The sequence below is a fragment of the Bradyrhizobium sp. WD16 genome (assembly GCF_024181725.1).
Classification (GTDB): domain Bacteria; phylum Pseudomonadota; class Alphaproteobacteria; order Rhizobiales; family Xanthobacteraceae; genus Bradyrhizobium_A.
The window spans coordinates 2,621,612-2,710,000 of the sequence record NZ_CP028908.1; the positions used below are offsets into that span (position 1 = coordinate 2,621,612).

Sequence of the window (88,389 nt, forward strand, 5' to 3'; positions counted from 1 at the left end):
TATCGCAGGCGTCATCGGGGTAACCGAGGCAGAAATAGCCGATCAGGGTCCAGTCGTCCGGCACCTCCAGGGTCGCCTTGGCTGCGAGCGGTTCGATGATCGACACCCAGCCCATGCCGATGCCCTCGGCGCGGGCGGCGAGCCACAGCAGACACACGGCGGCAACGGCGGAATAGCGCAGCATCTCCGGCATCGTGCGCCGGCCAAGGCCGTGGCCATCGGCGGTCGCCTCATCGGCGAACACGGCGACATGGCAGGGCGCCTCGCGCAGGCCCTCGAGCTTGAGCCTGGCATAGAGACTGCGGCGCTCGCCTTCGTAGCTGTCGAGGGCGTCGCGGTTGCAGTGACAGAAATTGGCGATAATGGCGTCGCGCCGCGCCGCATCCTCGACGAGGACGAAGCGCCACGGCTGGCACAGCCCGACCGAAGGCGCGAGGCAGGCCTCGCCGATCAGCCGGTCGATGAGGCCGGGCGGCAGCGGGTCGGAACGGAAGCGGCGGACGTCCCGTCGCCAGACGAACAGCTCGTGCAGGCGTTCGCGGAATTTGTCGTCGAACTGCGGTGCCTTCATCATCTAACCCTCCGTGGTCAGCGTGGGTCTGGCCGGGCGCCGTGCGCGCCACAATCCCATCGACGCCAGCCAGCAGGCGATGAAGACGGCGATGATCACGGCGCCGAGCGAATTGGACTGTTCGGCGAGTTCGGCGACCGCGGCGAGGGCGCCGCCGGCGCCGAGCTGGGAGACGAGGAGGCCGGCGGTCTCAACGCCGCCGATCAGAATGGCGATCAGCGCCGACACCAGCGTGATGATGCAGTTGTAGTAGAGCTTGCGGCGGGGATCGACGAAGGCCCATTGATAGACCCCGACCATCAGGACGCCGTCGCTGGCATCGACCAGGGTCATGCCGGCCGCGAACAGCACCGGAAACACCAGCGCGATCGCCAGCGAGGCGCCGCTCGAGGCATGGCTGGCCGAGAGGCCCATGACGCTGATTTCGGTCGCGGTCTCGAAGCCCAGGCCGAACAACAGGCCGAGCGGCATCATGTGCCAGCTGCTTCGGATCAGCCCGAACAGCGGCCGCAGGATCCGCGCCAGACCACCCGTGGGGATCGGCAGCGCCTCGATCGTCGGCTGCTCCTCGCCGGCACGCAGCCGGCGGAGCGCGCGCCACAGCCCGGGCAGGATGGCGAGATTGGTCGCGCCGATGGCGAAGAGGAAACCGGCGGAAACGAGGGTCGAGACCACCCCGCCGACGGTCTTGAGGCCTTCCACCTCCTGCAGCGCGCCGGCGGTGGCGGCCACCAGCAGCGAGGCGATGAAGACGATGCTCGAATGGCCGAGCGCGAAGAACAGGCCGACGCCGATCGGGCGCTGGCCTTCCTGCATCAGCTTGCGGGTGACGTTGTCGATGGCGGCGATGTGGTCGGGATCGATGGCGTGCTTCAAGCCGAAACCATAGGCGAGGGCGGCGGCGCCGAGCAGCAGCGGCTGGCCGTGGAACAAGGCGATCGCCCAGGCCCAGGCGACCAGATTGGCCGGGATCAGCACGGCATAGAGCGCATGCACCCGGCGCCGGAACGATAGCCGTGCAACGGCCTCAGGCATGCTGGCTCTCCCCGTCGGGTTGCGTGGCGATGGCGTGGAAGAAGGCGCCGGTGACGTGGCCGCGCCGTCCCCCGGCGGTGCCGAGATCGCGCCCCTGGGCGTCCCTCAAGGCGACCAGCGGCGCGTCGCGGCCTGCCTCGATGATCCGGGCATAATGGAATTCGTGGCCGCGCACCGTCGTGCCGCGCGCGCCGATCGGCGAATCCGCCAGCAGGACCGCGTGGCGGTAGCCGAGATTGAGCTTGCGCTTGGCAAAGGATGTCGAGTGACCGAGCAGTCCGGTCATGGCATGCGAAACGCCCTGCGCATCCTCCAGCCGCTCGCCGAGCACCATGTAGCCGCCGCATTCGCCGTGCACCGGCCGCGTCGTTGCGAAGCGCCGCAGCCCCTCGCCAAAGCGCGTCGCGGCGGCGATGGCGCCGGCATGAAGCTCGGGATAGCCGCCCGGCAGCCAGCAGACATCGCAGCTCTCCGGCGGCGGCTCGTCGGCCAGCGGCGCGAAGACGTCGATCTCGCAACCGGCGCGGCGCCAGTCCTGCAGATGATGCGGGTAGATGAAGCTGAAGGCCGCGTCGCGAGCGAGCGCGATGCGCTGGCCGGGCGGTGCCAGCACTGGTGCCGGGCCGGTGGGCTGCGGCGCGGCGAGCGGCCGCGCCAGGGCGGCCACGGCATCGAGATCGATATGCGCCTCGGCGACATCGGCGAGGCGCTCGAGCATGTCCTGCAGCGCGTGATGCTCGCTCGCCTGGACGAGACCGAGATGACGCTCGGGCAAGGCGAGGCGCTCGTCGCGCGGCACGCTGCCGAGCACCGGCAGGCCGATCTGCGTGATGGCGGAGGCGGCGCCGGTCTTGTGGCGCTCGCTTGCGAGGCGGTTGAGCAGCACGCCGGCGATCTCGACGCCGGGAGCGTGGCCGACAAAGCCGCGGGCGACGGCGGCCGCGGTCTGCGATTGGCCGGAGACGTCGAGGGTGAGCAGCACCGGCAGGCCGAGACCGGCGGCGAGATCGGCGCCGGCGCCCTGCCGTCCGGGCGCGGCCTCGGCGCCGTCGAACAGGCCCATGCTCGATTCGATGATCAGCAGTTCGGCGTCGCGCGCGGCCGCACCGGCCAGCTGCGCAAGCTGCGCCGGCGCCATCGCCCAGCTGTCGAGATTGAGGCTCGGCGCGCCGGTGGCGGCGGCGTGGAAGGCGGGATCGATGTAGTCGGGTCCGGACTTCGCCGCGCGGATGGCGACGCCGCGCCGCCGGAAGGCGGCGAGCATGGCGAGCGTCAGCGTCGTCTTGCCCGAGCCGGATCGCGGTGCGCCGATGATCAGGCCGCGTGCGGTCATGCGTCGTGCTCCGCGCAGGCGCCGGGCGCGAGCGCCTCGCGCGCCGCCACGACATCGCCGATGGCGACGATCGCGGGCGTGGTCAGCGCCGCCGCGGCGGCATCGTCGGCGATCGTCGCCAATGTCGAGATCAGGATCTGCTGGTCGGGGGTCGTTGCGGCGGCGATCACCGCCGCCGGCGTCTCCGGCGCGAGCCCGCCCGCCATCAGCGCGGCGGCAATGTGCGGCAGGCGTCGCACCGCCATGTACAGCACGATCGGCTGGCCGAGCCGCGCCATGGCCGCCCAGTCGGGCTCCGGCCGGTCGGGCGCCGGATGGCCGGTCGCCAGCACGACGGCATGGTTGATGCCGCGCAGGGTGGCCGGGATCTGCGCCGACAGCAGCGCGGTCAGGCCGGCCGTGACGCCGGCGAACACCCGGAACGGGACGCCGGCGGCCGCCAGCGCCAGGGCTTCCTCGCCGCCGCGGCCGAAGACGAAAGGATCGCCGCCTTTCAGCCGGATCACCCGCCGGCCGGCCTTCGCCAGCGCGATCAGCTTCTCGGTGATGTCGCGCTGCGCCGGCGAGGGCCGGCCGCCGCGTTTGCCGGCGAAAATGCGCTCGGCGCCGGCGGGGGCGAGATCGAGCACGCGCGGGTCGACGAGGGCGTCATGGACGACGACCTCCGCCTGCGCCAGGGCCCGCACCGCCTGCAGGGTCAGGAGCGATGGATCGCCCGGGCCGGCGCCGACCAGCCAGACTTCTCCCGGGGCGAGGCGTGGCCCGGCTTCGAGGATCGCCTTCAAGCTTTTATTCATCGCATCGGCTCGCCATGACAGCCCGCGCGGGCTGCGCTATCAACGCGGCCATGGCCAGCGAGCAGCCACTGCGCAGAGGTTGGACGACGGGCGCCTGCGCGACCGCCGCGGCCAAGGCCGCCTATGCCGGTCTTTTGACCGGCGTATTTCCCGATCCCGTCGAGATCGCGTTGCCCGCGGGGCAACGCGTCGCCTTCGCGCTGGCGGAAACCGCCGTCATGGGCAGTGCCGCGCGCGCCGGCGTGGTCAAGGATGCCGGCGACGATCCCGACGTCACCCACGGCGCGCTGGTCCGCGCTACCGTGCGCCGCGCCGCGGCGGGCTCCGGCATCACGTTCCGCGCCGGCGAAGGCGTCGGGACCGTGACCCGGCCCGGCCTGCCGGTGCCGCCGGGCGAACCCGCCATCAATCCGGTGCCGCGCCGGATGATCACCGCGGCGCTGCAGGAGGTCGCGACCACGGCCGGTGTCAGCGCCGACGTCGAGGTCGAGATCGCGATTCCCGGCGGTGAACGACTGGCGCAGCAGACGCTCAATCCGCGCCTCGGCATCGTCGGCGGACTGTCGATTCTCGGCACCACCGGCATCGTCGTGCCGTATTCCTGCGCGGCCTGGATCCACAGCATTCGCAGCGGCATCGAAGTGGCGCGCGCGGCGGGCCTCGGCCACGTTGCCGGGGCCACCGGGCGAACCTCGGAAGCCGCAGTGCGGGCGCTTTATGATCTGCCGGAGATTGCGCTGATCGACATGGGCGATTTCGTCGGCGGCATGCTGAAATATCTGCGCGTCCGCCCGGTGCGAAAGGTCAGCATCGCCGGCGGCGTCGCCAAGATCACCAAGCTGGCGCAGGGCCGGCTCGACCTCCACTCCAAGCGCGGCTCCGCCGATCTCGGCGCGCTGGCGCAGCTTGCCGGCGAGGCCGGCGGCAGCGCCGAGCTCGGCCAGCGCATCGCCAGGGCCAATACTGTTGCCGAGGCCTTCGCGGCCGCCAGGGCCGAAGGCGTCGCGCTGGGTGAACGCGCCGCGGCGCGCGCCCGTGCCGTCGCGCTGGACGCGCTGCACGGCGCGCCCGTCGATGTCGAGGTGCTGATCTTCGACCGCGAAGGCGCGCTGGTCGCGCGAGCGGGATTTTCCGGCGATGATCGCGGTCCCGATCACGTCGCCGCCTCCGGGCGAAATCGCCGCGCATAGCCCTTGGTGTAAAGCGCGCTGTCGCGGAAATCGGCGCTGCCCAGCGCCGGTCCGACCAGGATCAGCGCGGTGCGTTCCGCCGGTTCGGCTGCCATGGCGGCGGCGAGCTCGCCGAGGCTCGCCCTGACGATGCGCTCGTCGGGCCAGCTGGCGCGGACCACGACCGCAGCGGGGCAATCGCCGCCATAGAACGGCACGAGCCGCGCCACCACCTGCTCGAGGACGTGGATCGCGAGATGAATGGCGAGTGTCGCGCCGGTGGCGGCGAAGGCCTCGAGGGATTCGCTCTGCGGCATCTTCGAGGCGCGGCCGGAGACGCGGGTCAGCACCACGCTCTGGGCGACCTCCGGCACCGTCAGTTCGCGGCGGAGCGCCGCGGCGGCGGCGGCGAAGGCCGGCACGCCCGGGGTGAGCGTGTAGGGAATGCCGAGCTGGTCGAGCCGCCGCAGCTGCTCGGCCAGCGCGCTCCAGATCGACAGATCGCCGGAATGAAGCCGGACGACATCCTCGCCGGCGCGATGGGCGCGGAGAATTTCGGCCTCGATCTCGTCGAGCGTCAGCGGCGCGGTATCGACGATACGCGCGCCCTGCGGACAATAGCCGAGCAGTTCGGGCGGCACGATCGACCCGGCATAGAGGCAGACCGGACAGCGCCCGAGCAGGTCGCGCCCGCGCACCGTGATCAGGTCCGCGGCTCCCGGGCCGGCGCCGATGAAATGCACGGTCATGACGGGTCTCCTTGGGAAAGCGCGCAGGTGGCATGGGCCGAGGCGATGCGCGGCAGGGCGAGACGGGCCGCGCGGCCGGCGCCGGCAAGCGCCGCGGCCTCGGCGACCGAGCCGACGCCGGCGCGGGCCTGCGAGGCGCGCGAGGTGGTGACGCAGCCCGGGCCTGCGGTCTCGAGCTCGTCTTCCGAGACGGCGGTGATCGGCAGCGCGAGGATCTGCGATGCGTCCTGCAAGGCCGTGCTCCGCAGCTTCCAGATCGGCGCCGCGAGGCGCTCCGCGCGCAGCGCGGTCAGCGCCTCGGCGCGGCGCACGAGCGCGGCGAGCTCCCGCCCCTCGCACCGTGAATTGAAGCCCAGTCCGGCGACGATCATGGTTTCACCACGGCCCATTGGGTGACGGTGCGCGCCGGCTTGAAGCCCTGCAGCGATCCGATCGGCTCGAGGCGCTCGACGGACAGGCGTGTGAGCGTGCCGCCGAGTTCGGCCTGGGCGCGCGCCAGCACGATCTCGGTGTCGATGGTCACGGCATTGGCGACGAGGCGTCCACCCGGGCGCAGCGCGGCCCAGGCCGTCGGGATCATTTCGGGATCGCCGGCGCCGCCGCCGAGGAAGATGGCGTCGGGTGCCGGCAGTCCGCGCAGACCTTCCGGCGCCCTGCGGCCGAGGATCGCGAGTCCGGGAACCCCGAGCGCGCAGGCATTGCGCGCGGCGCTCGCGGCGCGGCCGGCATGGGGTTCGAGCATGATGGCGCGATTGTCCGGATGACGCAGCATCCATTCGATCGAGATCGAGCCCGAACCGCCGCCGACATCCCACAACCGCTCGCCGGCACGCGGCGCCAGCGCCGACAGCGTCATGGCGCGGATCTCGCGCTTGGTGAGCTGGCCGTCGTTCTCGAACAGCGTGTCGGGCAAGCCGCAGCTGAGCGGTATGATCTCGGCATCGGGACCGGCGAGCACTTCGATGCCGACGAGATTGAGCGGCTGGATCTCGGTCAGGACGAAGTCGGCGGCGATGGCCGCGCGGACGCGCTCATTCGGGCCGCCCAGGGCTTCGAGCACGGTCAGTCGTGACGGGCCGAAGCCGCGGCTGTCGAGATAGGCGGCGAGCGTCGCCGGCGTCGTGCCATCGGCGCTGAGCACCAGAATCCGCCGTCCCGGCTGCAGCAGCGGCGCGAGCGGCTCGATCGGACGCCCGCACAGGGACAGCAGCGCGGTGTCCTGCGCGCTCCAGCCGAGCCGCGCCCGCGCCAGCGCCGTGGCGGATGGCGCCGGCAGGCATATCCACTCGCCCGGCGCGATGTGGCGCGCCAGCAGCGAGCCCGCGCCATAGCAGAACGGATCGCCCGAGGTGAGCACCGCGACCGGCCGCCCGCGCCGTGCGAGGATCTCGGGGACGGCGTCGGACAAAGGTGTCGGCCAGGGCTTGCTTTCGCCAGCGATCAGGGCGGCGGCGAGCGAAAGATGGCGCGCGCCGCCGATGACGAGCTCGGCGTGGCGCAGCAGCGTGCGCGCGGTTTCGCCGAGGCCCTCGACACCGTCTTCGCCGATCCCCACAATGGCGAGCCATGGGGGGGCGAGCGCTGGGGGTTCGATCCCTGGGTTTTCGATCCCTGGGTTTTCGATCCCTGGGTTTTCAAGCCTTGGGGCCTTATGCGGCGCCTCGTGCGGCGTATGGCCCGCATCAGTCATGAGAGATCTCCGGAAAGCCGATGCTGTCTTTGCGTGTTCTCATTCTCGGCGGTGCCGGCGAGGCGGCCGAGCTCGGCCGCCGCCTTGCCGGCGATGCGCGTTTCGCGCCGGTGCTGTCGTTCGCCGGCCGTACCCGCGCGCCGAGCCTGCCGCCGATCCCGTATCGCATCGGCGGCTTCGGCGGCGTTGAGGGCCTCGTGCAGTGGATGTCCGAGCACCAATGTGATGCGCTGGTCTGCGCCACGCATCCGTTCGCCGGGCAGATGCGCCGCCATGCGGTCGAAGCCGCTCGCCGCGGCGGCCGGCCGCTGCTGATGCTGGAACGGCCGGCCTGGGTGCCGGCGGCGGGCGATCGCTGGATCGAGGTGGCCGACATGGCCGCGGCGGCGCGAGCGCTCGGCGACAAGCCGCGGCGCGTGCTGCTCACCATCGGTCAGAAGGATCTGGCGCCGTTCCGCGCGGCGCCGCAGCACAGCTATGTCATCCGCAGCATCGAGCGGCCCTCGGCCGAGAGCTTGCCGCCCCATGCCGAACTGATCAGCGCCCGCGGGCCGTTTACGGCAGCGGATGAACGCGCGCTGTTGCTCGCGGGCCGCATCGAGGCGCTGGTGACCAAGAATTCCGGCGGTGCCGCGACCGCGGCCAAGCTCGCCGCGGCGTGCGAACTCGGCGTCGACGTGGTGATGGTGCAGCGGCCGCCGGCGCCGGACCTCGACGGCGCTGACGTCGACGTCGCAACGGATGCGGCGGGCGCGCTGGCATGGCTGGTGGCGCGTCATGACGAGGCCTCCAGGCGCCGCGGCGTGTAGAGCCAGGCTTCGCCCGATGGCTTTTCCAGCCGCCGCGTCTGCACTGATCCGATCAGGACGAGCGTGCTCATGTCCGCAGTCTCCGCCTCCGCGGATTTCAGCTCCGTGACCAGGATCCGCTCGTCCGGCCGGCTCACCGCCCGCGCAAAGGCGACCGGGGTGGTCGGCGGCAGGATCTCGCGCAGGGCATCGAAGGCGGCGCCGAGCTGCCAGGGGCGCGCCCGCGAAATCGGATTGTAGAGCGCGATGACGAAGCCGGCTTTGGCGCTTGCCGTCAGGCGCTGCAGGACGACGTCCCAGGGTTTCAGATTGTCGGACAGCGACAGCGCGCAGAAGTCATGACCGAGCGGCGCGCCGAGCCGCGCGGCGGCGGCGAACATTGCCGAGATCCCGGGCACGACCTCGACCTCCAGCTCGCGCCAGGCCGGTTCGCCGTGTTCGATCGCCTCGAATACCGCGCTTGCCATGGCGAAGACGCCGGGATCGCCCGACGACACCACGGCGACGGTCCGGCCTGCGGCGGCCAGTGCCAGCGCCTGCCGGGCCCGCTCGATCTCCTGGCGATTGTCGGAGGCATGCCGGCGCAGGCCTTCGCGCTCGGGCACGCGCGCGACGTAAGGAAGATAGCCGAAGACGTCGCTCGCCGCCCCAAGCGCTTCCGCGGCACGCGGCGTCAGCAGCGCCTCGTCGCCCGGTCCGAGACCGATGATGAAGATCCTGCCTGTCATCGCGGCCTCTGCCGTCCGGGGACCAGCACCAGCGAGAAGTAGGAGGCCTTGTCCTCCTCCAGCCGCGCCAGCGGCACGATCCGTTCGTCGCCCATGGTGCCCCGCTCGACGAACATCGCGCGGTTCAGCAGGCCGGCCGCGCGTAGCGCGCGCCGGATCTTCTCGAGATTGCGCCCGACCTTCATGATCACCGCGGCGTCGACGGCTTTCAGGCGCTCGATCATGGTGTCTTCATCGAGCGTTCCCGGCAGCACGCAGAACACGTCGTCGCCGTGGCAGATCGGGATGCGCGCCTGCGCCCAGCAGCCGCTCATCCCGGTGACCCCGGGGATCACCTCGTGGGCGTAGTCGCGCGCCAGGCGATCGAACAGATACATCGACGAGCCGTAGAAGAACGGATCGCCTTCGCTCAGCAGGGCCACTTCGAGCCCGCGGTCGAGCCGGTCGGCCAGCGTGCTCGCCGCGCTCTCGTAGAATTGCGCCATCTCGGCGAGATATCTCGGATCGTCCAGCGCCACCTCGGTGGTGAAGGGATAGACGAGGCGAAGCTGTTCGGCGGCGGGATTGAGCGCGCCTTCGACGATGGTGCGGGCATGGCCCGGCCGCCCCGCCTTGGCGAAGAAGGCGACGACATCGGCCGAGCCGAGAATCCGCGCCGCCTTCAGCGTCAGGAGCTCGGGGTCGCCCGGGCCGACACCGACCACCCGCAACGCGCCGCGATGGCGGACTGCGCCGGTCATTCGTTGTCGCTCGCCAGGGCATTGACCGCCGCCGAAGCCATGGCGCTGCCGCCCTTGCGGCCGTCGACGATCAGGAAGGGAACGGCTTTCGACAGCGCCAGGGCGGTCTTGGATTCGGCGGCGCCGACGAAGCCGACCGGCATGCCGATCACCGCGGCGGGCGGCGTGGCGCCGGCCTCGATCAGCTCCAGCAGGCGGAACAGCGCCGTGGGCGCATTGCCGATCGCCACCAGCGATCCGGCGAGGTGCTCGCGCCACAGCTCCAGCGCCGCGGCGGAGCGGGTGAGGCCGAGACGTTGTGCGATCGACGGCGTTTGTGATGCACGCAGGGTGCAGATGACGGCGTTGTCCGCCGGCAGGCGCGCGCGGGTGATGCCATGGGCGACCATCTCGGAGTCGCACAGGATCGGCGCGCCGCCCTTGAGCGCGGCGTGGGCCTTCGGCGCGAAGTCGTCGGAGAATCTCAGGTCGGCCGCGACCTCCACCATGCCGCAGGCATGAATGACGCGCACGGCGACGCGCTCCTCGAGCGGCGCAAAACGCGTCAGATCGGCCTCGGCGCGGATGGTGGCGAACGACTGCCGGTAGATGGCGGCGCCGTCGCGGATATAGTCGAAGGAAGCGGTCATGAATGGGCCGGGAGGTTGTCGGTCAGGTAATGGATGGCCTCGGCGAGACTGAGCCCGCGCAGGATCGGGGTGTCGGCGGCGCGACCATGGCGGATCAGGTCGTAGCCCTGCGGTCCGGCGCTCAGGGTGGTCGCCGCCGCGGCCGGATGGGCGCATCCCTTGGAGCAGCCGGAGACGTGAACGCCGGCCGCGAGCCAGGCGGGCCGCAGGCGCGCGAGATCTTCGGCGTCGGTGCGGGTCGGCGCGTAGGCGCTCGCGCAGGCCGGCCGGCCGGGGCAGGCGACGATGGATAGGCGCGGATCGTCGGGCGCGACGATGAAACCTGCCTGCGCCGCGGCCGCCGCGAGGCGCGGCGCTTCGCCTGCCGCAACCTTGGGGATCTGCAGCGCGCGCCAGGGCGTGGTGCGCAGGACGCCGGCGCCATGACGCTCGGCGAGAGCCGCGGCGGCGAGCAGCGTGGAGGCGTCAATGCTGCCGAATGGTGCGCCGAGGCCGAAGCTTTCGGTCGCCTCGCCGGACCAGCCGACCAGCGGGCAGGCCGCGGGGCGCGGTTGAGCGGGTTCCGGCGTCGCGGCCAGTCCGGCTTGCGCCAGGATCGCCTGCGCGCCGACGCGCGCGACGAGGTTGCGCATCCGTTGCGGCGGCGCCGCGGCGCGCTGCGCCAGCGCCAGGACGGCCGCCGTCAGCCGGGCAAGGGCGGCGGCCGGCGTCGTCGTCAGGGTCGCGGCCGAGCCGCCGTCCAGTTCGATGCGCCAGCCGTCGTCCTGCGCCACGCAGCGGATATCGGCGCCGAGCGGCGGCGACGGCGAGCGTGCGCTGTCGACGGCGAAGCCGAATTTCGGCGGCAGCGCCGCAAGTTCGCCGGTCTCTTCGAGCCAGCGCTCGATCGCCGCGGCCACCGCGATCTCGCGCGCTTGCGCAAACGGCGTCAGCAGGACGTTGCGCCGCCGCTCGCCGCCGGCATCGGCGCTGGCGAGGCCGGCATCGACGATCGCCGCGGCGAACCCGGCGGTGCCCTCCGGCGCGATGCCGCGGATCTGGATGCCGCCGCGATTGGTCAATTCCAGCCGACCCGAACCGTAGCGCGTCGCCGCGGCGGCGATGCTGCGGGCGGCCGCGGCGCTGACTTCGCCGAGCGGCGGCTTGACCCGGCCGAGCAGGCCGTCGCCGGTCGGCATCGGCGTGTAGGCCGTCGGGCACCAGCCCTTGGTGGTCGGCGGCACCGGCATCGGCAATGCGCTCTGGTCGGTCATGGCTCCTCGCTCAGTCGGGCGACGGCGCTGTTGCGCCGGGGCCGCCACAGGTCGCGCGCAAGGGCTTCACGAAAGCGGCGAACCATGGCGCTGCGCGCCGCCGGGTTGGCGTCGCGGAGAAAGCCATCGATCGCGGGATCGCCCAGCGTGGCGTCGAACATCAGCTCGAACTGGCCATCGAGCCGTTCCGGCAGGGTGGCGGCGAAGGCATAGAGCGCCTCGACCGCCTTGGCGATTTCGGCGGCGCCGCGATAGTCGTGGCGCATCATGCCGGCGAGCCAGGCCGGGTTGGCGGCGCGGCCGCGAACGATGCGGGCGATCTCGTCCTTGAGCGGGCGGATCTTCGGCGCGTCGGGGCGCGAGGTATCGGCGTGGTAGAGCGCCGGGCTCGCCGACAGGCTCTTCGCCGCGGCGGCGAAGCCGCCTTCGTGGGCGGCGAAATCGCCGCCGTCGAGCAGGTCGATCTCGGCATAATCCTGGCTGTGCACGAAGGCTTCGGCACCCTTCACCCGCCGCGCGAAGCCGTCGCGATCGGCGGTGCCTTCGAGGCCGGCGCCATAGGCGAAGCCGGAGGCCGACAGATACGAGGCGCCGAGCTCGTCACCGATGGCGAAGCTCCCGCTCTCCACCAGCGCGCTGACGCCGGCGCCGTAGGCGCCCGGCGCCGCCCCGTAGACGCGGGTGGTGGCGGCGCGCAGGGGCTCGCCCGCAAGGCCGCGTGCCGCGGCGGCAACGCCGTTCCAGTCGGCGCCTTCGTCGCGTTCGGCGATGGCGCGGACGGCGCTGTCGAACAGCATGATCTGGGCCTCGAAGGCGTCGCGGAACAGGCCCGAGATACGCAACGTGACGTCGACCCGCGGCCGGTCGAGTTCGGCGAGGGTGAGGATCTCGATGCCGCTGACCCGCGCCGAGCCGGTGTCCCAGACCGGCCGCGCCCCCATCAGGATCAGGGCCAGCGCCAGATCCTCGCCGCCGGTGCGCAGCGTGGTGCTGCCCCACAGATCCAGCACCAGCGTGCGCGGCCAGTCGCCGTGGTCCTGCAGATGGCGGCGCAGCAGCTCCCTCGCCGCCTTTTCGGCGAGCGCCATCGCGGACCTCGTCGGCACCGCGCGGGGATCGATGGCGTAGAGGTTGCGGCCGGTCGGCAGGGCGTCGGCGCGACCGCGGGTCGGTGCGCCGGCGGGCCCGGGCGCGACGAAGCGGCCGTCGAGCGCGGCGAGCAGCGCCTCGCGCTCGGCGCCCGCGCTGGCGTCGAGCCTGGCCTCCAGCCGCTCGCGCGCGACCCCTGGATTGGACTGGTGCAGCGCCTGCAGCAGGGCGCTGCGCCGCTCTTCGCCGGGCTCACGGCCGAAGACATGGAGCCCGTCGCGGATCTGCAGATCCTTGACGTCGCAAAGATAGGCGTCGAGCCGCGCCAGCGCCTCATCCTCGACGGCATCGTTGGCGGAGCCGCTCTCCGCGAGCAGGCCGCTCGCCCCGGCGCGCTGCAGGATCTCCCGGCGCAGCAAGGCGGTGCGGCGCCGGTCGAGGCCGTCGGCGGCGGCGTATTCGTCGATCAGCCGTTCGATCTCGGCGGCCGGCCCCTGCAGCCCGGCGGATTTCAGCGCCGGCGTCAGATGGCTCAGCATCACCGCGCCGAGCCGTCGCTTGGCGGCGGCGGCTTCGCCCGGGTTGTTGACGACGAACGGGTAGATCACCGGCATGCCGCCGGTCAGTGCGGCCGGGAAGCACGCCGGCGACAGCGCCGCGGCCTTGCCCGGCAGCCATTCGAGCGTGCCATGGGCGCCGAGATGGACGAGGGCGTGAAGGCGCTCGCGCTCGCGCAGCCACAGGTAGAACGCGACGTAGAGATGGCGCGGCGGCAGGTCGGCGTCGTGATAGGAGGTCTTGTGCCCGTGCGGGTCGGCGCGCGGCGGCTGGATCGCGATCAGCAGATGGCCGCGGCGCAGGAAGGGCAGCGCGAAGGCGCCGTCGCAGACGGCGGAATCGTCCGCCGCGGCGCCCCAGCGCGCCGTGACCTGGTCGCGCAGCGCCGCCGGCAGGCCGGCGAACAGCGCCTCGTAGTCGCCGAGCGCGAGGAACGGCGCGGCTGTGGCGTCCTTCAGGACCGATGAAGCCGGCGCTTCGGCCGCGCCGCAATCGTAACCGGCATCGCGCAGCAGGGTCTCGATGGCGTCGATGCTGGCGAAGGTGTCGAGGCCGACGGCATGGCCGCGCTGGCCTCCCGCGCCCGGATAATCCGACAGCACGACGCCGAGCCGCCGCTCGGCCGGCGGTGTCTCGCCGAGCCGCACCCAGCCGGCGGCGCGGTCGGCGGCGAGCGCGATCATCTCCGGATGCGGACGGTGCGCCCTGCCGACGAATTCGAGTTCGGGTGCGGCCGCCGCCTCGGCCTTGAACGAAATCGCGGTGGTCGAGAGCCGACCGTCGAGTTCGGGCAGCACGACCTGCATCGACAGGTCCGCGGGGGCGAGGCCGCGCGACGAATTGGCCCAGGCCTGCGCGGTCGAGCCGGCGAGAATGAGCTGCAGCACCGGCACGCCCGCGGTGTCGAGCGGCGAGGCGCCATCATCATCGTCGCGGCGGGCGGAAAATCCGGTGGCGTTGAGCACGATGGCGGGATGCCAGGCGGCGAGGGTGCCGGCCACGAAGGCTGCGGCGTCGCCCGCCTTCAGACTGCCGACATAGAGGGCGCGGACCGCAAGCCCGCGCTGCTGCAAGGCTTCAGCCAGGGCTTCGATCGGCGCGACGTCGGCGGCCAGAAGATGCGAGCGATAGAACACCACGACGGCCAGCGGCGCGCCGCTCGTCCGCATGCCGGGGATGTCGTGGATCCCGAACGCAGGCATCGGCACCAGCGGGCCGATGTTCGCTTCGGCGAGGCCGGCGGCAGCGGCGGCGAGCCGCAATGCCGAGGTGGTGTTGTCGAGGCCGCCTTCGCGCAGATAGCCGTCGAGTTCGGTCAGCAGCCGCGGCTGTGCCGTCGAGAGTGCCGCGAGCCGCGGATCGGGACGGCCGTCGCCGGGCAGCAGCGCCAGGATGGTGCCGGCGCCGCGGCAGGCCGCGGCGAGCTCCTCGGCGCCGTAGCGCCAGTAATCGAGTCCGCCGATCAGGCGCACCACGACGACCTTGGCCGCGGCGATCACCTGCTCGACATAGAGGTCCACCGACATCGGATGGCGCAGGCGCGACAGGTTGGCGAGCCGCAGCGACGGGCGGTCGGCGCCGAGCCGCGACCAGGCGGCGGCCGCCGCCGCGAGATCGGTGTCCGAGAACGACAGCAGCACCATGTCGGCCGGGCTCTGGCCGAGATCTTCGGCGACCTCGGCTTCGTCCAGCGTATGCTGCTCCCGGACCAGCAGATGCATGAGGTCAGCCCAACGCTCCGGCCTCGATCACCCCGGCCGCGATGCCGGCGCGGTCGAGACCGTTGCGGCCGATGACCACGAGGTGCCCGTGGCGCGGCTCGCCGGCATTCCAGGGACGATCGAAATGATGGCGGAAGCGGGCGCCGACGCCTTGCAGCTCGAGGCGCAGCGGCCGGCCGGCGACGGCGACAAAGCCCTTGATGCGCAGGATGTCGTGCTGCTCGACGACGCTCTTGAGCCGCTCGACGAGGCTCTCCGGTCTTGCAATCTCCGGCATGGCCACCACGAAGCTCTCGAAATCGTCGTGCTCGTGGTCCGGCGCGTCGTCGTGATGCGACGGCCGGGCGGCGAGATCGGCTTCGGCCGCGGCGTTGAGACCGAACAGCGTGGCGAGGTCGATCTTGCTCTCGCGCGCCGCGACCACCTTGACGGCGCGCGGCAGCCTGGCGGCGATCTCGCGGGCGAGCGCCTCGACCTGTTCCGGCGCGAGCAGGTCGGTCTTGTTCAGGATGACGAGATCGGCGGCGAAGAGCTGGTCCTCGTAGACCTCGGCCAGCGGATTGTCGTGGTCGAGGGTCTCGATCTCCGCGCGCTGGGTGGCGACGGCGGCCGGATCGTCGGCGAAGCGCCCGGCGGCGACGGCGGGGCCGTCGATCACCGCGACGACGCCGTCGACCGTCAGCCGCGACCGCAGCGATGGCCAGCTGAACGCCTTGAGCAGCGGCTTGGGCAGCGCCAGGCCCGAGGTTTCGATCAGGATGTGCTCGGGCGGCTGCGGCCGCTCCATCAGCGCTTCGATGGCCGGGACGAACTCGTCGGCCACGGTGCAGCACAGGCAGCCATTGGCGAGTTCGACGATGTCGGTCTCGGCGCAGGCCTGGAGGCCGCAGCTCCTGATGGTCTCGCCGTCGACGCCCCGGCTGCCGAATTCGTTGACGATCACGGCGAGCCGCCGTCCGGCGGCGCCCTCCATGATATGGCGCAGCAGCGTGGTCTTGCCGGCGCCGAGGAAGCCGGTGATGATCGTCACCGGCGTTTTCGTGGCGTGGAGTTTGTCGGTCATGAGGCTCCGTCCGGTGGCGGCGTGAGCGGGGGAAAGCGGCCGAGCATGGCGTCCTGCAGCGAGGCCGGCCGCCGGGAGGGCAGCACCGCACCCGATTTCGAGTCGCGGTAGATGCGCAGGTAGGTCAGCACGTCATTGAGCTTGCTGTCGTCGAGGTGACCGAGCAGGTAGCTCCATTTGCCGGGCGTGGAGACGGCGGCCGCGCAGCCGCGCTGGCAGGAGACGAGGCAGGTCACTTCCTTCAGCTCGATCCAGTCGCCGTCGCCGCGCTCGCGCAAGGCGCGGGCGAATTGCTGATGGAGTCGCCGCCCGGCCGGCGCCATGCCGTCGCGCTCGGCTTCCCCGGCGCGGCAGGTGACGCAGACATGCAGGCTGACGGTCTGGCCTTCGGCCATCGGCGGACTTTCCCAAATGGCCTGGCGTCAAACGCCTGAGGCCGGATCAGTGGGACGCCGACTGCCCCTGGGGATCAGGGTGAGGTGTAAGATACACAGCCGCCACCGGGGCGCCCCGCCCGGTACCGCAGTCTTCCTTTGATGGCAGGTCTCCTGGCTCGCGGATCAGTCGCGTTCGTCCGTCTTCCCAGGAGCGAACTCCCAGTGACCATGAGACAAAACGCTTTCCGCTTACAGTTGCGGGGGCAGCCGCCGCCTTGGAGCCGATTGGCTCCTCACGGTGTTCCCTCTTTAACCATCCTCACGGACGGACCATCGGCCGGCACTATGATCTGCGGGGACGGTCGATGTCAATCAGGCGGCCCCACCGGGCGGATTGACCAGGTGGCGCATGCCATCGAAGCGCGCAGCTTCTCGGCAGGCCTGCAGCCCGTCTCGACGCCATCGGCGCAATCGGGAGCGTGCGATGCTTTGATGTCGCAGGACGGTCGGGCAGGTCATCGTATGATCTGGATGATGTGCGTGCCGCCGGCCGCGCGCTTGACGATCATCGATTCGCGATCGATCCCGCGCCCTTGTGGTGACAACGCTTAGCGCGTTCATCCTTTGTTATCGATGTCAGAACTTGGACGCCTCGAGGCGATACAACCAGTGCTGGCAATCTCCCGGAATTTATAGTTCATCAAAGCTTTGTCGCGATTTTGTTCCCGAAGCCGCCAGGTCGGCGCTGCGGGATCGGGGATGCCGGGGTATCTGAGCTCCTATTTATCGAGGCTGTTCGCCGGCGATCTGGCGGCCTTCGGCGGACCGCCGACGGACGAGACGGTCGCCGGCCATATTCGGGCCGAACAGGTCTCGCTGGTGCTTCGCTATTCGCCCGGCATCATGCTGGCCAACGCCTGCAACGCGGCGGTGCTGGCCATCGCCCTGTGGCCCTCGCCGGACCGATTCCCTGCCCTGGTCTGGGCTGCTGTCGTCGGTTGCGGCACGCTCATCGTCGGACTGAAGGCCTTTTCGTCGCGACGGATCGCCAAGCCGCAGTTCGTCTCCCGCGGCACCATGCACCGGCTGGTGCGCAATGCGTTCATTCTCGGCCTCGCCTGGGCGGTCGTGCCGGCGGCGTTCTTCGCCGACGCCTCGAACGGCGGCCAGATCGTGATCACCTGCCTTTGTGCCGGAATGCTGGCGGGCGGCGCGCTCGCTTTTGCCACGATCCCGGTGGCAGCGATTGCGTTCACGACGCCGATCTTTCTGGGGACGGCGATCTGCATCGGCGGCGCCGGCGATTTCGTCTACCTGCTGGTCGCCATCCTGGTCGTGGTTTATGGATCCGTGCTGCTGCGCGGCATCTTCGCCAACGCGTTCGAATTCACCCAACGCCTCATCTCCCAGCTCGAAGCCGAGAAGATCGTCCGGCGGGACGCCCTGACGCATCTGCCGAACCGCTTCGCCTTCAACGAAAGCCTTGAAGGCGCGTTGCGCCGGCAGGCGCGCTCGGGCGAGGAGTTCGCCATCCTCCTGCTCGATCTCGATCGCTTCAAGGAGGTGAACGACAGGTTCGGTCACCCGGCGGGAGACGAATATCTCGTCCAGGTCGCGGCGCGGCTGCAGCGATGCACCCGGGAGAACGAACACGTCGCCCGCATCGGCGGCGACGAATTCGCGCTGATCATGGCCAATCTGACGGCGGCGGAGGAAGCCTTCGAAATCGCCGAGCGTTTCGTCGCGACCTTCGCCGATCCGTTCCTCATCGATGGCTGTGAGATCATCGGCGCCACCAGCATCGGAATCGTGCTGGCGCCGCGCGACGGCAATACGTCCCACGACCTGTTCAAACGAGCCGACGTCGCGCTCTATCGCGCCAAGAAGGCGGGCCCTGGAACCGTCTGCTTCTTCGAGGCCGCCGACGACAGGTCGGCGCGGGATCGCAGGGCACTGCAACGCGATCTCGAAGGGGCGATCGAAAGAAACGAGCTGTTTCTCGTCTATCAGCCGTTTCTCGACCTCCGCGAAGACCGCGTCACCGGCTTCGAGGCGCTGCTGCGCTGGCGGCATCCCGAACGCGGGCTGGTGCCGCCAAGCGAGTTCATCCCGATCGCCGAGGAGACCGGACTGATCCATCCGATCGGCGAGTGGGTCGTCCGGCGCGCCTGCGCCGCGCTCTCGACCTGGCCGGCCGACATCCGGGTCGCGGTGAATTTCTCCGCAGTCCAGTTCCACAATCCCGGCATTCTGCAGTCGATCGTGCATGCCCTCGCCGACGCCGGCGTGCGCCCTGACCGGCTTGAAGTCGAAATCACCGAATCGATGCTGATCTCGAAATACGGATCGGCCTCGTCGATCCTGAACGCGCTTCTGCAGTTGGGCGTCACGGTGGCCCTCGACGACTTCGGCACGGGATTTTCGTCGCTGACCTATCTGCGAAGATTGCCCTTCAGCCGCATCAAGATCGACCAGTCCTTCATCCGCGACATGCTGGTTCAGCCGGACTGCGCGGCGATCGTCAAGTCCGTGATCGGATTGGCGCGGGACCTGCGGATCAGCGTGGTGGCTGAAGGCGTCGAAACCGCCGAGCAGCTCGAGTCGCTGCGCCAGGCCAACTGCGACGAGGTCCAGGGCTACCTGATCGGTCGGCCGGTCGCGGCCGACCGGATCCTTGGGCTGCTCGCCGGGCAGAACCGGTCGTCGGCACCCGCAAGCCTTGAACCCCTCCCAAGATGCGGGGTAGATGTTGTGCTGGTAGCTTAAATCCAGCCAGGTGCTGCGTGTCCGAGCAAGAAGCCGGCATTGTTTGGCGCGCGATGCGGCCCTTGGCGGTCGGCCTCCTGCTTTTGGCCCTGATCGCGATCGCGTCGCCCGGCCCGGCTCGGGCGGCCGGGGCTGCCGAAGATGGCCCGCAGCCCGAAAGTGGCGGCAGCCGCACCGCAACATCGCGCGCCCAGGGCGTCGAGCTGGGTGTCGTTCGACTGTCCCCCGAGCAGCAAAGGCAGGTTGGACTGGAGACCGCGGTCCTGAAGGCTGCGCCGCATCCGGAGCAGCTTCGCGCCTACGGCACGGTGCTGGACATCGCTCGAATCACCGAGCTGACCAACAGCTATGCCAGCGCGCAGGCCCAGCTCCAGACGGCTCAGGCCAAGCTCGAAGTCGCGAAGAGCGCGTTCGAGCGCGCCAGGAATCTGGTTCAATCCGCGGCGCTTCCGAAGAAGGAGGCTGAAATCGCCGAAGGCGCGTTTCGAACCGACCAGGCCGCGCTCGCCGCCGCGGAGTCGCAGGTCAAGACCCTCGGCGCCACCGCGCAGCAGGAATGGGGGCCGGTCATCGGCAAAGCCATCGTCGAGCGATCGCCGGTGGTGGTGCGGCTGATCGAGCGCGAGCAGTTTCTGGTTCAGGTGACGCTGTCGCCGGGAGCGAGCCTGGCGGGAGCCCCGCGGACGGCTCTTTCGCAGGCGCCGTCGCGGAATACCAACATCGATCTGCAATACATCTCGCCGGCGACCCGCACCGATCCACGGATCCAGGGCTTGAGCTATTTCTTCGCCGCGCCCGGCGACAGCGGTCTGTTGCCCGGAATGAACACCACGGTCTATGTGCCGTCCGGCAGGACCTATGAAGGCGTGTTCGTGGAAGACACCGCCATCGTGCGCTGGCAGGGCCAATCCTGGGTGTACCTGCGGCTCGATCCGAAAACCTTCAAGCGACATCCGATCAGCACCGACCAGCCCGTATCCGACGACGATTACGTCGTGCGCGACATCCCGCCGGGATCGGAAATCGTCTTGCGAGGCGCGCAGGTGCTGTTGTCCGAGGAAGCGAAGAGCGAGCTCCGGGGCAACGCCGATAATGATTAATGCCGCTTCCCCGGATCCGTCAGGGCCGCAGGCCGCGATCGTTTGGTTTGCGATTCGATTTCGCGGAGTCGTGCTCGCGGTTGCGTGTGCGGTCTTCGGCTACGGGCTGTTCGCCCTTGGCCACGCCAGATACGACGTGTTCCCCGAGTTCGCGCCGCCGCAGGTGGCGATCCAGACCGAGGCGCCCGGATTAAGTCCGGAACAGGTCGAGATCCTCGTCACGCAGCCGATCGAAACATCGATCAACGGACTGGCCGGGGTCGAGGCCATGCGGTCGGGCTCGATCCAGGGCCTGTCGGTCATCACCGTCGTCTTCCATCCGGGGACGGACGTCTATCGCGCCCGGCAGCTGGTCACCGAGCGGCTCGCCGCCGTCGCCGGCCAGCTGCCGCAGGGCATCCGGCCGCCGACGATGACCCCGCTGACGTCCTCGGCGAGCACCGTGCTGGTGATCGGGCTCACATCCGATCAGCGCTTGTTGATGGACCTGCGCACGATCGCGGATTGGACGGTCGGTCGCCGGCTGCTGGCGGTGCCGGGCGTCGCCCAGGTTTCGACCTTCGGCAGGGATGTCAGATCCCTGCAGGTGCAGGTCCGCCCCGATGATCTGGTCCGCTTCAACGTCGGCATGAACGAGGTGCTGGCCGCGGCCCGCAAGGCCAGCGGCGTGCGTGGCGCCGGCTTCGTCGATACGGCCAACCAGCGGATTACGCTGCAGACCCAAGGGCAGTCCTTGACGCCTGAGCAGGTCGCTCGCACCGTCCTGCTGCATCAGGGCGGCGCCAGCATCGTGCTCGGCGACGTCGCGACCGTCGTCATGGCGCCCGAGCCGCCGATCGGTGCCGCCCTCATCAACGGGGCGCCCGGCATCCTGCTCATGATCGGCCAGCAATACGGCGCCAACACCCGCGAAGTCACGGCGCGGCTTCAAGCGGCGCTGGAGGAGCTGCGGCCGGCTCTCGACACCGAGAAGGTCAGGCTGCATGCCGACCTGTTCCGCCCGGCCGACTTCATCGACACGGCGACCCAGAACGTCATGGACGCCTTGATGCTCGGCGGGGCCCTGGTCATCGTCGTCCTTTTCCTGTTCCTGTTCGACTGGCGCACGTCGGTCATCAGCTGTACCGCGATTCCGCTGTCCCTGCTCGCGGCCGTGCTCGTGCTGCAGTGGATGGGCGAGACCCTGAATACGATGACGCTCGGCGGTCTCGCGATCGCGATCGGCGAGGTCGTCGATGACGCCGTGATCGGCGTCGAGAACGTCGTGCGGCGCTTGCGCGAGAACCGGCTGCTGGGCGAGGTGAAGTCCAAGGCGCGCGTCGTGCTCGATGCGATCATCGAAGTGCGCAGTTCCGTCGCATATGCGACGTTCGCGGTCCTGCTGGTCTTCCTTCCCATCCTGACGCTGCCGGGGGTTGCCGGCCGCCTCTTCGGGCCATTGGGAGCCGCCTATATCGTCGCCGTGCTGGCTTCGCTGATTGTGGCCCTGACGGTGACGCCGTCGCTGTCGATGATCCTCCTCGCCGGCAAGCGGCGACGACGCGACATCGATCCGCCCGTGGCGCGCTGGAGCCGCGAAAACTACGAGGTCCTGCTCGGCCGTATCGGCGGTTTCCCGAAGCTTCTCGTCGGAGCGGCGGTCGCGCTGACCGTCGCGGGCGCGGCGATGTTGCCGCTGTTCGGCGGGACATTCCTGCCCGATCTGCGGGAAGGGCACATGATCCTGCACGTGGCGGCCTCGCCCGGCACCTCGCTGGATGAATCGCTGCGCATCGGAAAACTGATCACCGAGGCGATCCTTCGGGTGCCGGGCGTGCGAAGTGTTGCCCAGCATGCCGGCCGTGCCGAAGCCGGCGTCGATACGGTGGGGCCGCACTCCAGCGAGTTCGAGGTCCATTTGCAGCCGGGGCTCTCCGGGCGCGCCCAGGCCGAGGCCGAATCCCGCATGCGGGCGGTGCTGGCCGACTTTCCCGGCGTGACCTCCTCGCTCAAGACCTACTTGACCGAGCGGATGGAGGAGACGGTCTCGGGAGTCAGCGCCGCGGTCGCGGTGAACGTCTATGGCGCCGATCTCGATGCCCTCGAGGGCGCGGCGCGGGACATCGCGCGCGAGCTCGGCGAAGTTCCAGGCGCGGTCGATGTCCAGCAACAGTCTCCCCCCGGGATGCCGCAGATCAACGTGACGCTCCATCCGGCCGATTTGCAGCGATGGGGTCTCGACGCGGTGGAGGTGCTCGACCTGGTCCGCACCGCCTATCAGGGCGATGTGGTCGGACAGGCCTACGAGGGGAACGCCATCTTCAATATCACTGTGATCCTCGATGAGCGGGCGCGGGCCCGTCTGAACCAGATCGGGGATCTGCCGCTCCGCGCCCCGGGTGGCGCCTATGTCCTGCTCAGGCAGGTCGCCGACATCTACGATACGTCCGGCCGCTATCAGGTCCTCCATCGGAACGCGCAACGCGTTCAGACGGTGACGGCGAATGTGAGTGGCCGTGACGTGCGATCCTTCGTGGCGGACGCCAGGAGGAAGATCGCCAAGGAGGTCACCCTGCCGGCCGGCGCGCATGTCGAATTCGCCGGAGCGGCCGAGGCGCAGGCCCAATCCATGCGCGATCTGCTGGTCAACTCGCTGCTGGCCGGCGCCGGGATCGTCCTTCTGCTGTCCATCGTCACCGGGCACTGGCGCAACCTCGCGCTGGTCCTGATCAACCTGCCGTTCGCTTTCGTCGGCGGCGTCTTCGCGGTGGGCTTGACCGGGGGGCTGCTGTCGCTCGGATCGATGGTGGGCTTCGTCACCCTGTTCGGGATCACGCTGCGCAACTCCATTCTCATGATCTCGCATTACGAGCACCTCGTCCGGGTCGATGGCCGGCCCTGGACGGCGGAGACCGCGGTCGGCGGGGCCGCCGATCGCCTCGTTCCGATCCTGATGACCTCTCTGGTGACGGGCCTCGGCCTGCTTCCGCTCGCGATCGGCGCAGGCGAGCCCGGGCGCGAGATCGAAGGCCCGATGGCGATCGTCATCCTCGGCGGCCTGGTCAGCTCGATGGCGCTCAACCTTCTCGTCCTGCCCAGCCTGGCGCTGCGCTACGGGCGTTTCGATATCGGGCAGGCCTGCCGCCCGGACGCGTCGCCCACCTCTCGCCCTTGCTGAAGGTCCGAAACTCGCGGCCGGCATTCACCTGCCGAACGCGCTTTGGCCCCGACCTGCAAGCGCCCCGACCTGCAAGCGCCCCGGCGAGCATGCGATAGCCCTCGGGCGTGAGATGCTGTCGGTCCGGCTGGTGCGGCAGGCCGCGCAACATGTTGTTGGCCAGCATGACGATCTCGGCCGTATTGGTCTTGCCTTTGCGGCCATCGTCGCCGCCGGGCTGCAGGATGACGACGCTGGTGCCTTTCGGAACGGCGCCGTCGAACCGCGCTGGCCCGGTTGTCTGTCAGTGGCCGAGGGCGGTCGGCAGACAATCCATGTCGAACTCGGCGAATTCGGTCAGATCGTCGACCACCTGGAGGGCTTCGCTGAAGTCGTCGTTGCGAAAATAGAGGCTTCTCGTGATCAGCACCGGCACTCCGGCATCGGCCGCCGCCAGCAGGCCATTGCGGGAATCCTCGATCGCCAGGCAGGCGTGGGGGGCGAGGCCGAGGAGTTCGAGGGCTTTCAGATAGGCATCCGGCGCCGGCTTCTTGTTCGGCACGTCGTCGCCGGAAATCACGACAGGAAAGTCCTTCTTCCAGGAACGGCCCAGATTCACCCGCAACAGGGCATCGATGTTGTCGCGCGAGGTGGTTGTGACGATCGCAAGCCGCCGCCCGTCGATCGCGGCCTGCCGAATCGCCTCGGAGATGCCCCGCCGCAGCCTGCAGGCGCCTGCGTTGATGAGATTCGCGTAGCACTGCGTCTTGAACCGATGCAGCTCCTCGATCTCGCCATCCGAGAGCTGCCGGCTGCCGTCCGGGAGCGCGCGCAGAAAATGCCGAATGCGCTCCTTTCCGCCGGTGACCCGCAGCAGCCGACCGTAGACATCGATATCCCAGACCCACGGCAGGTCGAAATAGGCGAAGCTTTCATTGAAGGCGCGCCGATGAAACTCCTCGGTCTCCGCCATGGTGCCGTCGACATCGAACAGCAATGCATCAAATCGCTTCAAGTCCGCCTCGTCTGTAGCAGCTGACGTGTCGTCTCGCGTTTCATGGCGATCGATGATGACGGCGGACGGTGCTTGTCGGCCGCCTGCGAGCCGACATTGGCCTGCACGGCGCAGTAACGGAAATTTCAAAAAGTGATGGGAAACGAAGCTTCTCCTTATGGAGCGAGTTCTTCGGACGCGCCGGTACGGTTCCGCAGGACGGCGTGGCAAAGTCGGCGCGGCCGCGCGACGGTGGAACAATCCCGTTTCATCGGGAGTCATGCCGAATTGGCGACATGCGCGTATCGCCTGGTCAACGTCGTTGGAATGATCTCTCTATTTCGACAGTCCGCGGACGTCGATCAGGCGCGAAGTCGCCAGCACCGTAATTTCGAAATGGTCTGTCTGCACGATGTCGGTAATATTGCGCGGGCGGTGCGCAACAACGTTGAGTCCTGTCCGGCGTCTGAGGCTGTCGTAGAGCAGTCCCGCGCCACCTGCCGCGCGGACCGCCTCGCCAAGCTTCTGCGAGGCGTCATAGCTGTCGCTGGCGTAGATCTCGGGGCGCGTGATCTGCTGGCCTCTGATGTCGAGATAGTCGCCTGACAATGTCGCGGCATACGCCCTGTAGGTCCGGGTCATCGAGGTTGCGTTGCGAGCGACCGTCTCGCGCCGCAGGTGGTGACCGACTTCGGCAGCTGCAGTCCGGATATCGTCGGCGGCGTACCAGGCACCGAGGTCGGGACCATTGAATCGCATCCCACCGGGAGCGACATGCAGGAAGGCCGCCATGACGATGCTGGCATTAGGGGTGCCATACACCCATTCGGTCTGCGGAAGCCGATCGATGCGATCGGCTACGAGCCGATCGTTAGTCCAGCCGACCAGATCCATCACGGCCGCAAGATCGGCCGCGGTCGCAACCGTATCGAACAGCCCGATGGGAGGGAATTGCGACGGGATCAGACGATGAGCAGGTTGTGGCGAGGGTGCGAAAGCGTTCGTCACCGGAAGACAATTTCCGCGTCTTCGTAAGGTGCGAACGCCTCGTCGATGATGTTCGGCTGCATGTAGAGACCGCCTCGCGCGCCGTCGAGGAAACGGCGCACCGTGAGCAACCCATCCTGGGAGCCGCTGGTGACGAGGTCGAGCGGCGGTCGCCCGCCGAACACGACGGCATTGTGCGGCTTTCGCAGCCACTCGACGCCAAGCTGCTCCGTCGGAAACAGAATCCCGAGGCCCTGATGAATCCCCAGCACCGCCGAGATGCGCGTGAGGACATCAACGCCGAAGGTGAAGGCGCCGTGCTCGCGCGCCTGCTTGCACCAGTTGTGATACGTGGATCGAGAGGGGTACCCGAGGACCAGAAGACGCTGCTCTTCGGTCAACCCCCACAGATCGGCAATGGCGAGAAAAGTTCGCAAGGCGGGAGCGCTGAGCCGCCTTCGATTGGCCGGCGCAAAGCGTGAATTGTCGAGGCGCAGGGGCCCTTTTGCCGCTTCAGAAGGGCGCGGTTCGTTTAGCATGCGGCTCACCTTTTGTCGGATATAAACATAGTCCAAATATGGACAAAATGCAATCCTGACCGTGCACCTCTTTCTTGGATATCGGCTGCTTGCCGGTTGCAGACGATCCTTCCGGACGCCGTTCGCGCCTTTGAGCAGATTGACAGGAGAACTAAAGCGAATAATGTAATGTTATAACGTTACGGTCTCCGGCTGAGACGTGCCTCTCCGCCGTTCTCGTCGTATCCCGTTGAAAAGGCGCTTCGATCTCCATGGAAAAACTCCCTGTCACCGTCTTGTCCGGCTTCCTCGGGGCTGGAAAGACAACTTTGCTGAACCACGTCCTGAACAACCGGCACGGGCTGAAGGTGGCGGTGATCGTCAACGACATGAGCGAGGTGAACATCGATGCGGATCTGGTTCGCGATGGCGGTGCGAACCTGTCCCGGACCGATGAGAAGCTTGTCGAGATGACGAATGGTTGCATCTGCTGCACGCTGCGCGACGATCTCCTGAAGGAGGTGCGCGGTCTCGCCGAGAATGGGCGCTTCGACTATCTGCTGATCGAGTCGACAGGCATCTCGGAGCCGCTCCCGGTCGCGGCGACCTTCGATTTCCGCACGGAAGACGGCGAGAGCCTCTCGGACGTGGCGCGTCTCGACACCATGGTCACCGTGGTCGACGCCGTGAACCTGCTGAAGGACTATTCGTCGACCGACTATCTGGAACAACGCGGCGAGGCGCTGGAGAACGATAGCCGCACGCTGGTCGATCTCCTCGTCGAGCAGATCGAGTTCGCCGACGTGATCGTTCTCAACAAGGTCGATGACGCCGCGCCCGAGCAACGCGAGGCGGCGCGAAAGATCATCCGCGCGCTCAATCCGGAAGCGGATCTCATCGAAGCCAATCACAGCCAAGTCGCTTTCGATCGCGTTCTCGACACCGGCCGATTCGACTTCGTGAAGGCCCAGCAGCATCCGCTCTGGTACAAGGAGCTCTACGGTTTTGCGGATCATGTACCGGAGATCGAGGAGTATGGTGTGACAAACTTCGTCTATCGCGCTCGCAGGCCGTTCGATCCTGCCAAGTTCGACAGGTTCGTCAAGGAGCCATGGCCCGGTGTCATTCGTGCCAAGGGACACTTCTGGCTGGCGACGCGCCCGCAATGGCTTGGCGAGATCAGCCAGGCCGGTTCGATCACCCGCACCCAGGCTCTTGGCTTCTGGTGGGCGAGCGTGCCTGCGGAACGTTGGCCGGATGATCCGTTCTGGCGAAAAAGGCTGCGTACGAACTGGAACGACGTCTATGGCGATCGCCGCCAGGAAATCGTGTTCATCGGCACCGGCATGGACGAGGGCTCGCTCCGCGCCCGCCTTGACGCGTGCCTAGTGCCGGGGAAACCCGGCATGAACACCACAGAATGGGCGAAGCTTGCAGATCCGTTCCCGATCTGGCAGCGGGCGGACGAAGCAGCTTAGACGCACGCCACGTGGAAAACGTCGTTCGATTAATTTCGAAGTCCGAACTCGAACGCGAGCGCCTCATCCGCGAGGCGCGCGCGATCTACGACAGTATATTCCCACCGGCCCCGACGGCCGGCGAGCAAATCAGTGGTTGCCCCGAACGGGCAATCACCTACGTAGCGAGCGGCTCTCTTCTCAATCCCAGCTCAGCGCACCGCCGTTCTGATACTCGATGACGCGGGTTTCGAAGAAGTTCTTCTCCTTCTTCAAGTCCATCGCCTCCGACATCCACGGGAACGGATTCTCGGCCTCGGCGAACACAGGCGCTACGCCGATCTGCGCGCAACGCCGGTTGGCGATGAAGTGCATATACTGCTCGCACAGGGCGGCATTGAGCCCCAGGAAGCCGCGCGGCATCGTATCCCGACCATAGGCGGATTCGAGTTCGGCCGCGTCACGGATCATGCCACGCACCTCGTCCTGGAACGCCGGCGTCCACAGATGCGAATTCTCGATCTTGATTTGGTTGATCACGTCGATGCCGAAGTTGAGATGGATGCTCTCGTCGCGCAGGATGTACTGATACTGCTCGGCGATGCCGACCATCTTGTTGCGACGGCCGAGCGACAGGATCTGCGCAAAGCCGGTGTAGAACCACATACCTTCGAACACGACGTAGAAGGCGACGAGATCGCGCAGGAATGCCTGATCGCTCTCGAGGGTTCCGGTCTTGAAGGACGGATCGTCCAGATGCTGCGTGTGCTTGAGCGCCCAAGCCGCCTTGTCGGTGATCGACGGCACCTCGCGGTACATGTTGAACAACTCACCCTCGTCCAGGCCAAGGCTTTCGACGATGTACTGGAAGGTGTGGGTGTGGACCGCCTCCTCGAATGCCTGCCGTAGCAGATATTGCCGGCATTCCGGGTTGGTGAGGTGACGGTAGATCGCCAGCACGATGTTGTTGGCGACCAGCGATTCGGAAGCCGCGAAGAAGCCGAGATTGCGCTTGATCGCGCGCCGCTCGTCCTCCGTCAGGCCATCCGGCGACTTCCACAAGGCGATGTCGGCCTGCATCGAGACTTCGGTCGGCATCCAGTGATTGTTGCAGCCGGAGAGATACTTCTCCCAAGCCCATTTGTACTTCAGCGGCAGCAGCTGGTTGACGTCGGCGCGGCAGCTGATCATCCGCTTCTCGTCGACGGAGACACGGCGACCGGCGCGATCGATCGCACCGAGGCCGGTCGGGTCGGCCGGCTCGAGCTTGAGCTGGATCTGCGGGCGCAGCGCGGTGGCGAGGATCGGAGCGAGGGGGGCAGCCCCCGTGGTTTCAGTGTCGGACCAATCGAGCATCGTCATCTCCTCACTGGCACGCTTCGCATTCGGGATCGTCAATCCGGCACGCCTTGATTCCGTCCAGGTCCGGTGCCGCAGCAGTCGGGATCATGATCGGAGCGTGCGACATCGCCACCGAGGTCGACACCGCATTGAGCTTGCCATCGGTGCCCTTCAGTGTCGATTTCTCGACATGCGTGGCGCTGCGGGAGCGCAGGTAATAGGTAGTCTTCAAGCCGCGCCGCCAGGCCAGCCGGTAGAGGGCATCGAGCATCTTGCCGGAGGGATTGGCGATGTAGAGGTTGAGCGACTGTGACTGGTCGATCCACTTCTGCCGGCGCGCGGCAGCCTCGATCAGCCAGGCGCTGTCGATCTCGAACGAGGTCGCATAAAGCGCCTTGAGATCGTTCGGAACACGCTCGATCTGGCCGACGCTGCCGTCGAAATATTTGAGGTCGGAGACCATCACCTCATCCCACAGTCCCCTCGCCTTCAGATCGCGCACGAGGAATTCATTCACGACGGTGAAGTCGCCAGACATGTTCGATTTGACGAACAAGTTCTGGTAGTTCGGCTCGATCGATTGCGAGACGCCGCAGATGTTGGAGATCGTCGCGGTCGGCGCGATCGCCATCACGTTCGAATTGCGCATTCCGCTTGCTGTGAGCTTCTTGCGCAAGCGGTCCCAATCGAGCGTCGAGGAACGGTCCACGTCGAGCCCACCGCGGGCGTCGGCGAGCAGCTGGATGGAATCGATCGGCAAGACGCCCTTTGACCACAGCGAACCCTCAAAACTCGGATAGCGCCCGCGCTCCGCGGCGAGATCGGACGACGCCTCGACCGCGTGGAACGAGATCGCTTCCATGCTGAGGTCGGCGAAAGCCACCGCTGCATCGGACGCAACTGGGATGCGCTGGACTTGAAGCGCCTCCTGGAAGCCCATTAGGCCAAGTCCGATCGGCCGGTGACGCATGTTGGAGCGGCGCGCCTCCGGGATCGTGTAGAAATTGATGTCGATGACGTTATCGAGCATTCGGACCGCAGTCGTCACCGTCCGCCTCAGCTTGGCCTGGTCGAGGCCGTCAGGCCCGACATGGCTGAGCATGTTGACGGAGCCGAGATTGCAGACCGCGACCTCATCGGCCGAGGTGTTCAGCGTGATCTCGGTGCAGAGGTTGGAGGAATGGACCACACCCATGTGACGCTGCGGCGAACGCAGGTTGCAGGGGTCCTTGAAGGTGATCCAGGGATGGCCGGTCTCGAACAGCATGGTCAGCATGCGGCGCCAGAGGTCGGTCGCGCGCACAGTCTTGAAGATACGCATGCCGCCGGCTCTCGCCTTGGCTTCATAGGCCTCGTAGGCTGCCTTGAATGCCTCGCCGTACAGATCGTGCAAATCGGGCGTCTCGTCAGGCGAGAACAGCGTCCATTCTCTGTCGGAATCGATGCGCTGCATGAACAGGTCCGGCACCCAGTTGGCGGTGTTCATGTCATGAGTGCGGCGGCGGTCGTCGCCGGTGTTCTTGCGCAGGTCGAGGAATTCCTCGATGTCGACGTGCCAGGTCTCGAGGTAGGCACAAACCGCGCCCTTGCGCTTGCCGCCCTGGTTGACGGCGATCGCGGTGTCGTTGGCGACCTTCAGGAACGGAATGATGCCCTGGCTTTCGCCGTTGGTGCCCTTGATGTGCGCGCCGAGGCCGCGGACCGGCGTCCAGTCGTTGCCGAGGCCACCGGAATACTTTGCGAGCAGCGCATTATCCTTGATCGACTTGAAGATGCCGTCGAGGTCGTCCGAAACGGTGGTGAGGAAGCAGGACGACAATTGCGGGCGCAGCGTACCCGAATTGAACAGCGTCGGCGTCGAGGCCATGAAATCGAACGACGACAGGAGATCGTAGAATTCGATCGCCTTGGCTTCGCGGTCGATTTCGCGCACCGCCAGCCCCATCGCCACGCGCATGAAGAAGGCTTGCGGCAATTCGATCCGCTTGCCGTGAACGTGCAGGAAGTAGCGATCGTAGAGCGTCTGGAGGCCGAGGAATTGGAAGTTCAGGTCGCGCTCGGGCTTCAGAGCGGCCGAGATCCTGCTGAGATCGAAGCGGGCCAGTTCGGGATCGAGCAGTTCGGCGGCGATGCCGGTCTTCACATAGGCCGGGAAATAGTCGGCATAGCGCGTCGCCATATCGGCCTGCGAGGCGGATGTCGGCATGCCGTGGACGTAGGACAGCACCTCGCCGCGCAGCTTGTCCAGCAGCAGACGTGCACTGACATAGGTGTAGTTTGGCTCCTGCTCGACCAGCGTGCGCGCGGCCATGATCGATGCCAGCGTCAGCTCGTCCTGGCTGATGCCGTCGTAGAGATTACGAGTGGTCTCGGCGAGCACGGGAGCCGCAGAGACACCGTCAAGGCTGGCGCAGGCTTCGCCGATGATCAGCGCGAGCTGCTTGGTGTCGAGACCGACGCGCGAACCGTCGGCCAACGTGACGTGCAGGGCTGGCGTGGCGGCAGGCGCCGGCTGTGCGGCCGCTTCCTCGGCGCGCTGGCGCGACCGCTCTTCGCGGTACAGCACATAGGCGCGCGCGACCTTGTGGTTCTCGCTGCGCATCAAGGCGAGTTCGACCTGGTCCTGGACGTCCTCGATATGGAAGGTGCGCCCCTCGCCTGCACGTCGCATCAGGGTTGCGACGACCTCGGCCACCAATTGCTCGACGCTCTCATGGAAGCGGCGCGACGCAGCGGCGCTCGAGCCCTCCACCGCGAGGAAAGCCTTGGTCATCGCCACCGCAATCTTCGCGGAGTCGAACGGCGTGACCTTGCCGTTGCGTCGGATGATCTGCATGGCAGGCTCGCTGGGAACGGCAGCAAGCGATTCCGGACGCAACTGGATAATGGGAGCGGAGGTGGCCTCCGCGTGGTGCAGGTTTGAAGACATCAAGGGCCCCGTGATGCGCGCGTTGTGTTTGAGCGGGGCAAAGGAGGACGCTGCAGAAGCGCCGACGAGAGAATGCCGACGGCGCATGCAAGCGACCGCCGGGACACCCCGCCCGTGGACGTTCAGTTTGTCGCGGCAGGTCTCCTGGCTCGCAGGTCGTCGCTCGCTTCCTGTCTTCCCGGCGCCTTAAGCCAGTGACATTCGTTCGGAAACAGCTCGCTGCTGACAGTTGCGGGGGCAGCGCCGGAATTCCGCGCCTTCGCACGGTTCACCGGCTTCCCTCTTAGCCACTAAATCTTGCGATCCAGCGGAACCGTGACGTCCATATATGGTGATATTCGCGATGAAGTGTCAACGATTCGTTAAGGGTCTAAGATCCCTTTCCCTGTGGAATGCGGGGGGTCCCTGCCGGCCTAGACTAGATGCTTTCGAGACGACTCGATGTCGGCTGTTCCGAGACATGTCGGCCGTTTATCAGGTCGTTAAGGAACACGCTGGTGCAAGGCTCAGGGACACTCCGATGCCGCGGCATCTTTGCCTTGCTGAGCACCCGGGAGGCTTGCAGACGATTCATGCGGAATACGAGCGCTTCATCGACGAACTTCGATCAGTAACCGCCGATCTGTCGTACGGCCCGGCCACGGTCGCTGCCGGAATAGGGGCAACGGTCGAGCGCCTTCGCGGGATTGCGAGGCGCGCCACCATGTTGCTCACCAAGTTCGACGATGTCGAGCTCTTCTTCCGGCCTGTGACGCTGCAGGCCGTCTGCGAACACATCGATTCGCTGCGCGCGCCCACGCTCCGTCCCCCGCCGCCATCACCGCGCGGGGTCTACCAAAAACACCATGGCCGCTCCGGTATCGCTCCGAAGCGGCCATAACGTGTGAGCGGTTCTTGCTTGCCTCAGCGGCTTCGACGGTTAGGCCGTCGCACCTACGGATCGAGCTCGGTGTCCCAGTAGAGATAGTCGAGCCAGCTGTCGTGCAGGTAGTTCGGCGGGAACAGCCGGCCGTTGCGATGGAGCTGGGCGCATGTCGACGTTCAGGGGGTCAGAAGCGAGTCGATGCCCGGAACGGAGCGCCGACACGCTGCTGAGTGTTTCACACGACCATCAGGTCCTTTGCGACGATGATCTTGCCCTTGAAGTATTTCGCCGCCGGCTCGCGCCAGACGTCGTCCGTGATGCTGTCGAGCGGGGGCGTGAGATGCGACAGGACCAGCGTTTTGACGCCCGCTTCCTGCGCGATACGACCGACGTCCTCCGACGGCGTGTGGTCGGCCTTCATATGCGCCATGAAGGCGTCGAACTTGACCGGCCGCCCCTTGGCGATCGCTTCTTTGATGTAATTCTCGACGGCTGGAACATACATGGTCTCGTGCACGAGCACGTCGGCGCCCTTGGCCATGACCGCGACAGCTTCCAGCGGCACAGTGTCGCCGGAAAAGGCGATCGAACGATCCTTGAAATCGAACCGATAGCCGAGCGCCGGCTTCACCGGCGGATGCTGGACGACCACCGAAGAGACCTTGACGTTATCGTCCTGCGTCACCGGGCCGGCGCTGGAGATTTCCTTCACATCGACCGCAGTGAGCGGCTTCATGTTGAAGTCCTCAGCCCAGAAATCGACCGTCTGCTTGTAGGCGCGCAGGAAGTCCTCGGTCATCTGCTTGAGCGGCGGCGGACCGAAGGCGCGAATGTCGAGCGGCAGACCCTGGATCCAGCCGACGACCAGCAGCGGACCGTATTCGATATTGTGGTCGGGGTGCTGATGGGTGATGAAGATAGACCGGAGCGCACTGAACGGGATGCCGGTGCGTGCGTATTGATCCGTGACCCCCATGCCGCAATCGACCACATAGGCCGAACCGTTGCTGACCATGACGTGCGAGGTCATCTGCCGCGAGCGGCCGGGCACCGGGCCTGCGCCGGTCCCGAGCAGCACCAGCTTGGTGCCCTTGGCGTCTTTCAGTGCGGCCTGGGCCTGTTGTGGCGTCCAGTGCGTGGCGGCCGTCTTTGCGGCCGCCGGCGAGGCCGCGCTCAAGGCCGGAGCGGCGGCGAGCCCGGCAAGGACATGACGGCGCGAAAGCCCAAGCAGGCGCGAAGTGTCGGTCATGGTCTCCCCCTCTCGGAAGCCAGGTGTCCACCGTCGTCCCTGCGCCAATCGTTCGAAGAGGCGCGACGAGGCCGACATTCTCGATCCGCTGCGGACACGCCGGTTCTAGTTACGCGGTTCGCACGAGCGTTGCAACGTCACCGAAGGTCAATAAATTCGCGAGCGGCCTCTGCTGTACCGTCATCGCTCTTGAGGTGGCACTAAACTGCCTGGCCCCGAGTGATCATGAACAAGAGATTAAGCGCTGGCGGCAACATCGAGCGTCCATGGCGAGCGCGATGGGAGGGGGCGGGCGTGCTGGTGCCGGCCCGCGTTCCGATCGGCCCCATCTGCGCATTGCCCGCCTCATCAAGCGCGTGGCGCCGAGCTACGGCGTGCGGTGATTAATGAGCGAGGCGCGGCTATAGGCGCAGGATCCGTTCGGCGTTGCCGTGGCACACCTTGGCGCGCACGGTTTCGCTGATCGGCGCGGATTCGATGAAGGCTCCGGCGGTTTTCGAATCCTCATAAGGATAGTCGACGGAGAACATGACGCTGTCCTCGCCGAGCGCTCCGATGGCGCCGACCAGCGCATTCGGGTCGCAGACGCCGGACGTGGTGATGGCGATGTTGCGCCTGATGATGGTGGAGGGCAACTCGTCGTGCGAAAGTTCGACGCCCAGTTCCATTTGCCAGCGGCTGTCGAAGCGCCACAGCAGGTAAGGCAGCGTCTCGCCCATGTGGCCGAGGATGATCTTCAGCCTCGGAAAACGCTTGAAAGTTCCGGCGAAAACGAGGCGCAGCGCATGCGCGGCGGTGTCGGCCGTCCAGGCCCAGACCGGGCCGTTGAGCTCGGGCCGGTCTGCAAACATCGCTGGTTGGTCGGCGAGCTCGCCGGGATGAAGGTAGACTGGAACATCCAGGTCCTGCACGCGCTCCCAGAACGGCAGGTACATGTCGGCGTCGAGATAGTGTCCCCCGGTCTGTCCGTTGATGAGCGCGCCCTTGAAGCCAAGCTCCTTGACGGCGCGCTCCAGTTCGGCAGCGGCGGCTACGCCGTCTTGCGTCGGAAGATGGGCAAATCCGGCGTATCTGCGCGGCCGCTTCTGCACTTCCCGCGCCAGCAGGTCATTGGCCTCGCGCGCGAGGCGAATCGCAGTGCTGGTGTCGGCAGCCGCCTGTGCACCCGGCGTCGTCGCCGACAGCACGGCAAGATCGATGCCGGCCATGTCCATCGCCTCCAACCGCAGCTGGTCGAAGTCGACGAGGCGACGCTCGATGTCGGCGAACAGCGTATCGCTCCGAGTCGGCCTGGCGACGTATTTCTTGGCGAGCTCCGCCGTCGCAAAGTGCTCCTCGAGAGCGATCTTGCGAGTGGGGACCACGGCCTTGGCCTCGGGATTTTGCATCGGGGTGGCGGCAACTCCCCCGTCGCGCCGGCTAAGGTCGGTCATGCGCAGATAGCCCCTATGTCGCGCTTGATGCTCTCATGGGGCGCCGCATCTCATCAGGCCGCCGCGCCCCTTACGGATCGAGCTCGGTATCCCAGTAGAGATAGTCGAGCCAGCTGTCGTGCAGGTAGTTCGGCGGAAACAACCGGCCGTTGCGATGGAGCTGGTGGACTGTCGGCGCGTAGGGCGCCTGCCGCGGAAACATCCTGGCCTGCTCCGGCGTCAGGTTGCCCTTCCTCAGATTGCAGGGCGAGCAGGCGGCGACGACGTTTTCCCAGGTGGTCTGGCCGCCCCGGGAGCGCGGAATGACATGGTCGAAGGTCAGGTCGTCGTTGGCGGTGCAGTACTGGCAGGAAAACTTGTCGCGCAGGAAAACGTTGAAACGGGTGAAGGCGGGATGGGTGCTCGGTTTGACGAAGGACTTGAGCGACACCACGCTCGGCAGCTGCATTTCGAAGGAGGGGCTGTGGACCGCGTGGTCGTAATTGGCGACGATGTTGACGCGATCAAGAAACACCGCCTTGATCGCGTCTTGCCACGACCAAAGCGAGAGCGGGTAGTAACTCAGCGGCCGGAAGTCCGCGTTCAAGACCAGCGCCGGCCAGCCGCCGTGTGGAACATGTGCGTTCAAGTAACGCTCCTGGTGTCCCGACTGCGAAGCAGCAATGATTCCAGATACTACATGCAGCGTGACGCCATTGTGAAGAGCGTTTAGACGGGCCCAAAATGGGCGTTTTGTTCATGTTGCGAGCGACAAAATGTGGCCATCTCGTGGGCTGACGCGGCCCGCCAGGGTGTCCCGGTAGACCTGTTCGAGCGCCGACCGCATCCGAGTGTCCTCCAGTTGCGCCCCTCGCATGTGTTTGCACGCGGCGAGCGCAACAACCGTGTGACATTGTCGCGCCTTCAGGGCTTCGCGCGTTTCAAACGCTCGCTCGCGGCGGGCTTCGCCTCGGGCCTGGAGCGGCGGTCGGCGTTCGGGTTCCGCGCCGGCTTGGTCGCTGGTTCCGTTCCTGCCTCCACCGGTGCCAGTGCCGGCGCCGCGGCGAAACCGGGCGCCTTGGCGAGCTTGTAATAGGCCCAGAACAGGTGGGCCGCGGCGCCGCGCCACGGTCGCCAGGCGTCGCCGAGCGCGATGGTTTCCTTGGTGCCCGGCCGTGTCGGCAGAACGAAGGCGATCCGGATCGCTTCCTGCACCGCGAGGTCGCCGGCCGGCCAGGCGTCGCCATGGCCGAGGCAGAACAGGAGATAGATGTCCGCGGTCCAGGGGCCGATGCCGTGCAACGCAATCAGCCGCGCATGGGCTTCGTCGGCCGGCGCCCCGGCGAGTTCGTCGAGGTCGAGATGGCCTTTCATCACCTCGCCGGCGATTGCCTTGAGCGTCCTGATCTTCGCCGCGGAGAGCCCGAGCCGGCCGAGCCGATCGGTCCGGGCGCGGCGGATTCGCTCGGCGTCGAGCGGCGTGACGGCGGCCGACAGGCGCGCCCAGATCGCCGCCGCGGCATGGGTCGACAGTTGCTGGCCGCAGATCGTCGAGGCGAGGCCGGCAAAGCCCGGCTCCCGTCGCCGCAGGGCGGGCATGCCGGTCAGGGCGAGGAGCGGCGCGAGGCGCGGATCGCGCAAGGTCAGTTCGCCGAGCGCGCGGTCGAGGTCGGCCTGGGTATGCAGATGCTGGGTCATCGGACAGCACGAGTTTGGCGGGATTCGCGGCCGCGTGCAAACCGCGGAAATTGCGGGCCAGTGCGGCGTCTCGCAATTGCCTATGCCCTTCGCGGCAAGCCCCTGTAGGCAATTGCGAGACATAAGCCGCACTAGCTTTTTGATTTTGCTAGTGTCCCGATGTCTCCGAATGACCGTGCGAGGGTGAGGCAAATGAAGCGGTAATTCGGAGACAGGACACTAGCTTGCCGCCACCAGCCGGGGCAATTCGGGTGGACAGGAACTCATGGTTGTCGCAGGCGGCGCGCCTGCGCATCGTCGCGCCATGTCCGGCGGTGTCCCGTCCAACGTTCGTAGCGGCCAAGGCTGGTTCCCTATGCCGACCGCAGCGTTGTTCGCCGGGACGGCCGCAACGTTGCCGAACATCCTCGCTCGTTCGGCCGTGGTGAGGCCACCTGCGATCCGCTGCGTTACGCGGCAATCGCCGGCCGATTGTGCCGGCTGCCACAACCTCCGGATGACCGTCTGATGGAACACACCTAAATCTTCGACTTGATGGGCGAATTCGAGCTGTGCGGCATGAAGGCCGCCTTCGGCGAGATGATGGGAACTGCGATCATGCGCCAACACGAACCGCAGCGCATCGTAACTACAATGAAGCTGAATTCGTATCGTTGTTCCGACATGTTCAATGTCAAATTTCTATACACCTGGATGGATAGGATCGATTCAGATCGTCGGCTATGCATTTTCGTTCGACTCTCCGTGCATTCCGTTTAAGTCTTTGACAAGCTTCGAAGTGTCAGCGGAACGTGATCGTCATGAGAGATTGGCACCGCATTTGCGCTATACTTTAGTACGCCTCACCCGTTCGAATTTGATGCGTCACAGACGAAGCATCCGGTCACAGCACCAGAGCTTTCACTAGGTGGGGTCCAGGGAGGAGAAACAGGTCCATGGCAATAAGTTCCGCGACCAAAGCAGCGACGGACGCACTCGGCGCCAATCGAGCTCCAACCAGCGTCAACCCACAGGAAGTTCACCGCTGGCTGCAGAGTTTCAATTGGGATTTCGCTCAGAACCGGACGAAATATCCAACCAAATATCACATGGCGAACGACACCAAGGAGCAGTTCAAGCTCATCGCCAAGGAATATGCGCGGATGGAGTCGGTCAAGGACGAACGGCAGTTCGGCACCTTGCTCGACGGCCTGACCCGTCTTGACGCCGGCAACCGCGTGCATCCGCGCTGGGGCGAGACGATGAAGGTCGCGTCGAACTTCCTCGAAGTCGGCGAGTATAACGCGATCGCTGCCACGGGCATGCTGTGGGACTCGGCGACCGCCGCCGAGCAGAAGAACGGCTATCTCGCGCAGGTGCTCGACGAGATCCGCCATACGCATCAATGCGGCTTCATCAACTATTACTTCGCCAAGCACTATCACGATCCCGCCGGCCACAACGATGCCCGTCGCACACGTGCGATCGGACCGCTTTGGAAGGGGATGAAGCGGGTGTTCGCCGACGGCTTCATATCCGGCGACGCCGTTGAATGTTCGGTCAATCTTCAATTGGTCGGCGAGGCCTGCTTCACCAATCCGTTGATCGTGGCTATCACTGAATGGGCTTCGGCCAATGGCGACGAAATCACGCCGACGGTGTTTTTGTCGATCGAAACAGACGAGCTTCGCCACATGGCGAATGGCTATCAGACCGTCGTTTCGATCGCCAATGATCCGGCGGCGCAGAAATATCTCAACACCGATCTCAACAACGCATTCTGGACCCAGCAGAAATATTTCACGCCTGTGCTCGGCATGCTGTTCGAATACGGTTCGAAGTTCAAGGTCGAGCCTTGGGTGAAGACCTGGAATCGCTGGGTCTATGAGGATTGGGGTGGGATCTGGATCGGCCGCCTCGCGAAATATGGCGTGAATTCGCCGCCGAGCCTGCGCGATGCCAAGAAGGATGCCTATTGGGCACACCACGATCTGTTCTTGCTCGCTTACGCTCTCTGGCCGACCGGCTTCTTCCGGCTTTCGCTGCCGGATGAGGAAGATATGGAATGGTTCGAGGCGAATTATCCGGGCTGGGATGAGCATTACGGCAAGATCCTGCGCGAATGGAAAGCGCTCGGCTGCGAGGATCCCAAGAGCGGGTTCCTGCCGATCCAGTGGCTCCTCGATCACGGGCATAAGGTTTATATCGACCGCCCGTCGCAGGTGCCGTTCTGCCCCACGCTTGCCAAATGCTCCGGATCGCTCAGGGTGCATGAGTTCAACGGACAGAAACACGCCTTCGCCGACGATTGGGGTGAACGCCAATGGCTGGCCGAGCCGGAGCGCTACGAATGCCACAATATCTTCGAGCAATATAGCGGCCGCGAACTTTCCGATGTGGTCGTCGAGGGGCACGGGGTTCGTGCCGACGGCAAGACCTTGATTGGTCAGCCGCATGTGCGCGGCGATCAATTGTGGACCGTCGAGGATCTCAGGCGTGCCAATTGCGTCTTCGCGGACCCGCTCGCAACGCTTTGATCATCTCTTCGTCAGACCGGCGACGGTGCCGGTCTGACGAACATGTCAGACACATAAACGGCATGGTCGATTCAAGACCATAAAATAGAAATCAACCGGGGAAACGACCGATGGCTATCGCCACAGCGACGACGACCAAGCGTGGTCTTACGGATCCCGAAAGGGCCGCGAAGATCCTTGCAGCTATCCCAGACCACGAACTCGATACGCAGCGCCGGATGAATTATTTCGTTGAACCGCGGTGGAAGCGGCTCAGCGAATACGAAATCTTGACGGTTTACAGTCAGCCGAACCCGGATTGGATCGCGGGCGGTCTCGACTGGGGTGACTGGACGCAGAAGTTTCATGGCGGCCGGCCGTCCTGGGGTAATGAGAGCACCGAGCTTCGGACCACCGACTGGTTCCGTCATCGCGATCCGGCGCGCCGTTGGCATGCTCCCTATGTCAAGGACAAGGCGGAGGAATGGCGCTACACGACGCGTTTCCTCGAGGCCTATTCGGCGGAAGGCGCGGTCCGTTCCATCGACCCGAGATGGCGCGACGAGATTCTTGCCAAATATTGGGGCGCGCTGCTGTTCAGCGAATATGGGCAGTTCAACGCCCATTCCTCGGTGGCGCGTGACGCGCTGTCGGATACGATCCGCTCCACGGCGACATTTGCCGCGCTCGACAAGGTCGACTGCGCACAGATGATCCAGCTCGAGCGTAACTTCCTGGCGAAGATCGTTCCCGGCTTTCCGGAATCGACGGAAGGGCCGAAGAACATCTGGCTCAGCGACCCGGTCTATAGGTCGGCGCGCACGACCGTGGAAGAGTTCTGGCAAGGCATCCAGGATTTCAACGAGATCCTGTGGGCGGTGCACGGTGTCTATGATCCTTTGTTCGGTCAGTTCGCCCGCCGCGAATTCTTCGGCCGCATGGCAGCCCGTTACGGCGATTCGCTGACGCCGTTCTTCCTCGGTCAAACCCAGACTTATTTCCAGACCACCAAAGCCGCGATGAGCGACCTCTTCTTCTATTCTCTGGGCGATGATCCGGAGTTCGGCGATCACAACCGGACCTGGCTCCGCGTCTGGACGGAGAAGTGGCTGAAGAGGACTGCCGACTCCCTGCACGACTTCCTCGGCATCTACGCAAAGGTCGAGAAAGTGCCGGGGCTCAGTGACAAGGCGGGCATCGTCGCCGCGGTGTCCCGTGTCGTGAACGACTGGGTTGAGGATTATGCGAAAAGGATCGACTTCAAGGTCGATGCCGATCAACTCGTCGCCAGCATCACGCGCGACGTCAAGTGAAGGGAAGCGGACATGACAGCGCGCAATGCATATAACGCCGGCATCATGAAGAAAACCGGTGAGGATTTCGCCAAGGAATTCTTCGCCGAAGAAAACCAGGTCGTCCATGAATCGAATACGGTCGTTCTGGTGCTCATGAAGAGCGACGAGATCGATGCGATCGTGGAAGACATCATTTTGGGTGACGAAGCGAAGCGCAACCCGACTTTGGTCGTCGAGGACCGCGCCGGCTTCTGGTGGATCAAGGCCGACGGCAAGATTGAAGTCGATACCGAGAAGGCGGCCGATCTGCTCGGTAAGACCTACAGCATTTACGACTTTCTCGTGAATGTCTCATCGACCATCGGCCGTGCCTATACGTTCGGAAACACGTTCACGATCACGTCCGAATTGATGGGCCTCGATCGCAAGCTCGCCGATATTTGAGGGATTGAAAGGGAGGAGACGAAAATGCCCGACTACAAAATCCATGACAATCCCATCCGCTCGGAGTGGCAGGAAAAGATCGGCGAACTGAAGTCCGTGAAGGACGCCACCGCGTTCATACAGGACTTCCGGAAGAAATATACGTCGCCGTTTCGTACCAGCTATGCGCTCAACGTCGACTATCTCTTCATCGAGGCGAAGATCGAGGAGCGGCTTGCCGTGCTCAAGACGTCGACGTCTTCTGCGGCCGACCTGCTTTCCAAGGCGACCACGGGAGAGGTTGCGCAAAAGGTCGCCGATTCCTGGATCGCCAAAATGGATGCGGAGAAGGACAAGTTCGCCGCGGAGAAAATCCTGATCACCTTCCGGCAGCTTTATAAGCCGCCGGTGCTTCCCGTGAACGTGTTTTTTAAAGTCGATGCGTATCTCGGCAGCCGCCTCATGGAACTGCGTAATAGCGATTATTACGCGGATTCCCTCGAGGAGCTGCGCAAGAAGCGCGGCGTCAAGGTGTTGAAGCTCGGCAACGCAGCGTAACAGCGGCCTGAGTGTTCGGGCGCCCGCGGTCTTGCCGGGCGCCCGGAGCAGGCCCAAAGGGGGTTCTATGAAACGGGTAATGGTCGAAGAGGCTCCCGATGACCCGGCATCGGCGAACGCCTTCCAGCGGAGCGCAGGTTCCGCGGTGGTCGCAGGCTTCAAGGACGCGGCAAGTGCTCCGGTCGAGATCTTCGACGACGGCCAATATCGTGCCTTCGTTCAGGATCTTGAATGTGTCTGGCGGTGGGAAATTCACAGAGATGGCCAGTTCGTTCAGGAGGGCTGTTCGTTGAGCGAAGGCTCGTCTCGAGAAGCCGTCGGCCACGTGATGTCGTTTTTTCGGCGGCGGGACCTTCGGCAGCGGATCGGGTCGATAAACCGCGAATAGAGCCGCGGCCACCGCCGGCTCTATGGATCGCGGCGCATCGCGCCGCCACCAGATAAAATCAACCCATCGTAAATGGCACATGCGGTTACGCATGGGCGGACTCCAGTTGCGTGCCATCGTCATCGATCGATGACGTCCTGCAACACGCGGCGAAAACAGCGTGAATTGGACACCGGCACGAACGAAATCTGTCGATTAAACTTCTTTAAACCTGTGAAGAGGCCAAAATGTATAAAGTGTCCGTTATTACCGAAGACGATTTCGAGGTCACGTTTGAGTGCCCGCCGAACGACAACGTCATCTCCGCCGGAGTGAAAGGCGATGTGATTCTCCTTTCGTCCTGTCATGAAGGCGGTTGCGCCACATGCAAGGCGGAATGTCTCGAAGGCGACTATGAATTGGGGCGATGCAGCGTACAGGCCCTGCCTCCCGACGAAGAAGAAGCAAGTGTCGTTCTGCTCTGCCAGACCTTTCCGCGGAGCGATCTCGTCGTCAAAGTGCCCTATACGTTCGAACGCATTTCGTTCCAGAAGGTCAACACGGACTGGCGGGGCGAAATCGTTGCCATCGAAAAAATCGCGTCGAATGTCGCGAAACTGCAGATCGCGCCGAAAGACCCCGGCAATGGAGAAACGGTACCGATCCCGTTCGTTCCCGGACAATATCTGGACATAGGGATTCCTGGCACGGAGGCGAGCCGGTGCTATTCGATGGCGACGATTGATGACGATCCGCGCCTTGATTTTCTCATCCGGATTTTGCCTGGCGGCCGGTTTTCGGAATTTCTGTCGAGCGACGCCGAGCCTGGCCTCGTGATGAAGCTTCGCGGTCCCTTCGGCAGCTTCAACATAAGGGAGAACGGACTGCGGGCCCGATACTTCGTTGCAGGCGGCACTGGTCTCGCGCCTGTCCTGTCGATGATCCGCTACATGAATCGCGAGCAGCATCCGCAGGAAGCCAAGTTGTTCTTCGGCGTGACGCATCAGCACGAATTATTCTATCTCGACGAACTAAGGCAGCTCGAGGCCGAAATGCCGAATCTGAAGGTCTATGTGTCGGTGATGAAACCCGAGGCTGGTTGGCAGGGCTGCGCCGGCACCGTCGTGGACGAATTGACCCGGCAATTGCGAGAGGCGAAGGCGAAGCCGGACATCTACCTGTGTGGACCGCCGCCGATGATCGATGCGGCTTTCGCAGTTGCAGCAACGAACGGTGTGCCGAAGGAACAACTCTACGTCGAGAAGTTTCTTGCAAGCGGGCAAGCGGCGGCCGCAGAATAGAATAACGTCTGGCTTTATAGCGGAGGTTGTTCAGCGATGAATTCCGTGGTCGAGATGCCGAACAAACTCCAACAGCGGGAGGCGGACAAGCCGGAACTGGATGCTGGGCTATTCGGCGTCGACCGCCCCGGGGTCGCCTGGGATTGGATGGTGCAAACCAATCAGCCGCCCGAAGGAACTGATTGGGCTCGACCCCAGGTCGTAGAGGCCTGGGATCGATGCATTGAGGAATATGGCCTCATACCACGTGCCAGCCAGTTATGGCCGCATCCGATCATCGACGCCGCGAGCGGCGCGCGGACCGCTCCCGCCACGAACCTGGACGTTCGCACGGCGTTGGCGACGATGGCCTTCAATCTACAGCCTGTGTTGCGAGGCACGAGCGTCAGCCTGCTCCTGGCTGACGGAACTGGTACGCTTATCCATGCGATGGAATCGGGGTCGAGCCTCGGGCCAATGGGCCGTCGCCTCGTCCGGCTCGGCGAAAGCTGGAATGAGCGGATCATCGGGAACAACGGATTGGGGACGGCTGCCGTTCTGGGCGAAACCGTGGCCTTTGAAAGGAAGGAACATTTCTCTTCTATTTTACATCCTTTTGCGACGGTCGGACATCCGCTGTTCGCGCATGATGGCTCGCTGGTTGCCGTACTCGGCTTGATCACGGATCAGCGGTCCTCTGCGCAGACGCTTCTCGGCTTCGTCAGAATTGCCGGCTACCTCATCGAAACCAATCTGTTCGAAGGTCAGGCGCCGGGAGCGTTTATGCTCAGGCTGCGCTTGGACACGATCTGTGTCGGCTCGGACGAGCAGAACTGCCTGCTCGACGGGCTTATCTCTCTTGACGAAGCGGGAAGGATCGTCGGTGCCACGCGTGCCGGGCTCAATCTCCTGCGTGGTGAACGCCATTCGGATATTCTCTTCCGTCCCGTAGAGACGGTTCTCGGCGTGACAGTGGACGAATTGCGTGCCTGCGCGCGCCGCTGTGAACCTGTCGAGCTGGAGATATTCTCTGGTTGGCGTCTGCGGATCGAGCTTATCGTGCGGCACCCCGGCGCTGGCGAAGCCGTGCAGCCCGCTCGGGAACTCGCGGCGACAAAAGGGTCGGGGCGGCGGGCGGATTATTACGCGTCCGGGCATGCGGGAAGGCGCGCAGCCCAGGAGCCATGGCATGATGCGGTCGGCGAGGCCGCGTCGCAGAAAGCGATCAATCTACAAAAGCGGAAAATCCCGATTCTGATCACCGGCGAGTCGGGGGTTGGCAAAGATCATTTGGTCCGTATGATTCACGCGAATGGCGCGCGGAAAGGCCGGCCTCTGGTCCTCGTCAACTGCGCCGCAATTCCACGCGAACTTATATCGAGTGAGCTCTTTGGCTATGTAACCGGCAGCTTCACCGGCGCTCGCAACGGTGGCAAACCCGGCAAATTCGTCGAGGCTCATACCGGCGTTTTATTCCTCGATGAAATCGGCGACATGGCTCTCGATCTCCAGACCGCGCTTTTGTGCGCTCTGGATAGTTCGGAGATCGTGCCTGTGGGCGGATCGAAGCCCGTGACCGTCGATGTTCAGGTGATCGCCGCGACGAATAGTGATCTCGCCGATTGCGTGAGAAAAGGCACATTTCGACGCGATCTCTATTACCGGCTGAACGGCGCGCAGTTCTGGTTGCCGCCTCTCCGAGAGCGGCCCGACAAGCTGAGCCTGATCCGATATTTGTGGGAGCGGGAAGTCAAGGCCCAGAACATCGACCATGTCAAACGGCTCAGCGCCGAGGTCTGGGACATTTTCGAGCGTCATCCCTGGCCGGGCAATATTCGTGAATTGCTCAATGTATTGCGTTCATGTTTGGCGATGACCGTTGGAGATCAGACGCGGCTATCGGATCTGCCGGAGGATTTTCTCCGCGAAATGAATGATTCCGTCCAATGCGAGGCAGACGGCGGAAGCGATCCGGCATGGCCGCGGACGCGGCCCATACCCGAGGTCAAGGCGCTCGTCGCTTGGGAGGCTGATGCGATCCGTTCGGCGCTTGCGAAGACGTCCGGCAATATTTCGCAGTCAGCCCGCGAACTCGGCATCACGCGCGCCACTCTCTACCACAAGATGGCGCGGCTCGGGCTGCGAAGATAGAAGCGCCGACGGCGTCCCGGCAAGGGAGAGAAGAATGGTGGACGAAATCCAGCAGTTTCTCACCGAGATGGCACGCGGTGCCGATGCCACCACGCTTGAGCTTGAACAGAAGGAAGCCAGGCTACGCGCGCTGGTCGGCCCTGAAAGGGCCGAGGAACTGGAGCGGCTTTGGGCAAAGGAATTCGCCCCCGCGGACGAAGAAGATATCAAACGCTTCATGGATTGGAGCGATAAAGAGCTGATCTGGACATGGTCACGTCTCGAGCGCTCGAGAGAGCGCCGGGCCGCCGCAGGCCGTGCTCATATGATTCATAGTCAGCAACCAGCAGCGTCGCTTCTTTCCAAAGAGAAGACGCGGAAACCGGGGGGGCGCGATTGAATGTTCTTGCGCGTTTATCTTCTTTGCCAAAATGAGAGCACCTAGTGCGGTGGATCTGACGCTCGTATCAGTATTGCAGCGAACTCTTCATACGAACGTTAGAACCGGGACACTAGGACGCGAGTTCGGCATGACGATAGACGCGTATCGTCGAGACCAAAGGATGCGACGGAATTGAGCCGCGCGCGAATAGCGCTCAGCGACAAGCCTTGAAAAGCAGAATTGAAAAAGAACATAACCGGGACTCCCGGGAGGAAACGATGAAAAAGGACATCCGCTACGGCGACAATGCGCGCCGCAGAATGCTGGACGGCGCCAATCTTTTGGCCGATGCCGTTCAAGTGACGCTCGGTCCCCGCGGCCGCAACGTCATGATCGAGCATCGTACGGCGGGCTTCCCGCCGATCGTGACCAAAGACGGGGTCACGGTTGCCCGCTCGATCGAGGTGAATGATCATTTCGAAAGCGCGGGGATCAACATGTTCGCGCAGATGGCCTCGGCGGTGTCGAAGGAATGTGGAGACGGGACGACAACCACCATCGTGCTGGCGCGCCACATAGCCAGAAAAGTGCTTCAGGCCATGACGGCGGGGCTTGATCCCAATGGATTGCGAATGGGAATGGAGCTCGCGACCCAGGCGGCCCTCGACGATTTGCGCCGGCGCTCCCGAAACTGCGCCGATGAGAATTCGATCGCGCAAATCGCCACCACCGCTTCCGACGGCGATGTTGGCATTGGCAAACTCCTCGCGTCCTGCTTCGCAAAAGTCGGTCCTGATGGCATCGTCAACATCACGCCAGGCAATGGTGTCGTCGATACCGTCGCCTTTCAGGAGGGCGCATGTTGGGAACAGGGCTGGCTTTCGCCCTATTTCGTTACCGACAAAAACCGCATGCTCGCCGAACTCTCAAATTCCTATGTGCTGCTTTATGATCGCGTGATCAAGCACTTCGAGGAGTTGATCCCGATCCTTGAGCAGGTACGCAGGGCCGATGGCTCGCTCCTGATCATAGCCGAAAATGTCGAGGACGCGGCCTTGACCGGACTGTTGCTCAATCACATCCGGTGTGTGCTCAAAGCCGTCGCCGTGAAACCGCCGGCCTATGGAGATCACCGGAAAGAAACGCTGGCGGACCTTGCTTGCCTGCTCGGCGGGCGCGCCTTGTTGGAGGACAACGGCGATAGTCTCGGCCAGGTGAAGCTCGAAGATCTCGGACGGGCGCAATCGGTCCAAATCGGCGAGGATTCGACGACGCTGATCGGCGGCGGGGGCGATGCGGCCAAGATCGCTGTAAGGCTTGAAGGGTTGCGCGCCGAAGCCGGCGGGCTTCGCAGCGGAAACTCGCGCAGGAGTTCGCCGACAGGCAATGCGCGTGAACTCGAACAGCTCGAAGAACGGATCGTCAATCTGTCGAATGTCACCGCGACGATCGAAGTCGGAGGTCATAGCGACGCCGAAATAAAGGAGCGCCTGCAACGCGTCGAGAACGCCCGGAACGCAGTGTCCGCGGCTCTTGCCGAAGGCGGGCTCCCAGGGGGCGGCGCCGGCCTGTTGCGGTGCCGCAAAGCGCTCAAAGCTCTTTCCTCCACCGATCTCGCCGTCCGACATGGCATTGAGATCATCACGGATGCCGTGGGTGAGCCCTTGAGGCAGATTGCCAAGAACTCCGGAGAGGATGCCCATGCCATCGTCTCCATGACGCTTGCAGCGGAAGATGAATTGTGGGGGATCGATGCGCGAAACGGCCAATTCGGCAATCTCTTCGATCTCGGTGTCATCGACCCGGTGAAAGTCACGTGCCTTGCCTTGCAGGGGGCGACCACCACGGCCAGCGCGCTGATGACAACCGAGTGCGTTGTGGCGAATCTGCCTCCGGAAGATCCGACATTCGGCTATACGGGCGAATGGGCCGCTGCGACCAGAGAAGATCCGCGTCGCTGACTGATCTGTCATCGCGTATGCGCGCGGCTGAAGAGCGGGGCTCCCTTGTAATCGCGAGCTAAAGCCGTTTTTTCGCGGCCGCGCGCAAACTGCGGAAACTGCGGGCGAGTTTGCTGCCGCAAGCCGGGGCAATTCGGGTGGAGAACTCATGGTTGTCGCAGGCGGTCCGCTTGCGCATAGTCGCGCCATGTCTGTGCCCGTCTTCCGCTTCGCGCCGAGTCCCAACGGCTATCTGCATCTCGGCCACGCCTATTCGGCCCTGCTCAATTTCGATCTCGCCCGGCGCAGCGGCGGGCGGCTGCTGCTGCGCATCGAGGACATCGACCCGGCGCGCTGCCGGCCGGCTTTCGAAGCGGCGATCTACGAGGACCTCGGATGGCTCGGCGTCGTCTGGGAGGAGCCGGTGCGGCGGCAGTCGGAGCATATGGCAGCCTATGGCGAGGCGGTGGAGCGGCTGCGCCGCATCGGTCTCGTCTATCCTTCGTTCGACAGTCGCGCCGAGATCGCTCGGCGGGTGGCCGAGAGGGACGCCGCCGGCCGCTGGCCGCGCGATCCCGACGGTGCGCCGCTCTATCCGGGGTCGGCGCGCGACCTTGCCGAAGAGGAGCGCGCGGGCCGCGTCGCCGCCGGCGTACCCTACGCGCTGCGGCTCGACAGCGCCGCGGCGGTCGCCCGCGCCGGGCCGCTGGCCTGGGACGAGACCGGCCGCGGCCCCGGCGGCGAGACCGGCGTCGTCGCGGCGGCACCGCAGGCCTGGGGCGACGTGGTGCTGGCGCGCAAGGACACGCCGTCGAGCTATCATATCGCAGTGGTGGTCGACGACGCGCTGCAGGGGGTCACCGATGTGGTGCGCGGCCGCGACCTGTTCTGGGCGACCAGCCTGCACCGGCTGTTGCAGTCCCTGCTCGGCCTGCCCGCGCCGCGCTATCGCCATCATGACCTGATCCGCGACGCGGCCGGCGCCAAGCTGTCGAAATCGAATGCGTCCACCGGCCTGCGCGAATTGCGCGCCGCAGGCGTAACGCCGGCCGAGATCAGGCAGAGGCTCGGTCTTCACGCTGCTTGGAGCGCTCCGGGTTATTGATCGAGCCTGATCCGATCCGGCCTCCACCGTTCCGGATCATGCGCCATGGTGGGGTGGTGGCGGTTGCGCCGCCGTGCCAAGCTGCCGGTTGCAGGGGAATCGCATGGTATCCAGGACATCGCGGGCGTCGCGCCGCAAGACAGCGACGACGCCGGCTCGGGCGCGGCGGCGGTCCGCGGACGTATCAACGCCGCGCGCGCCCGACGCCGTGGCGCAGGCGCTGGCGATCTTCGCCCATGAGGTGCGCACGCCACTCACCGGCATTCGCGCCATCAGCGATCTCCTGGCGACCTCCGATCTCGGCGAGCGTGAGCGCCTGTGGGTCGACACCATCAAGGCCAGCGCCGATCATCTCTCCGCGCTGGCGACGCTGTTCGTCGACGCCGCCCGCGGCGGCGGCGGCCGGTTGACCCCGCGGCAGGATTTCTTCGACCTCAAGGCCCTGGTCCGCGCGGCGGCCGGATCGCTCGCCGGCCGCGCCGCCGCCAAGGGCCTGGATGTCAAGACCAAGGTCTCCGCAAATCTGCCGGGCTTCGTCACCGGCGATCCGGTGCGGCTGCGCGCCGCCCTGGAGAACCTCATCGACAATGCGGTGAAGTTCACCGAGCACGGCAGCGTGGCGCTGCGGATCGGCGCGGCGCGGCGTCCGGGCGGGCGCCGTGCGGTGTCCTTCGCCGTCAGCGACAGCGGCATCGGCCTCACCCTCGCCGAAATCAAGCGGCTGTTCCGGCCGTTCTCGCAGGCCAGTGCCGCCATCACGGCGCGTTTCGGCGGCGCCGGTCTCGGGCTGTCTTCGGTGCGGCAGGCGGCGCGGGCGATGGGCGGCGACATCGCCGTCACAAGGCGGCGCGGCGGCACCACATTCACCCTCACGGTGCTGCTGACGCCTGCCGACAAGCCGGCGCCCAAAGCTCAGGCCGGGGATGGCGCGACGGCCATCTCGCCGGGACGCGCGTTACGCATTCTCAGCGTCGAGGACAATCCGTTTGGCCGCGTGGTGCTCAATGCCATCCTGGGTGAGCTTGGCCATCGCGTCGAATTCGTCGGGCTCGGCGAGGCGGCGCTGGCCCGGATCAAGGCGGGCGAGTTCGACGCGGTGCTGATGGACATGGTGCTGCCCGACATCGGCGGCGTCGAGGTGATCCGCCGCATCCGCGCCTTGAGCGGGCCGAAACGGCGGATCGCCATCATCGGCGTCTCCGGTCGCGGCGAGGACGAGGCGGCGGCGCGCCGTGCCGGCGCCGACGCCTTCCTGCTCAAGCCGGCATCTCCCCGGGCGCTGGCTGCGGCGCTGGCGCAGACGGCGCAGGCCGGCGGGACTTGATGATGGCGGCGTTGAGTTCGCCGCCATAGACGAAGATCGCGGCGACGAAATACAGAAACACCAGCGCAATCACCACCGAAGCGAGGCCGGCATAGGTGGTGACGTAGTTGTAGGCGAAGCGCGTCAGGTACTGCCCGAACACCATGCCCGATACCACCGATCCTGCCATCGTGAAGACGATGCCGGGCAGGATCTGAATGAAGCTGCGGCGCCCGGCCGGCAGCCAGGCATGGAGGATCAGGAGCGCGACGACCAAGGCGCCGATGGCGACACCGTAGCGGGTGAACTCGAGCAGGTTCTCGTTGGAGTTCAAGAGATGCGGGAAATGCCGCCGCGCGGCGGCGATGATCAGCGGGCCGAGCACGATGAGGAAGGACAGCGCCAGCGATACCACGGCGGCCAGCAGCGTGTAGGCGATGGATTCCAGCCGCAGCCAGTACCATCGCCGCGTTTCGATCATGCCATAGGCGCGGTTGAGACCGACCCGCAGGCTCTCGACGCCGTTGGAAGCGAAATACAGCGCGAGCACGAGGCCGATGGTAAAGGCGTCGGTCCGCGTCGTCGTCAGAACGCTGTGGATTTCGCCGGACAGCGCATTGGCGACCTGGCTCGGCCAGGTCTCCAGCATCAGTTCGGCGGCCTGGTCGGCGAGATTCTTCGAGCCGATGAAACCTGCGATCGACGTGATCACGATCAGGAATGGAAACAGCGCCATCAGCGCCGACAGCGCGATATGGCTCGCGATCGCCCAGCCGTCGTCGGCGAGAAACGTGTAGAACGCTTCGATGGCAACGTCATAAACATAGCGCAGGCTCTTCACGTCGTCCCCTGGCCTGGAGCGTTTTCCCGCGAAGTGGATACCGGTTCGCGGGAAAGCGCTCTAGTATATTAGTGATTCTAGTGCGGTTTTGGATCTGACGCGCGTCTGAAGAGCTCGCTGCAATGCTGAAACGAGCGTCAGATCCTCCGCACTAGCCTTGGCCGCAGCATTTCAGGGATCGGCGCCAGAAGGCAAGGTCTTCGCGTGTCCCGATCCGAACGTCGCCCGGTCATGCGGCCGTCATCTTCAGCGCCACCCGCGGCGATCGTCCTGGAAGGACCGGTGAATTTCGCCGGTTGGCGATGACCATGGGCGGTGTTAAGAACCGCCGATGACGACCTTTCTGTCCGGTTTCCTGCTTCCCATCGCCCTTGCCAGTGTTGCCGTGGTGCTGTTGCTCGGCCTCACCAACATGATGCGCGGCGGCTCGCCCAATACCTCGCAGCGCCTGATGCGGCTGCGGGTGCTGCTGCAATTCGTGGCGATCGTGATCGCCATGTCGGCGGTGTGGGCGCTCGGCCACCGCTGAAGACCGGCGAAGGGTAGGGTGGGGTGGAACTCGATTGGAGCTTCACCTCCAGGCCGCGCTGAAAGACGCCCGCGAGAGGGAGGCTGACGCCATGGTCGTGCTCAACCGCATCTACACCCGTACAGGCGACGACGGCACAACCGCCCTCGGCAGCGGCGAGCGCCGGCCGAAATATGACCTGCGGATTGCCGCCTACGGCACCGTCGACGAAACCAATGCTGCGATCGGCATCGCGCGGCTGCATCTCGCCGCCCGCGCCGATCTCGATGCCATGCTTGGCAAGGTCCAGAATGACCTGTTCGATCTCGGCGCCGACCTCGCCGTGCCCGAGCGCCAGGACAAGGCCGAGCGGCTGCGCCTCCTTGCCAGTCAGGTCGAGCGGCTCGAACATGACATCGATACGGTCAACGCGGCGCTGGGGCCGCTGACCTCCTTCGTGCTGCCCGGCGGCACGGCGGCGGCGGCGCACCTGCACCTTGCCCGCACAATTTGCCGCCGGGCGGAACGCCTGGTGGTGGAACTGGCGTCCCGCCCCGATGAGCCGGTCGGTGGCCCCGCGATCAAGTATCTGAATCGGCTTTCGGACTTCCTGTTCGTCGCCAGCCGGGCGGCGAACGACGACGGCGCGCGGGATGTGCTGTGGGAGCCGGGCAAGCATCGCTGAACCGGCGAAGCCGGTGAAACGGACCGGTCCCGTTTTTCGCGCGTTGACCCGCCATCGCGGGACCATTAGGTTCCGCCGCCGTCGGGACGGCAGCGGCCGGCACGCGCCCGGCGCGGTCACTGATCCGCGCACAGCCGGCCGAGGAGCGCACGGGATAAGTCGCACTAGATTCTTATATTCGTTAGTGTTCTAACAATCGCCGGATCCGCCGATCGTCCTCGGACAGGTCGGGTCCTTGCCGCAGCCGCGGCGCAGCGAAGGTTGGAGCCCTCGAGAGACAAGCTCACTGTGAAAGGGGACCGATGAAGGTTTTGGTGCCGGTTAAGCGGGTCGTCGATTACAACGTCAAGATCCGCGTCAAGAGCGACGGCTCGGGCGTCGAACTCGCCAACGTCAAGATGTCGATGAACCCGTTCGACGAGATCGCCGTCGAGGAAGCCCTGCGCCTCAAGGAGGCCGGCAAGGCGACCGAGGTGGTGGTGGTGTCGATCGGCCCGGCCCAGGCCACGGAGACCATCCGCACCGGTCTTGCCATGGGCGCCGACCGCGGCGTCCTGGTGAAGGCCGAAGGCGCCGTCGAGCCGCTCGCCGTGGCGAAGCTGCTCAAGGCGGTCGCCGACGAGGAAAAGCCGGGGCTGATCATTCTCGGCAAGCAGGCCATCGACGACGATTCCAACCAGACCGGCCAGATGCTGGCCGCGCTGCTCGGCTGGTCGCAGGCGACCTTCGCCTCCAAGCTCGAGGTCGAGGGCAGCGATTTCAAGGTGACCCGCGAGGTCGATGGCGGCCTGCAGACCGTCAAGATCAAGGGCCCGGCGATCGTCACCACCGATCTGCGGCTCAACGAGCCGCGCTATGCCAGCCTGCCCAACATCATGAAGGCGAAGAAGAAGCCGATCGCCGAGAAGACCGCCGAGCAGTATGGCGTCGATCTCTCGCCGCGGCTGGAAGTGCTCAAGACGGCGGAGCCAGCGGGCCGCAAGGCCGGCGTCAAGGTTGGCTCGGTGGCCGAACTCGTGGCGAAGCTGAAGAACGAAGCCGGGGTCCTGTGATGACGACGCTGCTGATTGCCGAACACGACAACGCTTCCCTGAAGGACGCGACCGCCAAGGCCCTCACCGCGGCTGCCGCGCTCGGTGCCGAGGTTCACGTTCTGGTCGCCGGCGACAATGCCAGGAGCGCCGCCGAAGCCGCTGCCAAGCTCGGCGGCGTCGCCAAGGTGCTGCTGGCCGAAGGCCCGGCCTATGGCCATGATCTCGCCGAGCCGCTGGCCGCGCTGATCGTCTCGTTGGCGCCCGCCTATGATGCCTTCGTCGCGCCCGCCACCTCGCGGGCCAAGAACGTGATGCCGCGCGTCGCCGCGCTGCTCGACGTCATGCAGGTCTCGGAGATCACCAAGGTGATCGCGCCAGACACGTTCGAACGGCCGATCTATGCCGGCAACGCCATCCAGACGGTGAAGAGCAAGGACGCCAAGAAGGTGATCACGGTGCGGACCTCGACCTTCGCCGCCGCCGGTGCCGGCGGCAGCGCCGCGGTCGAGAGCGTCGCTGCGGCGGCCGATCCCGGCCTGTCGAGCTTCCTCGGCGAGGAGGTCGCCAAGAACGACCGTCCGGAACTGACCTCGGCGAAGATCATCGTTTCCGGCGGCCGCGCGATGCAGAGCCGGGAGAATTTCGCCAAGTACATCGAGCCGCTGGCCGATAAGCTCGGCGCCGGCGTCGGTGCCTCGCGCGCCGCGGTGGACGCCGGCTACGCGCCCAATGACTGGCAGGTCGGCCAGACCGGCAAGGTGGTGGCGCCGGAGCTCTACATCGCCATCGGCATCTCGGGGGCGATCCAGCACCTTGCCGGCATGAAGGACTCCAAGGTGATCGTCGCCATCAACAAGGACGAGGAGGCGCCGATCTTCCAGGTTGCCGATTACGGCCTGGTGGGGGATCTCTATGTGATCGTGCCCGAGCTGACCGAGGAAATCGGCAAGCTCGGACGCTGACGAGGTGTCCCGGAGTGCGCCTGTGGCGGCATCGGATCCGCGGCTCCAGGCGACCGGGACCTGCCTTTCGATCCGTGGCGGCGGTCTTTCGTTTGAAAGATCGCCGCCGGCTGGACCCGGTACCGCTGGTGGCGGCTGGGCATTTCGATATAGGATGGGTGTTCGTCGCCGCGCGCGGCGCTAGTGTCCTGTCTCCGAATTACCGCTTCATTTGCCTCACCCTCGCACGGTAATTCGGAGACATCAGGACACTAGCAAAATCAAAGCGCTAGTGTGGCTTATGTCTCGCAATTGCCTACGACAGACTGGCCGCAAAGGCGGTAGGCAATTGCGAGACGCCACACTAGTGCGGTGGATCTGATGCTCGTTTCAGCCTTGCAGCGAGTTCTTCATACGCGCGTCAGATTCAAAACCACACTAGTGTCCCGTCTCCGAATTACCGCTACGTTTGCCTCGCACTCGCACGGTCATTCGGAGACATAGGGACACTAGCAAAATCAAAGTGCTAGTGTGGCTTATGTCTCGCAATTGCCTACGAGAGGGTTGCCGCGAAGGCGGTAGGCAGTTGCGAGACGCCACACTGGAATCATAAATTTGCTGGTGCCCTTTGCTTTCCGAAGTTCGTTGGAGAAGATGCGGTACCGGTGTACGAGCTTCGGAAAGCGGGCACTAGGGTCCGATGAGAAGGCGAAATGGCTGTAGCGATTAAGAAAGTCGGCGTGATCGGCTCGGGTCAGATGGGCAACGGCATCGCTCATGTGGCGGCGCTGGCCGGCTTCGACGTGATCCTGAACGACGTCTCCTCCGAACGGGTGAAGTCGGCTCTCGCCACCATCAACGGCAATCTGTTGCGCCAGGTGGCCAAGAAGATCATCAGCGAGGACGTCAAGAAGAAGGCGCTGGAGCGGATCTCGGCCAGCGAACGCCTCGACGACCTGGCCGATTGCGACCTGGTGATCGAGACCGCCGTCGAGAAGGAAGACGTCAAGCGCAAGATCTTTCACGATCTGTGCGCCGTGCTCAAACCCGAAGCGATCGTCGCCTCCAATACTTCGTCGATCTCGATCACGCGCCTCGCCGCCTCCACCGACCGGCCGGAGCGCTTCATCGGCATCCATTTCATGAATCCGGTTCCATTGATGGAGCTGGTCGAGCTGATCCGCGGCATCGCCACCGACGACGTCACCTTCGACGCCGCCAAGGCCTTCGTCGCCAAGCTCGGCAAGCAGGTCGCGGTGTCCGAGGACTTCCCGGCCTTCATCGTCAACCGCATCCTGCTGCCGATGATCAACGAGGCGATCTATACGCTCTACGAGGGCGTCGGCAATGTCGAGGCGATCGACGCCGCCATGAAGCTCGGCGCCCATCACCCGATGGGCCCGCTGGAACTCGCCGATTTCATCGGCCTCGACACCTGTCTGTCGATCATGCAGGTGCTGCACGAGGGGCTCGCCGACTCCAAATACCGGCCGTGCCCGCTGCTGGTGAAGTATGTCGAGGCCGGCTGGCTGGGACGCAAGACGCAGCGCGGCTTCTACGACTACCGCGGCGAAAAGCCGGTCCCGACCCGCTAATTCCGAACTTCGTGTGTGAGTTGCGGCGACGATCGCGGCCGGTGCGGTATCGGCAGCAGGATTTCTTAACCTTCCGGCTTTAGCTTTGCGGCGCGGGCGTCGTTCAACCCGTGCGTGTTGTGTGTTGAGAAAGCCGTTTGCCCATGGACATGAGCCTCGTCGCCAGCGCCCTCGCCATGCAGAGCGCCAATCTGCAGACGAATATCGCCATGCAGCTGATGAGTTCGAACGCCAAGGCCGAGGCCCAGACGGTGCAGAGCCTTCTCGGCATCGCCTCCGGCGCGGCGTCCCAGGCCAATCTTCCCGGCGGCGTCGGCGGCCGCATCGACATCGCCGCGTAAGCACGTCGTCGCATCGTCACGGCAATCTCACGCCGTCAGCATCGTCTTGAAGCCGCCGAAGATCATGCGCCGGCCGTCGAAGGGCAGCGCATCGGTCTTCATCAGGTCGGCGAGGCGCGGGTCCGTCATCACTTCGGCATTGATGCGGTCGTCGATGGCGCCATGTTCCCGCCAGACCTCGCCGGCTCTGCGCGCCAGCTGGCGATCGGCGGCGAGATTCGTCTTCGGGACGGGAACGACGAAGCCATCGACAGACATAAGCGAGCCTCCCTGTTCCGTTGTCAGTCGCGTGGAGAAATCAGGCCGGCGTCATCCAGCCGATGCCGGCGCCGCCGGGTTCGGTGAGCAAGGCGATGCGGCCGACATTGGGCACGTCGAAGATCGGTCGCATCAGCCGGGCGCCGGCGGCAACCGCCTTCTTCACCCGCGCATCGACGTCATCGACGGCGAGATAGGGCAGCCATCCCTCGGGGATGGCCTCGGAACCAGGTCGGTCGGTCGAAAACAGGCCGGCGACCGGCGTGCCGCCGATCGAGGCCACCCAATACGTGCCGCCGTCGGCCATCGGCATGCCCTCGAAGCTCCAGCCGATGGTGTCCTGATAAAAGCGCTTGGCGCGCTCCGCATCCCGCGTCGTCAGTTCGTTCCAGTGGAAATGGCCGTGGGCCGTCATGGCGGTGCTCCTCTGCTCGTTGTCTTTCACGCCGCGTCGTAGGCCCGCTGCAGGGCGGCGATGTCGAGCTTGACCATCTGGAACATGGCGCGGGCGACCCGTGCGGCGCGCGTCAGCGCGCCGCCGCGGCGTGGCAGCAGGACGAGGCGGCACGGCCATATTCGTCGTGGCGTTTCACCCAGTCCATCAGGTTGTGATAGGGCCCGTTCTCGTCGCGGCCCTTCGGCGTCAGGTCGAGCAGGGCGTAGGTGGCGAGCAGGACTTCACCGCCGCGGCCGTAGCTCGAATAGGTATGGAAGATCTCGCCGCTGTCGCCGCGCGCGAACACGCTGTGGCCCTGCAGGTCCTCGATATCCATCTCGAGCGGCTGGTAGTTGTAGACCGCTTTGCCGGCGGCGCGATCCTCCGCGGTGAAGGACACGCCGAAGTCGTAGTTGAAGTCGCTGCCGTAGGACGACATCCAGGGAAAATGCCAGCCCATGCGGGCCTTGTAGGCGGCGAGCTCGCGATAGGGCGCCCGCGACACGCTCACGAAGGCGACATCCTTCTGGGCGAGATGCACCAGCGTCGCATCGACGTGGTCGGCGCTGAAGGAGCAGCCGACGCAGCCCTCGCCCCAGCCGGGGCCGAACATGAAGTGGTTGACGATGAGCTGGCTGCGGTCACCGAACAGGTCGGCGAGGCCGACCGTGCCGTCCGGTCCCTCGAAACGATAGTCCTTTTCGATTCGTACCCAGGGGAGGGCCCGCCGTTCCTCGGCGAGCGCGTCGCTGCTCCGCGTCAGCGCCTTCTCCCTGGCGAGCAGCGCCTTGCGTGCGGTGAGCCATTCCTCTCGCGTAGCGATAGCATGGGGAAACATCGCGTCCTCCTTCTGCTTGGCTTGTCTTGTTGTCAGGCGGTTTTGGCCGTGTCGAAAAAGCGCTCGAGCTTGTCCAGCGTGCCGGTCCAGCCGCGGTTGTGGCCGTCGCGGGCCGCCTCGTCGAAGAACTGCTCGTGGTGCAGCGTCAGCCAGGTGCCGTCGCCGTCGGCGCACAGCGTCACGGTGACGAGCGACTCGCGCTCCGGCGTCGAGTGCCAGGCCCAGCTGAAGCTCAGCCGCTCGTTGGTGACGACCTCGCGGTAGACTCCGGCGACCTCGTGATAGTCGCCGTCGTCGGTGGAAAAGCCGATGCGGTAGCGTCCGCCGGGGCGCACATCCATTTCGGCCTTGACCGAATCCGCAATGGTCTGGCTGGGGCCGAACCAGCGGATCAGTTTTTGCGGGTCGGCCCAGGCCTGGAAGACCTGCGAGGGCGTGGCATTGAGACGACGCTTGAGGGTAAGGGAGGGGTTGACGGCGTTGGCGGCGGCGCTTTGGGTGGTGGGCATGACGTCTCCTCTTCCAGAAATGTCGCGAGCCGATCGAGTTGTTCACGCCAGAACCTTGCGTAGCGTTCGAGCCAGCCGAGCGCCTCGCGCATCGGTTCGGCGTTGAGGTGACAGGTCACCGTGCGCCCCTGTTTGCGGCGGGTGACGAGGCCGGCATCCGCCAGCACATCGAGATGCTTCATCACCGCGGGCAACGACATCGGCAGCGGCTTCGCCAGTTCGCTGACCGACAGGCCGTCATTGGCCTCGAGCCGCGCCAGGAGGGCGCGCCGGCTGGGGTCGGCGAGGGCGGCGAAGGTGCGGTCCAGCGGCTCGGCGCGATTGTAAACCATTTGGTTAAGTATAGCGGCGCGCGAGCACCCGTCAAGCCTGTTCAGGAAATGCAACCTTGGACGGAACCGAAGCGAAGGCCGTGCCGTCAGCGCGGCGGAAGCGAAGCCTCGATCAGCTTGATCGCATCGTCGCTGGCCCATTCGGCCGGGCCGGCGATGGTGGCGATTTCGCAGCCGGCGCCGTCGACCAACACCGATGTCGGCATGCCGAGCGCGCGGCCGACGCTCTTGAGTTCCTGGAAAACGCGGGCGCTGGCGTCATGAAAATAACCGAGCCGGGTCAGCGCGCCGTCGCGCAGGAAGGCCTTCGGCTTGTCCGGGTCGCGGGTATCGATGTTGATGGCGACGACCTGGAATTTGTCGCCGCCGAGCTTGGCCTGCAAGGCATCCAGCGCCGGCATCTCCTTGCGGCAGGGCACGCACCAGGTGGCCCAGAGATTCACCAGCACGGTCCGGCCATGCCAGTCCGACAGTTTCTTCGTGCGCCCGTCGGCGTCGTCGAAGGCGAGGTCGGGCAGCCTCAGGGGCGACGCCGCCATGGTCAGGGCCGCTACCTCGCCGTGGGCGAGCGGCGCGATCCGGCGGGCGAGATCGACCGCCGGCCGGCAGGCCGGGTCGCCCGCTTCCTTGCGCATCAGGGCGCCGATCCCGTATACCCCGGCCACCGCGACCGCGGCGAGCGCGACGACGGCGCCGAGCATCAGCGGAGGCCGCCGGCGCGGCCCTTTACGGGGCCGGTCGGTGTCACCCGCCGCGGGCGGTTCGGTCTGGTGCAACGGGGTCTGGTGCAACGGGTCGGTCATCGCGTCCGTGTTCTTGAAGGATTTCGTCTCGACGGAAGTCGTTCTGCTAATGCCGAGCCCGCCCCTTTCGGCCATGCCGTCCGGGGAGCATCGGTCGGAAGCATTTGGGTCAGATCATACAGGCCGGATCATACAGGCTAGGTCATAAGCGAGCAGTCATGAGCAACAAGATGTGGGGCGGCCGGTTCGCCGAGAGCCCGGATGCGATCATGGAGGAGATCAACGTCTCCATCGACGTCGACCGGCACCTCTATGCGCAGGATATCGCCGCATCGAAGGCCCATGCCGCCATGCTGGCCGCCCAAGGCATTATCACCGCGAGTGATGCAAAAAACATCGCCAAGGGTCTAGACACGATTTTGTCAGAGATCCGCAAGGGGGATTTTACCTTCAAGCGGGCCTTGGAAGACATTCACATGAATGTCGAGAGCCGGCTCGCCGAGTTGATCGGGCCCGCCGCCGGGCGGCTGCACACCGCGCGTTCGCGCAACGATCAGGTGGCGACCGATTTCCGCCTCTATGTGCGCGACGTGGTCGATGAGGTCGATGCCGGGCTGGCGGCGTTCCAGCGCGCCCTGGTCGAGCGCGCGCTCGATCATGCCGACACCGTGATGCCGGGCTTTACCCATCTGCAGACCGCTCAGCCGGTGACCTTCGGTCACCACCTGCTCGCCTATGTGGAGATGGCGGCCCGCGATCGCGGCCGTTTCCGCGATGCCCGCAAGCGCCTCAATGAAAGTCCGCTCGGCGCCGCGGCGCTCGCCGGCACTTCGTTTCCGATCGACCGCGTCGCGACCGCCAAGGCGCTCGGCTTCGAGCGGCCGATGGCCAATTCGCTCGACGCGGTGTCCGATCGCGATTTCGTGCTGGAGGTACTGTCGGCGGCGGCGATCGCGGCGGTGCATCTGTCGCGCTTCGCCGAGGAGATCGTGATCTGGACCTCGCCGCTGGTCGGCCTGGTGCGGCTGTCGGACAAATTCACCACCGGCTCCTCGATCATGCCGCAGAAGCGCAATCCCGACGCTGCCGAGCTGGTGCGCGCCAAGACCGGACGGGTGATCGGTGCGCTCAACGCGCTTCTGATCGTGATGAAGGGATTGCCGCTCGCCTATCAGAAGGACATGCAGGAAGACAAACAGGGCGCGATGGAAGCCTTCGCGGCGCTGTCGCTGGCGATCCGTGCGATGACCGGCATGGTGCGGGACCTCGTCCCCGACGAGGCGCGGATGCGCGCCGCCGCCGGGGAAGGCTATGCCACCGCCACTGATCTCGCGGACTGGCTGGTGCGTGCCTTGAAGATGCCGTTCCGGGAGGCCCATCACGTCACCGGGCGGATCGTCGCCAAGGCCGCCGCCGACGGCCTGGCGCTGCACGAGATGACCCTGCCCGCCTTGCAGGCGGTCGAGCCGCGCATCACCGATGAGGCGTTGCGGGTGCTTACGGTGGACTCCTCGGTGCGCAGCCGCACCAGTTTTGGCGGCACCGCCCCGAAGAATGTCCTCGCCCAGGCCAAGAGTTGGCTGAAACGTCTCGACAAGGAGGCGGCGGAGGACTGATCCGCCGCACCGGTGCCGGCTGATTTCCTTAATGGCCGAAATGATTTAGAGCAGTGCAGGGTTCCTGGTCGGATTTCGCGGCGCTGTGGCACGGCCGCTTCTCGCCAAAGCCGGGCGATCTCTGTAGGGTGCCGCCGTCGAAGGAAGTGGACACGTGAAGTCGATGTCTGGAGTGGTTTCGAAAGCGGCGGTAGCCGGTCTTCTGGTGGGCCTTGCCCTGTTGCTCGGCGCCTGCGGGCGCAAGAGCGGTCTCGATCTGCCGCCGAGCGCCTCGGCGGCGCCGGCGGGCGTCGAAGAGAATGATCCGGTGGCGCGCGATGCCGCAGCGGCCCAGCAGGACCTGTCCAATGCCGGCAATCCGTCGGACCGCAGCCGCTATGCGCCGAAACTGCCGCCCAAACGCATCATTCTCGATCCCATCCTGGACTGATCGTTTGATCGTCCATTGACGACGACATCGACAAGGCGGCCGCGCGGATTGGCGGCGAGCTAACGGACTTAAGCACCATGCATCACTTCGACTATCGCGACGGCGTGCTGCACGCCGAGGGGGTCGATCTGGCCGCGCTTGCCGCGCGCGTCGGCACGCCGTTCTATTGCTATTCCACCGCGACGCTGGAGCGCCATTACGCCGTTTTCGCCGAGGCTTTCGCCGAGGTCGATGCGCTGATCTGCTACGCGATGAAGGCCAATTCCAACCAATCGGTGCTGCGCACCCTGGCGAAACTCGGCGCGGGCGCCGACGTGGTGTCCGGCGGCGAATTGCGCCGCGCGCTTGAAGCGGGCATTCCGGCGTCCAAGATCGTGTTCTCCGGCGTCGGCAAGACCGCGGCCGAACTCACTGCGGCGCTCGACGCCGACATTCTGTGCCTCAATGTCGAATCTGAGCCGGAACTGGAACTGCTCTCGGAACTCGCCACCGCCTCGGGCCGCATCGCGCGGATTTCGGTGCGGGTCAATCCGGACATCGATGCCGGGACCCACGCCAAGATCTCGACCGGCAAGGCCGAGAACAAGTTCGGCATCCCCCTCAGTCGGGCACGTGAGGTGTATGCCAGGGCCGCGCAATTGCCGGGACTTTGCGTCACCGGCGTCGACATGCATATCGGCAGCCAGATCACCGACCTGCGGCCGATGGCCGACGCCTTCGCGCTGCTGGCCGATTTCGTCAGGACCCTGCGCGCCGACGGTCACGCCATCGATCACGTCGATTTCGGCGGCGGTCTCGGCATTCCCTATCATTCCGACCGTCCGGCGCCGCCGCTGCCCGACGCCTATGCCGAGATCGCCAAGGACGCGGTGCGCGATCTCGGGGTCAAGCTCCTGTTCGAGCCCGGCCGTCTGATCGTCGGCAATGCCGGCATCCTCGTCACCCGCGTGCTTTATCTCAAGCGCGGCGAGGCCAAATCCTTCGTCGTCATCGATGCCGGCATGAACGACCTGATCCGGCCGACGCTCTATGAGGCCCACCACGACATCGTCCCCGTGCACGAACCGGCCGCCGGGGCGCCCCGCGTCGTCGCCGACGTGGTCGGGCCGGTCTGCGAAACCGGCGATTACCAGGCGCTTGACCGCGAGATGCCCGAGCCGAAACGCGGCGATCTGCTTGCCATCATGACCGCCGGCGCCTATGGCGCGGTCCAGGCGGGCACCTACAACACCCGGCCGCTGGTTGCCGAGGTGCTGGTGCGCGGCAGCGAGGCGGCTGTGGTGCGGCCTCATTTCGACGTCGCCGATATTATCGCCCTCGACCGGCCGGCGCCCTGGCTCGACTGACTGCCGGATCGGCTTGGGTGGACCGGGTTGGCGGGCCTGAACTGGCTCGCGTGAATCGACCCGGCGAGCTCGCACGATCACGTGGCCGTGCCGGTGCCTCATTGCGGCCGCCGTGTTAGACTGTCATGGACTGTCTTGAGGAGCCCGGTTTGAGCCCCACGCCGTCCAACCCGTCCGAACTGACCCGCCTGCGCCTCGCGCACGCTCTCCGGCGGGCGCGCTGGGTCATTGCCTGGGAGCGGCTGTGGCCGAACCTCGCGCGTCTCCTGACCGTCGCCGGTCTGTTTCTGGCGGCATCATGGTCCGGATTGTGGCTCAGCCTGCCGGTTCCGGGGCGCATTGTCGGTGTGGTGGTCTTCGCCCTGGTGCTGGCGGCGACCCTGGTGCCGGTGGCGCGGCTGCGCTGGCCGACCCGCGAGGATGCGCTTCGCCGACTTGATCGCGGCTCCGGCCAACGCCACCGGCCGGCCACCGCGCTGACCGATACCCTGCACAGCGACGATCCGATCTCGCGCGCCTTGTGGGAGGTGCAACGGGAGCGCACGCTGGCTTCGCTCCGCCGCGTCCGCGCCGGCCTGCCCTCGCCGCGACTGGTGCTGCACGATCCCAAGGCACTGCGGGCGCTGGCGCTGGTTCTCGTCGCCGCGACCTTCGTCGCCGCCGGCGGCGAGCGGCTGGCCCGCATAGCCGCCGCCTTCGACTGGAACGGGATGCTGACCGGCGCCGAGATCCGCATCGATGCCTGGGTGTCGCCGCCGTCCTACACGGGGCGCCCGCCGGTGATCCTGACGGCCGCGACGACCGGTGACACCGCGGCCCAGCCGGTGCCATCGGTGATGAGCGTGCCCGCCGGCTCGACCCTCGTGGTGCGCAGTTCGGGCCATACGCTGGACGTTGCCACCGCCGGCGGGCTAAGCGTTGCGCCGGCCGCCGCCGAGGCGCCGAAGGGCGCGGTCGAGCATCGCTTCACCATTGCCGCCGATGGCACCGCCCAGGTGCGCGCCCCGGCGGCGAAGCCGGTCTGGACCTTCAAGACCCAGCCCGACCGGCCGCCGACCATTGCCCTTGCCAAAGACCCCGAGCGGCAGGCGCACGGCGCGCTGTTGCTTGCCTACAAGATCGACGACGACTACGGCGTCACCGAAGCGCAGGCTCATTTCGCTCCCCAGGTTGCTCCCCAAGCCGCCCCCAACGGTGCGCCGGCCGAAAAGGCCGACGGCATCCAGGGCAAGGCTGCGCCGCGGCCGCTGTTCGATTCGCCGCAGTTTCCGCTGGTGCTGCCGAATGCCCGCACCCGCAGCGGCGTCGGCCAGACCGTCAAGGATCTGAGCGAACATCCTTATGCCGGCGCCGAGTTGGCGTTGACCCTCACCGCGCGCGATGAGGCCGGCAACGAAGGCAAGAGCGAGCCTTTCGTCATGCGGCTGCCCGAGCGGGTCTTCGCCAAGCCGCTGCCGCGGGCGCTAATCGAATTGCGGCGGCTTCTGGCGCTCGACGCCGGTCAGCGCGCCAAGGTCGCCATGGCGCTCGACGCGATGATGCTGGCGCCGGAACTCTTCACCCCGGAATTCGGCCAGTATCTCGGACTGCGCGACGTGTCTGCCGAGCTCAATCGCGCCCGCACTGACGACGATCTGCGCGAGGTGGTGGCGAGCCTGTGGGCGCTGGCGGTTTCAATCGAGGACGGCAATATCAGCGACGTCGAGAAGGCGCTGCGCGCCGCTCAGGATGCGCTCAAGCAGGCGCTGGAACGCGGCGCCAGCGACGAGGAGATCAAGAAGCTCACCGACCAGTTGCGGGCGGCGCTCGACAACTACATGCGTCAGCTCGCCGAGCAGCTTCGCAACAATCCGCAGCAGCTCGCCCGGCCGCTCGATCGCAACACGCGGGTGATGCGCCAGCAGGATCTCAACAACATGATCGATCGCATGGAGCGGCTGTCGCGCTCCGGCGACAAGGATGCCGCCCGGCAGCTGCTCGATCAGATGCAGCAGATGCTGGAGAACCTGCAGATGGCGCAGCCCGGTCAATCCGGCGACGGCGACATGGAACAGTCGCTGAACGAGCTCGGCGACGTCATCCGCAAGCAGCAGCAGCTGCGCGACCGCACCTTCAAGCAGGGCCAGGATTCACGACGCGATCGCATGCGCGGCCAGGGCGCCGACCAGAACGCGATGAACGATCTGCGCCGCGGTCAGCAGGGGCTCCGTGACCGCCTCAAGAAGCTGCTCGACCAGCTCGACAAGCAGGGGATGGGTCCGGGCCAGCGGGGCAACAAGGGCAATCAGGACGAGCAGGCCCAGCAGGGCCAGGGCAAACAGGGCCAGGGGGATCAATCCGGTGGTCTCGAGGATGCCGACAGCGCCATGGGCGATGCCGACGGTCGCCTTGGCGAAGGCAATGCCGATGGCGCGGTGGATTCGCAGGGGCGGGCGCTGGAAGCGCTGCGCAAGGGCGCCCAGCAGCTCGCCCAGAGCATGCAGCAGCAGGGCGAGGGCCAGGGTGAAGGTCAGGGTACCCAGCTCGGTCGCCAGCAGGGCGGCGGTCCGGATGCCGATCCGCTCGGCCGGCCGCTGCGCGGTCGTGACCACGCCGACGATTACACGGTGAAGATTCCCGGCGAAATCGACGTGCAGAGGGTGCGCCGGATTCTCGAGGAACTGCGTCGCCGTCTCGCCGATCCGCAACGCTCGCAGACCGAACTCGACTATATCGAGCGACTGCTCAAGGATTACTGAGGCGAGCGCCGGCGTCGCAGCTTCCTTCGTCCTGTCGAGCACTGCCGGGTTTCGACATCTCGGTTGCGCGCCGACGAAGAAGACCTCGACGGCTTGATGGTCCCCTAAGCTCCGCTCTTGCGCGAGGCCAGGGCGCGCGCCGCTGCGGCGCGGATCTCGGCGACTGAGAACGGCTTGGTGACGACGTCGAAGACGATGGCGTCGAGGCCGGTTGCGCGCTCGCGCTGGTCGGCAAAGCCGGTCATCAGCAGGATGGTGACGTCGGGATAGTCGCGCGCCACGGTCAGGGCAAGCGCGATACCGTCCATGATCGGCATCTTGATGTCGGTGAGCAGCAGATCGAATGCGCCGTCCTCGCGGCTGATGATCTCCAGCGCCTCGGCGCCATCTTCTGCGGTCGCGACCATATGACCGTCCATGGCGATCGCGCGCGCCACCAATGCGCGCATTGATTCTTCGTCGTCGGCGATCAGAACCCTTGCCATGGCGTCACGATCCAGAGATGAAGGCACGACATCGTGCAGCGGCGAGATATATATCGCCTGAATGTGGACGGCTGCGGGCAGTTGGGCATAGGGGCGAATTGCCGCCTCGCTCATCCTCGAACGGCCGAGCCGGCGCGACCCCGCAGATCGCGTTGCGCATTACGCGCCGCCGGCCGCGAGATCCCGGCGGCTGAAGAAACGCACGGTGATGTCGCGGCCTTCCGTCGGCGGCGAGGCGAGGCGCGATTTGAACCAGACCTTTTCGCCCGGTTTGAGCGATGATTGATCGAGCACCGCGTTCCAGGCGTAGACTTCGGTGCCATGGGCATCGCGCACCACGAAACGCAGGCGCGGAACATCGACCGCTTTCTTGCCGGCATGGATGATGTTGCCCTCGATGATCAGCACTGGCTTGTTGTCGACGACTTCCGTCGAAAGCCGGACGTCATTGAAGGCCACGCCGCGCAGGTTGACCCCGAGGCCGACCATTTTGAAGAAGGCGGCGGTCTGCGGCATGACGCGGACGATGTCGGCGCGCCAATAGAGGAGGCCGATGACGAGGGCGGCCATCACGGTACAGGCGCCGGGCAGGCCGACGGGCGGGCGGATCCGCAGCGCCGCGGCCAGCGGGAACGGCAGGCGGGTGAAGCGGATCCTCGCCAGCGGTCCGAGCGAGAGCCTCGACAGGCCGAGGCGGGCCTTCCAGCCGGTGTGCTCGACTTCCGGTTCCAGTTGATCACCGAAGTCCTCGAAATGTTCGGCATCCTGCCGCGCCATGGCGGCCCATTCGGTATCGGCATCCGCGTGGCTTTCGCCGGGCAGATCAGTGCTGATCGAGGGGCTTGAAACCACCGGTACATCCGGTGGCGCGGGAGGGGGCATCGCCCAACCGTCGTCCTCGACGGCTGCCGTCAGGGTCCGTGCCGCGGTCTCCTCGGGGAAGGCGAGCCATGTCTCCTTGCAGCGGGCACAGCGAACCGTCCGCCCGGCGGTGCCGAAGGTAGCCGGATCGACCGTATAGGATGTCGTACAATGGGGACAAACGATCTGCATGGAACGGCTCGCCGAGACAGTTCGCTTGCGTTCTAGCAGCGGAGCGTTAACGAACCGGAAACCATAACGGCCGCACAAGTTCTCGTGCGGTGGATCTGACACTCGCATCGGCCTTGCTGCGAATTCTCGGGACGGGCGTTGGTTCTAACGTTCGCTACAAGTGCTCGCAGCAAAGGATGCGAACGTTAGAACCGGGTCAGTGGGAGCCGCTGCGATCCGGGGCAGGGCCGGCAGTTGGAGGTCGGTCCAGGCCGAGGCGTTGCGGCAGGGCTGGGTCGAGGCCATCTAAAACGGCATTCGATTCATGGAGTTACGAGTGCCCCAGGGATGCGACAACAACGGTCCGGCGGGCGGACAGCCGTCGCTGGTGCGGGAGCACGGAAATGCCCGGGGCGACGCCGCGCCCCGTGAGCGGAGCTGACCGTGGTCCGTTTCGAAAATGTCGGGCTGCGCTACGGTCTCGGTCCCGAGGTGCTGCGCGATCTCAATTTCCAGATTCCGGCCCATTCCTTCCAGTTTCTGACCGGCCCGTCGGGCGCCGGCAAGACGTCGCTGCTGCGCCTGTTGTTTCTCTCGCTGCGCCCGACCCGCGGTCTGGTCAACCTGTTCGGTCAGGACGTTTCGCTGCTCGGCAAGGAGCAGATTGCCGATCTGCGCAAGCGTATCGGCATCGTGCTGCAGGACTTTCGCCTGCTCGATCACATGACCACTTACGAGAATGTGGCTCTGCCGTTCCGGGTGATGGGTCGTTCGGAATCGAGCTACCGCAAGGAAGTCATCGATCTGTTGCGCTGGGTTGGGCTCGGCGAGCGCATGGATGCCCTGCCGCCGATCCTGTCGGGCGGCGAGAAGCAGCGCGCCGCGATCGCGCGCGCCGTGATCGCGCGGCCGCTGCTGCTGCTCGCCGACGAGCCGACCGGCAATGTCGATCCGACGCTCGGCCGCCGCTTGTTGCGGCTGTTCATCGAACTCAACCGCACGGGGACGGCGGTGGTGATCGCCACCCACGATATTGGCCTGATGGATCAGTACGACGCCCGGCGTATGGTGCTGCACGAAGGGCGACTGCATATCTATGAGTGAGCCGGCATGAAAAGGCCCGTCCAACCGCGCCATGGGATGATGGACATGGCGTCCGAGCGACCGCAGTTGCCGGCGCGGGCGCGCAACGTATCGGCCGTCGTGCCGCGCGATTCGATCTCCGGCCGGGCCCTCGTTGCGGTGGTGGCGATCATGACCTTTCTCGCCTCGCTGACCACTGGCGGCGTGCTGCTGGTGCGGGCCGCTGCCGCGGAATGGCAATCGGACGTCGCCAGCGAGATCACGATCCAGCTGCGTCCGGTCCAGGGGCGTGACCTCGACCGTGATGTCGCCGCAGTGGTCGATGCCGTGAAGAACCAGCCTGGAATCGTGACGGTGCGGCCCTTCAGCCGGGATGAATCGGCAAAGCTGCTCGAGCCCTGGCTCGGTACCGGCCTGTCCCTCGGCGATCTGCCGGTGCCGCGGGTCATTGTGGCTCAGATCGCGCCCGACGGACGGCTGGACCTCGCCGCGCTGCGCGCCCGCACCGCCCAGGTGGCGCCCAGCGCCAGTATCGACGATCACCGCGCCTGGATTGAGCGGATGCGCTCGTCCACCGGGGCCACCGTGCTGGCCGGTATCGGCATCCTCGCCCTGGTGATCCTCGCCACCATCATCTCGGTCTCGTTCGCCACCCGCGGCGCCATGGCGGCGAACCGGCCGATTATCGAGGTGCTGCACTTCGTCGGGGCGTCGGACCGCTACATCGCCAATCATTTCCTGCGGCATTTCCTGCTGCTCGGCTGCCAGGGCGGGGCGATCGGCGTCGGCGCGGCGATGTTGCTGTTCGGCTTCTCCGAATCGATCGGCAGCTGGTTCGCCGGGACCCCGGCGGGCGACCAGTTCGCCGCCCTGCTCGGCACCTTCTCGCTCCAGCCCTCGGGCTACCTGACGCTGATGGTCCAGGCGGCGGCAATCGCTGCGATCACCGCCTGGGCATCGCGGCGGACGCTGTTTTCCACCCTCGAGGAGATCGAGTGAGCAGGATGCGGCTGGGGCGCCGCCGAATCGAGCCTATCTTTCCGTCGCAGCAATGCCGGAATTTGCTCTAGACTTGCATGGGACGGACGGGCCCGGCGTCGGGGGCGGCGCCAAGGGGGCCCGGGTAAGAGATGCGAATGACTGGCAGGGGGAGCCGGACGACCTGATCATGATGCTGGATGAGGCCTATCGATCGCGACGTGGCGCGCCGCTCCGGCGCATGAGGCTCGCGCTCGGCTTCGGCGCGGCCGTCGTTGTGGTCAGCATCATCGGATTCTTCGTCTTCCTGAACCAGCTGCCACAGAGCGAGGTGAAGCCCTGGCGCGACGCCGACGGCATCGTTGTCCTCACCGGCGGTTCGTCCCGCGTCTCCGACGCCATGGAGCTGCTGGCGGTCGGCTATGGCAAGCGCCTCCTGATCTCCGGCGTGCACCCGACCAACGGCGCCGCCGACATTCAGCGCTCGCTGCCGGAAAGCCAGCCGCTGCTCGGCTGCTGCGTCGACCTCGATCACTCCGCAGTGAACACCCGCAGCAATGCAGTGGAGACCAGGCGGTGGGTGCGGGAACGTGGCTTTCATTCGCTGATCGTCGTCACCTCGAACTATCATATGCCGCGTGCCATCGTTGAGCTGTCCCATGCCATGCCCGACGTAGCGCTGATTCCGTTCCCCGTGGTCGGCGACAAGTGGAATGACGAGCCGTGGTGGACCAGCGGCGCGGCGCTCAGGCTGCTGCTGCGCGAATACGCCAAATACATCGTCGCCGAGGTCCGGGTCCGGCTCGATCGCTTCGGGATCGCCGGCATCAGCGTTGCGGATGGAGTCCAGACCGAAGTCGCGCGGGGCGCCAAGGTCACCTCGCGCTGAGCAAATACGCCTGTCGTCTTCCGTCCATCTTCGCTAAACAGGGCCCGCCGGCCGGCACCAATTCGCCGCGGCCGGAGCGGAATTGCGGTCGGTTTGTAATGGTCTCGATCTTCCTGCGGTCCTTGATCTTCAACGTGGTGTTCTACGTCCACATGGTGGCGTGGATCATCATCGGCATTCCCACCTTCCTGATGCCCCGCAAGGGGATTCTCACCATCGCCAAAAATTGGGGCCGTTGCAGCACCTGGCTGATGCGCGTGATCTGCAATATCAAGGTCGAGTATCGCGGCGTCGAGAAGATTCCACTGGGGCCGCTGATCGTTGCCTCCAAGCACCAGTCGTTGTGGGAAACGATCTCGCTGATTGGCTTCTTCGATGAGCCGCTCTACATTCTCAAGCGCGAGCTGAAGTGGCTGCCGTTCTTTGGCTGGTATCTGACCAAGGCCGAGATGATCGGCGTTAACCGCAACGCCGGCGGCGGCACGCTACGGCAGATGGCGCGGGCGGCGCGCGAGCAGGTTCGGCGCGGTCGCCAGCTCATCATCTTTCCCGAAGGTACCCGCCGGCCGGTCGGTGCTGAGCCGCGCTACAAATATGGCGTCAGCCAGATCTATTTGGATTGCGACGTGCCCTGCCTGCCGGTGGCGCTCAATGCCGGGCTGTTCTGGCCGCGGCGCACCTTCATGCGTTATCCCGGCACCATCGTCGTCGAATTCCTCGATCCGCTGCCGCCAGGGCTGCCGCGCGACGAATTTCTCGAGCGGTTGTCGACGGCAATCGAGACGGCGACCCAACGGCTCGTCGGCGAAGGGCGTGCCGAGCAGGCGAGGCTGTTCGGTCGCGGCGTCGCGCTGGGGCCGACTGAGGCCCAGAGTCGTTCCTGAGAATCTAGTGTCCTGTCTCCGAATTACCGCTTCATTTGCCTCACCCTCGCACGGTAATTCGGAGACATCAGGACACTAGCAAAATCAAAAAGCTAGTGCGGCTTATGTCTCGCAATTGCCTACAGGGGCTTGCCGCGAAGGGCATAGGCAATTGCGAGACGCCACACTAGTGTCCCGTTTCTAACGTTCGTATCCCTTCGCAGCGAGCACTCATACGTACGTTAGATCCAAAGGGACACCAGTATAGCTATGATTCTAGTGCGGTTTTGGATCTGACGCGCGTACGGCGAATTCGCTGCAATGCTGATACGAGCGTCAGATCCACCGCACTAGGCTTTCTCGCCGGTCAACGTTACCGGCGTCGGCGCTGCCTCGGCCTGCAAGCGGGCGGCGAGCTGATGCAAGGTGTGATCGCGGATGCCGTGGCTCTCCAGCGCCTTCACCGTCGCCAGCACGTAATCGACATTGGCGCCCGAGACGCCATGACCGTGGCGGACCAGCCCGAGCTGCCGTTCAAGCGGCAGCCGCCCGGCATATTGGTCATGGCCGCGATCGGCGACGTAAGTGAGGGCGCTGACGCGCTCGACCGGATGGTTGTGCAGCCAGACCGAGCGCTTGACCTCGCGATAGACGCGGGTCACCTGCTCGCGTTTGCGCAAATAGGCAATGGTCGCGGCCCGCCGTTCGCCGGCGACACGGAAGGCGAGTCCCTGGCAGGCACCGCCCCGGTCGAGGCCGAGCACGAGCCCGGGACGTTCCGCCGTACCGCGATGGACCCAGGAATAGATGCAAAGTGCCCGGTGCTCGCCAACCAGCCGGCCCGGGACCTGTTCGAGGAAGTCGAAGCCGGGGTTCCAGATCAGCGACCCGTAACCGAAAACCCAGAGGTCGCCGTCGTCGTCTTCGATGTCGGAAAGCATATGCGTCGCCATGGCGACCAAATGTCACGGCGCCGCGCCGCTTTCAACCGCTGCGGGCGAGGGGCTGGGTTTCGTCCAGCCCCTTTCGGGGACCTAGTTTGCGCCGAAAGGCGGTCGGAAACTGGGAAAAATGCTCGCTGTAGGGGCATGCGAACGTTAGAACGCGTCGGGGCTGCAAATCGCCCCAATCTCGTGGTCAGGGTCCCTCATGTCTGATTTCGCCTCGACGCCGCGCCGGCGCTCGCGCTGGCCGCTCTATGCGATGCCGGTCTTCGTCCTCGTGCTCGCGGTCGGCTGGAGCGGCTTCTGGTTCTATGTCCGCAGCCGTGCCGACGACGTTCTGGACGGCTGGCGCGCCCGCGAGGCCAGCGCCGGCCGGGATTATGACTGCGGTCGCCGCTCGATCGGCGGCTTTCCGTTCCGTCTCGAGGTCCGCTGCGAGGACGCCAGCATCACCTTGTCGTCGCAGACGGCCGAACAGCTCGCCACCAAGACCCCGATCACCGCTCGCCTGACGGACATCCTGGTGGTGGCGCAGATCTATGATCCAAGGCTGATCATCGCCGAATTCACCGGGCCGGTGACCTTCGCCGATCTCGGCCAGCAACCCTCGTTCAGTGCCAATTGGCGCCTCGGCCAAGCCAGCGTCGCCGGTTGGCCGGGGGCGCCCCAGCGCGTCTCGCTCGCTTTCGACAATCCCGCGCTCGACCGTCTTGCCGGCGGCCAGGCCACCGAGCTGCTGCGCGCCGATCACCTCGAGCTGCACAGCCGCCTCGCCGAAGGATCGGTCGCTGACAACCCCGTGATCGAGACCGTGCTGCAACTGACCAAGGCTTCACTCAAGGGGGTTCATCCGGTGCTCGAGGCGCCGTTCAGCGCTGATATCCGTGCCCAGATCCGCGGCCTGAAGGATCTCTCGCCCAAGCCGTGGCCTGTACGATTCCGTGAGATCCAGGCGGCTGGCGGCCGGATCGAAATCACCCAATCACGGGTCGAGCAGGGCGAGGTGCTGTCGCTTGCTGCCGGCACGCTCGGCATCAGCGCCAACGGCCGGCTCGATGGTCAGTTGGAAATGACCGTTGCCGGGCTCGACAAGATCATCCCGGCGCTGGGGCTCGACCGCGCCGTCGACCAGGGCATGTCGCAGTCCGCCGTCGACAAGATGGCGCCAGGCGTCAGCGCGCGTGATGTCAACAACGCGCTCGGCGCGCTCGACAAGATGATTCCCGGCCTCGGCAATCTCGCCCGCAAGAACGTCAATGCCGGCCTCGCCGTTGGGATCAACATGCTCGGCCAGCAGACCACGCTGGAAGGTCGAAAGGCGATCGCGCTGCCGCTGCGCTTCGTCGACGGCGCGGTCTTCCTCGGGCCGCTCCAGGTGGCACAACTGCCGCCGCTGTATTGACAGGCGCTTGACCGAAAAACAGCGAAAGCCTGTGCTGCGCTCGCGCGGTTAGCCCTCCCCCTCGGTCTTGGGCAGCGGTCCGTGCGGCCGGCCGAAATCCGGTCCCGCCGCATCCTGGCCGATGCTGACAATGCCGCGGCGGATCGCCCGGGTCCGGGTAAAATGATCGAACAGCGCCTCGCCATCGCCGCGCCGGATCGCGCGTGTCAGCTTGGAGAGGTCCTCCTGGAAGGCGCCAAGCATTTCCAGTACCGCTTCCTTGTTGTTGAGGAAGACATCGCGCCACATGGTCGGATCGGAGGCCGCGATGCGGGTGAAGTCGCGAAAGCCGCCGGCCGAGAATTTCAACACTTCCGAGCGGGTCACATCCTCGAGCTCGTCGGCCGTGCCGACGATCGTGTAGGCGATCAGATGCGGCAAATGGCTGGTCACCGCCAGCACCAGATCGTGATGCTCGGCCGTCATGACTTCGACATTGGCGCCGAGCCGGCGCCAGAACTCGGCGAGACGCTCCACCGCCGCGGCGTCGGCGCCGGCAGGTGGCGTCAGTATGCACCAGCGATTAATGAAGAGTTCGGCGAAGCCGGCGTCAGGCCCGGAATCCTCGGTACCGGCCACCGGATGCGCCGGGATGAAATGCGTATGTGGCGGCAGCTCCGGCGCCATGGCCCGCAGTACAGCGGCCTTCACCGAACCGACATCGGACACGATGGCGCCGGGCTTGAGGTGCGGCGCGATGGATTGCGCCACGGCGGCACAGGCACCGACCGGAACGCAGGCGATCACCAGATCGGCGTCCTTGACTGCCGCGGCATTATCGTCGGCGATGCGGTCGGCGAGGCCGATTTCGGCTGCGCGCGCGCGGACCTGCGGCGACGCGTCGGTCGCCACCAGTTCGTCGGCGAGGCCGAGCTGCCGTACGGCGCGCGCAACCGACGAACCGATCAAGCCTAGCCCGATCAGTGCGACCCGCGCGAAGAGAGGGGCGGCATTCACGTCAGTTCCTCATGAAGTCGGCCAGCGCCGCGACTACGAGGCGGTTGGCCTCCTCGGTGCCGATGGTCAGGCGCAGAGCGTCGGGCAGATGATAGTTCTTCAAGGCGCGCAGGATCAGCCCGCGCTCGGTGAGAAACGCGTCGGCGTCGTCGGCGGTCTTGCCCTTGGTCTTGGGGAAGTTGATCAGCAGGAAGTTGGTGACGCTCGGCGTCACCGTCAGGCCGATGCGCTCGATCTCCTCGGTTAGCCAGGTCCGCCAGCGCTCATTGTGAGTCCGCGACATCTCGTAATATTCGCTGTCCTCCAGCGCGGCGACGGCCGCCATCATCGCCGGCGTGCTGACATTGAAGGGACCACGGATACGGTTGACTGCGTCGATGATGTGCGCCGGCCCGTACATCCAGCCGATGCGCAGCGCCGCGAGTCCATAGATCTTCGAAAACGTGCGCGTCATTACCGTGTTCTCGGTGGTCGCGACCAGCTCGATCCCGGATTCGTAATCGTTGCGCGAGACGAAGTCGGAATACGCGGCGTCCAGCACCAGCAGCACATCCGGCCGCAGCCCCGCATGCAGCCGCTTGACCTCGTCGAAGGGCAGGTAGGTGCCGGTCGGGTTGTTGGGATTGGCGAGCCAGATCAGTTTGGTACGCGGCGTCACCAGACCGAGGATGGCGTCGACATCCGCGATCAGGTTCCGCTCCGGAGCGACGATATTGGCGGCGCCGTTGCCCATGGTCGCGATCGGGTAGACCAGGAAGCCATGGCTGGTGTGGATCGCCTCGTCGCCCGGCCCGAGATAGCCATAGGCGAGGAGATTGAGGAGTTCGTCGGAGCCGGCGCCGCAGATGATGCGTTCCGGATCAAGGCCGAATTTGTGTCCGATGGCCTCGCGCAGCACCCGCGACGAGCCTTCCGGATAGTCCTCGAGATGCGCCGCTGCCGCCTTGTAGGCCTCGACCGCCCTGGGCGAGGGACCCAGAGCGTTCTCGTTGGCGGACAGCTTGAAGACGCGGCCGCCTTGTTCGCTGCCGCTCTTGCCGGGCGTGTAGGGCGCAATATCGAGAATGCCGGGCTTCGGCACGGGGCGAGACATCGAACGAAACTCCAAATGGAACGAATCGAGAGGCTTGTCAGGGCGCTTCCGGCGCGGGCGTCTGAGACACCGTATAGCGCGCCGCGTGGCTGCCGACGAGGGCCGTGGTGCGCACCGAAGCCCCCGCCGAGATCAGGGTGACGCGCAGTTCGTCGAGGGCCGCGGTCTCGCGGGGCGAGCCGCGTCCAGGCAGCGACACCAGCAGCGCCGCGCCGTCGAAGGTGCCGTCGGGCACGGCGACGATGTCGGCGAGCGGAGATACCGCGCGGGCCACCGCCGCGCTCCAGCCGGAAACGCGGATGCTCCACATCTCGATGTCGGTGACCATGGCGTCGTCGGCGACACGCGAGACGACGAAGACCGGCAGCGCCGCCGGATGGTCGGCGCGTTCGACGAAGGGCAGGCGGGCGATGATCTTCGGCGCGCCGGTAGCCTCGAGCGGCAGCCACCACGGGGTTCGGCCGCCGGTCGCCGAGACCAGCGCGAGGTCGCCCTTGGATTTCGCCACCGCCTCGACCGCGGCCGCGGCGCTGAAATGCGCGACGAAGGGCACGGTGAAGCCGAAATGAAAACGGGCGGAATCGCGCATCGCCGATTCCCCGGGCGACAGGTCGGCGTGGACCGAGAATGGCGCCTGCACATAGGTGAAGGTGGCGATGATGACGCGCCAGATGCTCTCGACGGTGTCGAGCGGCAGGATGCCGCGGTGGCGCTGCACCAGCCGCTTCATCATGTCCGCCTCGCGTGCCGGACGAAACGCCGAGCCGACCTCCTGGGTCTTCTTCACCGAGATCAGTCGATCGATGATGTCGGCACGCTGCATCAGCAGGGTGTGCACCTGCTCGTCGATGTGGTCGATCTCGCGACGCAAGTCGGTCAGCACTGGCGGTGCGGGGGGTGACGCGGGGGGGGACTTGGACATCTCGCGGCCTTCGGAACGACGTGCGCCGACAGTTTCGATCGAAAGAAAAAGCCGCGCAGGGAAGGCTCATTGATAGGAAGTTGGACGGACGAAAGCAAAGAAAACATTGACCAATTTGCCTTTTCGCCGACCCCCGGCCGAGGCCGGCGGGGAAGCGACGCGCCTTGACGATCGGCCCGGCCGGGCATAGAAGCTTTGGTATTCCGTGGTCATTTGAGCCGGCCGGCTTGCAGCCACGTTAAACAACTCGCTAAACAGGCCGGGGACAGACGAGATCCCGGCCGAACCGTTGTTCAGGCCGGTTTTTTTATGACCAGATCCATTGGTCTGGAGACACGATGTCCGATTCCGCCCTCGAAGCAGGCAAGCGAGCGCCGGCGCCGCACTATGCGCGCGAGGCCGATCGTCCGACCTCGCTGGTCGCGGAGTTCGGCTCCGACACGCCGCTGCGGCTGGACTGCGGCGTCGATCTCGCGCCGTTCCAGATCGCCTATCAGACCTACGGCAGGCTGAACGCCGACGGCACCAACGCAGTGTTGATCTGCCATGCGCTGACCGGCGATCAGCACGTCGCCAATGTCCATCCGGTCACCGGCAAGCCCGGCTGGTGGGAGACGCTGGTCGGTCCGGGCAAGCCGATCGATACGGAGCGCTATTTCGTCGTCTGTTCGAACGTGGTCGGCGGGTGTCTCGGCTCGACCGGCCCGTCCTCGACCAATCCCGCCACCGGAAGACTATGGGGGCTGGATTTCCCGGTCATCACCATTCCCGACATGGTGCGTGCCCAGGCCATGCTGATCGACCGGCTCGGCATCGAGACGTTGTTCGCGGCGGTCGGCGGTTCGATGGGCGGCATGCAGGTGTTGCAGTGGGCCTCCGCCTATCCGCAGCGCGTATTCTCGGCGTTGCCGATTGCCTGCGCGCCGCGTCATTCGGCCCAGAACATCGCCTTTCATGAAGTCGGCCGCCAAGCGGTGATGGCCGATCCGGACTGGCATAACGGGCGCTATTTCGAGCACGGCATCAAGCCGCATCGCGGCCTCGGCGTGGCGCGCATGGCAGCGCATATCACCTATCTCTCCGACGCGGCGCTGCATCGCAAGTTCGGTCGCCGTCTTCAGGATCGTGAGGTGCCGACCTTCTCCTTCGATGCCGATTTCGAGGTGGAGAGCTATCTGCGCCATCAGGGGTCGTCCTTCGTCGAACGTTTCGACGCCAATTCCTATCTCTATCTGACGCGGGCCATGGACTATTTCGATCTCGCCGCCGACCACGGCGGCGCGCTCGCCAGCGCCTTTCGCGGCACGGATACCCGGTTCTGCGTGGTGTCCTTCACCAGCGATTGGCTGTTTCCGACCTCGGAATCGCGCACCGTTGTGCATGCGCTCAATGCCGGCGGCGCACGGGTCTCTTTCGCGGAGATCGAGACCGATCGCGGCCACGATGCCTTCCTGCTCGAAGTGCCGGAGTTCTTCGATATCGTTCGCGCCTTCCTTCAGTCGGCCGCCAAGACCCGCGGCTTGCCGGCGGAGACACGATGATGGTGACGCAGTCTCAGGCCCTCCAGTCCGCAGCGACGGCTCCCGAGGCGCCGAAGGTCTATCGCGGTGACCACCTTCTGGTGGCGCAAATGGTCGAGCCCGGCTCGCGGGTGCTCGATGTCGGCTGCGGCGAAGGCGACCTGCTGCGGCTGCTCGAGAGCCGCGGGGTCGATGGCCGCGGCATCGAGATTTCGCGCGAGGGCGTCAATCACTGTGTTGCCAAGGGCCTCGCCGTGATCCAGGGCGACGCCGATACCGATCTCGTCAACTATCCGGATGATGCCTTCGACTATGTGATTCTGTCGCAGACGTTGCAGGCAACGCGCCAGCCGCGCGTGGTGCTCGAGCATCTCCTGCGCATCGGTCGCCGCGCCATCGTGTCGTTTCCGAATTTCGGCAATTGGCGGATGCGGCTGCAGCTGCTCCTCAAGGGCCAGATGCCGCGCACCGAGCACCTGCCGGCAACATGGTACGACACCGCCAACATCCATTTCTGTACCATCAAGGATTTCGTTCAGCTCTGCGACGAGATCAACGTTAAGATGGAGCGGGCGGTGGCGCTCGATCGTTCGGGCCGGCCGCTGCGGTTCAATGCTCCGTGGTGGTTCTGGAATCTGTTCGGCGAGCAGGGGGTCTTCCTGCTCAGTCGCGGCAAACGGTAAAAGCACGCGCGTCAGACGTTAAGCGGCGTTAACGGATGTGACACTCGCACCGTCCTTCGCGAAAATTCCTCATCATTGACACAAAATGTTCGCGCTCGGCGAGGGCTGAGCCGCGGTGCGCCATGCTCTGGCCACATCAGATTCGTTTGTCGCGGCCGGACGGCGGCCCCGGACGGGGCCGTCGGGCAAAAGGGGGTGTCACGAGGATGATTGACTGAATGATTTCTGTTCGAACTTTGTGCCTATTGGCGCGGCCCGCCGCGCTTGTGTTGGGTTCTCTCACCATCGTCGCACTCGCGACACCGGCTTCGGCAAGACCTGCTCACGGCGCCGGCCGTCATCATCATCAACAACATCATCATGCTTTCCGTCACGTTCGCCATCATGAGGGCCGCCATCACATTGCGCCGCATGCCTATCGTCACGGTCGCCGTCTCACCGGCGTTTCCGATGTGGCTGCTGCTGATGCCGCGCCGCAAGGTTTTGGCGGCTTCGGCTCCGACGTCGTCGCCGAGGCGCGGCGCTATCTCGGCGGCAATCCCACCGGACGTAGCACCCTGTGGTGCGCACGCTTCATGAATATGGTGCTGCAGCGTTCGGGCCATCACGGCACCGGTTCGGACCTCGCCAGTTCGTTCGCCCATTACGGCCAGCGTGTCTCCGGCCCGCAGGTTGGCGCCATCGCTGTGATGGGCCGCCGCGGCGGCGGTCATGTCGGCGTCGTCAGCGGCATCGACCCTCACGGCAATCCGATCGTCGTCTCCGGCAATCACGGCCACCGTGTCGCCGAGGCGACCTACCCGCGCGGGCGGATCTACGCCTACGTCCTGCCGGCGAGCTGACGGACCGAACGACGACGTCGTCGCCGGCGGCCGTGTGCCGCCGGCGGTAACGTCGACATCGAAGTGCCGCAGCACGGGTCGCCACGGATTAGTTCGGTTCCACGGCGCCCAGCCGACTGCCGGCTCACCGCCCGGTTGGGCTAGATCGCGAATTTGGTTCCGGTACCCTCTTCCGCCCGGGACGGGGCATGCCCACATTCCGAGCAGGACGGCGTCCTGCCGTCCGCCGCGGCCGTGCTGACGGAACGGGCTCGCATGAGCTTGACAAAAGTCAACGACGGTCGGGGCCACCCCCATGACGATGCTGGAAATGTGCCTTCGGGGCATTGCCGGCAGGCCGAGGGAAAGGACCGTCTTAGTCATGAATATCGAAAAATATACCGACCGTGCGCGGGGCTTCATTCAGTCCGCGCAATCGCTGGCATTGCGCGAGGGACATCAGCAATTCACCCCGCTGCATTTGCTCAAGGTGCTGCTGGACGACAGCGAGGGGCTGGCCGGCGGTCTGATCGACCGCTCCGGGGGTAACTCCCGCGCCATCCTCAATGCCACCGAAACCGAACTCGGCAAGATGCCGAAGGTGTCGGGCAGCGGTGCCGGCCAGGTCTATCTCGCGCCCGCGACCGCGCGGGTGTTCGATGCGGCCGAGAAGGCGGCCGAGAAGGCCAGCGACAGTTTCGTCACCGTCGAGCGCCTTCTCCTGGCGCTGTCGCTGGAGAAGGACAGCGACGCAGGTGCGCTGCTCAAGCAGGGCGGCGTCACCCCGCAAAATCTCAATGCCGCGATCGAGGCCCTGCGCAAGGGCCGCACCGCCGACAGCGCCTCGGCGGAGAACGCCTATGACGCCCTGAAGAAATACGCCCGAGACCTGACCCAGGCGGCGCGCGACGGCAAGCTCGACCCGGTGATCGGCCGGGACGAGGAGATTCGCCGCACCATCCAGGTGCTGTCGCGCCGGACCAAGAACAATCCCGTGCTGATCGGCGAGCCCGGCGTCGGCAAGACCGCCATCGTCGAGGGTCTCGCGCTGCGCATCCTCAACGGCGACGTTCCCGAGAGCCTCAAGGACAAGAAGCTCCTGTCACTCGATCTCGGCGCGCTGATCGCCGGAGCCAAATATCGCGGTGAGTTCGAAGAGCGGCTGAAGGCCGTGCTGCAGGAGGTTACTGGCGCCGAAGGCGGCATCATCCTGTTCATCGACGAGATGCACACGCTGGTCGGTGCCGGCAAGGCCGACGGCGCCATGGATGCCTCGAATCTGCTCAAGCCGGCACTGGCGCGCGGCGAGCTGCACTGCATCGGCGCCACGACCCTCGACGAATACCGCAAGCATGTCGAGAAGGACGCCGCCCTGGCACGGCGCTTTCAGCCGGTCTTCGTCTCGGAGCCGACCGTCGAGGACACCATCTCGATCCTGCGCGGGCTCAAGGACAAGTACGAGCAGCACCACGGCGTGCGCATCGCCGACAGCGCGCTGGTAGCCGCCACGACCCTGTCCAACCGCTACATCACCGACCGTTTCCTGCCCGACAAGGCCATCGACCTTGTCGACGAGGCGGCGGCGCGGCTGAAGATGCAGGTGGATTCCAAGCCGGAAGAGCTCGACTTGATCGATCGCGAGATCGTCCGGCTCAAGATCGAGCAGGAGGCGCTCAAGAAGGAGAGCGATCCTGGTTCGCGCAGCCGCCTGCAGACCCTGGAGACCGAGCTCGCCGATCTCGAGAAGCGCTCGGCCGACCTGACATCGCGCTGGAGCGCGGAGAAGGGCAAGCTGTCGGATGCCGCCAAGCTCAAGGCCGAGCTCGACCAGCTCCGTGTCGAACTCGCCAATGCCCAGCGCCGCGGCGAATACCAGCGCGCGGGCGAGCTGGCCTATGGCCGGATCCCCGAACTGGAGAAGAAGCTCGCGGGCATCGAGGAGAGCGAGGCCGGCGGCGCCATGGTCGAGGAGGCGGTCACCACCGATCACGTCGCCCAGGTGGTGTCGCGCTGGACCGGCGTGCCCGTCGACAAGATGCTTGAAGGCGAAAAGGAAAAGCTCCTCAAGATGGAGGAGGCGATCGGCAAGCGCGTCATCGGCCAGACCGAAGCGGTGCGGGCGGTGTCGACTGCGGTGCGCCGCTCCCGTGCCGGCCTGCAGGATCCGAACCGGCCGATCGGCTCGTTCATGTTCCTTGGCCCCACTGGCGTCGGCAAGACCGAACTGACCAAGGCACTCGCCGAATACCTCTTCGACGATGAAACCGCCATGGTGCGTATGGACATGTCGGAATACATGGAGAAGCACTCCGTGGCCCGGCTGATCGGCGCGCCCCCGGGCTATGTCGGCTATGACGAGGGCGGGGCTCTTACCGAGGCGGTGCGGCGGCGTCCCTATCAGGTTGTCCTGTTCGACGAGATCGAGAAGGCGCATCCGGACGTGTTCAACGTGCTGCTGCAGGTCCTCGATGACGGCCGCCTGACCGACGGTCAGGGGCGCACCGTCGACTTCCGCAACACGCTGATCATCATGACCTCCAATCTCGGCGCCGAATTCCTGGTGAACCAGCCCGAGGGCGAGGACACCAGTGCGGTGCGCGACCTGGTGATGACGGCGGTGCGGGCCAATTTCCGGCCTGAATTCCTCAACCGCGTGGACGAGATCATCCTCTTCCACCGGCTGCAGAAGAGCGAGATGGGTCGTATCGTCGAGATTCAGTTCGGCCGGCTGCAGAAGCTGCTCGAGGATCGCAAGATCACGCTGAAGCTCGACGCATCGGCACGCGACTGGCTCGCCGAAAAGGGCTGGGATCCCGCCTATGGCGCCCGGCCGTTGAAGCGGGTGATCCAGCGCAGCGTGCAGGATCCGCTCGCCGAGATGATCCTGGCCGGCGATGTTCGCGATGGCGAGGACGTGGTGATCGCCGCCGGTCAGCATGGGCTGACTTTCAATGGCGAAGAGGTCGTGATGGCGAACGAGGTGTTCGAAAGTCGCGGCGCGGTGCCGCCGGTCCTGCGCACGGGCGAGGGGCCGCGAACGACCCATTGACGATCAAGCAGTCAGATGGCCGGGGCGGTGCCCCGGCCATTTTCGTCGCAGGCGGCTTCATGCTCGGCTGAGGTCCGGTCGGCGCAGTGGCCATCGAGGGACGGATCGATGTCGCTCTATGCTCTGATCAAGCGCAATGGCCCGAGCGGCTTCGGCTATGGTTCGACGGCGGCAGACGTTACCGCGGGGCTGGATCTTGGCGGCAAGACCATCCTCGTCACCGGCTGCAGCTCCGGTCTCGGATTCGAGACCATGCGTGTCCTCGCCCTGCGCGGCGCCACCGTGATTGGTACCGCCCGGACCGAGGCTAAGGCGCGGGCCGCAGCGGCGGCAGTCGGTGGTCGTGTCAGCGCCATCGCCTGCGATCTGTCCGAACCATCATCGGTGCGCGGCGCTGTCGCCGCGGTTAAGGCAGGGGGTGCGCCTCTCGCTGCCGTCATCTGCAATGCCGGCGTTATGGGGTTGCCGCGGCTGACCCTGATCCATGGCCTCGAGGGCCACTTCTTCACCAACCATATTGGCCATTTCATGCTGGTCACGGGGTTGCTCGATCAGCTCGCCGCTGACGGCCGGGTCGTGATGGTGAGCAGTGCCGCCCATCGGTGGGCGCAGCCAGGCGGCATTGATTTCGACAATCTGTCGGGTGCTAAATGCTACCGTCCGTCGAGGGCCTATGGGCAGTCGAAATTCGCCAATCTGGTGTTTGCCAAGGAGCTCGCCCATCGGCTCGCCGGCACGGGGCGCGTTGCCAACGCGATCCATCCCGGCATCGTCATGGAGACCAACGTGACGCGCCACATGACCAATCCGCTGCTGGAGGTGGCGAGAGTGGTAGGCGGTTGGCTCGCCTTCAAGACCATCCCCCAGGGGGCGGCAACGCAGTCCTACGTCGCGGTCCATCCCGACGTCGCCCGGCTGTCGGGATGCTATTTTGCCGACTGCAACCTGGCGAACCCGCGGCCCGACGCGGAAGATCCATCGATCTGCCCGCGGCTGTGGGCGATGTCGGAGGCGATCGTCGCGGGCTTGGACTGACGCAGGCGCCGCGCGGTGTCAGCTCCTGCACCGCGCGGCGGCCGATGTCCTATTTTGCCGTCACCCTGTAGATCGCATTCTCGATATCTGACGAGAAATAGATCGTCCCCGATCCGCCAACGGCGACCCCTGTGGGAATATCTGTCGGCGGCAGGCCCGGCGCGGCAACGAGGCCGATCGGCAGGTTGGATGCGATCTCGCTGATGGTGCCGGTCTGCGGATCGATTTCGACCAGCCTCTTCGCGCCGACCTCGGCGACGACGAGCTTGCCCGCCGGCGTGACCGCGAGTCCCTCGGGCATCTTCAGGTCCTTGGCTACGACCGTCCTGGTGCCGCTGGCGAGGTCGATCCTCGCGACCAGCCCGCCGAAGGCTTCGGTGAGATAGACACTCCCGTTCGGCCCCTCGGCGAGACCGACCGGTCCGGCAAGGTCGCCAATGATCGTGCTGCGGTCCTTGCCGTGTTCGCCGCTCACTTTCGTCAGCGACTTTGCCCCCAATTCGTTGACCAGGAGGCTGCCGTCGTCGAGACGGATCGCATCATAGGGCGCCTTGAAGTCGTGCAGCATCTCGAGCGTCTTGCCGGTGTTGCGATCGACCAGTTGCACCGTGCCTGTGATCCAGCTCGACAGCACGACGACGTCTCCCTTCGCCGTCGCGCTCATCGGATAGTCCAGGGTGACCCCATCGGCATGCATGCGGCTGACCTCCGAGACGCCGCCGGTCGTGCCATCGACGCTGCGATAGGCGAATACATCGGCGACATAGATTGTGTCCTTGCCGCCCGCTGAGACGACGGCGATGCCGCCGGGCAGCGCCAGCTTGCCGATGATGACCTGCTTCGCCACGCCGCTTTCCGGATCGATCTCCTGGATGCCGTTGTCGGCCATGTCGGACACGAAGATGTGGTCCTTGGCGTCGATCGCCAGATTGTCCAGCGAGGGCTTGAGCTGCGCGACGACGTTCTTGGCGCCGGTCTTGACGTCGACGCGGACGAGCTGGCCGTTAGCCGTATCGACCACCCAGAGACGGCCCTTCGAGTCGAAATTCGCCGCCGCGGGCACCTTGAAGCCCTCGGCGACGATGGTCAGCTCGGCCTTGTCGACGTCGATTGCCGCGATCTGGCCCTTGAACCACAGCGGGCCATAGAGCCGGCCGTCCGGTCCGAATTCGAAACCGTTGAGGCCGCCCATCTTCTCCATGATCTTGCGCGCCGGCTTGGCGCCCTCGACATCGATCTCGTAGAGAGCATCGCCGAGGAACACCTGAGTCGCGAACAGGCGACCATCCTTGCGGAAGGCGAGGGAGTTGATGCCAGGCAGGCCGGAAGCGAGCTTGCGGATCTGCCCGTCGCCCTTGCGCGCATAGAGGTCGCCGGACAGATACGCCGTCCAGGCCATGGTGCCGTCGGGGGCGAAAGCGATGTCGTCCGCCATGCCCTCGGGGTTCGGCACGGCAATTTTGGCTGTGCCGTTGGCGATGTCGACCTCGTAGAGTGCGGCGCCGGCGACACTGCCGGCGAATAGCCGGCCATCACGGTCGAAGCCGAGACCATGGACGCCATGGAAGGCCGAGCCGGGAACCAGCCGAGTGACCGTGTAGCCGTCCGCACGAGCCCCGGTGCCGGCTGTGAGCGCGAGTGCGCCCACCATGATCGCGCCGAGTGAAAGCCGCCCAATCATCTCAAATCCTTCCGAGTTTGTTTGTTGATACGAGCCAGTATGCGTGGGCCTGCCGTTGGGTGCAAAGGGTTGTGGGCTCAGAACTTGTGGCGTCGGACAGCCTTGCGCCGCGGCAGCGCCTGGTTGCACGATCGCGCTAGCGGTTGACAGTCTGGCCCAACGGGCTTCGACTGGGCGCAGCGGCAATCAGAAATTGAGATCTGAGATGGTGTCGGATGCCCCTCGAACTGCGCCACGCTGGCGCGATGTCCCGCGCGGGGTCTGGGCTCTCGGCTTCGTGTCGATGCTGATGGATATCTCCTCGGAGATGATCCATGCATTGCTGCCGGTCTATCTGACCACTGTGCTCGGCCTGTCCGTGCTGACGGTTGGCTTCATCGAAGGCATCGCCGAATCCACGGCGATGATCACCAGAATATTCTCCGGCGCGCTGTCGGATTGGCTTGGGCGGCGCAAGCTCCTGGCGGCGCTTGGTTACGGACTCGCGGCCTTCACCAAGCCGGTGTTTCCGCTCGCTACCACCGCGGCGTGGTTCGTCGCCGCGCGCTTTGTCGACCGCATCGGCAAGGGCATCAGGGGGGCGCCGCGCGATGCGCTGGTGGCGGATCTTTCGCCGCCGCAGGAGCGCGGCGCGAGTTTCGGCCTGCGCCAGTCGCTCGATACCGTCGGCGCGTTCATCGGCCCGCTCCTCGCCGTGGGGCTGATGCTCTGGACACTCGATAGCTACCGCACCGTGTTCTGGATCGCGGTGGTGCCGGCGTTTGCCTCGCTGCTGCTGATCACGGTCGGGGTCGAGGAGCCGCGCGGCCATGAAGGGCGGCCGCGCCAGCGCCTGCGGTTCGCCGATGCCGGACGCCTCGGTGCGCGGTTCTGGATCGTCGTCGGCATTGCCGTGATCCTGACGCTGGCGCGCTTCAGCGAAGCCTTTCTGGTGCTGCGCGCCCAGCGCGCCGGCCTGTCGGTCGCCATGGTGCCGCTCATCATGGTGGTGATGAATGTGGTCTATGCCCTGGCCGCCTATCCGGCGGGCGTGCTCTCCGACCGCATCGGGCGGGGCGGGGTGCTGATCGCCGGGACTGCCTGTCTCGTCGCCGCCGATCTCGTCTTCGCCCTCGGCACCTCGGTGCCTGCGGCGATGGTTGGCGTTGCGGTCTGGGGCCTGCATATGGGGCTGACCCAGGGTCTCCTTGCAGCACTCGTCGCCGACACCGCGCCGGTGGATCTGCGCGGCACCGCATTCGGCGTCTACAGTCTTGCCGCCGGCATCGCGACCCTCATCTCCAGCATCATTGCCGGCGCGTTGTGGGATGAGTTCGGGCCCGCCGCCACATTTTTCGCCGGGGCCGGCTTCACCGCCCTGGCGCTGCTTGGCCTGTCGATCATGCGGGAAACTTGGCGGCGGCCCGGCGCGGTCGCTGGTCCGCCGAAGTCATGAGCCTGTGCCTTCGCGCATGCGGCACCGCGCATCAGGAGAGCGCAGGAGTGTCAGTTGAACGCGGAAGTGTCAGGGGGGGGGGCGCGATCAGCGTGATTCGCTCGACGAGGTCGCGGCTGCCGTGGTTGCGCCCGTGGCACGATTGAGAGTGCCCGGAGTTGTGGCGCCGATCAGGCCCTTGGGCTTGGCGGGGGAGGGGGCCGGATCCTGGTTTTGCGCCACGCGCGCGCCGCTGCGGTTGTTCATCATGCCGTCGAGGTGATCACGCTCTTGCTCGAAGCTCGCGAGCAGCGGTCCTTCCAGCGATCGGCCGCGCGGCAGCTTGACTCGCATCGGGTCGACGAAGCGTCCATTCACCAGGATCTCGTAGTGGACGTGAGCACCGGTCGACAGGCCCGTCGACCCGACGAAGCCGATCACCTGGCCCTGGCGCACGCGCTTGCCCGGCTCCATGCCCTTGGCGAAGGCGCTCATGTGGCCGTAGGCGGTCTCATAGCCGTTGGGGTGCTTGATGCGGATATATTTGCCATAGCCGCCGGACCATTCGGCCTTTTCGATGACGCCGTTGCCGGAGGAGAAGATCGGCGTTCCGTAGGCGGTGGCCCAGTCGACGCCGGTATGCATCTTGGTGTAGCCGAGGATCGGATGGCGGCGGGCGCCGAACGGCGAGCGCATGATCGCGGTGTTGACCGGCTTGCGCACCAGGAACTTCTTCGCGCTCTTGCCGGTCTCGTCGTAGAAATCGACGACGCCGTCGTCGGGGGTCTGGAAGCGGTAGAATTTCTTGGTTTCGCCGCCCACTGTCAGAGAGGCGTAGAACACGTCGTTCTTGTCGGGCGTCGCGGCATTGTCGTCCTCACCCGCATAGAACACCTCGAACGAGTCGCCTGGCTGCACTTTGCGCTGGAAATCGACGTCGTAGGAATAGATCCGGATCATGTCCTCGATGACGGACGGCGGAACCTTGTTGCGCATCGCCGTCTCGTAGATGCTCTGGTAGAGCCGGACGCCGCTGCCATCATCCTCGTCTTCGCTGTCATCGCTGGTGTCGGCGGTCGCGGTGGTCGAGTTGAGGCTCTGGACGTCGACGGCGACGTATTTGCCCATATCGGACAGGGCGGCCACGGCCTCGACGGTGGTGTCGTTGGCGACAATGACTCGGTAAGGCTGGAGCCGCTGGCCGGGCGCCGAGGCGACCATCAGGACCCGGACCTTCTGGCCTTCCTTCAGGCCGCCGTCCTTGCCGCGCGGTCCGAGCGTCGCGGCAATCGATTTCGCTTCCTCTGCGGTGCCGCCTTGATCGCGGATGATCGAGACGATGGTGTCGCCCTTCTTGACGATGTGGATGCGCTCGGCCGGCTGGGCGCCGCCGGTCGCCTGCTCCTTGGTCTTGGGCAGCAGCGTGACGTTTTCCGGCACGATCCGTGCTTCAAAGCCGGCATATGGGTCGACGCCGCCCTCGGCCGCATAGGCCATCTTGATGTCCATGGGTCCGCCGGCCGATGCGTAGCGCACACCCCCGGTCGGACCATTGCCGCGCCAGTGGGAGGCATCACGGACACGCAGCAGCACCTCATCCATGGAAACTGTCGCGGCGATCTTGGCCTTGGGTAGCACGGTGCCGAGGTCGCGGGTCACGAAAGAGACCTCGGCATCGGGCTCGGCGCCGCCGTTCTGCGCCTCGTCTTCCGCGGCGGGCGGCGGTGTGCCGACATCGGCCAGCATGCGCTGGGCGTTGAACGGCGGAATCTTGGCGGAGAGTTCGCTGGTGGTCAGCGACAGGTTGCCGGAAATGCGGATGAAGGGGCGCACGCGCATGACGTCGCGATTACCGACCCGCATTGCCTGCGACACGCGCAATACCTGCCGCGCCGCATTGGCTTCGCTCGGTGGCGGCAGACGATCGGCCTTGCGCGCGGCGGCCTGCTTGTCATTGGTGCCGAAGGCGCCACGCAGCGCGCCTTCGACGCGCTCCGGCAGCTTGGCGAAAGTCATCTCGCCGTCGAGCGATGTGAAAACGGCGCCGCCGATGAGGGCCGCGCCGCACAGACCCGTCAGAATGGTGCCGCTGAACCACTGCACGGACACGCGGCGGCGATCGATGACGGCAGCTTCGGAGCCGTCGACCGACAGCGGCGGTTCATGGCCGAGATCGATGATCTCCGCCTCGCGCCCGTGCTGCCCCCGTACAGTGCCGTGGTTCAAGTCGACTTTCCCCCAATTCCAGATGCCCGGATCGATCGAAC

General features: G+C 65.8%; 78 protein-coding genes, 1 pseudogene and 3 riboswitches (1 of these 82 running past the window's edge). Of the genes and pseudogenes, 40 read left to right on the forward strand and 39 right to left on the reverse strand.

What is annotated here, in order from left to right; genetic code table 11:
* The 4 genes in view from bluB to cobA are tightly spaced (each overlapping or abutting the next) and all read right to left on the reverse strand, a layout consistent with a single transcriptional unit that may run on beyond the window.
* On the reverse strand, window positions 1-574 hold the 5' portion of the coding sequence (gene bluB / locus DB459_RS12125; RefSeq protein WP_253713107.1) for a 5,6-dimethylbenzimidazole synthase. It extends 68 nt beyond the left edge of the window; 574 of the gene's 642 nt are visible here — the first part of the coding sequence; its start codon is at window positions 572-574; its stop codon lies off the left edge, out of view.
* Entirely contained in the window at window positions 575-1,606 is a 1,032-nt protein-coding gene (locus tag DB459_RS12130) for a HoxN/HupN/NixA family nickel/cobalt transporter (RefSeq protein ID WP_253713108.1), read from the reverse strand.
* Window positions 1,599-2,939 (reverse strand): cobyrinate a,c-diamide synthase, encoded by a 1,341-nt coding sequence (locus tag DB459_RS12135; protein ID WP_253713109.1) that lies wholly within the window; start codon window positions 2,937-2,939, stop codon window positions 1,599-1,601. Before DB459_RS12135 ends, DB459_RS12130 begins: the two co-directional genes overlap by 8 nt.
* Window positions 2,936-3,736, reverse strand: coding sequence for a uroporphyrinogen-III C-methyltransferase (gene cobA / locus DB459_RS12140; protein ID WP_253713110.1), 801 nt, complete (start codon window positions 3,734-3,736; stop codon window positions 2,936-2,938). The genes DB459_RS12135 and cobA overlap by 4 nt, the downstream gene beginning before the upstream one ends.
* 14 nt (window positions 3,737-3,750) lie before the next feature.
* Here cobA and DB459_RS12145 point away from each other — a divergent pair, with 14 nt between their 5' ends.
* The gene (locus DB459_RS12145; RefSeq protein ID WP_253713111.1) at window positions 3,751-4,926 is read left to right on the forward strand and encodes a cobalt-precorrin-5B (C(1))-methyltransferase; all 1,176 of its coding nucleotides are present in this window, start codon (window positions 3,751-3,753) and stop codon (window positions 4,924-4,926) included.
* Here the strand turns inward: DB459_RS12145 and cobM are convergent.
* From cobM to cbiE, 3 genes are read right to left on the reverse strand one after another with little or no spacing between them, the layout of a single operon-like run.
* Window positions 4,890-5,654, reverse strand: coding sequence for a precorrin-4 C(11)-methyltransferase (gene cobM / locus DB459_RS12150; protein WP_253713112.1), 765 nt, complete (start codon window positions 5,652-5,654; stop codon window positions 4,890-4,892). The two genes, DB459_RS12145 and cobM, sit on opposite strands and share 37 nt — an antisense overlap.
* Window positions 5,651-6,025, reverse strand: coding sequence for a cobalamin biosynthesis protein (locus DB459_RS12155; protein WP_253713113.1), 375 nt, complete (start codon window positions 6,023-6,025; stop codon window positions 5,651-5,653). The genes cobM and DB459_RS12155 overlap by 4 nt, the downstream gene beginning before the upstream one ends.
* Complete coding sequence (gene cbiE / locus DB459_RS12160; protein ID WP_253713114.1) at window positions 6,022-7,209, reverse strand: precorrin-6y C5,15-methyltransferase (decarboxylating) subunit CbiE; 1,188 nt, start codon at window positions 7,207-7,209, stop codon at window positions 6,022-6,024. Before cbiE ends, DB459_RS12155 begins: the two co-directional genes overlap by 4 nt.
* A gap of 155 nt (window positions 7,210-7,364) precedes the next feature.
* On the opposite strand from cbiE, the gene DB459_RS12165 reads away from it, so the two are divergent.
* Window positions 7,365-8,153 (forward strand): cobalt-precorrin-6A reductase, encoded by a 789-nt coding sequence (locus DB459_RS12165; protein WP_253713115.1) that lies wholly within the window; start codon window positions 7,365-7,367, stop codon window positions 8,151-8,153.
* On the opposite strand, the gene cobJ is transcribed toward DB459_RS12165, so the two are convergent.
* From cobJ to DB459_RS12200, 7 genes are read right to left on the reverse strand one after another with little or no spacing between them, the layout of a single operon-like run.
* Window positions 8,120-8,881, reverse strand: a complete 762-nt coding sequence (gene cobJ, locus DB459_RS12170) for a precorrin-3B C(17)-methyltransferase (protein ID WP_253713116.1) — start codon at window positions 8,879-8,881, stop codon at window positions 8,120-8,122. The genes DB459_RS12165 and cobJ overlap by 34 nt on opposite strands.
* Window positions 8,878-9,621, reverse strand: coding sequence for a precorrin-2 C(20)-methyltransferase (locus tag DB459_RS12175; RefSeq protein ID WP_253713117.1), 744 nt, complete (start codon window positions 9,619-9,621; stop codon window positions 8,878-8,880). Before DB459_RS12175 ends, cobJ begins: the two co-directional genes overlap by 4 nt.
* Complete coding sequence (locus DB459_RS12180; protein WP_253713118.1) at window positions 9,618-10,250, reverse strand: precorrin-8X methylmutase; 633 nt, start codon at window positions 10,248-10,250, stop codon at window positions 9,618-9,620. The genes DB459_RS12175 and DB459_RS12180 overlap by 4 nt, the downstream gene beginning before the upstream one ends.
* Complete coding sequence (gene cobG / locus DB459_RS12185) at window positions 10,247-11,503, reverse strand: precorrin-3B synthase (protein WP_253713119.1); 1,257 nt, start codon at window positions 11,501-11,503, stop codon at window positions 10,247-10,249. The genes DB459_RS12180 and cobG overlap by 4 nt, the downstream gene beginning before the upstream one ends.
* Window positions 11,500-14,871 (reverse strand): cobaltochelatase subunit CobN, encoded by a 3,372-nt coding sequence (cobN, locus tag DB459_RS12190; RefSeq protein ID WP_253713120.1) that lies wholly within the window; start codon window positions 14,869-14,871, stop codon window positions 11,500-11,502. The genes cobG and cobN overlap by 4 nt, the downstream gene beginning before the upstream one ends.
* 4 nt (window positions 14,872-14,875) lie before the next feature.
* Window positions 14,876-15,934, reverse strand: coding sequence for a cobalamin biosynthesis protein CobW (gene cobW / locus DB459_RS12195; RefSeq protein ID WP_253713121.1), 1,059 nt, complete (start codon window positions 15,932-15,934; stop codon window positions 14,876-14,878).
* On the reverse strand, window positions 15,931-16,329 hold the full coding sequence (locus DB459_RS12200; RefSeq protein WP_253713122.1) for a DUF1636 domain-containing protein: 399 nt from the start codon (window positions 16,327-16,329) through the stop codon (window positions 15,931-15,933). Before DB459_RS12200 ends, cobW begins: the two co-directional genes overlap by 4 nt.
* Window positions 16,330-16,454: 125 nt before the next feature.
* Window positions 16,455-16,661: riboswitch (cobalamin riboswitch) on the reverse strand.
* 409 nt (window positions 16,662-17,070) lie between these two features.
* Here DB459_RS12200 and DB459_RS12205 point away from each other — a divergent pair.
* The 3 genes from DB459_RS12205 to DB459_RS12215 are packed head-to-tail and all read left to right on the forward strand — an operon-like array spanning window position 17,071 to window position 23,334.
* Window positions 17,071-19,077: a bifunctional diguanylate cyclase/phosphodiesterase gene (locus tag DB459_RS12205; RefSeq protein WP_253713123.1), complete on the forward strand. Its 2,007-nt coding sequence runs from the start codon at window positions 17,071-17,073 to the stop codon at window positions 19,075-19,077.
* A 53-nt stretch (window positions 19,078-19,130) separates the two neighbouring features.
* A complete protein-coding gene (locus tag DB459_RS12210) occupies window positions 19,131-20,177 on the forward strand; it encodes an efflux RND transporter periplasmic adaptor subunit (protein WP_253713539.1) in 1,047 nt (348 codons plus the stop codon).
* Window positions 20,170-23,334: an efflux RND transporter permease subunit gene (locus tag DB459_RS12215; protein ID WP_253713124.1), complete on the forward strand. Its 3,165-nt coding sequence runs from the start codon at window positions 20,170-20,172 to the stop codon at window positions 23,332-23,334. Before DB459_RS12210 ends, DB459_RS12215 begins: the two co-directional genes overlap by 8 nt.
* Window positions 23,335-23,617: 283 nt before the next feature.
* On the opposite strand, the gene DB459_RS12225 is transcribed toward DB459_RS12215, so the two are convergent.
* The 3 genes from DB459_RS12225 to DB459_RS12235 are packed head-to-tail and all read right to left on the reverse strand — an operon-like array spanning window position 23,618 to window position 25,833.
* On the reverse strand, window positions 23,618-24,589 hold the full coding sequence (locus DB459_RS12225) for an HAD-IA family hydrolase (protein WP_253713125.1): 972 nt from the start codon (window positions 24,587-24,589) through the stop codon (window positions 23,618-23,620).
* A gap of 54 nt (window positions 24,590-24,643) precedes the next feature.
* Complete coding sequence (locus DB459_RS12230) at window positions 24,644-25,315, reverse strand: RES family NAD+ phosphorylase (protein WP_253713126.1); 672 nt, start codon at window positions 25,313-25,315, stop codon at window positions 24,644-24,646.
* On the reverse strand, window positions 25,312-25,833 hold the full coding sequence (locus tag DB459_RS12235; RefSeq protein WP_253713127.1) for an MbcA/ParS/Xre antitoxin family protein: 522 nt from the start codon (window positions 25,831-25,833) through the stop codon (window positions 25,312-25,314). The genes DB459_RS12230 and DB459_RS12235 overlap by 4 nt, the downstream gene beginning before the upstream one ends.
* Window positions 25,834-26,084: 251 nt before the next feature.
* Between DB459_RS12235 and zigA the strand changes: the two genes are divergently transcribed.
* Together zigA and DB459_RS12245 are read left to right on the forward strand one after the other, a co-directional pair.
* The gene (gene zigA, locus DB459_RS12240; RefSeq protein WP_253713128.1) at window positions 26,085-27,290 is read left to right on the forward strand and encodes a zinc metallochaperone GTPase ZigA; all 1,206 of its coding nucleotides are present in this window, start codon (window positions 26,085-26,087) and stop codon (window positions 27,288-27,290) included.
* Between the two features lie 11 nt (window positions 27,291-27,301).
* Complete coding sequence (locus DB459_RS12245; protein WP_253713129.1) at window positions 27,302-27,511, forward strand: hypothetical protein; 210 nt, start codon at window positions 27,302-27,304, stop codon at window positions 27,509-27,511.
* Here DB459_RS12245 and DB459_RS12250 read toward each other — a convergent pair.
* Both DB459_RS12250 and DB459_RS12255 read right to left on the reverse strand, forming a co-directional pair.
* Window positions 27,471-28,625: a ribonucleotide-diphosphate reductase subunit beta gene (locus DB459_RS12250; RefSeq protein WP_253713130.1), complete on the reverse strand. Its 1,155-nt coding sequence runs from the start codon at window positions 28,623-28,625 to the stop codon at window positions 27,471-27,473. The genes DB459_RS12245 and DB459_RS12250 overlap by 41 nt on opposite strands.
* 10 nt (window positions 28,626-28,635) lie before the next feature.
* Window positions 28,636-31,539 carry a ribonucleoside-diphosphate reductase subunit alpha gene (locus DB459_RS12255; protein WP_253713131.1) on the reverse strand — a complete coding sequence of 968 codons (2,904 nt, stop codon included), beginning with the start codon at window positions 31,537-31,539 and terminating at the stop codon, window positions 28,636-28,638.
* Between the two features lie 116 nt (window positions 31,540-31,655).
* A riboswitch (cobalamin riboswitch) is annotated at window positions 31,656-31,872 on the reverse strand.
* A 187-nt stretch (window positions 31,873-32,059) separates the two neighbouring features.
* On the opposite strand from DB459_RS12255, the gene DB459_RS12260 reads away from it, so the two are divergent.
* The gene (locus DB459_RS12260; protein ID WP_253713132.1) at window positions 32,060-32,419 is read left to right on the forward strand and encodes a hypothetical protein; all 360 of its coding nucleotides are present in this window, start codon (window positions 32,060-32,062) and stop codon (window positions 32,417-32,419) included.
* A 53-nt stretch (window positions 32,420-32,472) separates the two neighbouring features.
* On the opposite strand, the pseudogene DB459_RS12265 reads toward DB459_RS12260, so the two are convergent.
* From DB459_RS12265 to DB459_RS12285, 5 genes and pseudogenes are all read right to left on the reverse strand, one after another.
* Window positions 32,473-32,574: pseudogene (locus tag DB459_RS12265) on the reverse strand (HNH endonuclease); the annotation flags it as partial.
* 65 nt (window positions 32,575-32,639) lie between these two features.
* Complete coding sequence (locus tag DB459_RS12270; protein ID WP_253713133.1) at window positions 32,640-33,653, reverse strand: MBL fold metallo-hydrolase; 1,014 nt, start codon at window positions 33,651-33,653, stop codon at window positions 32,640-32,642.
* Window positions 33,654-34,054: 401 nt separating this feature from the next.
* Window positions 34,055-35,086: an amidohydrolase family protein gene (locus DB459_RS12275; RefSeq protein WP_253713134.1), complete on the reverse strand. Its 1,032-nt coding sequence runs from the start codon at window positions 35,084-35,086 to the stop codon at window positions 34,055-34,057.
* A 70-nt stretch (window positions 35,087-35,156) separates the two neighbouring features.
* Window positions 35,157-35,714: an HNH endonuclease gene (locus tag DB459_RS12280; RefSeq protein WP_253713135.1), complete on the reverse strand. Its 558-nt coding sequence runs from the start codon at window positions 35,712-35,714 to the stop codon at window positions 35,157-35,159.
* Window positions 35,715-35,989: 275 nt separating this feature from the next.
* On the reverse strand, window positions 35,990-36,763 hold the full coding sequence (locus tag DB459_RS12285; RefSeq protein WP_253713136.1) for a DNA-3-methyladenine glycosylase: 774 nt from the start codon (window positions 36,761-36,763) through the stop codon (window positions 35,990-35,992).
* 935 nt (window positions 36,764-37,698) lie between these two features.
* Between DB459_RS12285 and mmoX the strand changes: the two genes are divergently transcribed.
* From mmoX to DB459_RS12340, 11 genes are all read left to right on the forward strand, one after another.
* Window positions 37,699-39,279: an aromatic/alkene monooxygenase hydroxylase subunit alpha gene (mmoX, locus tag DB459_RS12290; protein WP_253713137.1), complete on the forward strand. Its 1,581-nt coding sequence runs from the start codon at window positions 37,699-37,701 to the stop codon at window positions 39,277-39,279.
* Between the two features lie 110 nt (window positions 39,280-39,389).
* Window positions 39,390-40,571 carry an aromatic/alkene monooxygenase hydroxylase subunit beta gene (mmoY, locus tag DB459_RS12295; protein ID WP_253713138.1) on the forward strand — a complete coding sequence of 394 codons (1,182 nt, stop codon included), beginning with the start codon at window positions 39,390-39,392 and terminating at the stop codon, window positions 40,569-40,571.
* A gap of 12 nt (window positions 40,572-40,583) precedes the next feature.
* A complete protein-coding gene (gene mmoB / locus DB459_RS12300) occupies window positions 40,584-40,997 on the forward strand; it encodes a methane monooxygenase regulator MmoB (RefSeq protein WP_253713139.1) in 414 nt (137 codons plus the stop codon).
* Between the two features lie 24 nt (window positions 40,998-41,021).
* Entirely contained in the window at window positions 41,022-41,534 is a 513-nt protein-coding gene (mmoZ, locus tag DB459_RS12305; RefSeq protein WP_253713140.1) for an aromatic/alkene monooxygenase hydroxylase subunit gamma, read from the forward strand.
* A gap of 79 nt (window positions 41,535-41,613) precedes the next feature.
* A complete protein-coding gene (mmoD, locus tag DB459_RS12310) occupies window positions 41,614-41,922 on the forward strand; it encodes a soluble methane monooxygenase-binding protein MmoD (protein ID WP_253713141.1) in 309 nt (102 codons plus the stop codon).
* 227 nt (window positions 41,923-42,149) lie between these two features.
* Window positions 42,150-43,202 (forward strand): aromatic/alkene monooxygenase hydroxylase FAD-binding subunit MmoC, encoded by a 1,053-nt coding sequence (gene mmoC, locus DB459_RS12315; RefSeq protein ID WP_253713142.1) that lies wholly within the window; start codon window positions 42,150-42,152, stop codon window positions 43,200-43,202.
* A 36-nt stretch (window positions 43,203-43,238) separates the two neighbouring features.
* The gene (locus DB459_RS12320; RefSeq protein ID WP_253713143.1) at window positions 43,239-45,332 is read left to right on the forward strand and encodes a sigma-54-dependent Fis family transcriptional regulator; all 2,094 of its coding nucleotides are present in this window, start codon (window positions 43,239-43,241) and stop codon (window positions 45,330-45,332) included.
* 34 nt (window positions 45,333-45,366) lie between these two features.
* Window positions 45,367-45,711, forward strand: a complete 345-nt coding sequence (locus DB459_RS12325; protein WP_253713144.1) for a hypothetical protein — start codon at window positions 45,367-45,369, stop codon at window positions 45,709-45,711.
* A gap of 260 nt (window positions 45,712-45,971) precedes the next feature.
* Window positions 45,972-47,654, forward strand: a complete 1,683-nt coding sequence (locus tag DB459_RS12330; protein WP_253713145.1) for a molecular chaperone GroEL — start codon at window positions 45,972-45,974, stop codon at window positions 47,652-47,654.
* A 187-nt stretch (window positions 47,655-47,841) separates the two neighbouring features.
* A complete protein-coding gene (gene gluQRS, locus DB459_RS12335) occupies window positions 47,842-48,738 on the forward strand; it encodes a tRNA glutamyl-Q(34) synthetase GluQRS (RefSeq protein ID WP_253713146.1) in 897 nt (298 codons plus the stop codon).
* Between the two features lie 103 nt (window positions 48,739-48,841).
* On the forward strand, window positions 48,842-50,062 hold the full coding sequence (locus DB459_RS12340) for an ATP-binding protein (protein ID WP_253713147.1): 1,221 nt from the start codon (window positions 48,842-48,844) through the stop codon (window positions 50,060-50,062).
* Here the strand turns inward: DB459_RS12340 and DB459_RS12345 are convergent.
* Complete coding sequence (locus DB459_RS12345) at window positions 49,995-50,882, reverse strand: YihY/virulence factor BrkB family protein (protein ID WP_253713148.1); 888 nt, start codon at window positions 50,880-50,882, stop codon at window positions 49,995-49,997. The two genes, DB459_RS12340 and DB459_RS12345, sit on opposite strands and share 68 nt — an antisense overlap.
* A 331-nt stretch (window positions 50,883-51,213) precedes the next feature.
* Between DB459_RS12345 and DB459_RS12350 the strand changes: the two genes are divergently transcribed.
* The 6 genes from DB459_RS12350 to DB459_RS12375 all read left to right on the forward strand — a co-directional run bounded on the left by DB459_RS12350 (window position 51,214) and on the right by DB459_RS12375 (window position 55,986).
* Window positions 51,214-51,411, forward strand: coding sequence for a twin transmembrane helix small protein (locus DB459_RS12350; RefSeq protein ID WP_253713149.1), 198 nt, complete (start codon window positions 51,214-51,216; stop codon window positions 51,409-51,411).
* A 91-nt stretch (window positions 51,412-51,502) separates the two neighbouring features.
* Window positions 51,503-52,075 (forward strand): cob(I)yrinic acid a,c-diamide adenosyltransferase, encoded by a 573-nt coding sequence (locus tag DB459_RS12355; RefSeq protein WP_253713540.1) that lies wholly within the window; start codon window positions 51,503-51,505, stop codon window positions 52,073-52,075.
* Window positions 52,076-52,377: 302 nt separating this feature from the next.
* Window positions 52,378-53,127 (forward strand): electron transfer flavoprotein subunit beta/FixA family protein, encoded by a 750-nt coding sequence (locus tag DB459_RS12360; RefSeq protein ID WP_253713150.1) that lies wholly within the window; start codon window positions 52,378-52,380, stop codon window positions 53,125-53,127.
* Window positions 53,127-54,071 (forward strand): electron transfer flavoprotein subunit alpha/FixB family protein, encoded by a 945-nt coding sequence (locus DB459_RS12365; RefSeq protein WP_253713151.1) that lies wholly within the window; start codon window positions 53,127-53,129, stop codon window positions 54,069-54,071. The genes DB459_RS12360 and DB459_RS12365 overlap by 1 nt, the downstream gene beginning before the upstream one ends.
* 692 nt (window positions 54,072-54,763) lie before the next feature.
* A complete protein-coding gene (locus DB459_RS12370; protein ID WP_253713152.1) occupies window positions 54,764-55,645 on the forward strand; it encodes a 3-hydroxybutyryl-CoA dehydrogenase in 882 nt (293 codons plus the stop codon).
* Between the two features lie 143 nt (window positions 55,646-55,788).
* Window positions 55,789-55,986, forward strand: a complete 198-nt coding sequence (locus tag DB459_RS12375; RefSeq protein WP_253713153.1) for a hypothetical protein — start codon at window positions 55,789-55,791, stop codon at window positions 55,984-55,986.
* Window positions 55,987-56,013: 27 nt separating this feature from the next.
* On the opposite strand, the gene DB459_RS12380 is transcribed toward DB459_RS12375, so the two are convergent.
* The 6 genes from DB459_RS12380 to DB459_RS12405 all read right to left on the reverse strand — a co-directional run bounded on the left by DB459_RS12380 (window position 56,014) and on the right by DB459_RS12405 (window position 59,162).
* Window positions 56,014-56,244 carry a DUF1428 family protein gene (locus DB459_RS12380; protein WP_253713154.1) on the reverse strand — a complete coding sequence of 77 codons (231 nt, stop codon included), beginning with the start codon at window positions 56,242-56,244 and terminating at the stop codon, window positions 56,014-56,016.
* A 40-nt stretch (window positions 56,245-56,284) separates the two neighbouring features.
* The gene (locus DB459_RS12385; RefSeq protein WP_253713155.1) at window positions 56,285-56,659 is read right to left on the reverse strand and encodes a VOC family protein; all 375 of its coding nucleotides are present in this window, start codon (window positions 56,657-56,659) and stop codon (window positions 56,285-56,287) included.
* A 112-nt stretch (window positions 56,660-56,771) separates the two neighbouring features.
* Window positions 56,772-57,518 carry a thioredoxin family protein gene (locus tag DB459_RS12390; protein WP_253713156.1) on the reverse strand — a complete coding sequence of 249 codons (747 nt, stop codon included), beginning with the start codon at window positions 57,516-57,518 and terminating at the stop codon, window positions 56,772-56,774.
* A gap of 32 nt (window positions 57,519-57,550) precedes the next feature.
* Window positions 57,551-58,027: an SRPBCC domain-containing protein gene (locus DB459_RS12395; protein WP_253713157.1), complete on the reverse strand. Its 477-nt coding sequence runs from the start codon at window positions 58,025-58,027 to the stop codon at window positions 57,551-57,553.
* A complete protein-coding gene (locus DB459_RS12400) occupies window positions 57,910-58,359 on the reverse strand; it encodes a helix-turn-helix transcriptional regulator (protein WP_253713158.1) in 450 nt (149 codons plus the stop codon). Before DB459_RS12400 ends, DB459_RS12395 begins: the two co-directional genes overlap by 118 nt.
* Window positions 58,360-58,445: 86 nt before the next feature.
* Window positions 58,446-59,162 carry a TlpA family protein disulfide reductase gene (locus DB459_RS12405; RefSeq protein WP_371926936.1) on the reverse strand — a complete coding sequence of 239 codons (717 nt, stop codon included), beginning with the start codon at window positions 59,160-59,162 and terminating at the stop codon, window positions 58,446-58,448.
* Between the two features lie 158 nt (window positions 59,163-59,320).
* Between DB459_RS12405 and argH the strand changes: the two genes are divergently transcribed.
* The 4 genes from argH to DB459_RS12425 all read left to right on the forward strand — a co-directional run bounded on the left by argH (window position 59,321) and on the right by DB459_RS12425 (window position 65,232).
* On the forward strand, window positions 59,321-60,718 hold the full coding sequence (gene argH, locus DB459_RS12410; protein ID WP_253713159.1) for an argininosuccinate lyase: 1,398 nt from the start codon (window positions 59,321-59,323) through the stop codon (window positions 60,716-60,718).
* A 163-nt stretch (window positions 60,719-60,881) separates the two neighbouring features.
* Window positions 60,882-61,148, forward strand: a complete 267-nt coding sequence (locus tag DB459_RS12415; protein WP_253713160.1) for a lipoprotein — start codon at window positions 60,882-60,884, stop codon at window positions 61,146-61,148.
* A 77-nt stretch (window positions 61,149-61,225) separates the two neighbouring features.
* Complete coding sequence (lysA, locus tag DB459_RS12420) at window positions 61,226-62,494, forward strand: diaminopimelate decarboxylase (RefSeq protein ID WP_253713161.1); 1,269 nt, start codon at window positions 61,226-61,228, stop codon at window positions 62,492-62,494.
* A gap of 125 nt (window positions 62,495-62,619) precedes the next feature.
* Window positions 62,620-65,232, forward strand: coding sequence for a TIGR02302 family protein (locus DB459_RS12425; protein WP_253713162.1), 2,613 nt, complete (start codon window positions 62,620-62,622; stop codon window positions 65,230-65,232).
* Window positions 65,233-65,336: 104 nt separating this feature from the next.
* Here DB459_RS12425 and DB459_RS12430 read toward each other — a convergent pair whose 3' ends face one another.
* On the reverse strand, window positions 65,337-65,717 hold the full coding sequence (locus DB459_RS12430) for a response regulator (protein WP_253713163.1): 381 nt from the start codon (window positions 65,715-65,717) through the stop codon (window positions 65,337-65,339).
* 159 nt (window positions 65,718-65,876) lie between these two features.
* Window positions 65,877-66,770 carry an MJ0042-type zinc finger domain-containing protein gene (locus DB459_RS12435; protein WP_253713164.1) on the reverse strand — a complete coding sequence of 298 codons (894 nt, stop codon included), beginning with the start codon at window positions 66,768-66,770 and terminating at the stop codon, window positions 65,877-65,879.
* A gap of 423 nt (window positions 66,771-67,193) precedes the next feature.
* Here DB459_RS12435 and ftsE point away from each other — a divergent pair, with 423 nt between their 5' ends.
* The 4 genes from ftsE (at window position 67,194) to DB459_RS12455 (ending at window position 70,583) form a co-directional block, all read left to right on the forward strand.
* Window positions 67,194-67,853 (forward strand): cell division ATP-binding protein FtsE, encoded by a 660-nt coding sequence (ftsE, locus tag DB459_RS12440; protein ID WP_253713165.1) that lies wholly within the window; start codon window positions 67,194-67,196, stop codon window positions 67,851-67,853.
* 36 nt (window positions 67,854-67,889) lie between these two features.
* A complete protein-coding gene (locus tag DB459_RS12445; RefSeq protein WP_371926980.1) occupies window positions 67,890-68,831 on the forward strand; it encodes a cell division protein FtsX in 942 nt (313 codons plus the stop codon).
* Window positions 68,832-69,000: 169 nt separating this feature from the next.
* On the forward strand, window positions 69,001-69,699 hold the full coding sequence (locus tag DB459_RS12450) for a YdcF family protein (protein WP_371926937.1): 699 nt from the start codon (window positions 69,001-69,003) through the stop codon (window positions 69,697-69,699).
* Between the two features lie 98 nt (window positions 69,700-69,797).
* A complete protein-coding gene (locus DB459_RS12455; RefSeq protein WP_253713167.1) occupies window positions 69,798-70,583 on the forward strand; it encodes a 1-acyl-sn-glycerol-3-phosphate acyltransferase in 786 nt (261 codons plus the stop codon).
* Between the two features lie 329 nt (window positions 70,584-70,912).
* Here DB459_RS12455 and DB459_RS12460 read toward each other — a convergent pair whose 3' ends face one another.
* Complete coding sequence (locus tag DB459_RS12460) at window positions 70,913-71,515, reverse strand: gamma-glutamylcyclotransferase (RefSeq protein WP_253713168.1); 603 nt, start codon at window positions 71,513-71,515, stop codon at window positions 70,913-70,915.
* 196 nt (window positions 71,516-71,711) lie between these two features.
* Between DB459_RS12460 and DB459_RS12465 the strand changes: the two genes are divergently transcribed.
* A complete protein-coding gene (locus DB459_RS12465) occupies window positions 71,712-72,908 on the forward strand; it encodes a DUF2125 domain-containing protein (protein ID WP_253713169.1) in 1,197 nt (398 codons plus the stop codon).
* Window positions 72,909-72,956: 48 nt separating this feature from the next.
* Here the strand turns inward: DB459_RS12465 and DB459_RS12470 are convergent, their stop codons facing one another.
* Genes DB459_RS12470 through DB459_RS12480 form a run of 3 tightly spaced genes read right to left on the reverse strand, consistent with a single transcriptional unit; the run spans window position 72,957 to window position 75,919 of the window.
* Entirely contained in the window at window positions 72,957-73,904 is a 948-nt protein-coding gene (locus tag DB459_RS12470; protein ID WP_253713170.1) for a prephenate/arogenate dehydrogenase family protein, read from the reverse strand.
* A 1-nt stretch (window position 73,905) separates the two neighbouring features.
* The gene (hisC, locus tag DB459_RS12475) at window positions 73,906-74,997 is read right to left on the reverse strand and encodes a histidinol-phosphate transaminase (protein WP_253713171.1); all 1,092 of its coding nucleotides are present in this window, start codon (window positions 74,995-74,997) and stop codon (window positions 73,906-73,908) included.
* 37 nt (window positions 74,998-75,034) lie between these two features.
* Window positions 75,035-75,919 (reverse strand): chorismate mutase, encoded by an 885-nt coding sequence (locus DB459_RS12480; protein ID WP_253713172.1) that lies wholly within the window; start codon window positions 75,917-75,919, stop codon window positions 75,035-75,037.
* A 195-nt stretch (window positions 75,920-76,114) separates the two neighbouring features.
* A riboswitch (SAM riboswitch) is annotated at window positions 76,115-76,194 on the forward strand.
* Window positions 76,195-76,257: 63 nt separating this feature from the next.
* Here DB459_RS12480 and DB459_RS12485 point away from each other — a divergent pair.
* The 5 genes from DB459_RS12485 to DB459_RS12505 all read left to right on the forward strand — a co-directional run bounded on the left by DB459_RS12485 (window position 76,258) and on the right by DB459_RS12505 (window position 83,027).
* Window positions 76,258-77,460 (forward strand): homoserine O-acetyltransferase, encoded by a 1,203-nt coding sequence (locus tag DB459_RS12485; RefSeq protein ID WP_253713173.1) that lies wholly within the window; start codon window positions 76,258-76,260, stop codon window positions 77,458-77,460.
* A complete protein-coding gene (gene metW, locus DB459_RS12490) occupies window positions 77,460-78,122 on the forward strand; it encodes a methionine biosynthesis protein MetW (RefSeq protein ID WP_253713174.1) in 663 nt (220 codons plus the stop codon). The genes DB459_RS12485 and metW overlap by 1 nt, the downstream gene beginning before the upstream one ends.
* 218 nt (window positions 78,123-78,340) lie before the next feature.
* Entirely contained in the window at window positions 78,341-78,964 is a 624-nt protein-coding gene (locus DB459_RS12495) for a TIGR02594 family protein (RefSeq protein WP_253713175.1), read from the forward strand.
* A 361-nt stretch (window positions 78,965-79,325) separates the two neighbouring features.
* On the forward strand, window positions 79,326-81,992 hold the full coding sequence (clpB, locus tag DB459_RS12500; RefSeq protein WP_253713176.1) for an ATP-dependent chaperone ClpB: 2,667 nt from the start codon (window positions 79,326-79,328) through the stop codon (window positions 81,990-81,992).
* A gap of 108 nt (window positions 81,993-82,100) precedes the next feature.
* A complete protein-coding gene (locus DB459_RS12505; RefSeq protein ID WP_253713177.1) occupies window positions 82,101-83,027 on the forward strand; it encodes an SDR family NAD(P)-dependent oxidoreductase in 927 nt (308 codons plus the stop codon).
* A 49-nt stretch (window positions 83,028-83,076) separates the two neighbouring features.
* Here the strand turns inward: DB459_RS12505 and DB459_RS12510 are convergent, their stop codons facing one another.
* The gene (locus tag DB459_RS12510; RefSeq protein ID WP_253713178.1) at window positions 83,077-84,708 is read right to left on the reverse strand and encodes an SMP-30/gluconolactonase/LRE family protein; all 1,632 of its coding nucleotides are present in this window, start codon (window positions 84,706-84,708) and stop codon (window positions 83,077-83,079) included.
* A gap of 205 nt (window positions 84,709-84,913) precedes the next feature.
* Between DB459_RS12510 and DB459_RS12515 the strand changes: the two genes are divergently transcribed.
* The gene (locus tag DB459_RS12515) at window positions 84,914-86,143 is read left to right on the forward strand and encodes an MFS transporter (RefSeq protein WP_253713179.1); all 1,230 of its coding nucleotides are present in this window, start codon (window positions 84,914-84,916) and stop codon (window positions 86,141-86,143) included.
* 87 nt (window positions 86,144-86,230) lie between these two features.
* Here DB459_RS12515 and DB459_RS12520 read toward each other — a convergent pair whose 3' ends face one another.
* A complete protein-coding gene (locus DB459_RS12520; RefSeq protein ID WP_253713543.1) occupies window positions 86,231-88,348 on the reverse strand; it encodes a M23 family metallopeptidase in 2,118 nt (705 codons plus the stop codon).
* Window positions 88,349-88,389: the final 41 nt, after the last annotated feature.

Bases quoted from the DNA above. Each gene is read 5' to 3' on its own strand.
- DB459_RS12130 (WP_253713108.1), bottom strand. From the start codon at position 1,606: ATGCCTGAGGCCGTTGCACGGCTATCGTTCCGGCGCCGGGTGCATGCG.
- DB459_RS12135 (WP_253713109.1), bottom strand. From the start codon at position 2,939: ATGACCGCACGCGGCCTGATCATCGGCGCACCGCGATCCGGCTCGGGC.
- cobA (WP_253713110.1), bottom strand. From the start codon at position 3,736: ATGAATAAAAGCTTGAAGGCGATCCTCGAAGCCGGGCCACGCCTCGCC.
- DB459_RS12145 (WP_253713111.1), top strand. From the start codon at position 3,751: ATGACAGCCCGCGCGGGCTGCGCTATCAACGCGGCCATGGCCAGCGAG.
- cobM (WP_253713112.1), bottom strand. From the start codon at position 5,654: ATGACCGTGCATTTCATCGGCGCCGGCCCGGGAGCCGCGGACCTGATC.
- DB459_RS12155 (WP_253713113.1), bottom strand. From the start codon at position 6,025: ATGATCGTCGCCGGACTGGGCTTCAATTCACGGTGCGAGGGGCGGGAG.
- DB459_RS12165 (WP_253713115.1), top strand. From the start codon at position 7,365: ATGCTGTCTTTGCGTGTTCTCATTCTCGGCGGTGCCGGCGAGGCGGCC.
- cobJ (WP_253713116.1), bottom strand. From the start codon at position 8,881: ATGACAGGCAGGATCTTCATCATCGGTCTCGGACCGGGCGACGAGGCG.
- DB459_RS12175 (WP_253713117.1), bottom strand. From the start codon at position 9,621: ATGACCGGCGCAGTCCGCCATCGCGGCGCGTTGCGGGTGGTCGGTGTC.
- DB459_RS12180 (WP_253713118.1), bottom strand. From the start codon at position 10,250: ATGACCGCTTCCTTCGACTATATCCGCGACGGCGCCGCCATCTACCGG.
- cobG (WP_253713119.1), bottom strand. From the start codon at position 11,503: ATGACCGACCAGAGCGCATTGCCGATGCCGGTGCCGCCGACCACCAAG.
- cobN (WP_253713120.1), bottom strand. From the start codon at position 14,871: ATGCATCTGCTGGTCCGGGAGCAGCATACGCTGGACGAAGCCGAGGTC.
- cobW (WP_253713121.1), bottom strand. From the start codon at position 15,934: ATGACCGACAAACTCCACGCCACGAAAACGCCGGTGACGATCATCACC.
- DB459_RS12200 (WP_253713122.1), bottom strand. From the start codon at position 16,329: ATGGCCGAAGGCCAGACCGTCAGCCTGCATGTCTGCGTCACCTGCCGC.
- DB459_RS12205 (WP_253713123.1), top strand. From the start codon at position 17,071: ATGCCGGGGTATCTGAGCTCCTATTTATCGAGGCTGTTCGCCGGCGAT.
- DB459_RS12210 (WP_253713539.1), top strand. From the start codon at position 19,131: ATGCGGCCCTTGGCGGTCGGCCTCCTGCTTTTGGCCCTGATCGCGATC.
- DB459_RS12215 (WP_253713124.1), top strand. From the start codon at position 20,170: ATGATTAATGCCGCTTCCCCGGATCCGTCAGGGCCGCAGGCCGCGATC.
- DB459_RS12225 (WP_253713125.1), bottom strand. From the start codon at position 24,589: ATGACTCCCGATGAAACGGGATTGTTCCACCGTCGCGCGGCCGCGCCG.
- DB459_RS12235 (WP_253713127.1), bottom strand. From the start codon at position 25,833: ATGCTAAACGAACCGCGCCCTTCTGAAGCGGCAAAAGGGCCCCTGCGC.
- zigA (WP_253713128.1), top strand. From the start codon at position 26,085: ATGGAAAAACTCCCTGTCACCGTCTTGTCCGGCTTCCTCGGGGCTGGA.
- DB459_RS12250 (WP_253713130.1), bottom strand. From the start codon at position 28,625: ATGCTCGATTGGTCCGACACTGAAACCACGGGGGCTGCCCCCCTCGCT.
- DB459_RS12255 (WP_253713131.1), bottom strand. From the start codon at position 31,539: ATGTCTTCAAACCTGCACCACGCGGAGGCCACCTCCGCTCCCATTATC.
- DB459_RS12260 (WP_253713132.1), top strand. From the start codon at position 32,060: ATGCCGCGGCATCTTTGCCTTGCTGAGCACCCGGGAGGCTTGCAGACG.
- DB459_RS12270 (WP_253713133.1), bottom strand. From the start codon at position 33,653: ATGACCGACACTTCGCGCCTGCTTGGGCTTTCGCGCCGTCATGTCCTT.
- DB459_RS12275 (WP_253713134.1), bottom strand. From the start codon at position 35,086: ATGACCGACCTTAGCCGGCGCGACGGGGGAGTTGCCGCCACCCCGATG.
- DB459_RS12285 (WP_253713136.1), bottom strand. From the start codon at position 36,763: ATGACCCAGCATCTGCATACCCAGGCCGACCTCGACCGCGCGCTCGGC.
- mmoX (WP_253713137.1), top strand. From the start codon at position 37,699: ATGGCAATAAGTTCCGCGACCAAAGCAGCGACGGACGCACTCGGCGCC.
- mmoY (WP_253713138.1), top strand. From the start codon at position 39,390: ATGGCTATCGCCACAGCGACGACGACCAAGCGTGGTCTTACGGATCCC.
- mmoB (WP_253713139.1), top strand. From the start codon at position 40,584: ATGACAGCGCGCAATGCATATAACGCCGGCATCATGAAGAAAACCGGT.
- mmoZ (WP_253713140.1), top strand. From the start codon at position 41,022: ATGCCCGACTACAAAATCCATGACAATCCCATCCGCTCGGAGTGGCAG.
- mmoD (WP_253713141.1), top strand. From the start codon at position 41,614: ATGGTCGAAGAGGCTCCCGATGACCCGGCATCGGCGAACGCCTTCCAG.
- mmoC (WP_253713142.1), top strand. From the start codon at position 42,150: ATGTATAAAGTGTCCGTTATTACCGAAGACGATTTCGAGGTCACGTTT.
- DB459_RS12320 (WP_253713143.1), top strand. From the start codon at position 43,239: ATGAATTCCGTGGTCGAGATGCCGAACAAACTCCAACAGCGGGAGGCG.
- DB459_RS12325 (WP_253713144.1), top strand. From the start codon at position 45,367: ATGGTGGACGAAATCCAGCAGTTTCTCACCGAGATGGCACGCGGTGCC.
- DB459_RS12330 (WP_253713145.1), top strand. From the start codon at position 45,972: ATGAAAAAGGACATCCGCTACGGCGACAATGCGCGCCGCAGAATGCTG.
- gluQRS (WP_253713146.1), top strand. From the start codon at position 47,842: ATGTCTGTGCCCGTCTTCCGCTTCGCGCCGAGTCCCAACGGCTATCTG.
- DB459_RS12340 (WP_253713147.1), top strand. From the start codon at position 48,842: ATGGTATCCAGGACATCGCGGGCGTCGCGCCGCAAGACAGCGACGACG.
- DB459_RS12350 (WP_253713149.1), top strand. From the start codon at position 51,214: ATGACGACCTTTCTGTCCGGTTTCCTGCTTCCCATCGCCCTTGCCAGT.
- DB459_RS12355 (WP_253713540.1), top strand. From the start codon at position 51,503: ATGGTCGTGCTCAACCGCATCTACACCCGTACAGGCGACGACGGCACA.
- DB459_RS12360 (WP_253713150.1), top strand. From the start codon at position 52,378: ATGAAGGTTTTGGTGCCGGTTAAGCGGGTCGTCGATTACAACGTCAAG.
- DB459_RS12365 (WP_253713151.1), top strand. From the start codon at position 53,127: ATGACGACGCTGCTGATTGCCGAACACGACAACGCTTCCCTGAAGGAC.
- DB459_RS12370 (WP_253713152.1), top strand. From the start codon at position 54,764: ATGGCTGTAGCGATTAAGAAAGTCGGCGTGATCGGCTCGGGTCAGATG.
- DB459_RS12375 (WP_253713153.1), top strand. From the start codon at position 55,789: ATGGACATGAGCCTCGTCGCCAGCGCCCTCGCCATGCAGAGCGCCAAT.
- DB459_RS12380 (WP_253713154.1), bottom strand. From the start codon at position 56,244: ATGTCTGTCGATGGCTTCGTCGTTCCCGTCCCGAAGACGAATCTCGCC.
- DB459_RS12385 (WP_253713155.1), bottom strand. From the start codon at position 56,659: ATGACGGCCCACGGCCATTTCCACTGGAACGAACTGACGACGCGGGAT.
- DB459_RS12390 (WP_253713156.1), bottom strand. From the start codon at position 57,518: ATGTTTCCCCATGCTATCGCTACGCGAGAGGAATGGCTCACCGCACGC.
- DB459_RS12395 (WP_253713157.1), bottom strand. From the start codon at position 58,027: ATGCCCACCACCCAAAGCGCCGCCGCCAACGCCGTCAACCCCTCCCTT.
- DB459_RS12400 (WP_253713158.1), bottom strand. From the start codon at position 58,359: ATGGTTTACAATCGCGCCGAGCCGCTGGACCGCACCTTCGCCGCCCTC.
- DB459_RS12405 (WP_371926936.1), bottom strand. From the start codon at position 59,162: ATGACCGACCCGTTGCACCAGACCCCGTTGCACCAGACCGAACCGCCC.
- argH (WP_253713159.1), top strand. From the start codon at position 59,321: ATGAGCAACAAGATGTGGGGCGGCCGGTTCGCCGAGAGCCCGGATGCG.
- DB459_RS12415 (WP_253713160.1), top strand. From the start codon at position 60,882: ATGTCTGGAGTGGTTTCGAAAGCGGCGGTAGCCGGTCTTCTGGTGGGC.
- lysA (WP_253713161.1), top strand. From the start codon at position 61,226: ATGCATCACTTCGACTATCGCGACGGCGTGCTGCACGCCGAGGGGGTC.
- DB459_RS12425 (WP_253713162.1), top strand. From the start codon at position 62,620: ATGGACTGTCTTGAGGAGCCCGGTTTGAGCCCCACGCCGTCCAACCCG.
- DB459_RS12430 (WP_253713163.1), bottom strand. From the start codon at position 65,717: ATGGCAAGGGTTCTGATCGCCGACGACGAAGAATCAATGCGCGCATTG.
- DB459_RS12435 (WP_253713164.1), bottom strand. From the start codon at position 66,770: ATGCAGATCGTTTGTCCCCATTGTACGACATCCTATACGGTCGATCCG.
- DB459_RS12445 (WP_371926980.1), top strand. From the start codon at position 67,890: ATGATGGACATGGCGTCCGAGCGACCGCAGTTGCCGGCGCGGGCGCGC.
- DB459_RS12450 (WP_371926937.1), top strand. From the start codon at position 69,001: ATGATGCTGGATGAGGCCTATCGATCGCGACGTGGCGCGCCGCTCCGG.
- DB459_RS12455 (WP_253713167.1), top strand. From the start codon at position 69,798: ATGGTCTCGATCTTCCTGCGGTCCTTGATCTTCAACGTGGTGTTCTAC.
- DB459_RS12460 (WP_253713168.1), bottom strand. From the start codon at position 71,515: ATGGCGACGCATATGCTTTCCGACATCGAAGACGACGACGGCGACCTC.
- DB459_RS12465 (WP_253713169.1), top strand. From the start codon at position 71,712: ATGTCTGATTTCGCCTCGACGCCGCGCCGGCGCTCGCGCTGGCCGCTC.
- hisC (WP_253713171.1), bottom strand. From the start codon at position 74,997: ATGTCTCGCCCCGTGCCGAAGCCCGGCATTCTCGATATTGCGCCCTAC.
- DB459_RS12480 (WP_253713172.1), bottom strand. From the start codon at position 75,919: ATGTCCAAGTCCCCCCCCGCGTCACCCCCCGCACCGCCAGTGCTGACC.
- DB459_RS12485 (WP_253713173.1), top strand. From the start codon at position 76,258: ATGTCCGATTCCGCCCTCGAAGCAGGCAAGCGAGCGCCGGCGCCGCAC.
- metW (WP_253713174.1), top strand. From the start codon at position 77,460: ATGGTGACGCAGTCTCAGGCCCTCCAGTCCGCAGCGACGGCTCCCGAG.
- DB459_RS12495 (WP_253713175.1), top strand. From the start codon at position 78,341: ATGATTTCTGTTCGAACTTTGTGCCTATTGGCGCGGCCCGCCGCGCTT.
- clpB (WP_253713176.1), top strand. From the start codon at position 79,326: ATGAATATCGAAAAATATACCGACCGTGCGCGGGGCTTCATTCAGTCC.
- DB459_RS12505 (WP_253713177.1), top strand. From the start codon at position 82,101: ATGTCGCTCTATGCTCTGATCAAGCGCAATGGCCCGAGCGGCTTCGGC.
- DB459_RS12510 (WP_253713178.1), bottom strand. From the start codon at position 84,708: ATGATTGGGCGGCTTTCACTCGGCGCGATCATGGTGGGCGCACTCGCG.
- DB459_RS12515 (WP_253713179.1), top strand. From the start codon at position 84,914: ATGGTGTCGGATGCCCCTCGAACTGCGCCACGCTGGCGCGATGTCCCG.